Origin of the sequence: Ruminococcus sp. HUN007 (assembly GCF_000712055.1) — a bacterium.
GTDB lineage: Bacteria > Bacillota > Clostridia > Oscillospirales > Ruminococcaceae > HUN007.
The window spans coordinates 3043701-3159043 of sequence record NZ_JOOA01000002.1; the positions used below are offsets into that span (position 1 = coordinate 3043701).

Below are 115343 nucleotides of genomic sequence, written 5' to 3' on the forward strand. Positions count from 1 at the left end.
CGTCAGCGATCATTCTGTGGTAAGGGAATTTCATTCTGTCCTCTGCTCCGCATTCTGCGAGCTGCTTCTTAAGAGAAGTTTCGTCTACACGGATACCCATTGATGAGATCTCAAGTGCATTGTCAAGAACTTCATCCCATACAAGAATGTCACCGTTGAGTGACCAGTCATCGTAGTCAGGTGCACGTCCGTCGTGCTTTTCACCGCTTGCGAGCTTGCCGCCGATCTGCATGATGAAAACCGTTCCGTGTTCTTTAGTGATAAGACGTTCACGTTCCTTTGCTGTCTTGTCAGGATACATGTTTTCGAGTTCCTGTGTTGTTATGAAGAAAGGAGTGTCGTTTATCTGGCTTTTGAGCTGAGGATATCTGAGACTTACTTTCCTTTTGGTGTAAGCTACAGCCTTTACGATAGCCTTTACAGTTTCCTTAAGGTATTCGACTGTTCTTTCTTCTTTTGTGATGACCTTTTCCCAGTCCCACTGGTCAACGAAGATAGAATGTGTGTTGTCAGTGTCATCGTCACGTCTGATGGCATTCATGTCTGTGTAAATGCCTTCGCCCGGTCTGTATCCGTAACGGTAAAGGGCCATTCTCTTCCACTTTGCAAGAGACTGTACAACTTCTGCGTCCTTTCCGCCGATCTCCTTAATGTCAAATCCGACTTTTCTTTCCACACCATTAAGGTCGTCATTGATACCGCTTTCGGTTGTAACTATAAGAGGAGCTGAAACGCGGTCAAGTGTAACTGCGAAGGAAAGAGCCTGCTGGAAAACATCCTTGATGTACTTTATAGCATGCTGAGTTTCTCTGAGGGACAGGGAAGCCTTGTATCCTTCCGGTAAGTAGAGAGATTTTGACATATAAAACATTCCTTTCTAACAAAAAAAGACGCAGACCGCACGTATCATGCAGCCTGAACGTCTTTGTTCAACATTTATTTACGTGTATATTATATCACTGTAATATTTTGATGTCAAGATAAAGATTTTTTATCTGATGCTGCCTACAGTTCTTGGGTAGAGTGTTACGTCACGGATGTTTGCGATACCTGTTACGTACATGATAAGACGTTCAAATCCGAGACCGAAACCGCCGTGAGGAACTGAACCGAACTTTCTGAGGTCGAGGTAGTCGCTGTAGAGGTCGAGGTTCATGTTTCTTTCGTTCATTGCAGCAACGAGCTTTTCGTAGTCAGCTTCTCTTTCGCTTCCGCCGATGATCTCGCCTACGCCCGGAACGAGAAGGTCAACTGCAGCAACTGTCTTTCCGTCCGGATTCTGCTTCATGTAGAATGACTTGATCTCCTTCGGATAGTCAGTTACGAATACAGCCTTTTTGAATACCTTTTCAGCTATGTATCTTTCGTGTTCTGTCTGGAGATCGCAGCCCCATGATACAGGATAAACGAAGTTTTCGCCTGATTCTTCGAGGAGCTTTATAGCTTCTGTGTATGAAACAACGCCGAAGTCGTGTGAGATGAGTTCCTCGAGTCTTGCGATGATGCCCTTTTCGAAGTGATCATCGAAGAACTGCATTTCATCAGGGCATGTGTCGAGAAGATTTCTTATTACATGCTTGAGCATGTCTTCTGCCATTGCAATTACATCAGGAAGTTCAGCAAATGCAACTTCCGGCTCAACGTGCCAGAATTCAGCGAGGTGCTTCGGTGTGTTTGAATTTTCAGCACGGAAGCTTGGTCCGAATGTATAGATCTTTCCGAGAGCCATTGCAGCCATTTCGCCTTCGAGCTGACCGGAAACGCTGAGTCCGGCACGCTTGCCAAAGAAGTCGTCTGCATAGTATTCGTCGCTGTTTTTGTATTTGTCTGAGTAACCGATAGTAGTTACCTGGAACATTTCACCGGCACCTTCGCAGTCGCTGCCTGTGATGAGCGGTGTGTTTACGTAAACATAGTTTCTTTCCTGGAAATATCTGTGGATAGATTCAGCAAGTACTGAACGTACTCTTAAAACTGCATTGAATGTATTTGTACGGCCTCTGAGATGCGGCATTGTACGAAGGAATTCAAGTGTGTGTCTCTTCTTCTGAAGAGGATATTCAAGAGGACATTCACCGAGAATCTCGATTGATTCCGCATTGATCTCAGCTGCAGCCTGACGTGCTTCAACAGCAGTACCTGTTACCTTCAGTGAAGTACCGAGTCTGAGTGCATTCGGGTCATATTCCATGCCTGAAGCCTTGTCGATAACGATCTGGAGATGCTTGAGTGATGTACCGTCATTGAGTTCGATAAATGCTACGTTCTTTGAATCTCTTGCAGTACGTACCCATCCGCATACAGTTACTTTTTTGCCGATGTATTCGCCGTTGTTAAGGATTTCTTTGATGTCGGTGTGTTTCATAAAAAATTTTCCTTTCAAAAAAAATAACTCCCGTCCTGAAAAAACAGGACGGGAGAATAGTTTCCGTGGTACCACCTGAATTACCGTAAAAGAAATACGGTCACTCTGTCTGCGTAACGTGCAGATCGCGTCGCCCCTAATGATCCGTCATCCGGACTTTCAGTTTGCTGCTCCCGGGTGTTATTCACACGAACTCTGGTGTACGGTTTCCACTGTCCCGTGCTCACTGTGACTGAGCTTTCGAGTTACTTCTCCCGATCAAGGCATTTAAAAGTATTTAAATCAACATAGCATTATTATAGCATTACAGAAACAGTCTGTCAAGAAATACAAAAAAGTTTTTTTATTTTCTCTGACACTTTTTCGCTCTCTTGTTTTCGTACATTTTCGCATCGGCTTTCTGTATGAGCTCGAAAAGCTGATCCCTGCGCTGAGGTATTTCGGTGATGTATCCGATACTTGCGGCTATAGGATACGGTTTTCCGGACTGTTCGTTGATCTCTTTAAGTTTTTTTACAACATCGCGCCTGAATGTTTCAATGAAATCATCACCGCGTCCGAGCACTACGAATTCATCGCCGCCGAATCTTCCGCATACATCCATGGAATCACATGAACTGCTTATGGCATCAGCTATGCTTCTTATGGCGAAGTCGCCTTCCTTATGGCCGTACAGGTCGTTTATCGTTTTGAGACCGTCCATGTCAATAAAGCAGATTGAGATAGGACTGTGGTTCTGCAGGCATTCGTTGAAGACAAATCCCGCGTTTCTTACAAATCCGCTTCTGTTGTAGATCTTGCAGAGAGGATCAAGAACATTCAGCTTTGAAATATTGCTGATAGCGTTTCCGATACACATTGTCATCGTATGACAGAGCAGACTCGTGATAGGGTAGTCATTGTTGGTGATTATATAGTAACCGAGATATCTTTCCTTGTAGTGCAGCGGTATGAAATAGCTTATATTGCCACCCGTCGTGAGCGGGATCGGATGAAGCTGCCGGCTCGGGAAACTTTCGACCGATGTTCTCTTACCGTCCTTCAGGATAAACGGAGCTGTCATCTCAGGAGGATATTCACTTTCACCGTCTTCCACCGGAGCCGTGTTATATGTGTTGTCCCAGTTCTTTATGAGACAGAGACTGAAATTATCACAGTTTATGAGCCCGAGCATTTTTTCGATGCAGTTTATGCATTCTTCAAGCGTTTCGGCACCGGCAAGTCCTGCGATAAGGCGGTTGAGCATGTGGATGTTGGTGTACAGACCTTCGATACGCTTGTAGGTGTTCTTCTTGAAATCACGTATGTCGTAGGTCTCCTTTTCAACACAGCCGCAGCTTTCTGTGAAAATAGGGTCTGCCTCGAGCGGAACGCTTTTCGGTTCAGCTCTCTTGTCTATAAGATTGAGCAGGAGATTGCATGCTCTTTTTCCTGAATAGTAGAGCGGCCTTTTGACTGTTGTGAGTTTAGGAAATGAATTCTGTGCGTTGAAAGTATGATCAAATCCTGTTATTATAACATCGTCCGGGATCCTGTAACCGAGCTGCTGGAGTCTGTCCATTGCCGTAAGTGCCATGCTGTCGTTTGCACTCACGAAGGCATCCGGCAGAGTCATTCCGGACTCTGTAAATGCTTCGATAGCCTTTATGCCGTCATAGCTCCGGAAAAGGCCGGAATAGAAGCGGTTCTTTTCATCGAAGTCGATGTCATGTTCGGCGAGTGCGTCGCGGAAAGCTCTGTAGCGCTCGTTTGATTCAATATTCGTCGGCGGACCGGAAATGTAGTTGAATGTTCTGGCACCGTGTTCGGTGATCAGATGCTCGACGAGTTTTTTCATGACAGTGTAGTTGTTGATGCTTATGTCATTGAATTCCTTGTGATCCTGACACTCGAAAATAACTGCAGGAATAGCGGCACTTTTCACCTTGTTTATAATGCTCGTGCGTATATCCAGGTTTGAAAAAGTATTCGACAGAAGAATAGCACCGTCAAACTTTGAATAATCCGGAAGATTGTATATGCTGTATTCGCCGGTATCAAACTGCTTGCTGTCGATTATTCCGCCGAAAGCGGCGAAATAGGTGACATTTATGGAGTTCTGTTCGGCGAATTTATTTATTCCCTTGATTATCTGGTACGGATATTCCTCGTCCATACCTGATACGACTGAAATAATATTCCTTATTGTCATATGATCCCCCCTGCTTTCGGAAACACTGATCGGTCCGTAGAGCAGGCTCAGCCTGATTTCCGGATACGGAAAATGCAGGACAATGCTCCGGACTCCGTGCTGATTAGTGAATAAATCAGCGTTTCCCTGTATCATAAATGATTACTTATAATTATAACATTTAATCGCCCGAATATCAATAATTTTTGTTTAAAAAGTCGGCGCTTCTCTTAAGAAAACATTAAAATTCAATTAATTTTGATCTTATCCGATTGACTTGAAATTACGGGTGTGCTATACTTTGCATATAGAAAGAAATACACCCTCTCTTATTCAGAGAAAGAAGGAGACGAATAATTATGATCACACTTATTGTTTCTGTTATAGTCGGCGCGATCATCGGTTCGATTGCCGGAAAACTGATGGACAACAAACGCATGGGATTCTGGAAAAATGCATTTTTCGGTATTCTCGGAAGTGCTGTCGGCGGATACGCAGGAGAATTTCTCCATACCGGAGGATTATTAATCAACTTTGTTCTTTCCGTTGCCGGTGCATGTCTTGTTATTTTCATTGCACGTAAAATAACAGGCAGAAACTGATACAGGATCTGCATTAAACCGGAACATCATCAGTATATCAGCTTAATGACAAAACTCCGTCTGGTTCCTTTGATCATGGAATCGGCGGAGTTTTTTACATACAGATATGCATATGGCCGGTGTTTTTTCTGCTAAATCACACAGCGGCAGACGCATGTCGATTATCCCGTAGAAAATTTGTACAAAAATTGTATGCGGATATTGCTGAAAACTGTTTAACTCTTGACATGGTTGTAGAAAAACTTTATAATAGAAATGTACAGTTTCGGGCGAAAACAGTATACTGAAAAGGTTTTCACCGGATTTTTATGAATCATTCCATTTCGGAGGTTGTATGTTTTGAAAAAAGTTAATAAATTTAAAAAAATAGCTGCAGCTTTATCTGCTTTTGCATGTATCGGTGCAATGGGCGGAGTTCAGGCTTCAGCAGCGGAGACCTATTATTACGGCGATGTGAATTACAATTCAGTTATTGATATTACTGATCTTTCAGTACTGGCTATTCACCTTGTTGACAAAACTCCGTTTGATGAACTTCAGACCACACTTATGGACTTCAATAAAGACGGAAGCGCTGATCTTGTTGATCTTGCTACGCTCAAACAGTTCATTTCCCATTCACTTACAGGGGAGACCATAATAGGAACACCTTATACACCTCAGGCAGCTCCTGTTACAACAGTGGCAGAACCGACTGAACAGCCTCCTGTAACGGAACCGTCCGTAACTGATCTTCCTCCTGTTACAACAGTTACTGAAGCAGTTACAACGGCTGCAGTGACTACAACTGTTACCGAAGCGACTACGACTGAGGCTGTTACAACGCCTGCAGCTCCAAAGGAGATGGTTTACTACGCAAGTGACGGCGAGATCTACCAGGGCGTTACCGAAACAACGAACAGCGGTTTCCTCGGTCAGTCGTATGTAAACTATGACAACGTACTCGGTAGTGCTCTTACCATTACAGTAAACGCACCGGAAGACGGCAACTATCTTATGACTGTCCGTTTTGCAAACGGAACTGATGCAGCAAGACCACTCAGCATTTATGCGGGAAACAGCGACAGCTACTATTCAATGAACTTCGGCGGTACAGGCTCATGGACCGACTGGAAGGAAAACGAGATCGTCATTTCACTGAAGAAGGGTGAAAACAAGATCAAAATGGCTGCCACAACAGCAAACGGCGGTCCGAATATTGACGTTATAAAGTTTATAAAGACTGACAAACAGGCGGCTGAACTTACAGACGCATCAGTTATACCATATGAACCGCCGGTTTCACCTGGTTCAAGACAGATGGAGAAACTGAGCAGATCAATTTCATCTGTAAAGACTGCAAACGGAATGCTCGTAAGCTGGAGAAGCCTTGCGACAGATCCTGCCGATACGGAATTCAAACTCTACAGAGACGGTGAACTCATCTATACTGCCGGAGCAGGCAAGGCTACAACATACCTTGACAGATCAGGCAGCGCATCTTCAAAGTACAAGGTAGAGACATTCGTAAACGGTTCACGCAGTGAGATAAATGAAGAAAATATCGTTATCGGCGGCGATTATCTTGAACTCAAGCTCAACAAGCCGAACGGAATGAACATGCCGGACGGTTCTTCATGCACATATTCAGCATCTGACTGCTCAACAGCTGACGTTGACGGTGACGGCAAGCTCGAGATCATCGTTAAGTGGGATCCTTCAAATGCAAAGGATAACAGCCAGTCAGGCTACACCGGCAATGTCTACCTCGACTGCTACACACTCGAAGGAAAGCAGCTCTGGAGAATAGATCTCGGAAGAAACATCCGTGCAGGTGCTCACTATACACAGTTCATGGTTTACGACTTTGACGGAGACGGAAAGGCAGAAATGATCTGCAAGACTGCCGACGGTACAAAGGATGCGACAGGCAAGGTAATCGGTGACGGATCAAAGGATTACAGAAACTCAAACGGCTATATCCTGAACGGTCCTGAATACCTCACAGTATTCAACGGCCAGACAGGTGCGGCAATGGATACTGTAAACTACAATCCTCCGCGAGGCAATAATATCAAGTCCACATGGGGCGACGACTACGGCAACAGATGTGACCGTTTCCTCGCAACAGTAGCATATCTCGACGGAAAACATCCGAGTGCAGTTATGTGCCGCGGATACTACACAAGAGCAACACTTGCCGCATATGACTGGAACGGAAGCAAGCTTACACAGCGCTGGTTCTTCGACAGCTATGACGGCGGTACCGACAAGAAGGGCAAGCCGAACAGCGACTACAGCTCACAGGGTAACCATAACCTCGTATCTGCAGACGTTGACGGTGACGGATTCGACGAGATCATCTACGGTTCATGCACCATCGACCACGACGGCAAGGGCCTCTATTCAATGAAGCTCGGCCACGGTGACGCAATGCATGTAAGTGACTTCATTCCTTCAAGACCGGGTCTTGAAGTATGGCAGTGCCACGAAGTATCTCCATGGGGATGCGTTCTTTCAGATGCAAAGACAGGTGAGATCATCTTCCGCTACGAAGGCGACAAGGATACAGGACGTGCATGTGCAGCCAACATCGTTCCGGGCAACGACGCAGCTGAATTCTGGGGTGCAAGAAGCAGCACACTCTACAGCGGCGCAGGTCAGAACATCGGTTCATCAAGCGGTCTTGCAGTAAACTTCGTTATCAACTGGGACGGCGACCTCGAAAGCGAACTTCTCGATGGCAATACAATTTCCGAGTGGACATCAGGCGGAGTAAAGACACTTCTTACTGCTCAGGGATGCGTAGCATGCAACGGCACAAAGAATACTCCAAACCTTACAGCCGATCTCTTCGGTGACTGGCGTGAAGAACTCGTTCTCCACACAGAAGACAGCTCAGCTCTCAGAATCTACGCTACACCATACGAGACAGAGTACAGACTCTTCACTCTCATGCACGACAGCCAGTACAGAACAGGTGTTGCAGCTGAAAACACAGCATACAACCAGCCTCCGCACACAAGCTTCTTCCTCGGAACAGGCTATAAGCTCCCTTCAGCTCCGGATGTATATTACGCTAAATAATTTCAGACCATTGATGGTTTAATAAAAATCAAGGAACAGTATCATCGGTTCACAAAGCCGTCGATACTGTTCCTTTTTTTACAAAAGTACAGTTTGAAGATAAAACGATAATTGAAGCTGTGGTTTGATATAGCAGCAGAGGCAGGATCAGCGGTAAACCGTTGATCCTGCCTCTGCTTTTGAGCGGTCGTTAATGAAATTTCACGCGTTTCGTGCTTGGGGAATATGATAATTTGATTTTGATTGATGATAGAAATATGCAAAAAGCCATCCTTCATGGGATGTCTTTTAGTAAAGGTAATAGTCTCCTTATTTTCGAGTCGTTACTATAGAATAGTGTGTCTGTAGATGGGCATTTTTCAGTTATTTCAGAAGTCGGTTTATTATATTTAGAATCATAAGCTGATCACTGTCATCAAGCTGTTTCATACCTTCAATTGCTTTCTGTACTAGTTCAGGATTGGAAACACCCTCATCAAAAAACTCAACAGGTGTTATTTCAAAATATTCGCATATTGCAAACAGTTCCGATAAAGGCGGAAGTGATTTACCAGACGAAATATTATAAACGTATCCGCGGCTATGACCAAGATCATAACTCATCTGATATTCTGATACACCTTTCTGGAGCCGAAGCTGAGTAATTCTATTCCTTACAAATTCTTCAGTCATAGCTGATCACCTCTATCATCTATGATACACATTGATAAAGAGATAATACTCAAGAAAAATATGTTATTTCTATTGAAAAGCCTAACGATATATGTTATAATCATAGTAGATTAAACAAAATTGCGATGAACAACTATGGAAAATAGTATAATAACATCAGATTTTGGTTTATGAAAACGGGATTATGATTCTTTATTTTGATGTAGGGAATAATTTTTACAGGGGGGATTTATTATGATTATGTCTTTAGTGTTATTGTAGGCGTAGAAGTATGTTTGCAATAACTTTTTTGTTTTTACTATCATGAGATAGTCGCTAAATATGTTTAAGTCAGGCTATAGACTGTGGGGAATGTTGAAAGCTTCATAAAGTTTTATTGATACACCGCAGGTATTTTATATTCCTGCGGTGTAATATTTTTATATGGTAAGAAGATGATTGAATGAATAAAAAAAGTGAAAATACTACGCAATTATCAGAGATTAATGATAGTATAAAAAGTTTGGAACAGATGATTAAACTTATGCTGATCAATAATGTTATCGATCAGATTAACATTGATAATGATTGTTCAGATTATAATAATTCAAATTCTATTTCTGAGTTAAAAAGTAGTTTTACGGGCATAATTTCAATTCATGAAAGCAATGTTTTTTCTCATAAAGTTTTTATTGTTAAAACTGATTCAAAGACAAAAATAAATGAAATAAAAAAGATATATGTATCTTTAAAAGAAAACGGAGTTTGTCCGGTGTTCAGATATGAACAATTAAATGGCATGAAAAGAAAACGGTTAATTGAAGAAAAAATCTCTTTTTATGACGATAAACAGATAATGATTTTTTCTTTTTAATATCATTTAGTTTTTAAACGGAGGAATTTACAATGACAGATTTTAAATTCACATGTGAAGAAGCAAGAATTGAATACGAAGCAAAATTAGGAAAATTACAGAAAATTGCGGATGCAAATTACGTTACAAATGAATATTTGTGGGATAAGACGACTGAAAAATATGCGTCGAAAATGTTAAAAGTTAAAGCTGTGCTGAACTCTGAAGGAATATCAGAACATATTACTTCTAAGATGTTCAGAGATATTGATGCATTCTTAAAGCAGTGCAGAGATGCAGAATTTCATATCGCTCTTGTTGGCGCTATAAAGGCTGGTAAGTCAACTCTTATAAATGCTCTTCTAGGCTATGAATATGCATCAACTAAGGTTACTCCGGAAACAGCGTCACTTACTAAATTTAAAAAAAGTGATAATAATAGTGTCAAAGTATCTTTTTATTCAAAAGAAGAGTGGTCGGAGTTATGGAAAAGTGCAGTTGATGCAAAAGCAACAGTATTTTTGGAAGAATACGAAAGTTTAAATGCAGAAAATTATAAGGATAAATGGCTGAGCCATGAAGATGAAGTTATACTGTGTAATGATAAAGATGATCTTGTTTCAGAAATTCAAAAATGGACGTCGTCAAAATCAGTGGAGCATTATTTTGTTAAAGAAGTAGAAGTTGGCCTGGAAGATTTCGAATTACCGAATGGAGTTATTCTGGTTGATACTCCTGGTCTTGACGATGTAGTTGAGTATAGATCTAATATTACAAGAGAATATATAGACAGAGCCAATGCTGTTTTTAGTCTGTGTTAAATCAGATGCTCTTACTGGACAGGAAATGGCTACGATATATAGTGTTTTTGCAAATACCAGATATAATCCAGAAAAAGTTTTTATTATTGCCACGCAGCTTGATACTCTTAACAGACCGCAGGAGCACTGGAAACAGCAGCATGATGAATGGATGAAATATCTTAAAGGTAAAGGTGCGTATAATAATCTGGAGTTAGCGGATAAAAATCTAGTTCCTGTTTCGGCATATCTATATACACTTTTAAAAGATTATAACAATATCGTTCCAGATAGTGACAAGTATTGGGATCTGGACGGAATAATTAGAAAGTTTAGAGTAAAGGATGTTAACGAAAAGTATAAAGAGTTACTTGACTTTACGAATATCTCTAAATTGAAGAATAAGATAAAAAAAGAAATTGTATCAAATTACAAAAATATTCTTTTACAGGACGTTGTAGGAAAATATGAGCTGTGCAAAGATTCCATAAAAGAAACGATGGAACAAATTAAGAAATCGCAGAATGAAATATTAATTGCAAGTCAGGGAGGTATTGATGAAATAAAAAGGAAACAGGAAGAATACAGTTTGAAATATCAGGAGGCTGAAAAAGATAAAGAAGACTTAGAAAATCTTCTGAAAACGTTAAAAAATGCAACGACCAAGAGAGCTGATGAACTGGAAAAGGCTATTAAAAATTTAGCATAATCGGAGGAATGAATATGAGTATTTTACGTTTTCCTAAACCTCCAGATGGTCAAAAAATAATAGCTATCGTTGTTGGTGTTATACGAGGCATTTTGAGAAAAATATCAGAAAAAGCTAGTAAAACAGAATCAACAAGTGATAATTCTTCAATAGAAAATATTGATAATATAATTCAGCTTTTAAACGAATATAAAGAATCTGTTAATATTCATACGATAAAAATAGAGAATGCTGTTTTTAAAGAAATACAGTACTACTCAGAAGAACTTTTTCTGATACTGGATGAGTATTCTGAAAAAATAGAAGGTTATAACATTCGTTTAAGGATGATTAAGAAAAAAATTAATGATTTATCGTCTGAATTTAATGGAAACATCGATAATTATATTTCAAAAAAAATTATCTCTTAGCGATAAAGAATGCTGTAGCATAATGAAAATGATACCAGGTTCAAAAAAAGAGGAAGCACTGAATGAGTTCTTTTCAAAAGTATTAAAAGAAGCAATAGACAATAGCTGTGCTGAATTAAAAAAATGCCTTGGCAGTATATTTATGGATGTGGAAATAGAAATACAGGATGCATTACAAAGTAATCTTTCAAGAATGCAAGATATTCGGCTGCGTTTAAATGAATGCCTGGACAATCAAAATCATATAGCAATTCAATCCTCACTGATAAATGCTTGTTATAAAATAGAGACATGTGATCAAATTATGAAGATAATTGAACAGGAGTGATGATAAATGGGATTATTCAAAAGCATCGGAAGAGCATTTGGAAGATGTGTTGAAAAAGTCGGCGACTTTTTTGGTAGTGAAAAAATCAGCAATGCTGGAAGAAGAATTCAAGAAGCTTGCGCTGAAAAAATAGCATCAGAAAAGTCTTATGATAAAAAAGAAGCAAATGTCTATACAACGGATAGATTAAATGAGATTTTAGTATCTTTTTCTGAAGGATATTTTCAACAGGCAACTACATATGAAAATGCAGCAATTAAATATGTAGAGGATTTTTATTCGCAGTTGATAGAAATGGTTGAGAGCTGTCCTACCAGTGTTCCTTATACTGCGAATTTGAATGCGTTAAAGAATGGACAAAAAAGAATTTCAAATGTTATCAGTGGAAGTATAAAAAATCCATTAGCCAAAAGAATGTCCATTGATGATTCAGAATGCCTGTCTATTCTAAAAATGGAATCTGGATCTGAGAAGAGGGAGGCTATGACAAGGTTTTTCAAATAAAGTCATAAGTGAAGCACTGGATAATCTAGCTTGTAATGTTAAAAATTCTTTAAAAGAACAAACTGATGATATTGAAGAATACTTATGTAATATTTCAGAAAGTCAGGAAAAAGATCTTAAGAATCTTAAAGAAGCTTTTGATAATATGATAGAATCCAGTAATTTGGAGCAAATTGATAGAGAGAGAAGCTGTATAAAGTCTATGTTGATTATAGAACAGGCAAACATAGTAAGCGAGTTAATGGGTTAGGGGGGGATTTATTATGATCTTTGAATATGTGACGGTGGCGTTTTTGGTTATATTATTCTGTATTACAGTTTACATTATAAGAAAAATATCAAAAATCTATGATGATGCATTATTGGAAAAGAAAAAAGAAAGTCACTGCATTAATCAAAAACTGGTTGATATCTGCAAAATGTTGGATTCACTTCAGAATAGTTTAGATAAGGAAATGAGCAATTTGAATACTGTTCGATCCGAGATGAAAACTTATTATTTGGATGTCGTAAATAAATCCAACAAAAATAAAGAGAAAATAAATGATTGCCTTAAGCAAATAATGTCTACTCAAAGCTTCCAGACGCTAATTATCGATTCACTCAGCTCCGTAAATGGTACCCTTGAACTAATACAGAATAAGGTCGATGATGACTATATGCCAAATTTAACTTCAAATCTTGCTAAAATTGGTAACGATATCGAGAAATATAATTTGTATTATCATACTGAATTAAAGAACTATAACAGAATTCTTAAATCAGTGGAAGATAAACTTGATTATGATAGCCTTAAAGAACGTTTAGAAACAGTAGCATCCAATAGCGAGAATTATTTATCCAACATCCAGGAAATCAAAACTCTGTTAAAAGTTGTTGCAGTAAATAATTTGATAAATGAAATATCTGTGGATAATAAATGATAAATAATATTTCAAAGTGTGCATGTTAGTTAATGTAAGCTCCGTGGATATATTTTTAAGGTAATTTGCGGTTCAGTCAGAACCGCAAATTTTATAATAGCAATGCCGAATTTATTCGGCATTACCATTGTTTGAGAAACGAAAGCTGAATATTCGAGAGCAGCATTTTGCTTGAAATATTGCAGAAACAACATAAAGAAAAGGCATCCTTAGCGGGATGCCTTTTCACGTATTCTGTTTCATTATTTTGGTCTGAGAACCGATACTCGTTCAGATATAAGTGCAATGAAATCTTCCTTCATAGTATCCGGAAGCAGTGATTCTTTTGCCATTTTGATAAACACGTTTTCAAGCGAAATGACTTTGTTTATTATCTTTTCTGCTGCTTTTTGCGGTATATCGCAGTTGTCGGCGAAAACGAGGAAATCCTTGCGGCGAAGATTCTTTTTCTTGCCGTTTAAAGTCAGTGCGGTCTGTTCCTTATCTTCGGGCATTACTATATTGACCGGAAGAAGGTCGTAAGCAGGGGAGAGAATATATTCTTTACTTCCGGGAGCGGTTTCAATAAGAGAGAAATTCTTTAAGTGCATATCTGAATTGCCGGAAATGAAGAAGAACACAAGCCTTATAAATAGTTCTGTCAGATCGAGTACCGGTCTTGAAGAGTATTTTTCAATTATTTTTGCGCAGCGTTCATACGATCCTTTGTATTTATCCTGTGTAAGACGAAGGTTAAGCTGGCAGAAATCCTCCATTGCATACATGTCAGTTATTTTGCCTTTTTTAAAAACACGGTCGGTACGTCTGGTGATGTATGCATATTCATCTTCAATGGTCAGAAGTCCGTGAGGAACAGTGTTTATTCCGCACTTTTCCGCCATGGACATTACAAGATGTTCTGACTCCGGAAGTGCGGTGAAATCTGAAACCTGTGGTTTGAGGATGAATCCGGTAGGGTAGTCCACAAGTGTGAGTCTTGGCTTTGATTCGGAAAACAGGTGAAGTGAAAGTTTTTTCTGAACTCCCGGTATGGTAAGACCTTTTTGTATTGTTTCATTTACAAGGAGTTCAAGTGATTTCTCGCTTATTTCTATTTCAGGTATTGTTTCTGTTCCGAAAAATGAACGTATGCATTTTCTGTGCCAGAAAGATTCATCTTCGGAAAGAGTTCTTCCGCAGCATAAGCAATTCATGACTTTTCACTCCTTATACTTACATTCCCGATACTGTCTCTGCAGGCTGCAAGAAGCAGTCCGAAACGGTCGTTTCTGTCTATTTTCCAGTTTCGGCTTACAATGTCAAGAAGCCATCCTTCCGGTATGAGTCCGTCGAAAAAAGGAAACAGCGTTCCGGATGTGTATTTTTCATTCTGTAAAGGAAGTGTCAGTGAAACAGGCAGCGGTTTTTCTGATGTGAGATATTCTTTGTCGTATTCAAAGAGATATCCGTCATCAGTTTCAGACAATGTTCCGGCGAAAATATTCCTGATATAAACAAAGGCGGTTCTGTACACTGTCATTTTCTATCCATCCTTCCCGGTACAGCTTCCATTCCGAACATTGCAAGCGCCTGATTTACCTTATCCATTCTTACAGTCGGTTTACCCTGTTCGAGTTCGCGTACAAAGCGTAATCCAAGTCCGGAACGCATTGCGAATTCCTCCTGGGTAAGACCGGCTTCTTTTCTTTTTTGCTTTATAAATTCAGCTATCTTATTCATATTTATTATATTATACCCTTTCGGTTATAATGTCAAGTGAAAACAGTAGATTTATACCCTATCGGTTATAAAATGACGTTCCGGATGCTGTTTTATACCCGTTCGGTTATAAATCGATGTGCTAAAGCTAAATTTATACCCTTAAGGGTGTAAATAAAGCTTATCCCCATCTATAAGAACAAAACCATCAGTTTCGCTGAAGTCAAATCCGCCGGTACAGACAAAGCCGGTTTCAGAAACGTTTATACCTTTTATATCTTCAAGCTGGGATTTTTCTTTACGGCATTCTTCGAGTGTCATAGGTCTGTCGAAGTATTTGCATTCGTAGAAATCAAATTTTTCTCCGCGTCTGATTACACAGTCGAACTCGCCGTTTGTCCTTGTTGCTGGATCGTCGTACCAGTAGCTGCCGAAATCGTCTATGTCAGGATATATGCCGAGTACGGCTGCTCTGTGAAAATACTGCAGAGTGATGCCTTCAAGACGTCTGCTTATGAACTGTTCGATCACGGCAGAGATATTACGGTTATAATACTGTTCTTCGCCTATACGTGCGATAGTTCCAGTTTTACCGAAAATGAAAGTGAAGTAAAAGCGCATCAGATTATCCACTATCTCGTAGAACTGCTTTTTACTGTCGTTTCGGCGGTTGATGGGTTCAGTTTTCTGAATTGTTTCCATGTCAAGAAGTATCTTAAGCTGTTTGTCTAAAAGCCCGGTTTCAGTTTTCACGACCATATCCCTTAACTCACTGTAACGTTTTTTTGCCGTTACCGATGATCTCAAGTATTCTGGCGTCAAAAGTTTTCTGTATTTCCTTAAGCATAATATTTTCAATATGCGATCTGATGATCCCTGTTTCAGGCAAAAGAAGATGTTCTATATTATTACGGATCGTCAGTGATGTATCCAGATTTTCCAGAACATAAGGGCTTCCTCCGAAAACTGCGTAGAATGCGACCTTATCTCTTACCGGAAGATCAGGGTAGAACTTTGCCGCATCTAGATAGTCGAAATCGCGTATATGCTGGATCAGTGAAAATCTTCCGAACAGCGGATTGCCTTCTTCGAGCAGTTCCTTCATGATTGTGATATATGAACCGCAGAGAATCAGTTTTACATTTTCAGGCAGCCTGTCTATAAAAGACTGCATATAGGAATCGACTTCATTTTTCTTTTTCGTTTGTTTGAGATAAGGATATTCGTCTATGATAAGCAGGATTTTTTTTATCCTGTGTTTTCAGATAATCGAGCATGTCAAAAAGTGAACTGAAACGAATATCCGGAAGACCAAGTCCTTCTGAAACACTCTGATAGATAAGTTCAAGATTTCCCTCAAACGTGCTTGTGACACACATATAGTTGATCACAACACCGTCAAAGCTCTTTGCGGCTTCTTTTATCAGAGTGGATTTTCCGACTCTGCGCTTTCCGTAGACAAGTACAGCAGTCTTTCGTTTCCATGCTGAAAGTTCAGATTTAAGCTGAGCAAGTTCCTTTTCTCTGCCGATAAACATAGGATCACTTCTTTCCGAAATTTTCTTTTTATGATAGTTTACTGTTATTATAACATGGTTAGAATAAAAAAAACAAGTTTACTGAAAATATTTTCACTGAAAAATTATTCAGTAAAAATTTCATTGAAATCTCAGCGTTAATATGATATGATTTTTTTGTGAATCCGGCATTCTTTTGGGGAAACACTGATTAAATCGGAAATCCGGCTTCGCCGGATTTCCGGGGGTGGGATTTGCGGGGCTTCGCCCCGGAGCCCCATGCTGATTTATGAATAAATCAGCGTTTCCTTAGAATGCCAAGCAATCGACAGAAAGGCAGATAATAATGAATCTCACAGACAAGGAAAGACTTATTCTTATTACCAACGATGACGGAATAGAGGCACCCGGAATAAAGAAACTTGCGGAGACTGCGGCGGGGTACGGGCAGGTTTATGTTATTGCTCCGGACGGGCAGAGGAGTGCAATGTCTCACAGTATCACATGCAGGGAAGCTTTGCGGTTGAAGGAATACTATCTTCAAATAGACGGGGTAAAAGCGTTTGCATGTTCAGGAACTCCGGCGGACTGTGTTCTTGTCGGGATAAAAAAGATTCTTCCGCGGAAACCGGATCATGTTTTTTCCGGTATCAATTTCGGCTTTAATATTTCCGCAGATATACAGTATTCCGGTACAGCAGGTGCAGCACTTGAAGGAGCGTTTCTCGGCATCCGTTCTGCTGCATTTTCGACCGGGACGCTGCCGTGCACCGAAGTATGCGACAGATATCTGGCAGAGACAATAGAGTTCTGTCTTCAGAACGCACCGGAAAATGATCAGATCTGGAATATCAATTTTCCGGACTGTCCTCTTGGCGAGTGTAAGGGGATAATGAAAAATACAAGAGTCTATACCGGACCGTTCTATGACGATACGTATACCGAGGAAACATCCGAAAGCGGTGAAAAGCTGTACAGAATCTCGACAAAGCGCATATGGGCAGCTCCGCCGGACACAGATCTCGGTGCGATCACTGCTAATTACGTATCGATCGGTACGGTAAGCAATATAAGGTGAAACAGCACGCCGCAGGCGTACCGCTGAAAAGGTGGTGCCTGCGGCACAATAGAAAATTCAGATGCACAGAGTGCATCTGAATTTGGAAATACTTCATGCCCTGTACTTTAGGACAGTAGGCATATAGTGCATAACATTAGATGAGGGATATGACCTTTCGAAATAAAGGCATATCCCTTTTCATATATAGAATCTCAGCAAATGTAAATTTTCTGTGAACTCTATTGATTGATATCATATTTGAGAATATAATATATATTGAGAAAGGTGGTAATGTAATGAAACTATCCGATGTTATCACAAACCCTGTAAGAATGAAGATATTACAGTTCCTACAGATAAAAGGTGATGCAACAACAAAACAGATCTGCGAAGAATTGCCTGATGTTCCGCAGCCTACGCTTTATCGACATATCAATTATCTTCTGAAGGAGGAGGTATTGATCGTCAAGTCGGAGCGCAAAGTGCGCGGAAGTCTGGAAAGGCTTTTGGCACTAAATGAGACTAAATTTACTGGAAATGCCGATATTGCCGACAGTGCATATCAGTTCCTCATGGCACTGTACGGCAGTTTCCAAAGATACAGTGATAAAGAAAATGCTGATCCGTATGCCGATATGCTGTCCCTGCGGACTTATATGCTCACTCTGACCGATGAGAGCTATGCTGACTTTTTTAAGGAGCTTCGGGAAGTCATTGAAAAATACAGCAAACCGCAGGACGGCGGAAAAAGCAGGAGCTTATCTGTGATCTCCGCACCTGTTACAGAGGAGGAAAAGAAATGAAAAAAATCAGAAAAGCCCTGGTATTCACATTATGTCTGCTGCCGGTCGCCGCTGTCGGCAGTTGGTTCACGGCACAGATGACCAGATGCTTTTTGATGAACGGTGCATTTGGTATCGTATTCGGACGGCTTTACCACAAATACGGCATACAGTATGCAATGATTGCACATATGCTGATTGTTTTATGAGGTGAATGATATGGAGATCAATGAAAAAGAAGTCATGATAAAGGGTAATTTTCCGATTGCAGCAACTGTGACATATACGGACGAAAGAAAAAAATCACCCGCTGTTGTTATCATCATGGGAACAGGCAAGCTTGACCGTGACGGAAACGGTCTCGGGTTTCATTCAGATATGTACAAAGACCTTGCCCATAAATTTGCGGAATACGGCTTTGTATCCGCACGCTATGACAAGCGCGGTACGCATAAATCTGGAGGAAATTTCAACGCCGCAGGGCTTTCCGACCTCGTAAGCGACGCAGTGGCTGTAGTTCGCTATCTGAAAAAAACAGCCATTTGTTGATGAAAACAGAATCATCGTCTGCGGTCACAGCGAAGGAACGCAGATTGCAACTCTTGTTACGGAAAAAGAAGAGACGGCAGGACTTATTCTGCTCGGCGGTGCGGGAATGTGTACGAAGGACGCTCTGTATTATCAGAACACCCTCCTGGCTGATGAAGTATCTGATGCCAAGGGCTTGCTGGGTGCGATACTGAGAAAGTCGTTCAAGCTTGACAAACAGCTTGCTATGATAGATGATATGTTTGAGAAAAGCAAAGAGACAACCAAAGAAAAGGTGTATGTCAATGGCGCCGGAATGCCTGCGAAATGGCTGAGAGAACACGATGCTTATACATCGGAGGATTATGCCGAAATACTGAAAAGATACGGCAAGCCTGTTCTTGCCATAACGGGAAAGGCTGATTTTCAGGCGGAGTTCCATAAGCTTGATGCACTTTCGGGAGAAAAGCACATAACCTGTTTTGCTCCAGAAAAAACTGACGCATATCTTAAGATGCTGTGACAGAGATGCCAGCATACTGAATGCTAAAAAGCTATACAAAGAGCTAATAAAAAAGCCCTTGGACGAAAATATGCTTGGTATCATTAAAGACTGGCTTTCAGGTTTTGAATCATGAGGAAGTTGCGTGGTCATTATCGTGAGGAGTGTTGAAGAAAAATCCAGACAGCTCGCAGAAACGACATAACGCCGCCCGATTCAAGGGCTGCGATATTTTCATCGGCTCTGCCCATACCTCTGATAGCCTTCCACGGAGCTTCTTTCTTTTCAGGTGCTTTATACCGGGCACTGAAGCTTTCTGAAATCAAGGCTTATGCCGGAATATCGGACGAAAATATAAAATTGAATTTCGTGATTAATTATGGTATAATCAATGTAACTACAAATGACAGAAACGGCGGTGAATAAATGGGAATCTATCTTAATCCGGGAAACGGACTGTTTGAAATGTCAGTAAATTCAGATATATATGTAGATAAGTCGATGCTTATAGATCTGACAAATTCAGTAATAAGAACTGATGAACGTCATATCTGCATAAGCCGTCCAAGACGATTTGGAAAATCAATGGCGGCAAATATGCTGTCTGCTTATTATAGTCGAGGATGTGACTCCAGAGAGTTATTCAGAAATCTTCGGATCAGTGAAACTGAAAACTTTGAAAAGCACCGAAATAAATATAATGTTATCCGTCTTGATATAAGAAGCTATATCTCCGCAAATGAAGATCCGCTTAAAATCAAAGAAAATATAACAGAGGATATTTTGTATGAGATCAGTGAAGAGTACCCGGATATAAAAATGCCGCCGAGAAACACTCTTGAAAAGGCACTTGCTACAGTATATATCAAAACAGGAATACCATTTGTTTTTATTATCGATGAATGGGACAGTGTGTTCAGAGTGTTTCCGCAAAATAATAAAGCACATACTGTTTATCTTGATTTTCTCCGCGATCTTCTTAAAGACAAAGAATACGTTGCTCTTGACTATGCGACCGGAATTTTTCCCGTAAAGAAATACGGAGAACACAGTGCGCTTAATATGTATCACGAATTTTCAATAAATGATGCAGCACCGTATTCAGAGTTTATGGGCTTTACAGAAAAAGAAACACAGGCACTGTGTGAGAAATATGAACTTTCATACGATGAAATGAAAGACTGGTACAACGGATATCTGGTAGATGAAACACCGATATATAATCCGCAGTCAGTAGTGCTTGCATGCAGCAGAAAGATCTTCAGTAACTACTGGACGAAAACAGAGACATTTGAAGCGCTGAAGGTGTTTATAGAACTCGATATGGACGGACTGAGACAGTCGGTTATAAGAATGATATCAGGTGAGAAGGTCAGAGTGGAAACTGAAACATTTCAGAATGATATGACCTCATTCAGATCAGCCGACGATGTAATGACATTACTTATCCATCTTGGATACCTCACCTACGACAGAAGCACAGGTGAAGCATGGATTCCTAACAGGGAAGTGCGACAGGAATTCATCAACTGCATTAAGGACAAGGGATGGGAGGAAGTAATGTACTCCATCCGCAAGTCTGACGACCTGCTTAAAGCAACACTTAGCTTTGATGAGAAAAAAGGTCGCAGATATTGTTGAAGAGATCCACCGCCAGAACACCTCGGTAATAGCGTACAACAACGAACTTTCACTTTCCGTAACACTGTCTCTTGCATATTACTCAGCAAGAAAGCAGTACGAGATAATCAGAGAATTCCCGTCCGGAGACGGATTTGCAGACCTTGCATTCATACCGCGAAAAGGAATGAATGTTCCGGCAATGGTTATCGAACTTAAATATGACAAAACAGCCGAAGGTGCGATAAGTCAGATAAAGAATAAGAACTATACCGAAAAACTGAAGGCGTTCAGCGGAGAGCTTCTGCTTGTTGGCATCAATTATGATAAGGAAAACAGGAAGCATGAATGCCGGATAGAAAAGATCATAAAATGATTTGCGATTATATTAAAAAAACAAGACATGAAGAGCGATCTTCATGTTTTGTTTTTTAAAATAGAACGCCGCAGGCGTACCGATAAAAAGGTGGTGCCTGCGGCACAATTTTTAATTCAGATGCACAGGACGCATCTGAATTCGGAAATACTTCATGCCCTGTACTTTAGAACCGGACATTGAAGTTTTCAGAATTTTATTTAAGATACTTCTTCAGATACTGACCGGTATATGATTTTTTGCATTTTACGATCTCTTCCGGGGTGCCGGTGGCTATGATAGTACCGCCTTCGTTACCGCCTTCAGGGCCGATGTCGATTATGTGGTCGCAGACTTTTATGAGTCCAAGGTTGTGTTCGATAACAAGGACTGTGTTTCCTGCGTCAACGAGCTTCTGCAGTACTTCGGTGAGTTTGTGTATATCGGCGTTGTGAAGACCGGTGGTCGGTTCGTCGAGGATGTATATCGTCTTGCCTGTCGAACGCTTTGATAGTTCCGTGGCAAGTTTGACACGCTGTGCCTCACCGCCGGAGAGTGTTGTTGCAGGCTGGCCTATCTTGATGTATCCGAGGCCGACTTCCTGAAGAGTTTTCAGTTTGCGGGCAATCTTCGGGATGTTTTCAAAGAAGGAAACACCTTCATCGACCGTCATTTCAAGAACGTCATATATCGACTTGTCCTTGTACTTTACTTCAAGAGTTTCCCTGTTGTAGCGGTGACCCTTGCACACTTCGCACGGAACGTATACATCCGGCAGGAAGTGCATTTCGATCTTGATGATACCGTCACCTTCGCAGGCTTCGCAGCGTCCGCCCTTTACATTGAAGGAGAAACGTCCTGCAGTGTAGCCTTTGAGTTTTGCCTGGTTCGTCTGAGCGAAAAGTTCGCGTATATCACCGAAAACTCCGGTGTATGTCGCCGGGTTTGAACGCGGTGTGCGGCCGATAGGGGACTGGTCGATGTCTATTACCTTGTCGAGATTTTCAAGGCCGAGCATTTCATCGAATTTTCCCGGAAATACCTTTGCGCGGTTGAGCTTTGCAGCGAGGTTCTTGTAGATTATCTCGTTTACGAGAGATGATTTTCCCGAACCGGAAACACCTGTGACGCAGGTGAATGTTCCGAGCGGGATGTCAACGTCAACGTGCTTAAGATTGTTCTGTGCCGCACCGCGTACGGACAGGAAGTGTCCGTTTCCCGGTCTGCGCTTTTCAGGTACCGGAATACTCTTCTTTCCGCTTAAGTACTGACCGGTTATCGAAGCTTCGCATTTCAACAGTTCATCTACCGTACCGTTGAAAACTATGTTACCGCCGTTCACACCAGCTCCCGGTCCTATGTCAACGATGGTGTCAGCAGCGTACATCGTGTCGTCGTCGTGTTCAACAACGATGAGCGTGTTGCCGAGATCGCGGAGTTTTTTCAGTGTTGCTATGAGCTTGTCGTTGTCACGCTGATGAAGGCCTATGCTCGGTTCGTCGAGAATGTACAGAACGCCCACCAGTGATGAACCTATCTGTGTGGCAAGTCTTATACGCTGGCTTTCACCGCCGGAAAGTGTTCCGGCTGAACGTGAAAGTGTAAGATATCCGAGTCCGACATTTTTAAGGAAGTTGAGTCTCGACTTTATTTCCTTTATCACTGCCTTGCCGATGATCATTTCCTTTTCGGTAAGTTCCAGGTTTTCAAAGAAATCAAGCGAGTCAAGAACTGACATGTCAGAAAGTTCAGCGATGTTTTTGCCTCCTACTGTAACTGCAAGGCTTTCCTTTTTAAGACGTTTTCCCTGACAGTCCGGACACAGACGTTCCGTCATGTAGTTTTCGATCTCATCCTTGTTCCATGACTGGCCGCCTTCCTTGTAGCGCCTGTAAAGATTGTTGATGACGCCCTCGAAAGGCTGCTTGTGAACACCGCCGCCGTAGACGGATGCACGGTGAAGAGTAATTGCCTTGTCGCCTGTGCCGTACAGGAAAAGATCAAGCTGTTCCTTTGTAAGTTCCTTTACCGGACGGTCGAGCGGTATACCGTATTCCTTTGAGATGGCGGTGTAGTACATCATGGCAAATGAACTCGGGGTAAGTGAGTTCCATCCGGAAGCGTGTATCGCACCGTCAAGAATGCTGAGTTCGCGGTTCGGTACGATTATATCCGGATCAATCTCCTGAAATACGCCAAGTCCCGTACATGTTTCACATGCTCCGAAAGGATTGTTGAATGAGAACATTCTCGGAGTGAGTTCGTCGATTGAAATATCGTGGTCAGGGCATGAGTAATTGAGTGAGAAGAGCATTTCCTTTCCGCCGATGATGTCAGCGAGAATAAGACCTTTCGAAACTGAGTTAATCGTTTCAAGGCTGTCAGCTATTCTTGATTCAATGCCTTCCTTGATCACTATACGGTCAACGACTATTTCAATGCTGTGCTTTACGTTCTTTTCAAGCTTTATCTCTTCTGAAAGATCGTACATTATTCCGTCGCAGCGCACACGTACAAAGCCTGACTTCTTTGCTGCTTCAAGTTCCTTTGCGTGTGTGCCTTTCTTACCGCGGATAACCGGAGCCATGAGCTGGACCTTTGTGCCTTTTTCAAGAGCCATGAGTCTGTCGGTGATCTGGTCGATGGTCTGCTGCTTTATTTCCTTTCCGCAGACCGGGCAGTGCGGAATGCCTATTCTTGCATAGAGCAGACGGTAGTAGTCGTGTATCTCGGTAATGGTACCTACTGTTGAACGCGGGTTCTTTGATGTGGTTTTCTGATCTATCGATATGGCCGGTGAAAGGCCTTCAATGCTGTCCACATCCGGCTTGTTAGCCTGTCCTAAGAACATTCTTGCGTAGGACGACAGACTTTCGACATATCTTCTCTGACCGTCGGCATATATGGTGTCGAAGGCGAGTGAAGATTTTCCCGAACCTGAAAGACCAGTCATTACTATGAGCTGATTCCTTTCCAGTTCGATGTCTATGTTCTTCAGATTATGTTCCCTTGCTCCCTTTATGATTATCTTGTTATTCATTATTTCTTTTCACCTTTAAGTTCTTCTATCCTGTCGCGGAGATATGCTGCGTGCTCGAATTCAAGAAGCTTTGCGGCTTCCTTCATCTGTGCGGTGAGCAGTTTTATCTGTTCGGCCTTTTCTGCTGCCGAAAGCTTTTTGCCGTCGTTCTTTTCGTTTATCTTTTTCTTCGATGTTATTTCAATAACGTCGCGTACATCCTTGATTATCGTTTTCGGAACAATGCCGTGTTCACGGTTGTAGTCCATCTGCAGTTTTCTTCTTCGCTCAGTCTCCGTGATGGCAGCTTCCATCGATTTTGTAACTGAGTCAGCGTACATGATGACCTTGCCTTCAGCGTTACGTGCGGCACGGCCTATGGTCTGAATGAGAGATGTCTCGCTTCTTAGGAAGCCCTCCTTGTCTGCGTCGAGTATTGCAACGAGTGATACTTCCGGTATGTCAAGACCTTCACGCAGAAGGTTGATGCCGACAAGCACGTCGAACTCACCCATACGCAGGTCGCGTATTATCTCCATTCTTTCAACGGTGTCAATGTCGTGGTGCAGATAGCGCACTTTTATTCCCGCATTTTCAAGAAACGCAGTCAGATCTTCAGCCATTTTCTTTGTAAGCGTGGTTATAAGCACGCGTTCGTTCTTTTCAGTGCGTATGTTTATCTCGGAAATGATGTCGTCTATCTGACCGTCGATCGGTTTTACGATTATTTCCGGATCAACAAGTCCCGTCGGACGGATTACCTGTTCAACTGTCTGCGAGGACTGTTCCTTTTCAAGAGGTCCCGGTGTTGCACTTACGAATATCGCCTGGTTGATTCGCTCTTCAAACTCATTGAAATAAAGCGGACGGTTGTCAAGGGCACTCGGAAGTCGGAAACCGTAGTTTACGAGTGTTTCCTTTCGTGCTCTGTCACCGGCACTCATGCCGCGCACCTGCGGAAGTGTAACGTGGCTTTCGTCAACGAAGAGAAGATAGTCATCAGGGAAGTAATCAAGCAGCGTAAAAGGTGTGCTGCCCGGTTCACGGCCTGAAAGAACTCTTGAATAGTTTTCAATACCGCTGCAGAATCCTACTTCCTTCAGCATCTCCATGTCGTAGTGTGTACGCTCAGCGATTCGCTGTGCTTCTATCAGTTTGTGGTTTTCCGTGAAATATTCTATACGTTCTGCAAGCTCACGGTCAAGCTCCTTTACTGCTGCGTCTATCTTTTCGGCAGATACCACATGGTGTGAAGCAGGGAAGAAGGCGGTATGTGAAAGCTGTGAGATTATGTTGCCGGTAACGGGATTTATCTCGCATATTCTGTCTATTTCATCGCCGAAGTATTCAATACGTACAGCCTTGTCCGAGGTATCGGAAGGGAAGACCTCGACCACATCGCCGCGCACCCTGAATCTGTTACGCTGAAAGTCGATGTCGTTTCTTTCGTAGTGTATGCTTACCAGCTCTTCAAGGAGTTTATCCCTTGACTTTTCCATGCCTTCACGGACGGAAACGGTTCTTGCACGGTATTCGTTCGGGTCACCGAGAGTGTATATACACGAAACACTTGAAACGATTATTACGTCACGTCTTTCGGAAAGCGCAGTTGTGGCGGAGTGACGGAGCTTATCTATCTCCTCGTTTATCGCCGAGTCCTTTTCAATAAAGGTATCAGTTCCCGGAATGTACGCCTCAGGCTGATAGTAGTCGTAGTAGGAAACAAAGTACTCGACTGCATTTTCCGGAAAGAATTCCTTGAATTCAGAACAGAGCTGCGCCGCAAGTGTCTTGTTGTGTGCAAGCACAAGGGTAGGGCGGTTAAGGTTGGCTATAACGTTTGCCATGGTGTAGGTCTTTCCTGAACCTGTAACACCAAGCAGAGTCTGAATGCGGTCGCCGCGCTTAACGCCCTCGGTAAGCTGTTCAATTGCTTTCGGCTGGTCGCCCGATGGTTTGTATGGAGAAACGAGTTTGAATTTGTCCATTGTCCGTCCTTTCTCTGTAAGGAAATGCTGATTTATTCATAAATCAGCATGGGGCACGGGGCGAAGCCCCGCGGTCTTCCTCTCCGTAAATACGGCGAAGCCGTATTTACGCTTTAGTCAGTGTTTCCCTAAAAAACCGCAGAGTGTGTTCTCTGCGGTTTTAAGTTTTCTGTTTATTCCGGATTACGTAGAACATTCCGGATCTTGTAGCGTTTGTTTTCGTAAAGCAGCTTGTCCGCTTCATTCATAAGATTATGAAGGCTTGTTTCGTAGCTGCATGTGAATTCGTAAATACCCGAACTTATGCGTATCATGTACGGCTTGCCGCTGTTTTCATTTACATGGTCGCAGGCTTCACGTATCCTGTCCTTCAGCATTATGCTGAAATCAGGATCGTCGGTAAGAACGAATGCTGCAAATTCATCGCCGCCGAATCGTGCAACAATGTCGCTTGTCCGTATGCACTTTGTAAGTATCTCGGCAGTTTTCTGTATTGCGTAGTCACCTTCGTCGTGACCGAAAATATCGTTGATCTGTTTGAGATTGTCCATGTCGGCAAATATGACTGCGGCACGGCGTCCGGTATGTTCAAGTATGCAGCTTCTGGCTCTTTCCATGAATCCGCGTCTGTTGAGTATTCCGGTGAGCTCGTCAGATCTTGATATCTGATTGAGACGCTCGTTTTTGGTGGTAGCCTTTGAAAGACTCTCTCTGAGATCCGACTGAACTTCCTTCTGTATCTCAAGCATCTTTCTGAGTTTGAGTGCGTATGAGATCTGCGAGGTGATGAATGAATTGTAGAAGTTGTAGTCGTCAGTATCTATGTCGTAGAGGAGTATGCCGTAATTCTCCTCACTGCAGAATACAGGAGATGCGATCAGGGTAAATCTGCAGTCCGGCATGTATTCGTTTCTGAACAGGAATGGTGAGCGTATCTTCTTTCCGCGTACAAATGATTTCAGCATTCCGTTCGTCTGATACGAGAAGAGCATTTCGTGTGACGGCTGCACCCAGTCGTTTCTCGATTTTGAGATGACTGTTTTTTCGTGCAGATAAAGATAGCTTGAACGTATTCCCATCGCCTTCAGCCCCTGCATGATATTTGCCGGAATGCTGTTGTTGCTCTGGAAACATTCTATCGTGTTGCCGATTATTGAGTTTACGCAGCGTACATTATCCTTTATTTCATTTGCTATAAGCGGACTGTTCTTGTGCTCGTAGGAAATGATCTGTTTGAAGAATCCCATGAACAGTTTGTATATGCCGCTTCGTGTTTCCTCGTCACGTGCAAGGGAAACCGCCTTGTCACAGATGAGTGAAAGAACTGAATTCAGATTGTCCGGCTTGATGAAATCGAGAATGTTGTAGTTCAGCAGCACTTCGAATTTGAATGCGGCCATTTTGTAGTCCGGAAGTTCCGAACAGTCACGCAGATTTGTTAAAAACTTTGCAGCAAACTGAAGCAGACTCTTTATTATCCTCTGGTTCGGCTGGTAGGTCACACTGTCGTAATATGAAATAATGATATCGTTTATCTTTATAATGAATTTGTTTATGTCCTTGTCATCACTTGTAAGAAGATATTCGATGTCACGTGTCAGTTTTGATTTGCATCCGCAGGAATCACGCTTGACTAACTTTGTCTTTACTGTCACGTCACCGGACGGAGTTCCCGTCAGAATGCTGTGAGCAGCTTTGACAGCGTTCATGCCGAGATCGCGGTACCGTGCACGTACTGTGGTAAGCGGCGGATTGAGTGAAACTGCTTCAGATATATCGTCGAAACCGGTTATCATGATGTCTTTTCCGATAACAAGATCGCGCTTGCTTATCACCTTGTATCCTGCAATAGCCATAAGGTCGTTTGAGAAGCAGATGGCATCGATATTGCCTTCATTTTCAGTAAGGAGTTTTTCGATGACAGGACAGCAGTTTTCTGTAAAATCGCCTTCGGCAACAAGTTTAGGATCATATGGGATCCCGTGCCTTTCGAGAGCATCTCTGTATTTCTCCAGACGCTGAACGGCTTCGAGATTTGTGGAAGGACCTGAAACGAATCCGATGCGTTTTCTTCCGTGTTCGTTTACGAGGTGATCTATTTCCAGATCGATGCCGTTGGTCTCAAATGAAACGCAAGGCAGGTCATCAATTTTTTCCGAGATCGTGATAACGGGAGTGTCACCGAATTTCTGTGCTATTTCGCTGAGTACCTCAGGAGCAACATATCTGCCCATGACAGCCGTTTCAAGTATTACTGCATCAAAGCTGTGATTTTCAGCGTATGAGAACATGCAGTTGTACTGGTAATGATATTTCTTACTTAACGAGTCGTTTGTGTGCTCTTCTTCAAGGAAACGTACCGGAAACACCACAAGATTGATGTCCATACTTTCTGCTTCATGTGCTGCCCCGAGAAATATTTCCTCCGAGAACTTGCTTTCCATGTGACCGATAAACAAAGCGACTGAAAAACGTCTTTTCATGGTCTGCCCCCTCCCGTATTTCATAATGCTGATTTTTCGTTCAGATCACCAGTAAAGATCCGCTGGTTTATTAATCTGATAATGTACTATATACATAATCTATTGTAATCTATTATCAGAAAAAAATCAAGTGGATAAAGTGAAGATTATATGAAAAATAGAACATAAGAAACAGATATTGTTTGCTATATGGCATGGATGTTTAATGTGTCTACTAAACGGAAGGTTTGATGGTGCATAGATTTCTGACTTTGAAGTAATTGAAGTTTTATTGAAGTGATATTGAAGTTGAGATTGAAGTGATATTGAAGTTTTATTGAAGTAAATTGAAGTTGACATTGAAGTAATATTGAAGTATAATTGAAGTAACGAAAAAAGAAGGTGATAACGTGTATCTTGAAGAAATCGAAAATGATATATGCATGGAAAGTGACAAGCTCGAATGCAAAGCTAAGCTTAATCGTGATGACGTTGTCGGCTGGCTTAAAAGCATTGCTGGTTTTGCAAACGCATCCGGCGGTGTTTTTTACATTGGCGTTGAGGATAAAACGAATAAACTGATCGGTTTTGACCGTAAGGCAGCCGATAATGAGCGGAATTATTTTAACAACAAGGTAACTGAACATCTTACACCGAGACCGGTTATGAACATATCGTTTGTCCGTTATGAGATCAAAGATAACGAACGCTTTATAATCCGTGTGGATGTATCTGAATCATCAGTCAAGCCGGTGATACTGAAATATAAAAAACGTTCCGTCAATATATATGAGACGTGACGGATTTACCGGCGGTGCAACATATGAAGAAATAATTGAAATGAGCATTAAAAGCAGCCGCACGCAGTACGATGTTCAGATATCTGATGTGAAATATGATCCGAATGATTTCGGAACGCTCGGAAGATTTTACAGTGAACATAACGAAGGGAAGAAACTCCGTGAAAAAGCTCTGGGTTCAATGGGTTTCTTTAACGAGGAAGGTTTTCTCGCCAACGGTGCGTTACTGTTCATGGACGGATACAGGGAAGGGAAAACGGAGGTCCAGTGTTCACTGTTCTCGGGACTGAACAAAGGCAGTGAACGGATCGTTACGATCAACCGGTTCAGCGGAAATCTTATCGAAGATATTGAATATATAATGGAGTTTGCGGATCAGCGTATGAACCACACCATTATAAAAAAAGACAACGAACGAATAAATCTTGATTCCTATCCGAAGCGAGCACTGTTTGAAGGCGTGATAAATGCAGTAGCTCACAGAGATTACTATCTTGACGGAACACAGATACAGATAGATATGTTCCGGAACAGGATCGAGATATCATCTCCGGGCGGATTTTATCGCGGAGAGAAAATTGGTAAGACATATGATCTTTCCGGAGTGATCTCAAAAAGACGAAACGAACTTATTTCATCCGTTCTTGTAATGTGTAATGTGATGGAGGCTGCCGGCACCGGATTTGACAAGATCACGGAAGAATATGCGGACGCAGATGAACAGCATAAGCCGTATATTTTTTCTTCGTCAGATCATTTTACTCTGGTACTTCCGGACCTTACATATGATAAGGGCATGACGGAAAATGATGTTCCGGAAATAACGTTCATTCCTTGTAAAGATGCAACGGAACACGACGAGAAGGTTCTTGCATTCTGTTATAATCAGGCACGTAAGGCGGCGGAAATAGCTGAATATCTTGGAATAAGTGATTCATCTTATCTAAGAAAGAAGGTTATCGGAAATCTTGTGGAAAACGGATATCTGGAAAAAAACAAGGTTTCAAGGTCAGCATTTTACCGTACCAGTCGTGATGCGGTGGAGAAGATATAAAAAAAGGTGCCGGCGTGTCTCTGACGCGCCGGTATTATTTATAGTGCATCGAAGATGCACCGCTTCTGAAAAGGAATGCCTTTCGGCATGCTATTGAAAAACGGCCATCGTAGATGTCCGTTTAAAAAAGACAGATATACATTTCGTGTAATGATCGAAAGCAAAATATGATAAACATAGTAAACAATATATTTTTATAATATTATTTAAAATTTGATAATGCAATGAATGTATGTGCAGTAAGATTGACTTGGATTTTTTTTAGTGTTATAATTCACTTTGGTGTGTCACGACTAACAGTGGCCCTAATTACTATTAAAGGATTGATTACTTAATGAAAAAGTACATAATTGCAGTAGCAGCACTCGTTGCTATGCTTAGTCTCACAGCTTGTGGAGAAACTGCTACAAGCGAAAATACTTCTGAAAAGGCAGTGGAAGTTACAACTGCTTCTTATGAAGCAGAAGAGGAACAGGCTGCAGAGGATAATGAAAATGAAGAAGCAGCTAATGAGGAAGAAATTACAGAAGCCGTGACTGAGGCTGAGACCGAAGCAGTGGCTGATGAAACTTTTAAACCTGCTGAAGGACTCAGCAGCAAGTACGCTGACCTCGATAACAGAAGCTTTGTCTATAACGGTCATTTATTCACTCTCGGCAAGACAACAATGCAGGAAATGGTTGATGCAGGCGTTACATTTAAAGGTAACTCTGATGAAAAGATGAACAAGGAAGTAGGTCCGGCGAGTGACGGAGATGATACAGTTCATAAAAGTTTAACCATTAGTGAAAGTGACTCACAGAGTATTGGCTGTGAATTTATTAATATTACGGGATCAAGCATACCTGCAAAAGAGTGTGTAATTTGTTATGTTAGTGCATTATTATATGATAATCGTGGTGCTGCATTTAATGTAAGCGAGTCAGGCACTGTTGAATTTGCATTTCCGAAAGGCATTACAAGAGAGGATTTGTATGCAAACAGCGGAGATCCTACTGAAATAGATGATGATCTTAACAGGGTTGATTATCTTGTGGATTCTACAATGTTTGATGACGACAGCGGATACAAGTTCTTTTTTGAGGATAATAAGCTCTGCGAAGTTCATATGTCATGGCTTCCATAATGATTTAAATATGATAGTAAGGCAGTATAGTCTACGCAGGCTATGCTGCTTTTATTTTTATTGACAAAACTAATCATCCGTGCGAAAAATATATTGAGCAAAAAAATGCACGGAAAGTTGTCTTTCAGTTGTATATATAGTGAACGTCATGATGAGAAGGGACGCTGAGCTGAGATTTACCAGCGTTCCTGAAAACAGCATAAAGTGCACTTTATCGTGAAAGGAGAGGAAAGAATGAGTGATAAAAACGATGCTTTGTATGCCTTCAGAAAATACGGCGACACGGTACTCAGAGCGGCATATGCCGTTACCGGTAGTTATCATGAGGCGGAAGATATTACACAGGAAGTTTTTCTGAAGCTTCATGCTGCGCCTCAGAAATTTGAAAATGATGAGCATATGAAAGCGTGGCTTTTACGAGTGACGATAAACAGGTGTAAAAATTACAGAAAAAGTTTCCGCTTCAGCAGGACATCTGTGATAGATGAGACGCTGGAAAATACTCTGAAGTGTGAATTTACTGAAAGGGACAATGAAATACGTGAGCAGATCGAACGGCTTCCGGAAAAATACGCATCGGTGATCTTCCTTTATTATTATGAAGAATACAACATAAGAGAAATAGCAGATATTCTCGGAAAAAGCGAGAATACGGTGAGTTCGCTGCTGCAGCGCGGACGAAGGAGACTGAAGACTGAACTTGAAAAGGAGGGGTATGCTTATGAGACCTAATGATTATGATAATTTTCTTGTCAACATACGCTGCAGTGATGAGTTCCGTGAACGTATGGAGAAATGTCTGAGTACAGAATCCGGTGAAATGCCTTCAGGTGAGAAGGATATTAAGATCGTAAAAGCACCGTCAAAGTTCAGAGCAGGGAATATTGCAGCGATGGCGGCTGCGATTGCCATTGTATTCGGTGCGGGTATAGCAGTAAACCATCTTTTATCAGGTTCTGGTGAAGGCCCTTTTTTACCGGGCGGAGATGCTGAGGTAACTGAAGAACCGGAGACTACGGAGGCTGTTACTGAAGCGAAAGATGAGGAACAGCCGGAAGTTACGGAAGAAGTTCAGAGAGCGGAAACTGCCGGAGTCAAAGAATGTGTGCTGAAGTGTTTCGGCAATCAGGTGGATGATATAGAGGTTGTAAGCTTTAATGGTAAAGCAGGAACACCGCTGTCAGGCGAAGTCTATTATAATTCAGCACGTTACCGTTATTCTGTGCCAGATCCTGATAAAATGGCGGAATCAATTATAGACCTTGAATGGACAGAATGCAATGAGGATGAATTTAGTGAAGGTATGATCGATGATGAGGTAGGTACCAAGGTCCTTAGCTGGGGAATATCAAGTTCTCCATCGGGAAATTATATATTAATAACGGCGAATGGGTATTTTTCAGGAGGAGGCAAATACTTCAGATTAGTCAATGAATCTGACTGTGGTAAAATCAATGATATATTTTTCGAGTATATCAGAATGACACCGGAATCTTTAATTGCAGAACAGATACATTCAGGTGTACATATTTTGACCAACTTAAGAGCCGATTACAAATATGAACGAAACCACGGTTACAGTGATGACAGTGTTCCGGATGAACTGAACGGCTCTATATATTACATGCAAAACAGCGAGGGTAACAGATATAGTTCAGATATGCCTAAAGAATTTACCGATTCTGTTTTTTATGGAGATGAAGGCAAAGAACTGATGTATGTGACAGGAGAAGGTACGTTTGATAATAAGTCAGTATCTATGGATTTAATTATGAACGGAGAAAAAACGGTATACAGTACCCAAGACACAGAGACTGGAGAAAAGAATTTAGAGAATGTTTATTGGTACAACTGTTCTTTACTGGATACGCCTAAACCAGGAAATCAGTATTTTTATTTATGCAAAAAAATAGAAGAGGCCCTTACAAGTTACAGAGTGAAAACTGAAGGCGAAATTGAAAGTGTTGAACTGGAGAATGATATTACTGAATATCATTTTATACTCAGAACGGGTAATGGAGGAAAAGATAGCGAAGAATATACAATTCAGCTCTTGGATCGCAGAATACTTGTGTCATACGAATGTAGATATCCAAACGGGTATTATGAATCATTTAAGCTCGATAATTATGAAATCAACTCCGATTCATTTGAAATGGATACAGAAGAGATCAAAGCGAAGTATGATGCAATCGAAGCTGCATGTAACGAACAAAATAAAAGAAATGATGAAATAGCAAAATCGGCTTATGACTATTAACTGAGCAGTCGGTTTTAATTCAACGATAATCACTTAAAATGGTATCGGCGCGTCTCTAACGCGCCGATATTAATTTTATAGTGCATCGAAGATGCACCGATTCTGAGAAGGAATGCCTTTCGGCATACTATTGAACCAACGGCCATCATAGATGCCCGTTGATGAAGAATGATATGTGTTTGGGGTATAACGTAGTATGCTGTTAAATGTGGTATTTGCGTGTTCCCCAGATTGGGGAACAGAACGTTTAGTTGCGCTAAAATCCTCAAAAAACTGGTGTTCTGAAATTGTCCCCCAACTTGGGAGAGCAATTTTGGGGAAACATGGATTTTCAGAAAATGTGCATAACGAGCAATAATTCGCTAAGAAAATGTGTGAAACCCCTCGATGATTCGCTAAGAAAATGTGCAAACTCTCAAATTATTCGCTATGAAAATGTGCGATAGTACACTGAAATTACGTAAATACGTAATTTACAGGCTCTTGATTTTGCTTTGGTTTTGTAGTATCATAATAAAGTAGAAACCGGAGGTGCAGAAAATGTATTTATCACGTAAAATAGATAAGTTTTTAAGCGAATGGAAAGCTGATGCAGACAGAAAGCCGCTGATAATAAAAGGGCCGCGTCAGGTCGGTAAAACGGAAACTGTACGTCATTTTGCAAAAGAGAACTATGAGAGCTTTATAGAGATCAATTTCGTTGTTGAACCAAAGTACGAGAAGATCATTGCTGACGGATACAGTGCCGAGAGTATAATCAAGTACATTTCACTCCTTGATCCTTCGAAAAAATTCATTGCCGGAAAAACGCTTATCTTCTTTGATGAGGTACAGAAGTTTCCGGATATAGCGACCAGTCTGAAATTTTTCAAAGAGGACGGCAGATTCGATGTTATATGCATCGGATCGATGCTTGGAATCAACTATCACAAGATTGAAAGCAACAGTGTCGGATATAAGACCGATTATATTATGCGTTCGATGGATTTCGATGAATTCCTTACTGCTAAAGGATATGACAGTTCACTGCGTGAAGATATGCTTAAGCATATGAAGGAACTTAAACCTTTCAATGACATTGAAATGGATCTTTTCAGATCACTCTTCCTTGACTATTGCGTTCTCGGGGGAATGCCGGCAGTTGTTTCAAAATACATCGAAACCGGAACTTTTGAAGGTTCACTTGAAACCCAGAGACAGCTTCTTGAAGATTACAAGGAAGATATCCGCAAATATGCCGACGGACTTGATCAGACACGTATTCTCAATGTTTACAATCGTATCGCTCCGCAGCTTGCAAAGGAAAACAAGAAGTTTCAGATATCAAAAGTTGCCACAGGAGCACGTTTCCGTGATTACCGCGGATGCATCGAATGGCTGAATGATGCGGGAATCGTGAATGTCTGCTACTGTATGTCGTTTCCGGAGCTGCCGCTGAGAGGCAACTATGACGAAGACAAATTCAAACTGTATTTTGCTGACAGTGGTCTTCTTGTGGCAATGCTCGATGATGAAGCCCAGGATGATCTGCGTGCAAATAAAAATCTTGGAGTATATAAAGGTGCGCTGTATGAGAATATTGTCGGTGAAGCTTTTGTAAAGAGCGGATGCGAACTGTATTATTACCGCCGTGATGATTCGCAGCTTGAACAGGACTTTTTCATGAGGACAAAGGATCATCTTGTTCCGGTTGAAGTCAAGGCGGAAAACGGGAAGACCAAATCGCTGAAAACTCTTATCAGTTCAGACAGATATTCTGATATATCTTTCGGAGTTAAACTGTTTAACGGAAATATCGGGGTTGAGGATAATGTTTATTCATTTCCGTATTTCTGCTCGTTCCTTCTGAAAGAATTTCTGCGGACAATAGAATGAGAAAAAAGGTGCCGGCGTGTCTCTGACGCGCCGGCACTATCAGTAGTGCACCTTCGGTGCACCGATCCTGACTTTGAAGTTATTGAAGTTTTATTGAAGTGACATTGAAGTAGTTGTTGAAGTAAATTGAAGTTGACATTGAAGTGATATTGAAGTTACAGCAAAATCAGCATATCTAACCCACATAAATACGAGGATTCAGATATGCTGATTGTTTTTAATGAGAGTTTTTTACTTCAGCAAAAGCTTCTTAAGCAGTATGAAGTCAATGATATTTACCGAGCCGTCGTCGTTCATATCTGCAGAGGATGGTTCTGTGATATGGATGGTGCTATCGGCGAGAAGAAATTTCTGCAGTGCGGTGATGTCGGCGGTGGTTACTGAGCCGTCGGAGTTGACATCTCCTTTTATTACCAGTGTGTTCGGTGATGAAAGAGAAGTTACGGTAAATGTATCATCGGAGTTGTTTTCGGCTTTGACCACATCAAGTGTTCCGAGATAATTGGCGCCGAGGTCCCTGCTCCAGATGTTTTCATTTGAGAACCGAACGCATATATCAGGTGTGTCTTCGCCGGTTGTGTCGTAGTAAAGTTTCAGATATACTTTATAACTTCCGGCATCAGCGTTTCCGGGAAGCTTCAGCTTAAGCCGCTCATCTGTAATTGCGGCACTTTCCCATCTGCGACTGTCGATATCCACCGGAGCGGTAATTGTTCTGCCGTCTTTTTCAAGGATAACGGCAGCCTTTTGTTTTTTGATAACATTGGCAAATCCGGTGTTGGCAATACTGAAATGAATTTCGGCACTGCCGCCCTGAGAGGCTTCGGAACTGAGTTCGGATTTTTTCACGAGGAAACGGTATCCGAGATGATCGCGGATGAATTTATACACGTTCTCGCCGTAGTATGCGCTGTTGTCGGCACCGTCAATATCGTATCTGCTTTCAAATTTAAATTCCTTGTAAAGCGGCCAGATATTTGAGTTTATATAGGTCAGATGAGTCGCGTACATTTCCTTTATGCAGTTTTCCGGAAGATAGTTTTTAAACTTCTTAGCGTAGCCGGTGTTCCCGGAAAATTCTCCGCCGAAATAGGCGTGCTTCATCTGAGTGTTCATCCACTTTACAGTTTTTTCTCTGTCCGGTGTAAGATAGGTTCCGAGATCGGTGTCCGAACCCATATATCCGTCGTTGTACATGCCTACTCTTGCAGCATCGGAACCCTCTTCGGCTGTATATCCGGCAAGATCATCCGGCTTTATTCCTGCCCAGGTATAAAACGTATCAGCAGTACGCACTGTCACTGAAACACTGTCCGGAACGATTTCAAGCATCTTTCCGAGTAGCTTTGCCTTGTATTCCGGAGTGGTGTATTTTCCGCCGTGCTGCTCGCCCCATTTACCCACAAATCCGCTTTCTATGTACATGAGGATATCTTCGTAGTCATCGAGAAAATGATCTTCGTGTATCTGGTCGATGTGGTGGAAGACTTGTTCGAAGGTTGCAGGCTCAGGATTATCTTTTCCGTTGATATCGTAGCGGAAACGCATTCCAACCGTGCATCCGTTTTTACGGCAGTTTTCAAGTGTGCCCCTTATGCCTTTGAAAAATTCCTCATCAAGATCGTAGTCGGTGCCTTCAGTGTAATTTCCGTCCGCATCGGTTGTACCGTTTGAACCCGATGAAAAGGCGGATATATCCACGAACATGACAACAAGGCTGCCCTTCGGATCATGTACCGGAGTGTCACCCGGTTTGCACACATACCAGACTGAATTTGTGTATCCGGCTCCCGGATTATTGATAGTTTCTGCACAGTCTTTGTAACTTATCCCTGAATCTTTTAAGGTTCCGGTACTCGCAGCCGAAACAGTGAGATCATTTATAACTTTCGTTTGACTGCTGTACAGAGATAATGCAGGTGATGTTAAACATACTGCTGTGACAAGACTTATGATAGTTTTTATATTATTCATTTGTTTCCCCCCTGTTATCTGCCTTTAAGGATATCATCATAAAACTTTTTTCCGCTTTTGTACTTTTACTTAATTTTAGTACGAAACAAGGGGAAAGTCAACCGGACTGCCAGTGCAGCCCGGTTTTATAAGTAGCACCATCAAAACTTTGTTTTGATGGTACCATTTCTAAATGATGCAGTAAAAGATAACCATAATATAAAACCTTATTGACAAAGTATATACTATAGTATATACTGAAATAAAGGAGTTGATTCTTATGCATACAGCAAAATTATTTACCAACGGAAGCAGTCAGGCAGTCAGGTTACCTAAGGATTTTCGATTCAGTGGGACAGATGTTTATGTTCAGAAAATTGGTTCGGCCGTTATGCTTGTACCAAAAGAGAAAGCATGGGAAATATTTTTAGAGGGGATAAATGATTTTACAGATGATTATTTTGATGCTGTAACTTCAAGAAATGATGGGTATGAACAGGAAGAGAGAGAAATATTATGAAGTATATGCTCGATACAAATATGTGCATATATGCTCAGAAAAAGAATGAAAGAGTACTGGAAAAAATAAAAGAAAATTTGAGTGAAGGCCTTGCGATATCTTCTATAACACTGGCAGAACTGGAGTATGGAGTAAAAGCGAGTGCTGCACCTGAAAGAAATGCTGTCGCTCTTTTAAAATTTCTTTCGATAGTGGATATTCTTCCGTTTGATTCCAGTGCAGCAGAAGAGTATGGTGCTATCTGTGCAGATCTTAAAAGAAAGGGTACACCTATAGGGAATATGGATATGCTTATATCGGCACATGCAAAATCAGAAGGACTTATAGTTGTTACGCATAATACTCGTGAATTTGAACGGGTCTGCGGCTTAAAGCTTGAAGACTGGTACGAATAAAAAAATATGAAATATGACAAACATCGAAAAGGTTAAACCGGGCTGCCAGTGCAGCCCGGTTTTATAAACAGCACCATCAAAACTTTGTTTTGATGGTACCTTATCTTAATAATATAGTTGTAAAAAAACAACTATAACGCAAAACTATGCTAATAAAATATATAATCAGAAAACATGATGCAGTGTACATTGAAAATGAGTTTTTAGTTGTTACGAATATGATGATATTTCTGATGATTTTATTGAATATTATAGAAAGTCGAAAAACAAATATCTTAAATCTTGAAATTAAAAAAAATTTACGATATAATTGAAAGAAAAAGCCTTGTTATCGAGTGCAGTATATGGAAGTGATTATATGAGTGAACAGAGAAAAGAAATCAATTATGTCTTAGCCTGCATAATCGAATTTTCAAGAAAATATGATATTACGATCAAACAGGCGTTTGATTATTTGTTCCAATACAAAGCAATAGAATTCCTGAAAGAAAACTATGACATAGAACATACGCTTTCGCTGGATGATGCACTTGATGATATGGTGCTGATCTGCCAGAATAACGGAGGAAATCTGGAATGATACTTTATCATGGAACAAATACAGAAATAGAATTTGTAGATTTGGAAAAGTGCAGACCTTTTAAAGATTTTGGTAAAGGTTTCTATACCACAGAAATTTACGAACAGGCTAAGAAAATGGCTGCCAGAGTATCTAGAATTTACGGCGGATCTCCTGTGGTAAATGTATTTGAGTTATCGGTTGATATTAAAGATTATCCTGGATTGAATGTACTTGATTTTGGAGAACAGCCTTCAAAGGAATGGGCCAGATTTGTTATGAATAACAGGAATAAGTCTTTTACAGATTATTCAGATCCTGAATGTAACTTTGATTACAAATATGATATTGTTATCGGTCCTATTGCAGATGATGATATGACCATGTTGTTTCGTCAATACCAAAATAAAATGATATCTTTTGATATGCTGATTAAAGGAATGACTTTTAAAGATGTTACTAATCAGATTTCTTTTCATACACATGAAAGCCTGAAATTACTAAAGAAAGAAGGAACGATAAAATGACAATTCAGGAACAGTTGATGGAGTTCAATATTCAGGATATTATTGAATATATCGTTAATGATGAAAAAACAGATTATGAAGCAGCAATGAAGAGCTTTTTTTTCTTCTGTAACTTTTGAAAAACTGCAGGACCTCGAAACAGGTCTTTACCGCGAAAGTTCAGGTTATGTGTACGATCTGTACTGTTCGGAGAAATCCAATGGATTATTTATTCAAAACGAGATATGAAATCAAAAAACATCGAAAAGGTTAAACCGGGCTGCCAATGCAGCCCGGTTTTATAAGTAGCACCATCAAAACAATGTTTTGATGGTACCATTTCTAATCACTGCAGCTTGATCTGCTGCAGTAAATACGAAGTAAAATGCACCGGATCCGGTGAGTTTATGCATTTTAAGTGCAACTCATGCCTGAATCCGGTGCATCTTGTTTCTTACCTCTTTTTTACGAAACGGATTTATGATATACTGAAAATACAGACAGGAGGTATGAAAATGAAGTTTCGGATTTCTGTTTCAGATGAAAAACAAAGCTTAGTAGAAAAATTTCTTGCAGAACACGGTATTGAGATCGGTGAGGATGCGGAATATGTGATTTCGGAATCTTCAGGATATGCCTCTTTCCTTGCGGCGCGCGGCAAAGACAGGGAGACTGTCCGGATATCGGCAGATGAGGTCGTGTTTATCGAATCTTTCGGGAAGGATATCGAGATACACACCCTTAAGGATACATACTATTCACAGGACCGTATCTATCAGCTTGAAACAAAGCTTGATCCGAAGGAATTTTTAAGGATAAGCAAGTCGGTCATCATTTCACGGAAACATGTGAAAAAGATACGACCGGCGCTTTCGATGAAATATGTACTTACAATGACGGACGGAACTCTGGTGGATGTGACGAGAAGCTACTACAGCGAGTTCCGGAGATTCTTTGATTTCTGACAAGGAGGAATGAAAAATGGGAATTATGAAATCTTTACTTATAGTCGTTGCTGCTGCGGCAGTGATAATACTGGGCCTTTGCATTTACCTTTATAACAGGCGTCTTGACAAGATAGCCAAAGGTGAGGCCCGCGGAACGCATACTTCAGTTCCGGAACCTAAAATGACAGCTCTTATAGTATATCTGGCTTTTATTTTTCTGATAGTATGGATCACTCTGATCAACAGTCAGCGTATCACTTCGCAGTCGGAAAATTATATTGACGATATCATGGATATGAAGACGGAAATATCTGATCTGCGCCGTGAAATAGAAGAAAACGCAACACATTTCAGACGCATTTCATATGTTACGAGAAATGCTGATTTTAAAGAAAAGATGGTTGATATAGTCTATACCATTGAGCTGAAAGAATATTCAGATGACACCAAAGTAACGGTAAACATTGACGGAACAGATGTCGCTCTTGAAAAATATGCTCCGGGACTTTACAGCGGTTCGTTCAGGGCAGATATGTTTAAAGTCATAGATAACGCGGTAGTAAAAATAACTGACGACGGAAGAACTGTTACTGAGGATGCAGATGTATTTGAAGACGAAATATTTCAGAATGTGATCCCGCAGATCTCGGTGGCATATAATAACGCATCTACATTAATTGCCGGAGGAAATATCAGCTTTGAAGGCGGTTATTTAGTCGAAGCTGAAGACCCGGAGAATATTGAATCGATAAAAGTAACCTACATGGCAGGAAGCGAGGATATTAAAACAGTAGATATAACTGAAGATTTCCGTAACGGAAACACGATAAACTGCGATAAGATCACTACTAAAGATAATACGATTTCATTCAGATTTGAAGTTGTAACAAAGAGTGGACTTAAACTTGTTGATACTCACAACGTATGCCATAAGGATCTTCCGGAATATCCGGATGATCATAAAGCAGTCTATGATCCTGACGGTAACAAACTGTGGGATAATGAAACTTAAGAATGAAAGGAAGTCGCCGTCTCTTCCGGGCCGTCGACTGCTATTGAAATCATCAGCCACCCCGCCGGGTGGCTGATGATATTTTACAACACGTACCATTCCTTTAACGGCTTTAACTTTCCCTTATCACATAAAAACAAACTCCCCGGAACTGCTCATACGAACAGCTCCGGGGAGCATCATTTTGGGATCATAACTTAGCGAGGTATTATCCCTCAATTGCAATATACTTGTGATTCTCCAGCTTCTTAGGTTCTGCCTTCGGAACGCAGATGTTCAGAACACCGTCCTCAAACTTCGCCTTCACATCGGCTTCTGTAACAGTATCTCCGATATAGAAGCTCCTCTGCATTGCGCCTGCATAACGCTCCTGACGGATCAGCTTGCCCTTCTTAGTTTTTTCGTCCTTGTCAAGTCCCTTTGCGACACTGACAGTCAGATAACCGTTCTGAAGCTCAAGATTGATCTGATCTTTCTTGAAGCCCGGCAGGTCGATCACGATCTCATAGTGATCATCATGCTCATGAACATCAGTCCTCATGACCTGGGCGGCGTGTTTACCGTACAGCTTCTTCTCCACGTCTCTGCTGAAATCAGGAAATCTGAAGAAATCATCGAATAAGTTTTCACCGAAAATGCTTGGATACAACATAGGTCAGTCCTCCTTTTTTACTCGTCACATTGTTTCCATTGCTTCGAGCAAGGGGACGGAGGGTTCAGCACCCGGATCCTTTTGTGCTTCTCTGTTCCTTTGTTCTGATTATATTATAGCATTCTTGATTAGCACTGTCAAGGGGAGAGTGCTAATTTTCACACAGGTTTCATATTACTGTTTTTTATTAACAAGTGCATCGTTGAGCTCAGAAAGCCTTGATTTCATGAGACCTATAGGTTATACTATATTTGGGAAACTTACTCAGTCTGTTTTTCAGGAGGTACAAAAATGAGAAAATCAAAATTTTTAACAGTCTGCTGCGGAAGTGTTCTTGTCGCTGCGGCAATGTTCATGAATGCCGGAAGATTAAGTGCGGAAGGGTTACTAAACTACGATGTGGACGGAAACGGTACTGTTAATGTGCTGGACCTGATACATCTGAAGTCGTATCTGATTGGAGAAGAGAAACCGAATGAGCCGGAGAAAACTGAACCGAAAGAAGGTCAGACCGACTATAAGATCTCGAAGGATTACATCGATGCGATAAAAAAGATCGATGCCGATGATGTGGAGATCGAAAAGAAATGGCTGATCGATAAGGATAGGATCCCGTATAATCTTTCTTGGGTGGAGCATGTTATCGAGATCGAGCAGACATATGTGTGCTTTTCGCCTGAAATGAGACTCAGAAAATACGACAGCGGTGCGTCCTATGAATTTACGGTAAAATCCAATATGAGAAGCGACGGCCTTGCTCGTGACGAGACCAATATCGCAATAACGGAAGATGAGTACAACGACATTATAAAGAAAAAGGAAGGTAATACTATCCACAAGACAAGATATCAGTTTATGGATGCCGGTCAGGTCATCGCCATTGATATTTTCCACGGCGATCTTGACGGGCTTGCCTATATGGAGATAGAATTCCCTGACTTCAGTGCGGCAGAAAAATATCAGACTCCGGACTGGGTAATAGCCGATGTTACCTCTGATATCAGATACAAGAACGGCCATCTCGCAAGATTCGGCATTCCTGAGCGTGAATGATCCTGCACCGTAACAGTTCCACTTGATAAAAACGCGAAAATATGGTACAATTATAGTTCCTGCAGTGTTTGTAAAGGAGTCGCTGATCAGTGCCTGTGAGTGTTATCGTACTCCTCAGGTGCTATCCGAAGTAAACCGAAAGGAATAGATGAGATGACTGTTATAATCGCAGAAAAACCGAGTCTTGGAAGAAATATCGCAGCGGCAATAGGCGGTATGTCAAAGAGGGACGGATTTCTGGAAGGCAACGGATATATCGTTACATGGGCGTTCGGCCATCTGTTTACTCTGGCTGATATAGAAACCTACAATCCTCTTCCTGAAGGGGAAAAATACTGGACACTAAAGAATCTGCCGTGTTTCCCTGAGTCGTACAGATTTGAGCTGAAAAAAGATACATCAGGCAGGCAGGATGACGGTGTAAAAAAACAGTTTGAAACAATAAAGGAACTCTGCCTCCGCGAAGATACAGATACCATAGTAAATGCGGGAGACTCGGACAGGGAAGGCGAGATCATCGTCCGTCTGTGCATAAGCAACGCTCTGAAAAACAATAACGCAGTGAAGACGGTAAAGCGCCTCTGGCTTCCGGATCAGACTCCGGAAACTATCACTAAGGCTCTTGCAGGCATGGAAGATGACAGCAAGTACGACAACCTTGCAAACGAAGGCTTTGCACGTATGTTTATCGACTGGCTTTACGGCGTTAATCTCACAAGATACGCTACTCTGAAAAGCGGCACACTTCTGAGAGTCGGAAGAGTCATCGTTCCGATAGTAAAGGCTATCTACGAACGTGATATGGCAATAAAGAATTTCGTGCCGGAAAAATACTACTCGCTCGTGAGCAAGGCTGAGACAAACGGTGCGGTCGTTCTTCTTCAGAGCAAGGCGAAGTTCGACAAGGACAAGCTTGCCGATGCTGAAGCGCTTGCGGCAAAATACAATGCAGCTGATGCGGTCGTAACAGCAGTCAAAAGAAAAAAGGACAAGCTGCTTCCGGGCAAGCTCTATTCGCTTACCAAGCTTCAGAACGTTCTCGGCAAGAAATACAAGATGTCAATGCACGATTCGCTTGCCATCGTTCAGAAGCTCTACGAGGAAGGGTATGTGACCTATCCGCGTACCAACTCGGAATATCTTGCAACAGCTGAAAAGGACAAGATAAAGAAAATCATCGAAAATGTATCAAAGCTCGGCTATCCGGTGGAGTTCAAAGATAACAAGACTATTTTCGATGACAGTAAAATAGAATCACACTCGGCACTGACACCTACCTACAAGATACCGGACAAGAACAAGCTGAGTGATGACGAGAAAAAGGTCTATGCAACGATAATGAGGCGTTTTGCGGCAGTGTTCTGCGCAAAGCCGTGTATCGCTGACAAGACTGAAATAAAGATCGATGTAGGCGGCATGGAGGAGTTTACACTTAAGGGAACGGTCATCGTTGAACCGGGCTGGACCAAATACGACGACTGTACTCTCAAGGATAAGGTTCTGCCGGCTCTTTCAAAGGGTGACAAGGTAAACACGGACTTTAAGCCGGTGGAAAAGGAAACTTCGCCGCCTAAGCACTATACGATCGAAACCCTTAACAATTATCTGAAGAATCCGTTCAAGGAGGATAAGGCCGCACTGAAGGAACAGGAAGGCAATCAGCAGGAAGGCGAGAGCATCGGTGCAGATGATGCCGAAGAGTACAGAGCAATATTCGAAGGACTTGAACTCGGTACGGAAGCTACACGAACAGGCATTATCGACAATGCGAGACGAAGCAAGTACATACTTCTGAAAAAGGACGTTTACACGATACTTCCTGACGGTATCTTTCTCGTTGAGGCACTTACCCGCATGCATATCGGTATGGATAAATACAAGACCGCTGAACTTGGCCGTTCGCTTAAAAAGGTGTACCGCGGCGAGATAAAGGTAGAGGACAGCACGGATCTTGCACGACGCGAGATAGAAGAGGTATTCTCCGGATCAATGATGACCGCGGAAGATTCCGACGACGGATTTGTGGGTGATGTAGCCGGAAAATGTCCTTTATGCGGAAATGACGTAAAGCGTACAAGGTTCGGCTACGGATGCAGCGGCTACAAGGAAGGCTGCAAGTTTTCGGTAAACGGAGTTATATGTCAGAGAGTTATTTCACTTGCGAACGTAAAGCTCCTTCTTTCCGAAGGAAGAACAGCGAAGATAAATAATTTCATCTCGAAAAACGGAAAGCCGTTCTCAGCGTACCTAAAGCTTGAAAACGGCAGAGCAGTATTTGATTTTTCTGATTAACAATAAAGACCGTCCCGCCGGATATATGATTCCGGAGAGACGGTCTTTTTATATCTGATCAGTTTAACTTAGGAAACGCTGATTAATTCATAAATCAGCGCGGGGATCCGGGGCGAAGCCCCGCAAATCCCACCTTTGTAAATCCGGCGAAGCCGGATTTACGATTTAATCAGTGTTTTCTTAACTTACTGAATTTCATTGCTGAATTTCGGTTCGCATGTGAGATTTACACCGAGACGCTTGAATGTCATTTCATCCTGCTGCGAAAGGATAACTGTTGAGTGTACTTCACAGCCTCTGAGCTTGTCAATCTGGTCAGCAGCGATCTTTGCCTTTTCACTTGTTGTGGCACAGATGGAAAGAGCAATAAGGGTCTCGTCTGTGTGGAGACAAGGGTTGTTGTTTCCGAAGTGTGAAACCTTGAGTTCCTGAATAGGTTCGATTATTTCAGGTGACATGAGGAGAACGTCATCGTCAATGTTTCCGAAGTGCTTAAGAGCATTGAGGATAAGAGCTGAAGCTGCGCCCATGAGCTTTGAAGTCTTTCCTGTGATGATAGTTCCGTCAGGGAGTTCCATCGCAGCGGCAGCGTCACCGGTTGCGGCTTCCTTTGCAAGAGCAGCAGCGGCAACCTTACGGTCAGAAGGCTGAACGCCTGCCTGCTTCATAAGAAGTTCAAGCTTTATGATCTCGTCGTCCGGTACAGTACCTTTTCTGCGTCCGCAGAGTGCAACGTAGTATCTTCTGATTATTTCTTCCTTAGACGCTTCGCTTACAGCCTCATCGTCGAAAATACAGTTGCCTGCCATATTAACGCCCATGTCAGTAGGTGACTTGTACGGTGATTCTCCGAGAATTGTTTCGAACATGGCATTGAGAACAGGGAAAACCTCAACGTCACGGTTGTAGTTTACAGTTGTTTTGCCGTATGCTTCAAGATGAAATGGGTCGATCATGTTCACATCGTTGAGGTCAGAAGTAGCAGCTTCATAAGCTATATTGACCGGATGGCGGAGCGGGAGGTTCCAGATAGGGAAGGTCTCGAACTTTGCATATCCGGCATCTTTGCCGCGCTTGTTTTCATGGTAGAGCTGTGAAAGGCAGGTCGCCATCTTTCCGCTTCCCGGACCAGGTGCTGTTACAACAACAAGACGGCGTGTGGTTTCAATGTAGTCATTCTTTCCGTAACCGTCATCGCTGATGATGAGCGGAATGTTTGAAGGATATCCCTTAATGTTGTAGTGGTGATAAACCTTAACACCGAGAGATTCAAGACGCTTCTGGAAAGCTTCAGTGGTATCTGAGCTTTCGTACTGTGTGAGAACTACACTGCTTACGTAGAGCCCGATCTTCGTGAAGATGTTGAAAAGTCTGATCACTTCCTTGTCGTAGGTGATACCGATATCGCCTCTGACCTTGTTCTTTTCAATATCTCCGGTGTTGATAACAATTACGATTTCAGCTTCATCCTTGAGCTGAAGGAGCATCTGAAGCTTACTGTCCGGCTTGAAACCCGGCAGAACACGTGATGCATGATAGTCGTCAAAGAGCTTGCCGCCGAATTCAAGGTAAAGCTTGTCCTTGAACTTTGAGATACGTTCTCTTATGTGTTCCGACTGCATTTTTAAATACTTATCGTTATCAAAACCGATTTTTTTCATTGAATGACCAACCTTTCAAATAATCGTACTTCCTTATATCGATACAAATAAACCACCAAATATTATATAATATTTGAGCTCCAAATACAAGTGAGCAAAAATCGTTTAATTTGTGTAAATCAACAAAGGTTACTATTCACGACCTAATTTTCCCAGTACAAAAGAAAACAACACCACTGGACCGGTTTTATTACCGGCCTGGTGGTGCTGTATTTTTTATTATTCACATTCAGCAAATATTTCTTCGACAGTATATGGGTTACCATCACATAATCTTGTTAATGCATCATATTCGTTGATTCCATTTCTTCGGCATGTTTCAATGTATGTACGAATCATTGCATAGTTATTTGCTGTTTTTGAAGATGCGAACTGACCTGACACCTTCATTTTTGTTTTCGTCCCACGTAGTGCTCGTTCTGAGAGATTATTTGTTGTAGGCAGACTGAAATCATATACCCAGGCGAAGTAATTGCTGCGATATTTTATGATTCTGCGTATCAGAGCGCGTTCCGGACCGCCTGAATATTTTGATGTATTCGCTTCTGCCAGCGTTTCTGCTCTTTGCAGAAGTTCTGTAAGCTTGCTTTCAAAATTTTCAAGATATCCATCATCAAATCGTGTTGTTCCTGCTTGTATCAGATTCTTTCGGTCTTTTATCGTTGCTGATATCAATGCTTTTATTTCAAGCAGTACTTCATGATTGGTTTCATCTGCAAGTTTCTGAAGATCGCGCTGCAAATGTGCATTACACTCAATATTTATGAACACAAAACGTTCATTGTAATTGATGCTGTTATGATCATGCATAACAGATGTTTCAGCAGAAAGATTTTCAAGTATTCCATCCAGAAGAATTCCGTTCATATCTTTGTTTTCATGGGCTGCAAAGAACGCGATTCTTTCGTCTCCGTAAAATCTCAGGCAGATTCTTTTGGTATCGGCGTAAACCACGGTATCATCCCAGTAAATGAGCAGTCTTTTAAGTAACTCCCTTCGCAAATCATTATGAAAAACTGCCAGTGCTTTGGCGGCTCTGGCCTGTACTTTAGCTACATACCCTTCACTCGGACTGATCTCTCCGTTTGTTATGCCCTGAAAGAATACAGGAACCTTATTTATTGACGAATTCATAATATTCAGCAAAACAAGTATCATTGCCTGTACGTTTGCTCCATATCTTACTTTCGTTCTTTTTTCAGGTGCCGTTCTGCTGATCACCAGGGTCCCGCAATTCTTACATTTGTAGACGTAATACTTATGCTTCACCCTCTTTACTTTAACTTCTACTTCTATTTCATAGCGATTTTCTGTTTTTCCGGTATATTCAAACTCATCTTTTTTGCATTTCGGACAACAGTCATCTTCAGTTAAACAATGTTCCGTTATATCAGTTATTGCTTCTTCTGCAGGTGGTTCAAGCTCTGATCTTTTATGCCCTGTTTGGCCTCCTTTGGAATTATCGGTTTCTTCTCTGCTGTTTGGTCTTGCTTTTGATTTCCCGATTGGTGTCTGCGATGTAGGCAGAGATGTATTGGTTCCATCTCTGTCCTGTACCGCTTTCATATGCCGGATCTCGGCTTTAAGTGTTTCTATTATGGTGTCTTTCTCGTCAAGTGCTTTTTGATATTCTTCGTCCTTCTTAGCAAGCTTTTTTTGATACTCACAGAACAAATCATAGTTTTCCTGTCTTAATTTACAGATTGTATCTATCTTTTCATCAAGCTCTTTGGTGTGATTTTCGCATTCAATTACAAGCTGTTCATACCAGATATCGCGTACTTTCTTCACTGCATTTTTTGATGACCGAACTTGTCTGCAAAGCTGTTTTATCCGCCTCTGATATCCAAGATATATGAGATGATGATTATGCTGCAGTTTTTTATATCTCTCACCATTTTCAAATTCTTTTACCAGACGTTTAAGTCTTTTATTTTCATATTGTAATGATGTATTGATAAAAAACTGCCTGTTCATAGCTTGCTTCCTGTTCTGTTTTATTTCTGTTCCAGCGCTCTTTCTGCTGATTCCTTTATGTTCAGTAAGTGATTTTTAAGAATAGCATTTTGTTTTTCAAGTTCGCTGATTCTTTTATCTTTCTGTATACTTTCTTCTTTTAGTTTTTTTATGATTTCCTTGTAATCCGGTTCTGCTGTTACCTTCGTTTCAACAGTATTGCTATTTGATTCTGATTTAGCCTTTCGTCCCGGCTTTCCTGTAGACGGTATCAGTTCTCCCGTTACCGGATCTTCCACTCCAAGATACTTGCGTATTGGTCTTGATTGTTTGGTTACAGGGTCGTAGTGTGATGTTGATTCATAAAGAACCACTCTTCCGGTTTTCTTATCTGTGTAGCGTACAATCGACATGATTTCAGCTTCCTTTCTACACTTGGTACTTATTATTATATCACATACCAACGAAAATGTCAATAGTTTTATTGGTATCTATTTAAACAAATACCACTATGCTTTTTTGTACTTTTTTTACGTAAAAAAACAGTGCTGAAAACATCGCATTTTCAATGTTTTCAGCACCATTATCATTTTTCTATTTTACATTATTTGGCCGTGAATAGTAACCAACAAAGTGCGGCACTGTCTGACACAATCAGAAATAACAACGGCACCTCAGTTTCTGAGGTGCCGGAAAGTGTGTTTTATTATGTGCCAGTTATTTTTTCTTCCTTAACATCACACACGCAGCGGCTGCTGTGAAAAATCCTGTTAGAACTACAGGGCTTATGCCGCGGTCGGATGTGGCAGGGGAGGAGGAGACGCTCTTTACTGATACTGTTGTAGTTGATGAAGCTGGTGCTTCGGTTGTTACAGCAGTTGTTGTTTCTTCCGGAGGTATATAACCACCGCCGTTAGCTGGAATGTTGGGTATTTTCGAAACAGCTGTTGTTGTAACTGCGGCTGTTGTCCAGTCTACTGAAGATATCACAGGCGGCGCATCGGTAACTGCGGCAGTTGTAACAGCGTTTTCACCGATAATCTTATCCGGATCGATATCTGAACGCATATCTTCAGGGAGAGCGTTGAAAGTTGCGGTGTCGATCATCTCATATTTTATAATGTTCGAGAGGATAGTATCGTTATCTTCTCCGGTGATATCGCTGATGATAAGCTCGGCGATCTTTATGTGGCCTGCTTCAGTCGGATGAACGTCACCTGAACGGATGTAGTCATCGGAACGGCCTTTGAAATTCTCGAAAACAGGAACAAGCTTTATTCCGTCGATAGCGGCAAGCTCTTTGTTGTAGGCACTGATGCTGTTCTGAGCGAAAGTGCCGAGGATGCGCATTGTATCGTTGTCGCTTGACAGATATGAGTCAAAAGGATTGTACATTTCAAGGAAATATATTTCCGCATCAGGATATTTAGCCCTTGTCTCATCAACGATCTTTACAGCGTTTGCTGCTGCATTTTCGGTTACTGTATTTACTTCAGCCAGTTTCGCAGTGAAAGCTGTCTGGTCTGCGGAGATCTTCTGAGTGATAACTGCTCTTTTTTCCGGTGTAAGAGTGGCAAGTGTATCGCCTTCATCCATGTACGGCTTAAGAGCTTCTTCGAAAAGATCAAGATAGTCGTTGCCGCCTGATGATATCATAACATACTTTACATCGGCTGCTGTGCTTCCTGCTATGATCTGATAATTAAGTATCTGGGCAGATGTTGCGCCGATCCTTGCGTCGGAAACTCCGACATCGATACGACCGGAATGAATAAGATAGTATGTTACGCATTCGGCGAATGACTCAAAAGCTGATTCACCTGCAGCTACAGGACCGATACCTGAAGCAATACTGTCTCCGGCTGTGAATGAACATTTGGCTGAGACTGAAGAAATTGTCACGGATGCGAGAAGAGAAAAGGAAATGACGATACCAAGTATCCTTTTCAGATTTGCTTTCATAAATATACCTCCCTTTAAAACAAACAGAGGGCAAGCATAGCCTGCCCTCTGAAAACTTATTCGTGAGAATAATTATTTTTTTGATTAGCCAAGTTCAGCAAAGTACTTGATTGTTCTAACCATCTGTGATGTGTATGAGTTTTCGTTGTCATACCATGAAACAACCTGTACTTCGTAGAGATCGTCAGCGATCTTTGAAACCATTGTCTGTGTAGCATCGAAGAGTGAACCGAACTTCATGCCGATAACGTCTGAAGAAACGATCTGGTCTTCGTTGTAACCGAATGATTCGGAAGCAGCAGCCTTCATTGCAGCGTTGATGCCGTCAACTGTTACGTTAGCACCCTTAACAACTGCTGTGAGGATTGTTGTTGAACCTGTTGGAACTGGAACTCTCTGTGCAGAACCGATGAGCTTGCCGTTGAGTTCTGGAATTACGAGACCGATTGCCTTAGCAGCACCTGTTGAGTTAGGTACGATGTTAGCAGCACCAGCTCTTGCTCTTCTGTAGTCGCCCTTTCTGTGAGGACCGTCGAGGATCATCTGGTCGCCTGTGTAAGCGTGGATTGTGCTCATGATACCGCTCTGGATCGGAGCATACTTGTTAAGAGCATCAGCCATAGGAGCGAGGCAGTTTGTTGTGCATGAAGCAGCTGAGATGATCTTGTCATCCTTTGTAAGAGTCTTTTCGTTTACGCTGTATACGATAGTCTTGAGGTCATTGCCTGCAGGAGCTGAGATAACAACCTTCTTGGCACCAGCATCGATGTGAGCCTGTGACTTATCCTTTGAGCAGTAGAAACCTGTGCATTCGAGAACTACGTCTACGCCGATCTCGCCCCAAGGAAGTTCTGCTGCGTTAGCCTTTGCATAGATTGTGAGTGTCTTACCGTCAACAGTGAGAGTACCCTTTTCGTCATCAGCTGTAACTGTGTGCTTGTTTTCGCCGATCTTTCCGCAGTATCCGCCCTGAGCTGTATCATACTTGAGGAGCTGAGCGAGCATTGAAGGCTTTGTAAGGTCGTTGATAGCAACTACCTCATATCCTTCAGCGTCAAACATCTGTCTGAAAGCGAGACGACCGATACGTCCGAAACCATTGATTGCAACTTTAACTGACATAGTTAAAATACCTCCATAAATAATTGTAATAAAAAATATTATATTTCTATTCTATATCAAAACCCGTATAATTTCAAGTGCTTTTCAAAAAAAGTTATGACGGGCTGTTAAAAAAACAGATAGGAAAAAGCAATAATTCTATTGATTTTACCACGTTTCCGACAGCACGGGAGATGATAGAGAAGTGAAATCAGTTTATATTGGATGAGAAAACGCCGCTGGTGGAAATGAATCCTGTTTTTGACACTGAAACCGGTTCAAGTGCTGATGTGTCATATGCGAGATATGCGTTGAATGCAGCAATAGGCTCTGTTACATTCTTCAGACTGCACTTTACAGTTACTGTATCGCCCGGCTTTCCGCTTGCGCTGGTAACAGCAAATGAAAGACCGGAATCAGGAACAGCGGTATCCTCTGCAGTTTCGTTTACTCCTATATATCCCGGAATATATTTTATATCAAGATCCTTTATAGGGTCTCCATCATTACAGAATGAAGGTGAACGATCCGAGTCCTCGAAAAACTGGATCTCATATTTTCCGTTCTTTGCGCCGTCCTTTATTTTGAATGTAATGTCCAGAATTTCTGTATCTGATGTAATATTTTTAAATACTGCCTTTCCGTTTACATTTGCAACATCTGCGTACCAGAGCATTGCTACAAGTTCGTCAGCAGGCTTTAAAGGAGCAGCGTTGTTTTCACTGCTTTCGCTGTTACCGTTGTTTCCGTTGCTGCCGTTGCCGCCATTGTTTCCGTTATCTGCTCCGGAAGGAGAGGCAGAAGACTTTGAAGGCTTTGCGGGAATGTTAGGCTTTGCCTTGTTGCCGCTTGCGTCAGTAATTACAGCACCTTTGTCATCAACGATGTTGAGTTCGGTAACCGGATTTCCCGCGTCATCCTTTACGACATCGCCCTGTGCATCAGTAACTTCAGCTACTTCTATTTTATAGCCGTCAGCATCCTTTTCAGGTATGTATTCGTCGTTCTGTGCGCTGTCATCAGACGGCTGTCCGGCAGAAGGTGATGATGTTGAGACCGTTCCGTCCGGAGAAGTGTTTTCACATGATGCGAAACATAATGCAGATGTCATAAGAACGGCACAGATAAAAATGCGTTTTTTCATTGTTTGATTCCTCCGTTACTTGACAGTAATACTTCCGTTTTTTGAATACCGGTGTGCGGATGAGAAGAGTTTCGGTATCACGGTCGTAGTCGTTGCACATTGCTGCGCCGTCACCGTCAAGATCCGTATCGAATGAAAGATCATATTTGCCTGCAGGAGTGTCATCCTTTACCTTTAATGTAACTGTGGCAAATGTAGTGTTGTCCCTGAATGACTGCTGTGAGCCGTCGAGATACAGGCAGACAAGTGTTGTTTTGTCAGGTTCGTCTTCCTTTTCGAAAGTGTTGAATGTAATATTTGAGTACATTACTGAATCTTCGTTTTCTTCATCGTCAGCATCGCCGCCGACTGCTGAAACGTATTCAAAATACTCCTTGTTGAAATCTATCCATGTGATAAGAGTTGTAAGTCCTGAGTTGTCAGAAAGATCTACCTTGAAGGTAACTTCTTCACCTGCACTTGCCTCAACGTCAGGAAGCGAAAGAGTAAGACTTTCATCAACGGTTTTCTGAGGAACCGGTGCGTCTTCGTTGGAAGCGTTCTCGTCCATCTTAGGAGGCTTTCCTATTTCCGCGCCGTCTGCAGTAGTTGTTTTTGGAGCAGACGCATCTGATGCACTGTCCTGTGCTGCAGAAGGATCTGCTGCGCCTTCACCGGCAGTGACTGCAGGTGAGTCAGGTGTTACGCCGGCATTGCCGTCAGGTTTTGCCTGTTCACATGATGTAGCTGTTAGAGTAAAAAGTGACACAGCAGCAATAAATGCTGTAATTGATTTTAACTTTTTCATGTATGTTATCTTCCTTTCATAACTGCTAAAAATTAGTAAAAACCGGCTCTTCAGCCATTCACTATTATATCATAACTGCATATGATGTGCAAGTAAAATGATATTTTTTCATTATTTTTTCAGAAAACTTATCACAATGTTAATGAAACACTGATCAAACCGGATTCCCTGAATACCACGCTGATCAGCTGACAAATCAGCGTACACACGCGGGAACACTGCCCGGTATGCTGCACAGTTCAGGAAACAGTGTGAGCGTGCGCGGAAGTATCCCGTTAAGGAATGACAGGACCAGACCGTAGTTTGTGAACGGTATGTTTTGCTTTCCTGCTTTTTCTGCTCTTGAATGCATCTCACGTTCGTTAAGCATACATCCTCCGCAGTGTATCACAAGAGAGTATTCAGAAAGATCCTCCGGAAATTCACGGCCGGATGTAAAGCGGAAATCAGGCGAAACACCTGTGAATTTTCTGATAAGGGCAGGGAGTTTCACTGTCCCTATGTCACCGCACTGCCTGTGGTGAGTGCAGCCTTCCGAGATCAGTACCCTGCTGCCGTCACGCAGATCACGGATGGCTCTGAGACCGAAAAGAGCCTGCTCAAGAACGCCTTTGTAGTTCGCCATCAGAATTGAAAACGAGGTAAGTGTTATGTTTTCCGGAGTTTTTCTGTTTATTTCAGCAAAAGCCTGACTGTCGGTTATAACGAGTTTAGGTTTCTTTCCGAGCAGTGAAAGGGTTTCTTCGTATGTTTCCGGCTGAGTTGCGACAGGTATTGCCTTTGCATCAAGTATTTCGCGCATGACCATCTGCTGCGGAAGGATGAGCCTTCCTTTCGGTGCGGCTTCATCAACAGGTATCACCAGCACGGCAATGTCAGCAGGGGAGAGCCTGTCTCCTATTATCAAGCCTTCTTTTTTCTGCGGTGTCGATATTTCTGCTATAAGTTTCTTCAGATCTGTGATATTTTCACCGGTCACCGAACTGACATAAACAGTATGTTTTGCGGAAACGGATCTGCCGGTATCCCCGTCCCGGGAGTCAGTGTCAGTACGGCCGGTAATACAAGTTTCCACGGATCCCGTTCTTTCTTTCATAAGATCACACTTTGTAAACGCTGTAATATACGGAATGTTTCTTTCGCTTAAGAGTCCGGTTATTTTTATGTCTTCTTCCGTAAGGCCTGTTCTGCTGTCGGCTGCGAGCACTGCGGCATCAGTTTTTTCAAGGATCTGTAAAGTTTTCTGTACACGCATTCCGCCGAGTTCTCCGCTGTCGTCATAGCCCGGTGTATCGATGATCATGACCGGTCCGGCAGGAAGAAGTTCCATTGCCTTGAACACCGGATCAGTCGTAGTGCCTTTTATATCAGATACTACTGACAGATTCTGACCGGTCACTGCATTTACCAGACTTGATTTTCCGGCATTTCTTTTTCCGAAAAAGGCTATGTGTATGCGCTCGGATGAGGGCACGTCGTTAAGTCCCATAATGACCTCCGTTAAAATCTGAAATCGCGTTTTCCTTCTGAGATCTCTGCAAGAAGTTCAGCGGTTTTATGTCTTGTTTTTTCGTTCGGTATATTTTCAAGTTCCGCTGAAATAAGTTTTTCACCTGTCTGCTTTGTACCCTCCGAAGCGTAGTCATCAAGATATTCCTTTAGGGTGAGAAGTGCGTTCGGAAGACAGCAGTTGTGGATCTGCATGTTCTTGCACAGAGCCATGAAACGGTCACCGGTTCTTCCTTCACGGTAGCAGGCGGTGCAGAAACTTGGAATATATCCCATCTGCATAAGCCAGTTTACCACTTCGTCAAGTGTACGTCTGTCACTTACCTCGAACTGAGCTGAACTTTCATCTTCCGGCTCTTCCTCACAGTATCCTCCGACGCTTGTTCTCGATCCGCCGCTTATCTGGGAGATGCCGCACTTCAGTACTCTTTCGCGACAGGCTGCAGATTCGCGGGTCGAGATTATCATTCCGGTATACGGAACAGCTATTCTGATACATGCAACTATCTTTTCGAATACGTCATCGCTTATTCCGCCGTCAAATACATCCGGATCGATGTCATCGGCTTTTCTTACACGCGGTACGCTGATGGTATGCGGCCCTACTCCGTGAACCGCTTCAAGGTGTTCAGCATGCATGAGAAGTGCTGCAAATTCATATTTGTACAGATCCAGCCCGAAAAGAACACCAAGGCCTACGTCGTCTATGCCGCCTTCCATCGCTCTGTCCATTGCTTCGGTATGGTATGCGTAATCGTGCTTCGGTCCGGTCGGATGAAGCTTTTCGTAGCTTTCCCTATGGTAAGTTTCCTGGAAAAGAATGTATGTGCCGATTCCTGCTTCGGCAAGCTTTCTGTAGTTCTCGACGGTGGTGGCAGCTATGTTTACATTGACTCTGCGGATGGCGCCGTTTTTGTGCTTTATACTGTAAATGGTCTTTATCGAATCGAGAATGTATTCAATAGGATTCATTTCAGGATCTTCGCCTGCTTCAATGGCAAGACGCTTGTGTCCCATGTCCTGAAGAGCGGTAACTTCCTTTACTATCTCATCCTGTGTAAGCTTTTTACGCGGAATGTGCTTGTTTTTCAGGTGATACGGACAGTAGACGCATCCGTTGACGCAGTAGTTGGAAAGATAGAGCGGTGCGAACATTACTATACGGTTTCCGTAGAAATCCTTCTTTATCTGACAGGCGAGATCAAGTATCTCACGGTTCATCTGTTCATCTTCGCACATGAGAAGAACAGATGCCTCACGGTGGTCAAGACCTTTGCGCATGCGTGCTTTTTCAAGTATTTTTCCGACAAGTTCAGTGTTGTTTCTGTTCTGCTCGGCATATTCGATGGTTTTAAGTACCTCTTCATCCGAAATAAATTCTTCGGCCTTAAGGGAACGTGGATCGTACATTTTTAAGGACTGCCTTTCAATTATAAAATATCAGTTTCTATTATACACCTAAAAAAAAATATACTCAACCTATTGCGGACAAAAAAATAATTGTGCTATAATCTATAGTGAATGTCACAGACAGATACAGTGAACGGATGGATCTTTCCGGCGTTTGCTGAATACTATAACTAATCAGAAGAAAGAAGGAAACTTGTGCTTAAGATAGATATTGCACTGAAGAGCATAGTTGACCTTACACCGGATATACTGAAGGAGAACGGAATAAAGGGACTGCTGCTGGATCTTGACAATACTCTGACTACTCACGATAATCCGAGGCCGGCCGACGGTGTTCCGGAGTGGATCTCGTCGATGAAGGAAAACGGTATAAAGATGATGATCGTTTCAAACAATCATTTTGAACGTGTGAAACCATTTGCTGAAAAGCTCGGACTGGAGTTTGTGTGTGAAGGAAAAAAACCGCTTCCGGACGGATTCAACAGAGCACAGAAGCTTATGGCTCTTCCTTCGGAAAACCTTGCGGTGGTCGGCGACCAGATCTACACCGATGTACTTGGGGCTGCGCTTAAGCCGCGGGTAAAATGTGTCTATGTTTTTCCGATAGAATTTGAAAAGAAGGGATTTCTCGCCTTCAAGCGCAAAATAGAAGGCCCGTTCCTTCCAAAAAAACTTTACGACGGAAAATCATCCGCGAACCTTACATATAAATCAAGGATCCGGAGAAAAATAACTTGAAAAGGCGGCTTGAAAATGAAAATACTTGTAATGCACGGACCGAATCTTAATCTTCTCGGTGAAAGGGAACCGGGTGTGTACGGTTCGGAAACATTTGAAAAACTCAATAACGATATTATGGCTCACGCTGAAAAGCTCGGTGTTGAATGCGAGATATACCAGTCGAATCATGAGGGAGCGCTCATCGATAAACTTCATGAAGCCAGAAAAGACTGTGCCGGCGTTGTATTCAATGCAGGTGCGTACACTCACTACAGCTATGCGATAAGAGATGCCATAGCAGCCATCAGGATACCTGTTATCGAGGTCCACATCAGTCAGACTGCATCGAGGGATGAGTTCAGACACATATCAGTCATAGGCCCGGTTTGCAAGGCAACCATTGCCGGATTCGGCCGTGACAGTTACATTCTCGGAATGGACGGACTTGTCAGAATGCTTGAAAGAAACTAAAGAAAGCTGTGATTAAGCAATGACGGAAACAAATATAGAAAAACTTATGTCGATGATCCCTGACAGCCATACCTGTGCAATGGTCACCGATCCGGTAAACAGAAGATATTTTACCGGCTTCAGGACAAGTGCCGGAACTGTACTGTGCTTCAGGGACAAGGCTTATTTCATAGTTGACTTCAGATACTATGAAAAAGCAGCGGAGACTGTAAAAGGAATGGATGTCATCCTTCAGGATGACGCAGATGAACAGATCGCAGAAATACTCTGCAGACATGCTGCGGAAACACTTATGATCGAAGCGGACACTATGACAGTCAGTGAACTCCGTGAAGTTTCGGAAACCTTCGGAGATGATGTTTATATTGACTCTTCTCCTGAACTCAGTGAAATGATCAGAGATCTCAGGATAATCAAGGATGACACTGCCCTCGATAAGATAACCGAAGCCCAGCGTATAGCTGAAAAGGGATTTGAATATGTCCTTGAAAACATTAAAAGGGGAATGACGGAAAAGGAAGTCGCCCTCATGCTCGACAACCGTATGAAGATACTCGGAGCTGAGGATATTTCATTCGATACGATAGTCCTTTTTGACAGAAATGCATCACTGCCGCACGGTGTTCCCGGCAATGACCGTCTGGAAAAAGGCTTTGTGCTCATGGACTTCGGCGCAGTCGTTGACGGATATCACAGCGACATGACAAGAACGTTCTATGCCGGTACTCCGTCCGAACGTGAGAAAAAGGCATACGAAACTGTTCTGAAGGCGCAGCTTGCAGGGATAAAGGCAGCAGCTCCGGGACTTACCGGAAAGCAGCTGGATGCAGTGGCAAGAGATATTATCAATGCTACGGAATTCGAAGGATCCTTCGGCCATTCTCTCGGCCACGGTGTCGGAATGGAGATACATGAGGAACCGTATGTTTCATCAAAGAAGGAAGATGTACTTGAACCCGGCATGATAATTACAGTTGAACCGGGCATCTATCTTCCGGGTGAATTCGGCATAAGGATCGAAGACATGGGAATGATAACCGAAGATTCGTTTAACGACATAACAAAGGCTCCTAAGGAACTGATAATGATCTGATGTACATAAACGCGGCCGGAAAACACTGATAAACTTTTCGTATCTTTCCCGCCGGAACAGAGAGCGAGGTAACCGTCCGGAAATTTCGTCCCCTGACCGGTAAAACCGGCCTGTATCAAAAAATTTTGATTAGGTATTGCAAAATACAGTGTTTTAGTGTACAATATAAAAGTAACTACATTAATTTACTATCGTATATTTACAATTTATTTGGAGGTATTTATTTTATGATTTCTGCTGGTGATTTCAGAAACGGCGTAACATTCGAAATGGACGGAAACGTAGTTCAGGTTATAGAATTTCAGCACGTTAAGCCAGGCAAGGGCGCTGCATTTGTAAGAACAAAGTTCAAGAACGTTATTACAGGTTCAGTTGTTGAAAGATCTTTCAACCCTACAGATAAGTTCCCTACAGCTTTCGTTGAAAGAAAGGATATGCAGTATCTTTATGCTGAAGACAACCTTTACTACTTCATGGACATGGAATCATACGAACAGATCCCGATTGACAAGTCAAAGCTCGGCGACAGCTTCGCTTTCGTAAAGGAAAACATGGAAGTTAAGGTTCTTTCATACAAGGGCAACGTATTCGGTGTTGAACCTCCGTTCTTCGTAGAACTCGAAGTAACTGAAACAGATCCTGGCTTCAAGGGCGATACAGCTACAAACGCTACAAAGCCTGCTACGCTTGAAACAGGTGCCGAGATCAAGGTTCCGCTTTTCATCAACCAGGGTGACAAGGTAAGAATCGATACAAGAACTGGCGAATACATGGAAAGAGCTTAATGTAAATCCGGTTTTATCCGAAAAAGGAGGATCATTTATGAAGCTTACAGAAAAAATGTCTTATCTTAAGGGATATATTGACGGTATCGACCTCGATACTACTACAAAGGAAGGCAAGATCCTTGCTAATGTCGCAGATGTTATGCAGGAAATGGTCGCTTACATCGAAGATCTTCAGGGTCAGGTTGACGAGCTCACAGAACTCTGCGAAATACTTGATGAAGATCTCGGAAGCGTAGAAGAAGATTTCTACGATTTTGATGATGACGAAGATGATGATGACGATGACTGCGAATGTGATGACGACGACTTCGACGATTACGACTTCGATGACGAAGACGATGACGAAGAACTTTACGAAGTTATCTGCCCGACATGCGGCGATTCAATCCTTCTTGACAGTGGTATGCTTGATGAAGGATCCATGGCCTGTCCGAACTGCGGAGAGAATCTTGAATTTGATCTTGATGATCTCGACGCTGAGGATACTGATGAGTCTGATGACGAACAGGACAGCGGTATCTGATCAGTATTTTTCCTTCAATTAAATGATTCCCCCTTTTTTAAGGGGGAATTTATGTTTTAGTGAGGTGATCTGTTTGCGGAGGAGAAGACGTATAAAGTACATCGGATATATCAGAATGACAGTTGCTGCACTGCTTCTGGTGCTTATCATTCTTCTGTTTGATTCTCTCAGAAGACATGCTGCGCCTAAAGAAGGAAAAAGCACTCTGAATGTAACCATGTCGTCGCAGACCAGCGATGAAGTAAATGATTCCGGAAATGTACCTGCTGATACTGAGTCCTCTGAAGAGGAGATCCCTTATGAAAAGAAAGAAATTGACAGTAATGATTACCGTCGTGTTGTAAAACTTAAAGCAGATCTGGGGCTCGGTGACCTTATAATGGTGAACAGACAGAACGCGAGCAGATTCCCTGATATTTCTGCCGACCTTGTTCCCGTTTCATCAGGTATCGGTACTGACAAGGCGTATAAAGTTTCGTACAATACCATTAAGCTTCAGAAAGTTGCTGTTGAAAATTTCAGCAATATGATGAGCGATTTTTATTCACTGTTCTCTGACGGTGACGTTACCGTTGTCGGCGGTTTCGTCTCCTATGCTGAGCAGAATGCTGATTATTCGCCTGTTGCGGCGGATACGCCTTTTGTATCATCGGAAAATCAGCTTTCACCGGGATATTCCGAGCATCATACCGGACTGGCGCTTGACCTTAAACTGGTAAGCAGCTCCGGCTCTATTTCCGCGTATGACGGTACCGGAAATTACAAGTGGATAAACGACAACTGCTATAAGTACGGATTTATTGTGCGTTATCCTTTCGGAAAGGATGAAATAACAGGAGTTGCGGGTTATCCGGCACATCTCAGATATGTAGGTGTTCCTCATTCATATATTATGCATGACAACGGATTTACCATGGAAGAGTATATGAATGAAATGAAAAAATATATTTTCGGCTACGAGCATCTTTATTATTCAGTCTATGGCTATGACTATGAAATATATTTTGTGCCTGCAGAGTCAGTTGCGGAAGAGACAGTAGTTGCTGTGCCGAAAAAAGAAGACTATTCAGTTTCAGGAAATAACTGTGACGGATTTATAGTTACCGTGTGCAGAAAGGCTGACGGCGAGACGTGGCAGCCGACACCATCGCCGGCCGCTGCTGAAAACAACGCGGTCACTGAGGCGGCAGACGCTGTTCTTCAGGACGGCGGAGCTCAGATACCGTCTGATCCTGCTGCGGAAACAGTTGCACAGGCAGTACCGGCTGCAGAATAGGATAAACTGATCCCTCTGCGATCCGGCATAAAAAATCAAAACGGGAATCCGGCCTGATCAGTGGACCCGGAAATTACAGGAGTTTTATTTATGAGCATAAAAGGAAAAATTCATTCTCTCGAAAGTTTCGGAGCCGCAGACGGTCCGGGCGTGCGCTTTGTAGTCTTTTTAAAAGGTTGCGACATGAGATGCAAGTACTGTCACAACCCGGATTCATGGGCATCGCAGGGTGGTGAAGAGTGGACGGCTGAGGACCTTATCGCAAAGATAATGAAGTATCAGTCCTACTGGGGAAAAGACGGAGGACTTACTGTCAGCGGCGGTGAACCTCTTCTTCAGATCGATTTTCTCACCGAGCTGTTCAGACTTGCGAAAAAGGAAGGTGTCCACACCACTATTGATACATCAGGAAATCCTTTTACAAGGGAGGAACCGTTCTTTTCAAAGTTCAATGAACTGATGAAATATACGGACCTTCTTCTCCTTGACATAAAGGAGATCAATCCGGAACGTCACAGGGAGCTTACAAAGCAGGATAACGCAAATATCCTTGATCTTGCGAAGTACCTTGCTGAGATCGGCAAGCCGGTATGGATAAGACACGTACTTGTGCCGGAAAACAGTGACTTCGATGAAGATCTTGACAAACTGGGCGATTTCATTGCTACACTCGGTAATGTTGAAAGAGTTGAAGTGCTTCCTTACCATACACTTGGTCTCTTCAAGTGGGAAAATCTCGGCATAAAGTATCAGCTTGAGGGTATTGAGCCGCCTACAGATGAACGTTTTGAAAATGCGTGCAGAAGACTCAGAACTTCAGAATACACAAAATACATGGATAACCACTGATCATTTAAAGATACACTTGTGATAATTCACAAATATTGTGATAAGTGTGATGAAATATTCGTTATACGATAAAGCCGCCGGAGTATTGAAAAATGCTCCGGTTTGTGCTATAATAGACCAGTAATTCACACGCTGGCGATTCAGAAGACCGGTGCCTTTCATTTGAAAGGTTGTCCGATGAGCTAACATCAGCGGAGGGAATAAATAAAAAACCAATTTACAGGAGGACTACACAATGGCAGTAGTATCAATGAAACAGCTTCTTGAAGCTGGCGTACACTTTGGTCACCAGACAAGAAGATGGAACCCTAAAATGGCACCTTACATCTTCACAGAAAGAAACGGTATCTACATTATCGATCTTCAGAAGACAGTAAAGAAACTCGAAGAAGCTTATATGTTCATCCGTGACATCTCAGCTCAGGGCGAATCAGTACTTTTCGTAGGTACAAAGAAGCAGGCCGGCGATTCAGTTAAGGAAGAAGCTTTACGTGCAGGCGCTAACTACGTAAATGCAAGATGGCTCGGCGGTATGATGACAAACTTCGAGACAATCAAGAACAGAATCAAGAGACTTGAACAGCTCAGAAAGATGGAAGAAGACGGCACATTCGCGCTTCTCCCTAAGAAAGAAGTAAGCAAGCTTACACTCGAGATCGAAAAGCTCGAAAAGTTCCTCGGCGGTATCAAGACAATGAAGAAGCTCCCAGGCGCTTTATTCATCGTTGACCCAAGAAAGGAAAAGATCGCAGTTGCTGAAGCTAAGAAGCTCAACATCCCGATCGTTGCTATCGTTGACACAAACTGTGATCCTGATGAAGTTGATTACGTTATCCCGGGTAACGACGACGCTATCAGAGCAGTTAAGCTCATCGCTGGCGCAATGGCTGACGCTATCATCGAAGGCAGACAGGGCGAACAGTCAGCTGAAGCTGCAGAAGAAGCAACTGAAGAAGCTGCTGAATAATTCAAGTTTAACATAAAAATACAAACCCGAATGGCAGTTTAAGTCCTGTAAATATGGAGAATATCTGAAATTCGGGTTTTCTACTGTAAATAATCTAATACTGGAGGTAATAACAATGGGTAAGGCATCCGTTGCAGAAATCAAAGAACTTATGAGCGCTACTGGCGTTGGCATGATGGACTGTAAGAAGGCTCTTGAAGCTAACGACGGCGACAGAGAAAAGGCTATCGAATTCCTCAGAGAAAAAGGTCTTGCAACACAGGCTAAGAAGAGCGGCAGAGCAGCTGCTGAAGGTGTTGTAACAGCTATCGTAAACGGCAATGTCGGCGTACTTGTTGAAGTAAACACAGAAACAGACTTCGCAGCTAACACACCTGATATCAGAGACTTCGTTGCTGCAGTTGCAAATACAATCATCGAAGCTAACCCGGCTGATGTTGAAGCTCTCAAGGCCTGCAAGCTCAGCGGCAGCGACAAGACAGTTGATGAAGTTCTCACAGAACTCGCTGGTATGAAGATCAGAGAAAACATCGTTATCCGTCGTTTCGTAAGATTCGAAGGCAAGCTCGCTTCATACATCCACAACGGCGGCAGCATCGGCGTTCTCGTTAAGATGGAAACAGAACTCCCTGCAGATGCAGTTGCAGTTATCGGTAAGGACGTTGCTATGCAGAGTGCTGCTCTCGGCGCTGCATACGTTACAAGAGAAAACGTTCCTGCTGACGTAATCGAAAACGAAAGAAAGATCATGAAGATCCAGATGGCTGAAGATCCTAAGATGGCTAACAAGCCTGATCAGGTTAAGGACAAGATCATCGACGGTAAGGTTGAAAAGTTCTTCAAGGAAAACTGTCTCCTCGAACAGGCATTCGTTAAGGACGACAAGCTCTCAGTTCAGGGCTACGTTGATGCAGAAGCTAAGAAACTCGGCGGCACAATCAAGGTTGTTGACTGTGTACGTTACGAACGCGGCGAAGGCATCGAAAAGAAGGTTGACGATTTCGCAGCTGAAGTTGCAAGCATGACTAAGTAATAGCTTTCCTTTGCGGTTGACACTTTCTATATTATCAAGTATAATATAGAAAGTGTTTTTTTTATTTATGAAAAAGGGAGGACGGAAGATGCAGCATATATATGTAGGCTTCCTTCAGAATACAGTTTTTGAACTGTTTTTTTATTTTTTATGGTGGTCAGTATTCGGCTGGTTCCTTGAGGTCGTTGACCGTACACTTGAGACCGGAGGATTTGAAAACAGAGGATTCCTTAACGGTCCCATATGCCCGATATACGGATTCGGTGTCATTATAATCACACATGTACTTGCCCCTCTTAAGGGTGACTTTCTTGTCCTGTACGTTCTTTCAGTTGCTATCTGCACAAGTTTTGAACTGTTTGTCGGAGTGCTGATGGAAAAGACATTCCATGCGAAGTGGTGGGATTATTCCGAGGAAAAATTCAACTACCGCGGATTTATCTGTCTTCGTATCTCACTTCTGTGGGGAGTAGGTTCGGTACTGGTGATATGTGTGGTGCATCCGCTCATTGAAAAGCTCGTGGCAAAAATACCTTATCTGGGCGGAAATATTTTTGCGGCTGTTGTAACGACGATCATTGTTATCGATATTATTGCGACACTGTCTGATATCCGTCAGTTCAATATGAGACTTAAGCAGGTCGATTACATTGCGACACTGCTTCATGACAAGTCGATCGCACTCGGCGAAAACATCTCGGATGAAGTACTTGTCTTAAATGCCAAGTACGAAAAGCTTTCCGAGCAGATAAAAACTTCACGTATCGTAAGGGCGTTTCCGACTATGAAACCACTTAATTACACACGTACATTCAAAGTCATCAAAAGCAGGATAAGCAATAAATTCCGTCCTGAAGACTATGACGAGAAGTATGAAAACACAAGATTACTGATCGAATCAGTTCCTGCTGCGGGAACTGACGACAAAAACTGAAAGGCATGAAATAATAATGAGGATCAGAAGAAAACCATGGGCAAGACCTGAACTTGAGGCCTGCGAATTCTGTGTAAAGGATCCGGGTGCACTCAAGGGAAAGTGGAGACAGAGCTTTGCAAAGGATCAGCCGCTTTACGTTGAACTTGGCTGCGGAAAAGGTGGTTTTATTTCACAGGTATCTGCGGCAAATCAGAATATTAATTATGTGGCTATAGATATCAAAAGCGAAATGGCTGCCTATGCACGAAGAAAGACTGTTGCCGAGTTTGAGAAGGCTGGTATCGGTAAAATCGAAAATGTCAGGCTTCTGGTACACAACATAGAGAACATTGATGAAGTGTTTGACGAGAATGATAAAATCGACCGCATTTACATCAATTTCTGCAATCCGTGGCCGCGCGGAAAGCATAATAAGAGAAGACTTACTTATCCGAAAAAGCTTCTTCGTTACAGAACCTATCTTAAAGAGGGCGGCGAGCTCTGGTTCAAGACCGATGATGATGAGCTTTTTGCCGATTCACTTGAATACTTTAAGGAAACAGGCTACAGCATAAAATACATTACCTACGATCTGCATGAAAGCGGTTTTGAAGAAAACACAGTAACTGAACATGAAAAGATGTTCTCGGATGAAGGCATAAAAATCAAGTTCCTTATAGCCGTTCCGGGAGAAATTGAGAAGAACTGACAGATCGGTACGGCATGAAAATAATCCTTCCTTCTCTGAAAAGGCGGGGAACAGCTAAAAAACTTTGAAAAAACTCTTGCAATTTAATCTGAAATATGATATAATTATCAAAGCGTTCCTGAAAACTCTATATGTTTTGGGAATGTTGAAAATGTATTGAGTTTTCAGCAACGCTGATGTTTCATCGGAAACATCAAGATTTGTTTAAGGAGGTGCGCAAAATGGCAAAATGTGAAATCTGCGGAAAGGGCGTTACTTTTGGTATCAAGGTTTCTCACTCACACAGACGTACAAACAGAACATGGAAGCCAAACGTAAAACGTGTTAAGGCAATTGTTAATGGTACTCCTTGTCATATATATGTATGCTCAAGATGTCTGCGTTCCGGCAAGGTGACTCGCGCAGTCTGATTGATTACCAGAATAACTAAATCTGATTCACTCTTCTGATAACAGAAGAGTGAATTTTTTTTACCTCTGAAAACTGGAATAAACAGGCATTTTCCTTGATTTTTTAATGAAATTAAAGTAAAATAGAAGTGTATATATTATAGCAAACGAAAAAGAATCCAGTCATCATCAGCCGTTTCCGCATCAGAGAAAAACCTGACGGATCTGTATTTTACGTTTGCTTTGTAAAAAAGGAGTTACGTACATCTATGTATGATTTTAGCATAATGCGTATTGCTATAGGAGCACTTATGGTGTTCACAGTATTTCCGGTAAGACAGTATGCAAGAAACTGGATGGCTGTAAAGCTCGGTGATGATACTCCTGAAAAGGAAGGAAAACTGACCCTCAATCCTTTTGCTCATGCTGATCTTTTCGGTATTATATTCATGATACTGATAGGATTCGGATGGGGCCGTTCCGCTACCATCAATCCGTCCAACTTTAAATGTAAGAACAAAAAACTCGGTATGCTGGCAGTTTCGTTTGCAGGACCGGTTTCCAATCTTCTTTTTGCCTTCATAATGTCGTTCCTTTATGTATTGGCTGGCTATCTCAGATGGGGCCACACTGCGTTACAGATAATAAGCTATATTATGATACTTAATCTTAATCTGGCACTGTTTCTTCTGCTTCCGGTCCCGGGATTTGACGGAGGTGACATACTCATGCAGTTCCTTCCTGCGAAGTTTCTGTGGAAGATCGCACCTTACCTTCGTTACATTTCGCTCGGACTTATACTGCTCATACTGTTCGGACCTTTAAGGGGCGTTATAGGAATTGCTGTACAGTATGTCGCATACTTCCTGCTTAATATCTCCGACCTTATCTGTTCGCTGTTTTTCAGGTAATTCTGACTATGGAAAAGCTTTCGTTTAAACTGGAGATATTTGAAGGTCCGCTGGATCTTCTTCTTCATCTTGTCATCAAGCACAAGCTTGATATAAATGATATTGAGATATCAAAGCTTCTTGAACAGTATCTGCTCTATCTTGATCAGTGTGCTGAACATGATCTTGAACTGGCCGGCGAATTTCTTGAAATGGCTGCCAGACTCATCTACATCAAGACCCTTGCCCTGCTTCCTGCTCCGGAGGAAGAGGAAGAGGAGAAAAAGGCACTTCAGGGAGCTCTTATTGAATATGCGCTGTGTAAAAAGGCGGCAGCTGCGCTTGCGGAACTCTACTGCGGCGGTGACATGTTTGTAAGGAAACAGGCCGTTATAAAAGCAGAGTCCGATTATCAGCGTGTACACGAAGCGACCGTACTCCGCGATGCCTTCCTTGGCATGCACGTTAAAAAGATCCCTGTGCGTGACCAGGGACCTGATGAAAGATTCAGGGTCATCGTCAAGCACAAGATGTATTCCGTGACGACCAAGGTCATAAGTATTCTCAAACAGCTTTACAAAACAGGTACAGCTGATATGGAAGGGCTTTATGACGGTGTTACGGACCGCTCCGAACGAGTGGCAACGTTTCTTGCCGTTCTTGAGCTTACAAAGTCGGGACGTATCTACATAAGCGATGATAACACTACTATCACATTTATAGGAAAACGAAAAGAGAGGAAAAGTTCATAATGAGCTTTGTTGAAAATATTTCTGCAGTAGAGGCTATTCTGTTTGCATACGGTGAGCCTGTTCCGAAGGCAGTGCTTTCAGAAGGAAGCGGGATCGACCAGGAGTCGCTTGAAAAAATAATCACACTTCTCAATGACCGCTATGATGAAACGGGTTCGGCACTTCAGGTGCTTAAGCTTGGTGATTCCTATCAGCTTGCCACAAGGCTTGAATATGCACCTGCGGTAAAGAAGGTCTTTGAGACAGGACGAAATGCTGCTCTGTCAACTGCTTCGATGGAGACGCTTGCAGTGGTGGCGTACAACCAGCCTGTTACCAAAAGCTTTGTAGATGCAGTACGAGGCGTTGACAGCTCTGCTGTTATGCAGAAGCTTGCCGAAAAGGGACTTATTGAGGAAGCAGGACGTCTTGACGTTCCGGGAAGACCGATCTCCTACAGGACCACGAGGAATTTTCTGAGGTGTTTCAGCCTCGCTTCACTCGATGAACTTCCTCCGCTCAAGGCGATGCAGTCAGATCAGCTTCCGCTGCCGGAAGGTGATGAATAAACGGGGTGATCATTAATTGCTTGTTCTGATTGTGATCCTCCTTGTTTTCGCTCTGCTTTTCAATATCTGCGCCTGCGTTGACCTAAGGTACACCGGCGGCGAGTTTTACTACAGTGTAAAATATCTTTTCATCGAGATCCTTTCTTCCGATAAACCGAAGAAGAAAAAGGAGAAGAAAGAAAAGAAGTCAAAGAAAAAGAAGAAAAAAGCAGAAAACGAAAAAACTGAAGAGGACGGAAAAGAGAAAAACAGTAAAAAAACAAAGAAGAAAAAGAAATCCGTAATAAAGGAATATCTTGAGAATTTTGCTGCAGTGGTCGATTTTATAAAGTCGTCCATGAATGATATTCTCGGACTTACGCGTAAAATAAAAGTTTCACGTGTCTGTGTTGACTGCCTGGTGGCAGATGAGGACGCTTTTTCATGTGCAGTAAATTACGGCGTGCTCAGCGCCGGAGTCTACAACATACTTGCGTTTGTTTCATCGTATTTTAAAACGGACATAGATCATGTAAACATAGGACTTAAGTACAATGAAAGCAGCAAAAACAGTGTTTATGATTTCAGCACAAAACTTAAGCTGAAGCCCGGCTCGGTACTTATAGCCGGTATCGGAATACTGATCAGCTTTATCAAGCTTCAGATATTAAAAGAAAAGGATAAGGAAAAAACAAATAATACAGTTTCAAAGGAGAAAAGAAATATGGAAAATCATCCGGTAAATAATTTAATGGGTACTGCCATAGACAAGATCAGGGAAATGATAGATGTAAATACTATAATCGGCAATCCTATCGAAACATCAGAAGGGGCAACTATCATTCCTGTATCAAAGGTAACATTCGGTTTCGCTTCAGGCGGTTCCGACCTTCCTTCAAAGCAGCCTAAGGAACTCTTCGGAGGCGCTGCCGGTGCAGGTGTATCCGTTCAGCCTCTTGCTTTTATCTGTGTTTCACCTGACGGAGATGTAAAGCTACTTCAGATGTCAGTCAATGCTACAAAGGAAAATGCAATGATCTCAACACTGCCGGATATTATAGATAAATTCTCAGGCCTTGTAAACGGCGGAGAGAAGAAGGAAAAGCCTGAAAAGCAGGCTAAGGTAAAGAAACGCCAGGCAAAGAAAAACGCAGTTATGAATGAGGATGACTTTGAAGACGTTATCGACCTCGATGAAGCTGAAGAAGAATAATGACTAAACAGTCCGTAAACGATCATTTCTTCACTGTGACAGACAGGGAATTTGTGAAAAGGCACCTTGTCAGACGCAGCACAGATTCACACAAGGGAACTTACGGAACTCTGTTAAGTGTTACAGGATGCAGGAATATGCCCGGAGCAGCGGTGCTTTCAGGGAAGGCGGCTCTCAGGTCAGGGCTCGGACTTCTCAGACAGTGCGCTGTTCCTGCATACATCGGTACAATGGCCGCTGCATTTCCTGAACCGGTATATATACCGGTGAAATGTGATAAGGACGGGTACTATACAGAAGAAAACGCAGAGATGCTTATTGCAGCTTCAGAAAAATCCGATGCGGTGCTGATAGGCTGCGGTCTCGGATGTACGGACAGCACAAAAGCTCTTGTACGCCGTCTGATCCCTGCAGTAAAATGTCCGATTGTTATCGATGCTGACGGACTTAACTGCATTGCGGATGATCCTGATATTCTCTGCAGGGCATCTCATCAGGTGATAATAACACCTCATCCGGCAGAGGCAGGAAGACTTGCAGGCTGCAGTACGAAGGAAATACAGTCTGACAGAATGAAGACAGTCCGCAGGTTTACGGAACGTTTTCCGGAAGTTATAACGGTTCTTAAGGGCGCAGGCACACTCACGGCCGCAGGAAACAGTGTCTTTGAAAACCCGACAGGCAATCCGGGAATGAGCACGGGAGGCAGCGGTGATGTCCTTGCCGGTATTGCAGCATCATTTGCGGCGCAGAACCGCGGATCAGGATCCCTGTTTGATCTGACGGTATCAGCAGTATGGATACACGGAAGGGCCGGCGATCTTGCCGCAGAACATCTTTCTGAGTTCAGCATGCTTCCGGAAGATATTATTTCGTCTCTTGGCATGGTTTTCAGAGAACTTGTAAAACAGCAAACATAATTCAGAGCGATTTCATTGTCACATCAGTAAAGGTTCCGCATTCTATGGTATCACTATAAGATCCATTCCGTGAAAGGAGCAATGTGTATGAAGCTTCAGGATCTGCTTGTATATAATGACATACTTATACAGTGTCACGATTATCCTGATCCGGATTCAATAGCATCCGGATTCGGTATATACTGCTTTATGAAAAGCCACGGCAAAAAGGTGAGGCTGATATACAGCGGTATTCATGATATAAGAAAGCCAAATCTGCTTATTATGATAGAGCGCCTGGGGATACCCATTGAATACATGAGGGTGCAGGAGTACGAACCTGAACTCCTTATTACGGCGGACTGCGTCCACGGTGAAAGAAATGTCACGGACTTCAGGGCCGGTATCTATGCGGCTATCGACCATCATGTTTCATCACGCAACAGCTCGGAGCTTTATGAGATAAGACCTGAATACGCAAGCTGTTCCTCGATAATCGCAGTCATGCTCCGTGAATCCGGTTTCGACTACAACAGTGTTCCTGATCTTGCAACAGCTCTGTACTATGGTCTGTACACAGATGCCAACAGCATGTCTGAAGTGAGCCATCCGGCTGACCGCGACTTAAGGGACTTTGCCAAAATAGAAAAGGAACTCATACCTCTTCTCACAAATTCAGTGCTCTCGCTGCGTGAGATCCAGATCGCAGGCGAGGCACTCAACAGCATAAACAATGACAGGGAACACCATTTTGCAGTTACCTGTGCCGCCAAGTGCGATCCTAACATTCTCGGCTATGTAAACGACCTTATTATTCAGGTGGATACCATAAATGTGAGTGTGGTGTGCTGTTTCGTTTCCGGAGGAATAAGAATATCAGTGCGCAGCTGTATAAACGATATCAATGCGGTCGAACTTACAAGGTTCATAACCGAGGGCATAGGCTCGGGCGGCGGCCACCGTCAGAAGGCCGGCGGATTTATCTCGCTTGATAAAATGCCTGACGCAGATCCTGACTCCATCGTTGATTTTCTTATAAAGCGCGTGACGATGTACTACGAGAATTTTGATATTATCAGAGCAGAGGAGTACACTGTTGATCCTGACAGAATGAAGATATTTGTCAAGAAGCCGCAGCTGATGGGGTTTGTTGCAAGCGACAGCATTTTCGGATACGGTGCTTCGTTCCGTGTAAGATCGGTTGAAGCGGACTTTAAAGTCCGTGGGTCGGATGATCTCATCATAATGACAGACTCACGGGGAAGCGCTTATCTTATAGACAGGGCCAAATTTGACAGTACCTATGAGGTCACTGAAGGCGTGTTTGATGTGCGTGCTGACTATCATCCGCATGCCATATGCTTTGACAGGGAACCGCGCAAGCTCTGTTTCTCATGCTGCAGATCACGCGGCGGTGCGAAGGTTTACGCACGCAGGCTTGACCGGAACACAAAGCTTTACACTATCTGGGACAGCAAAAACTACATTTCCGGAATGGTGGGAGACTATCTGGTTGTCCGCATGGATGATCAGCGCGATGTGTATATCATTGACCGGGAACGCTTTGATGAAATATACAAGGAACTGTAAGTGCGGATCTTTCACCAAATCAGCGTTTCCATAATAAAAACAGATCAGCATAACATCACACCGGTGTATTTTTACGCGGGTGAGGCTATGCTGATTTTTTCTGTATTCCGTGTGTTTTATGAGCGATCACCACATGCTGCGCTGTGCTGAAGGACGTGATCCTGTAGCAGAACCGTCTACAGATACGTCGAGCCCTGATGTACGTTCATCAGGCTGGATGATAACAGTTGCAGGAGTGTGGTAGCTCCATTCGAACATGTATGATTCACCGCTTGACTGACCGATGAAGTTGCGCCATGAGATATCGGTTCTCATCTCAGGGTCAGCACCTATCCAGCAGACTACGGCATCCGGGTCAGCTTCAATTGTTGAGCCGCTTGCGACATTGCTGAGTACCAGCGGGTTTCCGTCCACTATAATGGCAACATATGCGTTCGGACCCTGACCGGTAAGTGTTGATGTTGCAAGACCTTTCTGTGAGACGACGCCCTGTCCGAGGAAGCGGACACCGTACTGGCAGTCCTTTGTGAAAGCGAGGATATTTTCGCTCTCCACAGATATCTTTTCACCCTGATCGAGTTTGTACACGACAACGTGCTGCTGTCTGTTTGCGTAGTATGTAACGCTGTCACCGCCGAAATCAACCCTCATAAGAGGAAGGTTTTCGCCTGAAATACGTCTTACGAGCTGGTTGAGCACTGCACGTCCTGCGTTTGCCTCAGGACCGAGCATTACCTTGGTGAATTTATAGTTCTTGGCACCCTGGCATTCACCGCCGATGAATGCTCCGGCTTTGGTAAAAACATAATCATTTCCGCCTGTGCATGTTATCTTAAGGCACAGTTCATTCAAAGTTTCAAAAGTTATCATATATATCCCCTCTTTTTATTCCAGTTCCACACCGTACATACTGCAGAATCCGGCAAGATCGCGTGATACGCCGGAACCGACCGCGTTGAATTTCCATTCGCCGTTGTGACGGTAGAGTTCGCCGACCACAAGAGCCGTCACGACAGACGAGCAGTTTGTAAGGTCGATCGATGCCACCACCTGACCGGAATCTGTGTTTATAATTACTGCACTTACTGAGTTTACTCTGCTGAAGTTCTGGTTGCGTGCCACTGCTTCGTATATGGTTACTGCAAGCGATATCTTCTTAATATTCTGACTTACCTTTGCGAGATCGATCATAAGATCGCAGCCTCCGAGATCATATCCCTGATAGCGTGTGCTTCCTTCAGGACTCTGTACCTGTCCGTAGAAGACGAACCAGTCCTCGGAAGGAACCTTTTCATTTTCCGCAAGCAGAAAAGCAGATGCATCGAGTTCACATCCCGGGTCTCTGACATCCCAGCGAAGCCCTATCCTCATTCGTTTCAGATCTGCACCAAGCGGTATCTTCTGCCCGCGCTGAAGGACTTTTCCTCCGGACGGGAGAGAAGGAGCCTTTGTTTTCGGAGCGTTGTTCTGCTGTACCGCCGGCTGCGGCGCAGGTGCTGAAGCCTGTCTCTGATTCTGCGGAGGCGGAGCACTGTAGTTCTGAGCCTGATTCTGAGGACGCGGAGTACTGTAAACCTGCCCTTGATTCTGAGGTCTAGGAGTATTGTAGACCTGTCCCTGACCCTGAGGTCCAGGAGTACTGTAAACCTGCCCTTGATTCTGAGGACGTGGAGTACTGTAGACTTGTCCTTGATTCTGAGGCTGTGGAGTACTATAAACCTGTCCCTGATTCTGAGACGGCGGATCTATATAATCTGCGTAAGACGGTCTGCCATTTGGATAGGCTGATGAATCCTGAGATTGTCCGTAATTCTGGTCGTTCTGATAAGCCTGCCCGTAGTTCTGGTTGTTCTGATAATTCTGCCCGTTGTTTGGACCATTCTGATAACCAGGTCCGTAATTCTGATTATTCTGATAAGGTGTTCCGTAGTTCTGATGATCATCCTGCATCATAGCAGCCGCTGCGACAGCAGCAGTTGCCGCCATCCCCATATTCATGCCATTCATTCCGTTTACAGGATTCATACCGTATCCGATAGCATTCTGAGACCCGAACTGTCGTAACAGCGACTGCGTGTTATACGCTCCTGTTATACGCATCCCGTTCCCGCCGGGCATACCGAGCTGATTTATAAGACTGTTTCTGTCGAGCGGCCCGACAAGCCGCATCGGTATATTTAGTTTCATACAGGTTTCCCCTTTCCTGTAAAACACAGTGAAAGCCAGAAAAAGCCCTGACTTTCACTGCGTCTGATTATTATTTCCTTGAACAAAGTGTACCATATCACGGGGGATAAGTCAAGTGCGGCTCGATTTTCAAATGTGCAGGTCAATGTAAAAAAATGTTCAAACGGTGAGGAAGACGTTTCGCTGAAATGGTGGAGCCTTCGGCACGGTTGAAAAAATGGGCCGTTAAAAACAGCCCATTTTGCTTTAATTTTTAGTTATCAATCCAAATCATCAGAAACGTATTAAAATAATACTGAATTCTCCAATCAGTTATTCGGTATTTCCTCTATGATGCACTTTTTATCGCAGAACACCATTGCATACTTAAGCCTTGTCGTATATCCTTCATACACGAGTCTGCTTTCATATTTATTATTAACGATCTGGCTTTTAGCTTCATTCATTGCTTTTTTCATTTCTGATTCTTTCTTCGCATGCTTAAGCTCAAGAATCAGACAGCGTTTTCTGACTGAATCACGAATTATAAGATCAGTCCTTCCATATCCGCTCTCCTTTTCTGAATCAACCATGTAGCCAAGTCCTGTAAAAAATCCGTCGAGTATCAGATGATAGCTGTACTCGTGGTATTCGTGATAGAAAGATAACGTTGCTTCAAGGAGCTGATTCATCGCATTCACAGCACTGTCTGTATCTTCTGACCACAATGCATCCTTCAGATTCTTGACAGTTTTATTGTCCACTTTGTCTTTGAAATAATCCCATATTTCCTTTCTGAATACGATCTGTATCTCCTTATTTGGTATGCGCAGAGGCAGTAGTTCAGCATCTTCTTCTATAGCCTTTGAAAGATACCCTGTTTCAAGCAACGCAGACCAGAGATTATCACCGTTTTCATGAATAAGATGATATGGTACATTTTCATTTACAAAGCATTCGATTGTTTCACCTGCAAGCAGTTTTTCAAAGTTTTCATTTGCATCATCTGTTTTTCCGAGGAAACCGTGGATGAGATTCTGTGAAGTTTCTGAAGTGTTGACCCAGTAACTTTTTAGGACCTCTGAGATCACTGTATGACCCGTCAAGAACTGAACGTACATACAGAAGAACATCCCACGGGCAGTACATTTTTTCACGTCCGAAGATGTAACCGTCATACCATTCGGAAACAGTATCATATCTGTCTGACAGACCGGCATCTTCAAGAAGTTTTTTTTACGTTATCATCGGTAAATCCAATAGATGATGCGAAATTAGGAGAAAGAACAGTATACGGAATGATATTATTCACACCTGTATAAGTACTGTTTTTTACAGTGTAAAGGCATCCGGAAAGAATAACGCCCTTGACGTTCTCATTTGTCTTGCACACATAACTGAGCATATGTTCGATCATATCACGGACTTTGTCATACTCAGGACTGTCAAGCGCCTTTGCCATCGGTACATCATATTCATCAATTATAACAAATACTTTACGATTATAATAAGTTCTCAGCATCTGACAAAGGAGACCGAGTGCCTGCTCAGTATCCGGCTGTTCGGCTTTGCGATTCCAGAGGTTATCAAACAAAGTTTTACTTGCTTCACTTATATTTGTATTGTTTTCTTCTACTAAAAAACGGTTCTCTTCACAGAGATTCGAAACAGCAATACGTAAAGAACTGAATATTGATTCAAAATCTTTTCCAAAGACTTCCTTCAGTGATATGAATACAACAGGGTATTTGTTCATGTAATTCTCTACAAGAACTACATTATCCATAACTTTCAGGCCATCAAATATATCTCTGCTGTCCCTGCGGATATCGAGGAAATCTCTGAGCATTGTCATTGTCAAAGTTTTTCCGAACCGTCTCGGACGAGCAAAAAGAACAGCCTTATCAAATTTATCGAGAAGAAATTCTTCTATCAGATCAGTTTTATCTATGTAATATGAATTGTTTTCTCTGAGTTCTCGGAAACTGTCATATGATGCTGTGATATTTAATTTCACGACTTTTGCTCCTTCCTTTGTTTTTCTTATGTTATAAGTATAGCATGTTTTGGCCTTTCAGGCAACAGAAACAGATTTCAGGCAAAGCTGAATTAGTTTTAGCCGATATCCTCTATGTTTTCAATCCCGTAATCAGACAGATCAATGGCAGGTATTGTTGTTGTTATTAACTCAAACTTCGCAGTTAAAAACTGCGAGTGCATCTTGAAAATTCAATAGATAGAGACAAAAAAATATAGTATGTAGTCTCCAAAAATGTTATATATCTTCTTTCAGTTGACGTTAATGTTGTTAAAAACGATAACGTTATTCCGGCTAAAATAGTCTTTGTACGCAATCGAAATAAAAGAAGTGACTATCTCTGTATTCTTTCAACTGATACAAGCTTAACTGAGGATGAAATCATCAGAATCTACGGTAAACGCTGGAGTATTGAGGTTTTCTTCAAAGTTTGTAAAAGCTATCTTTGTCTTACCAAAGAATGCAGATCTATTTCCTTTGATGCCATGACAGCTCATACAGCTGTTGTGTTTACACGATATATGATGCTCGCAGTAAGTAAACGTGAATCGGAAGATCCGCGTTCAATGGGCGAACTGTTTATGTACTGCACTGATGAACTCGCAGATATCAGCTTTGCGCAGGCCTTCTCTTTACTTATGGAATTGTTCATAAGCAAAGCCAAAGAGTTTTTAACAATTTCTGAACAGGAGATATCTGCTTTTGTTGATAAGTTCCTCGATACTATTCCAGACGCTTTAAAAATCAAGTTAAAAGCTGTTTGATTTAGTTACTTTTGCGGCGCTTACTATTGAATTTTCAAGATGCACAGTTATTTTTGATGTGCGAAGTTTGAGTAACAACATTTGAAAGATAATATTACACTTTTAATGTAAATTTTTTGTGTCGCATTTCAGCGTGTGGTGCATTTCGTTCCGATGCCACCATATTTCCATTGACAGGAGCCGAAATTAATAGTACAATACTGAATAATGATAAAACATGAAATCAGATTCTGTCCTGCTGGGAAGTTCTTACGTAAAATCAGTACAGAGACAATGGGCAGAACTGCGTGTTCCAAGGAGAAAGTTTAATGACAATAAACAAAAACGAATGCCCTGATTTTCTGAATGATTATATTTTCTATCTCCGGGTAGTGCGGGGCAGGGCGGAGACCACCATAAATGAATACTTCATAAACATAAGAATGTTCTTAAGGTACATCCTTAAAGAAAAGCAGAATCGTTCCGAACCGCTTGAAGCGATAAAGATAAAGGATTTTCCAAAGGAACTTTTAAATGAGATAACTCTTCGTGACGTTTATGGTTTCTTTGATTTCCTTGCCTTTGAGCGCGAAAACAAACCTGCGGCCAGAGCGAGAAAGACTGCAGCTTTAAAAAGTCTGTTCCAGTTTCTTCAGAAAAGAGCAAATCTCGTTGATCACAATCCGGTGGAGGATGTGGAAATGCCGACTGTAAAGCGTGCTCTTCCGAAGTTTCTTACACTGGAGGAAAGCCTTCGTCTGCTTTCGTCAGATTCGTATGAGGAACCGGAGCGTGACTTCTGCATGGTGACACTGTTTTTAAACTGCGGAATGCGACTTAACGAGCTGGTAAGCATCAATATAAGTGACATAGATTTCGAAGAGAGAAAACTGCTTTTAAAGGGCAAGGGAAGCAAACAGAGGATCATCTATATAAATGACGCATGTATCGCGGCGATAAAGACATATCTGAATTCACGTAAGAATCCGCCTGAGGAACCGAACGCACTGTTTTTAAGCAGGAAGAAAAGACGAATAAGCCGCAGAAGAGTGGAGCAGATAATCGAGAAGCTGCTTAATGATACCGGGCTTGGCAACAGGGGAATCTCGCCGCATAAGCTGAGACATACTGCAGCGACACTTATGTACCAGCACGGAAATGTGGACACTCTTGTTATAAAGGACGTGCTTGGTCATGCAAGTATTGCGACCACTGAAATATATACACATCTTTCAGATGAACGCAAGCAGTCTGCGGCTGAAAGCCTTCCGATAGCAAAGATGAAACGCCGTCCGAAGAAAAAAGATGATGCAAAGAATGATAATGAAGGCGACGTTAAAGAGAATACGGAAAGTGACAGCTGATTCGTTTTCCGTTACTGCGAAAAGTGGCAGAATATTGCTAAATGGAAAAATATTAAAATTGTTTTGATATCTGATATATAAAAATCAATAGCAAAACTGCATAAAATTATGATATTATTATTATAAGAATTGTAAAACTTGCTTCAAACAGCAAAATAAAAATGTGAAACCCCTCGACAAAAACGAAAAGATTGGCTATAATTAGATTATTAATATTGCGCTTCACATGGAAAGTTCCTGTGTGATAAAGTGCACTACAGATGATAGTAAACGACAGTTTTGTTGTTTAATATATTTCAAATGTAATATTAAATGATGCCATGGGCGTTATGGAGGGAGTTTTAAAAATGAATGAGAACATGAAGAGCGTTATACTTAACCGCATCAACAGAACAGCGGAAGCTCTTAAGAGAAACAATATGGAATTTCACTACGCTGAGTCAAAGGTGGAAGTACTTACTATAATCAGCAATCTTCTCAAGACCGGTGACGTTGTTGCTACAGGCGGATCAGTTACTCTTGAAGAGTGCGGAGTTATCGATCACCTCAGATCTGACAAGTACAAATATCTCGACAAGGCTGCAATAGACCATGACAAGATGGAACAGCTCTACCGCGCTTCATTTACTGCTGACGCATACATCACAAGTGCAAATGCAGTTACTGAAAACGGTGAACTTTTCAACGTTGACGGAAGAGGCAACCGTGTTGCTGCTATCTGCTACGGACCTAAGTCAGTTATCGTTGTTGTCGGCTACAACAAGATCGTAAATAATCTTGACGAAGCTGTAAACAGAGTAAAATCCACAGCTGCTCCGGCAAATACACAGCGTCTTACCTGTGCTACTTACTGTTACGAAAGAGGCTGCTGCCAGGCTCCGACAAACGGTATAAGCAACATCACAGAAGGATGTTCATCTGACGCAAGAATCTGCTGCGATTACCTTATCACAGGACATCAGAGAGAAAAGGACAGAATCAAGGTTATCATCGTCGGTGAAAAGTTAGGCTACTGATAACCCGGTATATACAGCAGTACAGGTGTACGCCTGCACTGATAAAAACTAAATCAGTCGGTTTTCAGACCGGCAGGGCAATTTAAAAGAACTGATCATAGTGAACGTCAGAACTGTTCCGGCGTTCACTATAATTTTTTATGAAACTTAAATTCGGGAGAAGTATGGAAATGAGAAAAATTTTTTCAGCATTCATTACAGCGGCAGTATGTGCCGCAGCAATGGTAAGCAGTATGAACGGCTTTTCTGCAGTCAGCGCGGCTACATCTTCAGTTTACGGAGATCTGAACGGTGACGGAGCTGTGAATGTTCTTGACCAGATACATCTGAAGCAGAACGTAATAGGTGTAAAAGAAGAATTTCCGGTAACGAACTGGAAGGCCGCAGCGAGAGTTCCCGGCGGTGATATTGCAGCACCGGAAGCGATAGGCCGGATGAATGACTGGCTGCTTACATTCGGTACCCATGAAGATCTGTCAGCTCCTATGAGGGTGCAGAACGGCATCGACGTTTCAAAATGGCAGGGAGACGTTGACTGGGAAAAGGTAAAAAATGCAGGCGTTGAGTTTGTAATGATAAAAGCAGGAGAGGGAACGGAAGTCGAGCCGAAGTTCCTTCAGAACATTACGGGGGCAAAGAACGCCGGTATTCAGTGCGGTATCTACTGGTTCTCATCGGCGAGGGATGTTGAATCCGTGGCAGCAGAGGTGGAAGCATGTATCAGTACAATAAAACCTTATCAGCTGGAATTTCCGGTGGTGTACGACTTTGAGTACCGCTGTTTCTATGACCTTGAAAATGATCCTATGACAAAGGACAGAAAACTATGTACTGATATTATTTACGCTTTTCTTGACGGAATGAGAAATGCCGGTTACTATTCAATGCTCTACTCGAACAAGAATTTTCCGGTGCTCTATCTTGAAAAGAAGCGCCTGACAGATGAGTTTGATTTCTGGTACGCAAACTATTCAAAGTCACTTACCGAACCTGACGAGGTATGCGGAATATGGCAGCGCTCATGTACAGGCAGAATAGACGGTATAGGATATGATGTGGATCTTGACATATCCTACGTTGATTATAAAACGATAATGGAGACATATCACCTTAACGGATACTGATAAGAAAAGCTCCGGTTTTCCTAATGAGGAAAGCCGGAGCTTCAGTGCTTTATGACTTATTTGCAGATCAGCCGTTTCTTACGACGTCAAAAGCGTTCTTTATATCAGCGAGGATATCTTCAACGTTTTCGATACCAACTGAGAATCTGATCATGCCAGGATCGATACCGGCAGCAACGAGCTGTTCTTCGGTGAGCTGTCTGTGTGTTGCACTTGCAGGGTTGAGTACGCATGTTCTGATGTCAGCAACATGAACTTCGTTTGAAGCAAGCTTAAGAGCATCCATGAACTTAACTGCGTTCTTTCTTCCGCCCTTTATAGTGAAGCTGATTACGCCGCAGCATCCCTTAGGAAGATACTTCTTTGCTCTGTCGTGATGAGGATCGCTTTCGAGTCCTGCGTACTTGATCTTTTCAACGAGGTCGCATGATTCAAGGTATTCTGCTACCTTTATTCCGTTTTCACAGTAGCGTTCCATTCTTACTGCGAGTGTTTCAAGGCCGAGGTTGAGAAGGAATGAGCTGTTTGCTGCAGGGTAGCATCCGAAGTCTCTCATGAGCTGGTGTCTTGCCTTGATGATGTATGGTGCATGAGGATATTTTTCTGTGTAGATCGTTCCGTGATAGCTTTCGTCCGGTTCTGTGAACTCAGGGAATCTGCCGGACTTTGCCCAGTCGAACTTACCTGCGTCAACGATAACACCGCCGACCTGAACAGCATGTCCGTCCATGTACTTTGATGTGGAGTGAACTACAACGTCTGCGCCCCATTCGATCGGACGGCAGAGGAAAGGAGTTGCGAATGTGTTGTCCACGATGAGCGGAAGTCCGTTTTCGTGAGCGATATCTGCCCACTTTTCAATGTCGAGAACAGTAAGTGCAGGGTTTGCGATAGTTTCTCCGAAGATACACTTTGTGTTAGGTCTGATGGCAGCTCTGATCTCTTCTTCAGATGCATCAACATCGATGAATGTGCATTCAATACCCATCTTCTTAAATGTGAAAGCGAAAAGGTTTACTGTACCGCCGTAGATGGATGAGCTTGAAATGAAGTGGTCACCTGCATTACAGAGGTTAAGAACTGAAAGCATTGAAGCTGCCTGTCCTGAAGATGTACACATTGCAGCCACACCGCCTTCGAGAGCGGCGATCTTCTTTTCAACAGCATCTGTTGTAGGGTTTTCAAAACGTGAGTAGATCATACCGAGCTGCGGATCGTCGAAAACATCGGCAACTGCATCAGTTGAGTTGTATACGTAAGTTGTACTCTGATAGATCGGCATAACTCTTGGTTCACCGTTTTTAGGTGTGTATCCTTCGTGAAGGCACTGGGTCTCGATTTTCATTTTAATTCCTCCGATTTTATATTTATACTGCCCTGCATATCTGCGGACTTTGTCCGTTTTCTGCATACCGGCTTACAGCAAACGAAAAATTTTTCTTTTACTGTATTCATAATAAATGCCGACAGTCAGAAGGTTTTCCCTTGCTAAACATGTCGGCATAACAATACCGTTTAGGGTTATAAAAAAATTATATAACTTTTTTTAAAGTTTGTCAATTACATCTTCATACCAGTTGACCTGATCCTTGCCGTGATTCTTTGAATAGTACAGGGCCTTGTCGGCACGTTCTATACATTTTTCCGGAGTGTCACCGTCGTTTATCACAGTAACGCCGACACTGACGGTAATATGTCTTTCCGTAAAATCAAAGTCAGTTTCTTTCAGCTTCCGGCATACCTTTTCGATTATATGTTTCTGTATCTGAGGATCTTCGCCGTAAAGGAAGATAAAGAATTCCTCGCCGCCGAATCGTCCGGCAAATCCGTTTACACGGGATATCTCTTTCAGGATCTCACCGAGACGTCTCAGTACAACGTCACCGTTGTCGTGGCCGTAGGTGTCGTTTATGCTTTTGAAGTTGTCAATATCCATCATGACGATCTGCAGCGTATCGTTCGGACGGTGTCCCTTTATCTTGTTTTCGGCCATCTCAAGAAAATACGCTCTTGAAAATACACCGGTAAGATGATCGTGCTCGACTTTCTGTTTGTATTTCGTAGTTTCCTGTTTGCTTTTTCTTATCTCCTGATGTGCGTCTTCGATCTCGTTCTGTTTTCTGCGGAGTGTGCGTCTGTGTCGGAAAGCGATGAGAGCTGCCGCTGTCAGTGCTATGAAAGCCAGAATGATCACTTTTGAAATGTTATGACTGAAGAATTCAGAAAAGGTAAATGTATTTTCACGGTGCAGATTGTTCTTTACCGCACTGTCGATCTCACTCTGATCAACAGAAGCAAGTGCTGTCTCAAGTATACGACAGACCACGTAGTTTTCCTTTTTGGCTGCAAAGCAGAAGTCAATAGCCGTTTCCAGCTCGGTTATGTCAAGATCACTTAAGTCGTTGCCGTCACTGAGCCAGTAGTTCAGAACGTTTTCCTCGACAATGAACGAGTCAGCGGCGCCTTTGCGGACGGCTCTGATACATTCATCGAAGTTGCTGAAGTGGATGATCTCGGTATCAGGATAGTTATCATTTATATAGAGTGCCTCTACCGGACTTGTTGCCATGACAGCAGTCTTTTTGTGTTCGGTTACGCCCTTTGCCGTTATGAGTTCCATTCTGTCCGTCAGTACAGCACCCGTGGATACTGTGTTTTCACGTTCGAGTCTCCACAGATCACGGTAAGCCGGAAACATGGCATCTATTTTTCCGTTTTCCAGTGCGTCGTAAAGGTCGGTGTATGTGGTGTATTTTACAGCAGAAATGCTTTTTCCGGAAACCTTTGCGAGGCTGTTGAAAAGATCAGCCATGATCCCGTCAGCTTCATTTCTTTTTTCGGTCTTGTCGCTGTACGGCATGTAGTTGTCCAGATATCCGATCAGAATTGTTGAATGGCTTCCCAGCCATTTCTTTTCAGGCGCGGAATAACCGGTCGATCTGCGCCTGCCCATATATTTGCTTGTCAGCGTTTCACAAAGAGCCGGTTCCTTTTCGTTTATCTGCTTCTGTGCTTCCAGCAGAGCACTGAAAAGTTCAGGTTTGTCAGCCGATACTGCTATAAAGTAGTTGTCGTTGTCACAGCCGGGAAGATCGGCCACGCTGCTGTTTTCCGTTCCCAGTCTGTAAGGCGTGAGCCGGATCTTGTCAGCGCCGCTTCCTGGATCGAATGATCCGGAAATACCTGCTAAAATATCAACTTCTCCTTTTTTCAGGGCTGCGAGCATTTCGCTAAAGCTTCCGTACTTATACTCATAGTTCCAGCCCGTGTAGCTGGACAGTATCTGGTAGTACTCGTATGCATATCCGCTTTTTTTTTTCTTCATCTGAAGATCCGGACTGGAATTCCGGGACTTCAGTGTAGTAGCCTATGGTAACTGTTGCGGCTGCATCTGCTTTTTCCGGCGGTGTACCGAAAGGCATGAGACATGATGCAGACAGGCAGAGAACAGCGGAAAGAAGAGCATTCCTTCTTGTTTTTTTCATTCTAACCCCTCCGTTGGCAGCGCTGTTTAATAAGCACTGTTCATTTTTATATCATAAATGCAGTGACTTCCGATCCGGCCCCCGGATCAGTTCTTTTTTTTACTGCCGCGATATTAAACATGTGATGCTTTAAGTGTTTAATATAAACAGTAAAAAGTGAACGTGAAGTGATTTTTTCATAATAGCTTACCCGTATTGTACCACAAATACAGACTTTGTTCAAGAGTAAGCTTAAAATTCAGGTGCTGATTTAGCGTGAGTTACGGGGTGAATGATGAATTTTTTATATATTTTTAGAAAAAGAGCTGATTCAGGTCTTTATATTTTTAAGCAGTTGTGCTATAATAAACATATGCTTTTAGGAAGGGAATAGTAAAAATTGGTAAACAAGGAATTGCTGAAAGAAATCAGGTCCGCTGTCATATTCTCATTATGTCTTGATATCATACTCGTGGCTGTGGCATCTGCATTTGTACCGTTCACCGGTGCACTTACAGGAGCGCTTTTCGGTACTCTGCTGCTTGCATGTGATCTGTTCTTCATTTCACTTACAGTACACAGCGTTGTACGCGGAGCGGTCAGAGGAAAAAACGGTACCGCCGTAATGATATCGCAGTATATCCTGAGACTTTTGTTCCTGGGAGCAGGTCTGTTCGCAGCAGCTGAGATCCCGTTTATGAATTTCATATGCGCTGCAGTACCGCTTCTTTATCCGAAAATTATTTTTCCGCTGAAAGCTATATTCGAAAAAAAGGAGGGATAAGTATTGGGTTTCAGATTAGGTGCAGAAGAAGTAGTTGTAAACGGTCCTAAGGTCGCTTTTAAGATCTTCGGACTGAATGTTACTGAGACAGTGATACTCAGCTGGGTCGTCATGGCAGTCATAATCGGTCTTGTACTCTTTATGACACACAACATGTCCAAGGACCATCCGAGCAAAAAACAGATCGTTGCTGAGTGGATCGTCGAAACAGTAAACGGCATGGTAAGGGATGCAATGGGGGCGAAGAACCTTGTCTATGCGCCGTATATGGCTACGATTTTTTCGTTTTCGATCTTCGGAAGTCTTATCAGTGTACTCGGTCTCAGACCGGTGACCGGTGACTTCAGCGTTACACTCACATGGGCACTCATGACATTTTTCATGATCCAGTACGCTAAGATCAAAAACGACGGGGTTCTCGGCTATATCGTCGGGTTTTCGAAGCCGATCGCACTTCTTACACCTATCAACATTATCAGTGAACTCGCTACTCCGGTATCAATGAGTATCCGTCACTTCGGTAATGTTGCGAGTGGTATCGTAATCACTCAGCTTCTTTACTTCGCGCTCACATCACTTTCGCGCGGACTCGGTATGGAAGTGTTCCCGGTATTCACTATCGGTATACCGGCTGTTCTGTCAGTATATTTCGACCTGTTCACAGGATTTATGCAGGCGTTCATCTTCACAATGCTTACTATGGCTAACGTAGGTGCTGCATATCCGGAAGAAGAACAGACAGCAGGATGACGGAATGATGTACTGTGTAGGCCGCAGAAATACAGTGCATCCACAGGAAATAAACGAAAAACGTTTATAGCTGCTGATGTATGCATAAAGCATCCGGCATCAGCGGAAAATTTAAATTGATAAAAATTATATCAGCTCTGCGGAGAAACGGAGTTTATTATGGAAAAGGCAATTGTTTTAGCAGCTTCAGCAATCGGTGCAGGTCTTGCAGCTATCGCAGGTATAGGTCCTGGTATCGGTGAAGGTTACGCAGTAGGTAAGGCCTGTGAGGCTATCGGCCGTCAGCCTGAATCATCAGGCGCAGTTACAAGAACAATGTTCATCGGATGTGCCGTAGCCGAATCAACAGGTATCTACGGTCTCGTTATTGCACTTATCCTTCTCTTTGCAAATCCGTTCATCGGAAAGCTCTGATAATAACCGTACACTATCAGAAATAATCAAATGAAAGGGTGTTGACCAAATGGAATTTTTATCATTCCTGTCGATAGACTATGGTACCATCATACTCGTACTCATTAACACCTTGATCCTTTTCCTGGTTATTAAGCATTTCCTGTTCGGAAGAGTAAACAAGATCATTGAGGAACGTCAGGCAGACGTTTCAAAAACATATGCCGAGGCAGACAAGTCCATGGCACATGCAAAGGAGATGGAAACAAACTATAACCAGCTTCTTTCAGCTGCAAAGGATGAATCAGCTGAGATCGTAAAGAACGCTACCAAGAAAGCACAGGACCGTTCAGACGAGATCATCAGCAATGCCAAGGCAGAGGCAAGCGGTCTTATGACACGTGCTAATGAAGATATCGAACGTGAAAGACAGCGTGCAATGAGCGAGATGAAGAACGAGATCTCCGGTATCGCAATGATGATGGCCGAGAAGATCATTAAAAAGGAAATTAACCAGAAAGATCATGAAGCATTGATCAATGATTTTATTGAAAATGTGGGTGATGAAGCATGGCAGCAGAAGTAGCAAAGCTTTATGCAGATGCGCTTTATGAATTATTCACTGAAGCCGGAAGTGACGATAAGATACATGACCAGCTCAATGAATTTGCGGATGTGTTCAGGGCAAATCCTGAACTGACAAAGCTTCTTGCCGCGCCGCTGCTTACAAGCGAGGAAAAAATCTCCGTTGTTTCAAAGATCTTTGACGACAACGGTCTGGTCTATGATTTTCTCTGCCTCCTCTGTGAAAAGGGAAGAGCGGCATATTTCACCGAGATCACTGAAGAATTCAACAGAAAGTACAACGAGTTCAAGAATATCGTTGACGTGACTGTTACCACGAGCATTCCGCTTACTGAAGAGCTTCGCGGAAAGCTTACGGACAAGCTTGAGAAAAAACTCGGCAAAACAGTGATCCTCAGAGAAAAAACAGATGAGTCAATTATTGACGGTATCATCATAGACTATAATAACAAGCGAATCGACAACAGTGTCCGCTTCGGACTCGAAACTCTGCGCCACCGTGCTGCAGATGCGGATATCTGATAATACTATTAAAAAAGAAGAAGGTGTATTGATTGAATTTACGCCCTGATGAAATTACCGGCATCATAAAGGAACAGATTAAAAACTACAGGAACAAGATCGAACTTACGGATGTAGGTACTGTAGTTACTGTCGGTGACGGTATTGCAAATATTCACGGACTTGACAACTGTATGTCAAACGAGCTCCTTGAATTTGAAGGCGATGTCTACGGCATGGCGCTCAACCTCGAAAGAGATTTCGTAGGTGCGGTTATGCTCGGCTCCGACGCCGGAGTCAAGGAAGGTTCCACAGTAAAGAGAACAGGTAAGATCGTATCAGTACCTGTTGGTGACGATATGCTGGGAAGAGTAGTAAATGCTCTCGGACAGCCGATCGACGGCAAGGGCGCCATTCTCACAAAGGAGACTGCCCCTATCGAAAGGATCGCTCCTGGTATCATCACAAGAAAATCCGTTCACAAACCGCTTCAGACCGGTATCAAGGCTATCGACTCCATGATCCCGATCGGCCGCGGCCAGCGTGAACTTATCATCGGTGACAGACAGACAGGTAAAACAACAATTGCTCTTGACACGATCATCAACCAGAAGGGCAAGGATGTTATCTGTATCTACGTAGCTATCGGACAGAAGAGATCAACAGTGGCAAACGTTGTTGAAACTCTTACCAAAGCAGGCGCAATGGAATATACCATTGTAGTTGCAGCTTCAGCTTCTGAACTTGCACCGCTTCAGTACATAGCACCGTACTCAGGTGTTACAATGGGCGAGTACTTCATGAACAAGGGAAAAGACGTTCTCTGTGTCTACGACGATCTTTCAAAGCACGCCGTGGCTTACCGTGCACTGTCACTTCTCCTTAAGCGTCCGCCTGGACGTGAAGCTTATCCTGGTGACGTATTCTATCTGCATTCAAGACTTCTTGAACGTGCGTGCAGTCTCAACGAGGAATACGGCGGAGGCTCCATTACGGCACTTCCGATCATCGAAACACAGGCAGGCGACGTATCAGCCTACATTCCTACAAACGTTATCTCCATCACAGACGGACAGATATTCCTTGAAACTGACCTCTTCAACTCTGGTGTAAGGCCGGCCGTAAACCCTGGTATTTCAGTATCACGAGTTGGTTCTGCAGCCCAGATCAAGGCTATGAAGAAGGTTTCATCCTCACTTAAGCTCCTCTACTCACAGTTTAAGGAACTCCAGTCCTTCTCACAGTTCGGTTCTGATCTTGACAAGGATACAAAAGACCGTCTTGAAAAGGGTGAACGTATCGTTGAGGTGCTCAAGCAGGGAAAGAATTCACCTGTTACAGTCGAACATCAGGTCATCATCATCTATGCGGTCGTAAATGACTTCCTTAAGTCTGTACCGGTTGATCTCATTTCTGATTTTGAAACCAGCCTTTTTAAGTTCGTTGATGAATCACATCCTGATATAACAAAATCCATCAGGGAAACAAAGGATCTTACAAAGGAAAATGAGACAGAACTCAAGGACGTTCTGAAGACCTTTATAGAAAAATACATGGCTGACAAGAAGTGATCAGCTGTATTTACCGGGGGTGACTGACAGATGGCTTCGGCTAATATGAAAGACATCAAGCGCAGGATCAAGAGTGTCAAAAGCACCATGCAGATAACCAAAGCCATGGAACTTGTTGCTTCATCCAAGCTGAGAAAAGCAAGAGATAAAGCAGAAAGCGCCAGGACATTCTTTAATGCGCTGTATGATACCATGTGGGAGATCACAGCTGAAAATTCCACATTTGAGTCTATCTATTTTACAGGCCGCGAAGAAAAAACAGTCCTGTTCGTAGTAATTGCCGGAGACAGAGGTCTTGCAGGCGGATACAATTCGAACGTTCTGAAACTCGCACAGAAGAGGATAGACGAGGCAAAGAAAAGCTGTGAAACAGTAATTATCCCTATAGGCAGGAAAGCTGTAGAATACTTTACCAAAAGAGGATACAGAGTTGTTGCAAGATATGAAAATATAGCGGAAAATATCCGTATGAACTCTGCCAAGGAGATCGCCTCGAAGATAATGGCGGCCTTCAAGAACGGCAATGCGGACAGGGTAGAGGTCATTTATACAGATTACGTTTCACCTCTGTTACAGGAGGCGAGATTCAAGAGTGTTATTCCGCTCGAAAAACCAGCGGAAGAAGCAAAGAAGTCAAATGTTCAGACATCTTACGAACCATCACCTGAGCAGCTGTTTGACATAATCATGCCGCAGTATATCGCAGGTGTTATATACGGTTCAGTATCTGATGCATTTGCTTCCGAGCAGGCCGCACGAAGAATAGCGATGGAGAATGCAACTGACAACGCTACAGAGATGATCGATGATCTCTCGCTTCTCTATAACAGAGCACGTCAGGCAACCATCACGCAGGAGATCACCGAGATAGTCAGCGGTGCAAGTTCCCAGGAATAACATAACCTTTTGAAAGGAAATACGAATACTATGCAGAATACAGGAAAAATAGTTCAGATCATTGGTGCCGTTGTCGACATCAGTTTTCCGAAGAACAGTCTGCCTAGGCTTCTCAATGCCATTGAGATCGACAACCATGGCACGAAACTTACTGTTGAAGTTGCCCAGCATATCGGCGATGACGTAGTAAGATGTATTGCTATGAGTACGACTGACGGTCTTGTAAGAGGCATGGAAGCAATAGATACCGGAAGCCCGATAAAAGTACCGGTAGGCCGTGAGACACTCGGCCGTATCTTCAATCTTCTCGGAGAACCGGTAGATGAAAAGGAAGCTCCGCAGACTGAGGAAAGATGGCCTATACACCGTGAAGCTCCAAGCTACGAGGAACAGACTGCAGCTTCAGAAGTTCTTGAGACAGGTATCAAGGTAATCGACCTTATCGCACCTTATCTCAAGGGCGGTAAGATAGGACTTTTCGGCGGCGCCGGTGTAGGAAAGACAGTTCTTATTCAGGAACTTATAAACAACGTTGCTAACCAGCACGGCGGTATTTCAGTATTCACCGGTGTTGGTGAGAGAACACGTGAAGGTAATGACCTTTACAACGAAATGAAGGAAAGCGGCGTTCTCGACAAGACCGTTCTCGTGTACGGCCAGATGAACGAACCGCCGGGAGCAAGAATGCGAGTAGGCCTTTCAGGTCTTACTATGGCTGAATACTTCAGAGATGTTGAAGGCCAGGACGTTCTTCTCTTTATAGATAACATTTTCCGATTCACACAGGCTGGTTCCGAGGTTTCAGCTCTTCTCGGACGTATGCCTTCAGCCGTTGGCTATCAGCCGACACTGGCTACTGAAATGGGTGCCCTTCAGGAGAGAATCACATCTACAAACAAGGGTTCCATCACATCAGTTCAGGCTGTATACGTTCCTGCCGATGACCTTACTGACCCGGCTCCGGCTACAACTTTTGCGCATCTTGATGCCACAACGGTTCTTTCAAGACAGATCGCGTCACTCGGTATTTATCCTGCCGTTGACCCTCTTGAAAGTACATCAAGAATCCTCGCGCCTGAAATAGTAGGCGAGGAGCACTATCAGGTAGCAAGAAGCGTTCAGAGTATTCTTCAGCGTTACCGTGAACTTCAGGATATCATCGCTATCATGGGTATGGATGAACTCTCCGACGAGGACAAGCTCATCGTAAACCGTGCAAGAAAGATCCAGCGTTTCCTGTCACAGCCGTTCAACGTTGCTGAACAGTTCACAGGTATGAAGGGCGTTTACGTTCCGATCAGGGAAACTATCAGAGGATTTAAGGAGATCATCGAAGGACTTCATGATGACCTTCCGGAATCAGCATTCCTGTTTGTCGGAACCATTGACGAGGCTATAGAAAAGGCTAAGGCTTCAAAGGGTGATGAATAATGGCTTCATTCAGACTCCAGATAATTACCCCGGACAGGATTTTCTACGATGATGAGGCGGAACGCCTTATCGTCAGAACCACTGACGGCGAAATGGGTGTTCTTGCAAGGCATGAAAACTTTGTGGGTGCTCTCCCTTCAGGCCCGGTCAGGATAATGAAGGACGGCAAATATCGTGTTGCTGCGCTTTCGTCAGGTGTGCTCAAGGTGTCGGCGGAAAAGACCACTATAATTGCCGAGGCAGTCGAGTGGGCGGATGAGATCGATATCGAATGGGCAAACAGATCGGCCGAGGAAGCACGTGAGAAAATAGCGAAGAAGGAAAGCGAAAAAGAGATGCTCTATGCAGAGCTCAAACTCAAAAGAGCCCTCAACCGTATCAATGTACATTCGGGTAATATCAGATAAAATAAACATAAAGCGCGTGTCAGTTTTCCTGACATGCGCTCATTTGTTTATAAACGCAAATAAGATCGATGCAGGAGCAAGCTATTAGTGCAGTATGCCGATTGACTATAAAATGTATGTGTGTTAAAATGGATAAAGACAATAAAGAGTCCGGTGAGCAAAATCGTCGTTTTGTATGAACGAAAGTGACACATCCGGTAAATACAGGATCATGTCCGGTATCTGAAAATGAAGCAGATATCTTATGTACGGAAAATAAAGTTTCCTGCATGAAGAACTGCGGAACTTCGGGTATCGGTAAAATTTGTTTCTGACAGTTTTACCTATATTCATTCAGGACAGTGACGGATTGTTCGGCTTCTTTTAAACAAGAAGGGGCCGGGTTTTGAATTGGCTGAAGACAATGTATTAAGACATTAAGTCTTAAGCGAATTTACAGGAGGTTATATAACATGGTAGAATTTTCACAGTGGAGTGGCTTCAAGGGTAACAAGTGGAAGCAGGAAATCAACGTTCGTGACTTTATCCAGAAGAACTACACACCATATGACGGTGACGAATCATTCCTCGAAGGCACTACAGAAGCTACAGACAAGCTCTGGGGAAGACTTCAGGAACTCTACAAGGAACAGAGAGCAAAGGGCGGCGTTCTTGACTGCGAAACAGAGATTGTTTCAAGCCTTACAGCTTATGGTCCTGGATATATAGACGAATCACTCAAGGATCTCGAAAAGATCGTAGGTCTCCAGACTGACAAGCCTCTTAAGAGAGCATTCATGCCTTACGGCGGTATCAAGATGGCTCAGCAGGCTGCTGAAAGCTATGGCTACAAGGTAAATGAAAAGTACGATCAGATTTTTAACGAATATCACAAGACACACAACCAGGGTGTATTTGATGCTTACACACCTGAAATCCGTGCTGCACGTAAGAGCCACGTTATCACAGGTCTTCCGGATACATACGGCCGTGGACGTATCGTAGGCGACTACAGAAGAGTTGCTCTTTACGGTATCGACTTTCTCATTCAGGAAAAGGAAAACGACAAGGCTAACACAGGCGACGGAACAATGACAGATGACGTTATCCGTCTCAGAGAAGAACTTGCTGATCAGATCAAGGCTCTCCAGGGCATGAAGAAGATGGCTGAAATCTACGGATACGACATCTCACAGCCTGCTAAGAACGCCAAGGAAGCTGTTCAGTGGCTCTACTTCGGTTACCTCGCAGCTATCAAGACACAGAATGGTGCAGCTATGTCAGTAGGCCGTGTATCAACATTCCTCGACATCTACATCCAGCGTGACCTCGAAGCAGGCACAATCACAGAAAAGGAAGCTCAGGAACTTATCGACCACATGACAATGAAGTTCAGAATGGTTAAGTTCGCAAGAATTCCTTCATACAACGAACTCTTCTCAGGTGACCCGGTTTGGGCTACACTCGAAGTTGGCGGTATCGGCGTTGACGGTCGTCACATGGTAACAAAGAACGACTTCCGTTTCCTCCACACACTCGAAAACATGGGACCTTCACCAGAACCGAACCTCACAGTTCTCTATTCTAAGAACCTCCCTGAAACATTCAAGAAGTACGCTTCACACATCTCAATCACAACATCTTCTATCCAGTACGAAAACGATGATGTTATGAAGCCGGTTTGGGGCGACGACTACTCAATCTGCTGTTGCGTATCAGCTACACAGACAGGTAAGGAAATGCAGTTCTTCGGCGCAAGAGCTAACCTCGCTAAGTGCCTCCTTTACGCTATCAACGGCGGTGTTGATGAAAAGTCATTCGCACAGGTAGGCCCTCAGTACCAGCCAATCACTTCTGAATACCTCGACTACGATGAAGTTATGAAGAAGTACCTCGTAATGATGGACTGGCTCGCTGGACTCTATGTAAATACACTCAACCTCATCCAGTACATGCACGACAAGTACTACTATGAAGCAGCTGAAATGGCTCTTATCGATACAGACGTAAGAAGAACATTTGCAACAGGTATCGCAGGCTTCTCACACGTAATCGACTCACTCTCAGCTATCAAGTATGCTAAGGTTAAGACAATCCGTAACGAAGACGGCATCGTTGTTGACTTCGACATCGAAGGCGACTTCCCTAAGTACGGTAACGATGATGACAGAGCTGACCAGATCGGTGTTGACCTCCTCAAGACATTCATCACAATGATCAAGAAGAGACACACATACAGAAATTCTGAACCAACAACATCTATCCTTACAATCACTTCAAACGTTGTTTACGGTAAGGCTACAGGTGCTCTTCCTGACGGACGTAAGGCAGGCGAGCCATTCGCTCCTGGTGCATCACCAAGCTACGGTGCAGAACAGAACGGTCTCCTTTCATCACTCAACTCAGTTGCTAAGATCCCTTATGAATGGGCTCTCGACGGTATTTCAAATACACAGACAATCAACCCTGACGCTCTCGGTCACGATGAAGCTGAAAGAGTTAAGAACCTCGTTAATACACTCGACGGTTACTTCGCACAGGGTGCTCACCACCTCAACGTAAACGTATTTGGTACTGAAAAGCTCCTCGACGCTATGGAACATCCGGAGAAGGAAGAATATGCAAACTTCACAATCCGTGTATCAGGCTACGCTGTAAGATTTATCGACCTTACAAAGGAACAGCAGCTTGACGTTATCAAGAGAACTTGCCACAAGTCATTATAATCTGATAACCAAAGTCGAACATAATTATAAAACGGCCCGCAGATCAAAAGGTCTGCGGGCCGTTTTGCGTCTATTGTACGCCGTCAGCGCACATTTTTTGCATAAACAGCAGAAATTAATTGACAGAAAACAGACGATATGTTATAATTCATAAGGTTTATCCCGCTGTGGTCAAAAAAAGCACCGGAGTGTAAATATTAAGCTATTAATAGCAGGAGGAAAGATTTATGATTTTTAAGCGAACAGCAGCGGGGATTATATTGGCTGGATTAATGTTAGGTATGACAGGATGCGGAAGCACTGGGAACGATGGTGCGACTGAAAATACTGACGAAACTTCATTAATTGAAAAAACTGATGGTGGTGAGGAATCTGCATCTGAAGCAGAAAGCGGATCTGAAGAAGCAGAAAGCGCTGACTACAAGACTTATGATGTAAAATCAGAATGGTCAGAAGTTGAGCCTCATGAAGGATATGTACAGATTGATGACGTTCTCTATCCGGGATCAGAGATCTCTGCAGATGAGTTTATAAAACTTGTAGATTCTTCTGAGGTAGACTACGAGTATGATTATGATTCTTCAAAAACTCTTGAGCCTGATGCTTCTGAGAGCATAATCGTTAATCGTAACGGTCAGAAATGGTTCAGCGCTGAATTCGAGAACCAAACTGATGAAAAAATAACGCTTGGAGAAGCAACGCAGGTAAAGATTACACCAGCAGCTGAAGGTGCAATGAAATACAGTCGTTTTATTGACGGTACATCATATGATGACTTTGTTCGGATGAATCATGATGAATGTGTGGATTATTTTAAAAATCTTGAAGAGAAATTTCCTTGCTCCGGTTTTATTTTCAGTGATAATAATTCAGATCTTCAGGTTTCAGTGATTGGCGTAAGTAAACTGGAAAACAGTTCAGCAGGAAATTATGATATAACTTCTCAGCGCGTATGTGCATCTTTTTCTTATAATAGCGAAACAAAGAAATGCAGTAGTTTTTATGGCGTTTCTCCTTTACAAAGACTGGAAACAAAAGTACTCCCGACTGAACAGATGACAGATAATATTAACGAGTGGGGTCAGGAAGAACCGGAAGGTAAGAAGTATACCATTCAGTATTCAGAAATCAGGTGCAGCGATCTGCCGCCTGAGGGACAGGAAAAAGCTGAAGAAATAATAAAAGCTGCTATCAGCGAAAATGTATCTGATGCTGCTTCAATGGAAAAAGTAAATGATTATTTTATGGCTGTTCCGTATAAAGGCGGCAAAAAGGGCTTATACTTAGCAATTAAAGGCGGAGTTATGTATGAGCTTACCATGAATGACGGCAGTAAAAAGTACATTGGCTACCAGTGGTATCCTGATTCTCCGGTAAACAAAAACGCTGGTTACTACACTCAGGTGTTCGGTAGTATAAAAGAAGTATTTGATTATGAACGTCAGGATACAATGAGTGCCGGATTCTATATTTTTGAAGATTGATCGATCTGAAAAAACAGATATACAGTAATTCCAGTTTTCATAATGGGAAACTGATTTTTCAAATAAAAGGTACAGCCGCCTCACCGAGGCGGCTGTGCTACTGATAGTGCGCCGGTTCGGCGCACATTTTTTTGTAATTGCTAAGCCTCACATTTTGTGATATACTTATTTATATCTAAGTAATAAATCGGAGGCGGGGAAAATGCTGAATATTATTTTCGGAGACTGTCCGGATGCAATATACAATACAAGCGTGTATTTCAATAATACTTATGAGGATGAATGGCTGACAGATGAATTTGCCAGAAAGGTGATAAAAGCTATAGATAAATCTGAAGTTGTTAATTCCCGTGCAGTAAGCAGTCCAGTTCTCGGTATAATTCCAACCGAAAAAATCGCGGGGGGAACAAAAACTCTGCTTCTGATCAAAAATAAACCGGATATGATCTTCAACGCATCAACCTGTGGTGATAACTGTGCAAGATATATACTTGAAATAGCTGAAAGCACAGATATAACTATAAATTTAAGGCATGTAATGGATTTTAAGAGAAAAAAGTTTAAGGCTCATATCCTTAATAATGATGTTTATGTGGATAATTACAGGGATTACCTGCTTAATGCAGTTAAATTTGTGTGAGGCCGGTTATGACAGGAAAATACAGTATAATTGTTCGTAACAATAAAATTCAGTTTACAATTGAAATAGAAAGAAATATCACGATCATTCAGGGAGAAAGCGGAAGCGGTAAAACTACACTGGTAGATCTTATTGCAGTGTATTCAAGATACGGTAAAAGCAGCGGCGTAACAGTTAATTCAAAGGTAAATGTTGCAGTCTGTAACACTGACATGTGGGATGCATTTATCGATAAAACTCACAACAGTATTATTTTTATTGACGAAGGTAATGATTTTGTACAGAGTGCGGAATTTGCAAAAGCAGTAAAAGCATCAGATTGTTATTTCGTTATCGTTACCAGAGAAAATCTTGATCAGCTTCCTTACAGTGTGAAGAGTATTCTGAAGCTCAGAAAGACAGCAAGCCGGTCTAAAATTACATTTAACAGAACATATCCTGTTTATGAGAATCTGAAAAAAAACTGCGTTTTCAGAACGTAGTCTGATCCTTACTGAAGATAAAGGATCAGGAAATGAGATGTTTACAAAGATTGCTGCCGATTATAACTGCAAATGTATTTCGGCTGATGGAAAATCGAATATCAAAGCAGTGATGTCTGAACATCTGGATGATCATATGATCATTGTAGCAGATGGATCAGCTTTCGGGGCAGATATGGCGGATGTTTATAAACTGGTTTGTCAGAATGAAGAAAAGTTATTTCTTTATCTTCCGGAAAGCTTTGAATGGCTTATCCTTTCTTCTGATATTGTTCGTATAAACGGACTGGAAGAAATACTGAATGCTCCGTGGGAATACATTGACAGCAGTGAGTACATAAGCTGGGAACGATATTTCACTTCGCTTCTTGAAACATCAACAAAAGGTACACCGCTGCAGTACAGCAAGTCCAGACTTGCAAATGCGTATCTCAGCGATGAAAATGTAAGAAAGATAGTCGATACGATTACTAATTACGAGTAAAAATGGTACAGCCACCTCATCGAGGTGGCTGTGCTGTTTATAGTGCGCCGACGGCGCACATTTTTTTGTTGACCGGCATCGGTGTTTGTGCTATACTTTTTCTATAATGAAGTGCTGGAATGCATATGAAGGCATTCAAAAGCATGATATAGGTGTATGTGAAAGGAAGGGGAGCTAAATATGCGTCGAATGATATCTTTTCTTATGGCGGGAATGATCGGATGCAGCTTACTTCATCAGGGAGGGTCAGTGATCTCAGCAGTTTCTGATATGGAAACGGGAAATCGTGAAACTGCTAAGTCAGATATTATTGATCTGGTGTTGATGTTTCAGAAATGGTTTCTCGGGTATGATGATGTCAATGTTGATGACATGGATGCTGTTGATTTCAACGGAGATGTCAAAGTTAATATTGCGGATCTATGCTATATGAAAAGTCTGCTCGTCGAAGATAACGGACAGTCAGACTCAAAGCAGGTAAATCCGCCTGTCAAAGCACTTGATCCGGATCTTCCGTCTGTCGGAACGGACAATATTCCTGTGTTTGCGGTAAACTTTCCTGACTGTGAGTTTGAGTATGATGATATAACCGAAAAACTTCAGAAAACAGTTTTCTCACCTGAGGATAAAGATGATCCGTTATATCCGCTGGAAAGCGTGACGGCATATTACGACAGAGCATCATACGGAAGGCTGAAGCTTGAAGGTAATGTGTTCGAATACACGGCTGAACAGCCAATCGGTTCGTATTTAAAGAGCAGTGCCCGCTCGCTTGTAAGTGAGATAATGACCGCCTTTGACGATACACTGAATTATAATGATTACGATGCAGACGGAGATAAAAAACTGGATACTATGGTGCTCATTTTCCCTGATGCTGCTATAGAACTGGACGATAATCATGATAAATTTCCGGACTGGTGGCCGTATTCCACAACTGTTATCAGCAAAGAGAAATACGACGATGTAGCAGCAGGTACATTCTGCGTTATCGCATATGATGACGAAGATCAGGGTGAATTCAATACAAGAATAGCACATGAACTTGGTCATGCGATGGGACTTGAGGATTATTATCAGGCTGCTGATAATCTAATGACTGACAATGAGGGTCTGCCGGGGCCGGCAGGTATTGAGCTGATGGACGAAGGTACAGGTGACCTTTCAGCCTGTTCGAAGCTTCTGCTGGGCTGGCTTGATGAAGATGAAATTCAGATATATAACGGCGGTACGAAAGAGTTTACACTTACATCGATGCAGTATTCTCCGTCATGTATTATTATTCCTAAAGATCCTTCTGACCTGTATCTCAGTGAATATTTTATTATTGAATACATCACCAAGGAAGGGAATAATTCTGTCTGCGGAGGAAATGGCATACGAATTCTTCATGTGAATACCGATGTTTCGTATGAGGATAAGATGTTCACCTACAGTAGATACGGAAAGCATTACGATACCAGTAATGAGAAGCAAAGAATTTTAAGGCTTGTTAATGATTTCGGAATATTTTATCCCGGCACACCAGGACGGAGCTTCATTAATCAGATAGACGGACAAATCGAAGGTTTTCACTGGTATAATAAATACGGAAATATGACTCTTGATACAGGTCTTACAATAACGTTCAGCGAACTTAAGTGCGGACCGGAGTTTGAGTGGGGACTTGTGGATATGAGTTCATCAGGGACTTATTACAATCTTCCGGAGTATATCAGAGGAAGTTCATATACAATTACGATCACAGATGCCGCAGAGTAATTTCGGCATAAAAAGGTACAGCCACCTCATCGGGTGGCTGTGCTGCTTATAGTGTGCCGACGGCACACATTTTTTGTGTTGACCGGTACAGTTGTTTGTGTTATACTTTTTTATATGAAATGTATGATGAAAGGACTGGAAAAGCACTAATGGAAATTGTAAAATATCCGTCTGTGGAAGCAGTAACAGAAGCAATGAAAAATGATGAGCCAATGCTGGTTCTTATATCTTTTGATGGAGAAAAGGCTATAATGAGTCAGATAGATGAAGCAGTTGAACATCATGTACTTCTGATGAAATGCGGTTATAAAGATACTGATATAGATAAATTTTTCCGTATAGTACTTGATAAAAGCGGAGCTGACTGGACTTTTGTTTGTCCTCCTGACTATAAGAACATTCCGTTTAAAGACAAGCGGATAGAAGCATTTTATAAAGATGGTTTCAATGTTATTTCCGGTTTTCTGAATGATATAGGGTATCTTGTAGGTTTAAATATTCCTAAACGATACAGAAGACATATGGATGTAATGAAGAACGATACATACTAAAGGTACAGCCGCCTCATCGAGGCGGCTGTACTACTGATAGTGCGCCGATTCGGCGCACACATATATTACATGCAACTTGACATTGATTGGAAAAATGAATATAATTAATTAAGTATATGGCTATTGATATTTTGAGATAATATGGTGAGGAGTTGATTGAATGAGCGAGGTTTTTGATATTGTCAATAGATGTATTTCTTATGGCGATGAAGCAGAATGGTTTGAATTTAAAGAAAATATGAATAAGCCTGATGATATAGGAGAGTATATCGCTGCATTATCAAATGCTGCAGTTATGGCACATGAGCCTTTCGGATATCTGATTTGGGGTGTTCATAATACAACACATGAGTTTACAGATACGAAATTTAACTATAACAAGGACATAAACAATGAGCCTTTCCAACATTATCTGAGCCGGAATCTGACTCCTGCAATTTATTTCAGATTCTGTGAAGAAGAAATCGATGAAAAACGTGTTGTTGTGCTCATTATTCCGGCTGCAAGAATCGTTCCTACTGAATATAAGGAAGTTCGCTATATTAGAATTGGATCAAGTAAAGAGAACATAAAGAAACATCCTGATCGTGAAGCAGCTCTTTTCAGTTACCTGAACTATGGTCCGCCAACTTTATTGAATATTGAGTCAAGATATACTGATCTTACATTTGAACAGTTATTTCTTTACTATGATATGAAAGGCATCAAGTTAAGAGAAGAAACCTTCAAAAAGAATCTTGAACTCCTGACGCCTTCCGGCAAATATAATATGCTGGCACAGCTTCTTTCTGATACTCCTCATATACCGATAAGATTTTCTTTGTTTAACGGGAAGGATAAAAGTTCGACCATGTATGCTGTTAGAGATTTCGGTAATATGTGCTTGTTGTTGGCACTTGAAAAGGTTATCGATTATGGTGATACGATAAATGTTCCGCAGGCAGATGAGAGAGACAGGAAAGTCGAAAGAAAAGAAGTTCGTTTGTTTAATCAAAATGCGTTTATGGAAGCAGTGATCAATTCCTTTCAGCATAATTTGTGGACAAGTGGTTCAGCTCCTAAATTTCATGCATATAAGGATAGAATAGAGATCACTTCGCTCGGAACTCTACCGCCAAACCAGACAAAAGACGGATTTTTCGCTGGAATCTCTGTTCCGGTCAATGACAAGCTTTCTGAAATATTTCTTCAGCTGCATATTAGTGAGATGTCTGGGCGAGGCGTACCGAGAATTGTGGATATCTACGGGAAAGAAGCTTTTGACTTCAGAGATAACGCTATAGTAGTATCAATTCCTTTTGATCGTCTTGATTTGGGTAGTGATGACCAAGATAATGTCTTGGTCAATGTCCAAGATGATGTCCAAGACAGTGTCCAAGATGAGTTTGACAGTGATCAGATAGAGCAGAAAATTATTACGTATTGTACAGTAGCAAGAAGCACACAGGAAATAACTGATGTTTTGAAAATTAAGGGGCGTAAAACAGTATCCCGATATATCCGTAAACTATTAGATAAAGGTAAGCTTGCAATGACAGTGCCTGAAAAGCCTAATAGCAGGTATCAGAAGTATATATCAATAAAATAATTGATAATCATTTTTTTTTGAGAATTAATTTGTGTATCCTCACCCAATATAAAAAGGTACAGCCGCCTCGCCGAGGCGGCTGTACTACTGATAGTGCGTCGATTCGGCGCACATTTTTATCCGGACTCAGAATTCGGATTTCTTTATAAAGTGCCTGTAAGCCAAATATGATACAATTGAGTCGAATGCATTTCCGAAACCGAACATGAGAGCTATGCCTGTAAGAGTCGGAGTCCATATACCGCAGAGATACAGAACGAAAAATGAGCCGTAATAAACTGAATTTGTTATTACTGACTCGAAGAGCATATAATCAGTTCTTCCTCTGCCGTAAAAAGTAGCATCAAAAACATTCTGGAAAGCATACAGCACATAGAAAAAGAAAAGTACCATAACAAGTTCAAAAAGCTTATCTACGTCACTGTATCCAAGAACGTGAATCATGAAAGGTTTGTATAATGGGATAAGGATGATCCATAGTATGCATGTAATAACGGTAATTGCAAAATATCCGGGAGTGTTTTCTTTTACTGCTTTTTCATTTTTGGCAGTTTCCTGCTTGATAAGTTCACCAAGCTGTATTACAGGCAGGAGCATCCAGCCCCAGATGAAGTTGTTTGCTACCCAGTAGGTGCCCTGTTCTCCGACCATATTTACCATTCGTGATACCATCAGCATGTATGCGATGTTTCTTACGAATGATTCAAGACCTGAAATGCCACCGACCTTAATGAAATTTTTCATCCATTTAAATGAGCATTTCTTTTGGATGAAAATATTGTATCCGTATTTGTGAATCATAAATGCTGAAACTAAAAACAGTATCATATTTGAAATAATATTTGATATTCCTATTCCGTTTACTCCGCAGTTCAGTGAAAAAGGAAGTGAAGAAACGAGTAATGAATCGAGTATGAGACTCAGCAGAAGTTTGACAGCAGTGATGATATAAACGGAACGTTCTTTACCTATTGTAATCAGTGCAACACAGATAAAACTGTAGAGTATTCCGAATATATTTGCAATACATTCAATTCTAATATAGTTCGCTGATTCCTCTAAAATATCAGGTGAAACTGCCATGAAGTTAAGCAGAGGATGGATAAATGCAATTACTATCGCTGAACAGACAGCATAAATACCTGCCGACAGTATCAGACCGCTTCGAAGCCGCCCGGAGTATTCTTCTTTATCGGTAACGGCTTGTCCCATAAAATAGTAAAGAGGAAGAATAATAGCTTCATTTATTACTTCATAAATCAGGTTTACCCATGAAAGCTGTCCGGCGATAGAATATGACCATTCACCGGGAAGCTGCCCCAGAAAATACGTTCGTAAAGTAGTATAGAGCGTCGGACACAGCCCCATTATCAGTAAAAGCCAGGAATAATTTAAGATTGATAGATTTTAATGAATTTACCACTTTAGTATGCATGATTTTTTTTCCTCCAATAATCCGTGATTTATATTTCTATTATGCATCAAAAGCGGAACAAATGCAAGAGAATCAAGGCTCATAAAAAAGGTACAGCCGCCTCACCGGGGCGGCTGTACTACTGATAGTGCGCCGTTTCGACGCACATTTTTTATACTACAAATACTTTTCCAAGTGTACCGTCCACGCGGATTTTGTCGCCGGTGCGGATCTGTGCGGATGCGCTCTGGCAGCTTACTACTGCGGGGATGCCGAGTTCTCGGGCTACTATCACTGCGTGTGAGAGGGGAGCGCCGACGTCGGTTACGAGGGCGGATATTTTGGGGAAGACGCGTACCCAGCCGATGTTGGCTGCCGGGACGACGAGAATTTCGCCCTGTTCGATAGATGCGGCATCATCAATGTTTTTTAATACCCTTGCAGTTCCTTCGATCTGACCGGCTGATCCGGCAACGCCGCTTATTACGTTGTCACCGCTTTGAGCAGTTGTTTCGCCAAAGCGGTAGTATCCGCCCGGACTGCCGGATGCCTGCCATTCTTCGACGGTGAAACGTCCGCAGATCATGCTCGGAAAGTTTGGTAATTTCATCTGCTTTTCGTAGTTTCTGCGTCTTACAGGGATCTTTTTGATGCAGCTTTCATCGCCGGCGAGGAGTTTCTTGATTTCATTGGTATAAAGCATGAAAATATCATCGCCGAGTCCGGTAAGCGTCCCTGCACGCAGCAGATATTCACGTATTATGCAGAATATTCTGAGGGCGTCGCTTCGGATAATCTCTCTTCCGGCAACGGCGTCGGAGTATTTTTTCAGCATTTTATCAAGTTTCCCGCTGTATGAAGGATATTTTGCCTTAAACTCATTTACCGCTTCTTCACGGCGCTTTTCCTGTGCAGCTTTCATTGCATAGGCATCAATGCCGGAGGCTTTGTATTCCTCAATAACATTATCGGGAAAGTTTGCGTTCTCGTAAGGGAACGGCATTGAAAGTTCCATTTCATCAGCGTCGCGGTGACCGTATTTGACCGTGTATTCCTCTCGGGTCATTTTACCGGAAATAATGTCGGCAATACCGAGGAGAGGTCCGAGACTTTCTATGTTTCCGTTTCCGGAACAGTCGGACATAAGTCTGTCGGCAAGTTCGGTTCCGCATATTTTTTCAAGCCTGTCCCTTGTGCCGAAGAGCGACTTGACATCCAGACCTGTTGTAATGGCCGAAAGGACGCCGGTCATGAACGGCTCGCAGTCGTTGTTCCAGATGTTCAGAAGCTCACTTCTGCTTTCTGCTTTTCGTATTTTTCCGATAAGATCAAAGCTTAATTCAGTGAAGCGGCCTTTGATCTTCTTCGGATGATATTTCTGATCTTTCTTTTTAAAGCTGTTCTTTATGATATTTCCGACCGACTTAAGAACGATGTTTCTGTCGAAAGGATAGACCGGAACTTCCGTATCCGGAATACCGCCGGCCAGCTCTTTTATCATGCCGAAGGCCTTTTCCTTTTTTACGCCGAAAGACATCAGCATTGAGCAGATACCGCTTATATTCAGATAAAGCTGACCGCATACGTTTGATATGAGCGGAATTCCGAGAACATCGGAGATCATGTCGACCATGCCGGATGTGACCGGGGATACCGGACGCAGGAATATTTCACCGACGTTTGTTTTTGAAAGCAGAAGCTCGCCGCAGAGTGAATCGTTGATGTCAAAATCTTCGTGGCTGTTTCGGAAAAGCGTTGTTACCGGCCTTGACTGGAGCAGATAAACGTGTCCGCCTGATACTGCCCATTCAATATCTTTCGGGATGCCGTCTGCTGCAAGCTTTTTCGCATACTTATACAGCTTTTTGGCGTAGGGTGCCATTTCACCGCTTCCGTCGAATGAATAATTAACGGCGTCGATCACGAATTCTCCGTCCATGCCTTCGCCGGAAACCAGTTTTTCACCGGCTCCTTTCACAAAGCTTCCGGTCATTTTTCCTCTGCTGCCGCTTATCGGATCGGCGGTAAAGAGAACTCCGGCAAGATCTGCTTTGATATACTGCTGGATAACTACGGCAGTTCCGCCGGTAACTGTATTTCGTTCCTTTGCGTATACAGCAACACGTTCGTTTTCAGCAGATGCCGCAACTTTCAGGACGGCTTTTTCTATGTCTTCCTTCCGGACGTCGAGTATGGTATCATAAGCCCCGGCAAATGAATTTTCGTTTCCGTCCTCACCGATTGCAGATGACCTTACTGCCCAGGTGTGAGATGCAGGCAGTTTATTTACAAGATCTTTAAGTTCAGCGGCAGCAGCTGATTTTAAACTGCCGTTTTCAAATGCATCTGCAGTTATAACGTATCCGTGCGGTACAGGCAGTCCCATGCGGAGCATTTCTCCGAGAGATGCGGCCTTGCCGCCGGTTTTGTTTCCTTTGTTATCTGCGTTTTTCAAATCAAAAATATACATATCAGTCACCCAGCATCCTGTTTACATTATCATAAACATATTTTCTTAGCTCATCGTCATTTTTCAGATCGATACCGCATATTTCCTTTATTTCCCTGTGACGGAGCACAGCGAGTTCGTGAAGACCCGACAGCTCAAAGGCTATGAGCTGACACTCGCCGTCGGTCTTTCTGCCTCCGAAGTGCATTTTTATAAATTCGGCGGAGGAGCGCTTGTCGCCTATCTTTCGGTTTATAAGAATGTGTTTGGTAAGTGCGGAACAGTAATTGAAATATTCGAGCATGAGCTTCATCGAGTGGAAGTGTATCTCCGCCAGCATTTCCTTAGGGGGAAGTCCGCTTTTAAAGACGCCGGCAAATGTCGGATCAAGCTCCAGTGCTTTCTGCTGCAGCATTGTGAACACTTCAAACAGAAGCTCTTCACGCGAACCAAAACAGTAGTTTATCATAGCAAGATTGACTCCGGCTTCCTTTGTTATTGCACGGGAAGTCACTTCGTTCGGATCATCACACTGTCCCATCAGCTTTTCCGCCGCTTCAATAAGAGCAGCTCTTGTTTTTTCAAGATCCCGTTTCATAGTTCCTCCGTTGATGTGTTGTTTCAAAGTGAACGGAAATAATTGATTTGCGTTCACTGAAAATAATTAAACGCGTTTAATAATGATATTTTACATCCATAATTCAGTTTTGTCAAGAGCTTTGAAATAAAAAAAGCATCAGTCCGGTATGAATTTAAAAAACTTAAGAAAATATTGATTAAACCGGAAATCCGGCGAAGCCGGATTTCCGGAGGCAGGACTGTCAGCGAGTGTAAAAAATCCGGTCGTAATTGACTTAAACCCTGTATTTATGCTATACTTAAAAATAGATAAAACCGTACGGAAATCAGGGAGGATAAGTTTTGGGGGAGCAGAATAAAGACAGGACAGTTCTTAAAACTGTTATGAAAATTCTGATAGTACTGGCGATCATTATAGCTGCAGGACTGCTTTCGGTTCATATCTGGTTCCGTTTTTTCAGAAAACCTGTGCCGGTTCAGCCTGCGGAGGATGTGATCAGGAATCACGTTGTCACAGATGCTTCATTTGACCGGTCGGTACTTGAAAATGCAGATACGGAAAACACGGAGAGCTTTGACGTAAAGATGAACAGGGACTGGACTTTCAGTGAAGGAAGTCTTCCGTCGGCAGATGCGTATGTGGAAAATCCGGTTTCCAATGTGAATGATGTGTATTTTGACATTATTCTGAACGGAACGGAGCAGGTGATCTATACTTCGCCTGTGATCCCGGTCGGAGGTCATCTTGAAAATATAGCTCTTGAAAAGGACCTTGCGGCAGGAAAGTACAGTACGGTACTTAAATATCATATGCTTGGAAAAGACGGGAAAAAAGTTATAGGTGAACTGCAGATGGCTCTTAATATAAGTGTACTGAGCTGATCTGTTCGGGATATACCCGGGGGATGATTAGGGATGAAAGAATTTAACCGTATGGCCGTGATACTTCTTGTCCTTATACTGACCATTGCTGATCTTACACTGGCGGTACTTAAGGATTTTGAAGAAAGCGGCATAAAAAACGAAAAACAGTTTCGTGTGGCAGTCGAATCTCCGGCGGATGCTGAAAACTGGATCGTTACAGACGATAAAACCAGTGAAGCGGACGATAACGATGACGCAGCTGTTACGGAGGCTGATCCTGATGAAGTGAAGGAAGAGGTCACACGTTCTGAAATAATACCGCTTGCTGATGTAAATGATGAGTCGCTTGCACAGAGCATGATAACTGTAAACGGCAGACTTGAAGGCCTTGTGGATAAGAAGGTTTTTGAAGTCAGCCTGCCTGTGGACAGTACGGACATTGAATACATTGCCGATCCGCAGGGCCTTATCTGCAGGACGGGATTTGCAGGCTACGAGGACTCGTGGTTTGATCCTGCTGCAAATGTTTATTTTAACAGAGGCAGAATAGCTGATAAAACCGGCGAAAGCAGAGAGAGCTACACGGGAACCAGTGTTCCTTTCAGGGTGGTGAACAAGAGCTCGTGTGCTGTTTCTGTAGTGGCGCGTATGTTTACTTCATATCCTGACGGCAGGGGAGTACGTGTTCCTCTGACATCGGATAAAGACTGGGAATCATCGAAGGATCCGGGCATCTGGCTTGCTGCGGTCCGCGGAGATGATATGTCGGAAACTGTTCTGGACCGGCGTGAAAAGATCATAACAGCATCTGTTGCCGGCTGCCCCGGAGCATACTGCTGCAGATATGACGGCCCGGGAACTTATCATATCGAGCTTATGACAGATGAGGAACTTGCGGCATTCAGGGCAGATCCGAAAAACAGTAACGTAAATACTGAATTCAGGGATTTTTCAATAACGCTTAAAGGCGAATGCAGCAGAAACGCTGACTGGGATCCTGATGCCGATTACATTTTTCCGTCAGTCTCGGTAATATGGAACGTCGGTCTTGCTGAATCGGCAAAGCCTGCAGTTACACAGAAAACCGTTTCGGTCGCAGGAGAAGATCCGGTGGAGATAGGCTACAGTTTCGGCATACTTGACGGAGCGGCGGATGCCATAACCACCGCTTATTATGTTACTCCTGAAGGAGAGGAGAGAGATCTTCGCTGGAACGGATATTATCTGATTTTTTCCGACCAGAGCCAGACTGTAACACTTACACCTGAGTTTCTGGAGTATGCCAGAGAACGAAACGGCGGCGTGCTCAGACTCCGTTTCAACGATCCGGCAGATACAGTGGCTGAGATCACTCTTGATACGGACAGAACACCGGGAGTCAGCGTTTCCGAATACGTGATCACCCCGGGTGAAACCAGACAGATAACCATAGAATACGATACGGGTACAGGTGAAAAGGCTGCTTCCGGAATAGCGTCCATGACATTCGGAAAGACCGATCTTTTAACATCTTCCTGTTCATCTGTTAAAAACGGCATCATAACTATAAATGCGAGTGCTGTCAGAATGATAGGTGAGAAAAAAGGCGGAAAAGTCGTAATAACCTTTGATGACGCTGCACGTACCAGATGCACGGTAAAGATAAAAACAGACAGGTAACACTCCGCCGGGATAACTGACAGAAATATATCATAAAATAAAAGACCAGCATATCATCACGCGTATGATATGCTGGCCTTTTTATAAATAGAGATCAGTTCATTAAGTAACCATTTAATTAAATTTGTACTGACCTATTGTTCACATAAAATCTGAATTATAAGACGATAGTTCAGTATCGATAATATTATATGTTATTGATTTTGTATAAATAAATCTATATAATAGGTATAGATGATGGAATGGATGATAGTTTTGAGCTGTTTCCATTGAAAAGGATTGCAAAGGATTACTGATCATGATACAGACGGGGGTCTGTACGGTTTAAGCTGGTCGGTATGACTGTAATTGTAAATTTAAATGATTATTGTGTTTTGGAGGAATTGTGTAATGAATAAAGCAGCAAGATATGCAGTATGCCTGGTTGCATCGTTAATGTTAACATCAGCTGTGGCTCCTTTTAGCGGGACAGGCGTTTTTTACCGGAAACGGAACGGAAAGAGCAGTTGTATACGCTGCGGAAAGTTCGGTAAAAGTGCTTGACACAGCCGGATACGGTGAGGGAATGTATGCAACATGGTCGTCTGTATCAGGCGCATCGGGTTACAATGTTTATGTGGACGGAAACAAAATCGATGCGATGCTCATCAGACAGTATCCGGGTTACATGCGTGCAGACGCTGTAGGTATCAAGGCCGGAGGCCATACAATGAAGATCGTTCCTGTTATAAACGGAAAGGAAGATACTTCAAAGGCTGCCGAGACAAAGGCAAGTGCATATCAGCACGACAGAACAGGATTTGGATTTGTGAACGGATCAGCTTCAGGTGCGTACAACAATGACGGTACACTTAAGTCAGGTGCTGTGGTAGTGTATGTAACCGAAGCTACAAAGGACAGTGTAAAGGCAAGTATTGACTCAACGGGTAAGGGAGCAACTGAACAGGTTGGTATCCAGAACATCATCACAGCTTACAAGAAAGGCAAGGATTCAAGGCCTCTCTGTGTACGAGTTATCGGAAACATCACCGATCCGGCAAACATGCCTAAGGGCGATCTTATGATCGACACGGTAAAGGCCGGTGTTACAGTTGAAGGTATCGGAAATGACGCAGTTTTCAACGGATTCGGACTTGTAATGAAGAACTGCTCAAACGTTGAGGTAAGAAACATAGGCTTTATGAACTGCAACAGTTCTGAAGGCGATGACTGCGGACTCCAGCAGGGCAATGACCACATCTGGGTTCACAACTGTGATTTCTTCTACGGCGATGCAGGTTCAGACGCTGACCAGGCAAAGGGCGACGGCGCTCTCGATACCAAGACTTCAACTTACGTAACTCATTCATACAACCATTTCTGGGATAACGGAAAATGCAATCTCCAGGGTATGAAGAGCGAAAAAACAGAAAACTATATCACTTATCACCACAACTGGTACGATCACTCTGATTCACGTCATCCGAGAATCAGAACATGCTCGGTTCACATCTACAACAACTACTTTGACGGAAATGCAAAGTACGGTGTAGGCGTAACAATGGGTGCTTCAGCATTTGTTGAAAGCAACTACTTCAGAGCATGCAAATATCCAATGCTCAGCTCTATGCAGGGTACTGACGCCAAGGGCGAGGGAACATTCTCCGGTGAAGACGGCGGTATCATCAAGGCATTCGGCAACGTTATAAAAGATGCCGGCGGTTACATCACATACCAGCAGGACAAGTCAAGCTTTGACGCATACGAGGCAGGAAGCCGTACTGAAAAGGTACCTGCTGATGCAAAAACAGTTCAGGGTGGAACAGGATATAACAATTTTGATACATCTGCAGTAATGTACAACTGTACAATTGACAAGGCTGAGGATGTTCCTTCAGTGGTTACTGCAAAGGCAGGAAGAGTTGGAGGCGGCGACTTCAAGTGGAAGTTCGACAATTCCGTTGATGACGCAAGCTATGCGGTAAATACAGGACTCAAGTCCGCAATTACTTCATACAAGTCATCACTCATGGCTGTCGGCAGCGGATTCAAGGAGGACAATACTCCTGCGCCGACTGCTCAGCCGACAGTTCAGCCTACAGTTCAGCCGACAGCTGAAGTTTCTCCTTCACCATCGACTGAACCAACTGTTCAGCCGACAGTGCAGCCTACTGTTCAGCCTACAGTTCAGGTTTCAGCACCTCCTGTTACAGGTTCAAACGTGATCTACTGCGCACCGAACGGAAACGGTGACGGCAAGTCAAAGGAAAGTCCGGCAAACGTACTTTCAGCTATAAAGTCAGTTCCTGCAGGCGGCGTTATCTATCTTCTTGAAGGTGAATACAAGTTTACTGAAACTATAAATATTGCCAAGGACAACAGCGGTAAGGAAGGCGCTCTCAAGACCATCATGGCTTATCCGGGAGCAAAGGTAAAGTTCAACTTTACAGGACAGGCTGTTGACGCTGCAAACAGAGGTTTCGTTCTCGCAGGTTCATACTGGTACTTCTACGGATTCGAGATCACAAAGGCCGGAGACAACGGTATGCTTCTCGCCGGCAACAACAACAAGATCGAAATGATGGTATTCAACGACAACCAGGATACCGGACTTCAGATTTCACGTCTCGATTCAAATGCAGCAACCATCGACCAGTGGCCGTCAAATAACCTCGTTCTCAACTGTACTTCAAAGAACAACTGCGATGACGCTACAATGGAAAACGCAGACGGATTCGCTGCTAAGCTCACATGCGGCCAGGGCAATGTATTTGACGGATGCATGGCATACAACAACTCCGACGACGGATGGGATCTCTACGCCAAGGAAGCAACAGGTCCTATCGGCGTGGTAACAATAAAGAACAGTATTGCTTTCCGAAACGGATTTACTGAATTCGGCGAAGGCTACGGCGACTGCGACGGCAACGGCTTCAAGCTCGGCGGTGCAGGTGTCGGTTCAGCACACAAGGTCATCAACTGCCTCGCATTTGAAAACCTCCACTGCGGATTTACTGACAACAACAATCCGAAGCTCGAAAGCCTTACAAACTGTACTTCATTCAACAACAACCTTGAAGGCAAGGGCAAGCCGAACTTCTCACTCTACCGCTGTACAGATGACGGATGCGATTTCAAGAACATCATCTCAGTTTACGACGGTAATGTAAAGATCGCCGACAGCAAACTCCCTGGCGGCACAGCAAGTGACAAGTTTGTCGGAACACTTGAAAACGGCATCTACTTCAACAGTGCCTACTATCAGGTAACTTCAAAGACTAACGTTAAAAACGGTGAAAAGATCGGAACCAAGCTTTCATCAGCTCCGGGATCATCTGACTTTACAAAATACGGTAAGGCTCCTGCACAGGGAACTGACTTCCATAAGGAATGGAGAAACGCAGACGGTTCTCTCTTTACAGGCGGACTTTACGAAACAGCTTCAGGCAGCAAGTACGCTGCTCTTGGTGCTCATTTCGCAAAGAGCAATGCACAGGCAAGCATTCCTTCACCGCTTCCGACTGCAGAGGTATCTTCTTCACCTGAACCGACAAAGGAAACATCTCCTTCACCAGTACCGACAACAGAAGTTTCACCTTCACCGGTACCTACAGCAGAAGTATCTCCGTCACCGGTTCCGACAGAATCAGCTGCACCAACAGAGACTCCTGCAGTTAAATTCGCATACGGCGATCTCGATGACAACGGTGTGGTAGATATCACAGACCTTTCGATCCTCTCGATCCACTTTGTTGACAAGACACCTTTCACAAAGGCTCAGGAGCTTGCTTCCGACGTAACAGGCGACAGCGAACTCAATCTCGCCGACCTCGCACATCTCAGACAGTATGTTTCAAAGGTGATCGACTGGCTCGGCAAACAGAAATAAGCATTTTCAATTCATAATATAAAATTTGATTCTCTTCTCTAAGCATAAAATACCGGCGCCTCCGGAATGTACAACCAGTGCATTCCGGAGGCGTTTTTTCGGTATACCTTCGGCATGCTATAGAACAACCGGGAGCATCCGTAGGATGCTTCCGGTTTGGTCGTTTTATTTAACCCACTTGATTATTTCATGATTTTATGCTATTCTAATTAAATAGGTAGGAGGCGAGATAATGAAGTTACTTCGTATTACAGCAAAGAATTTCAGAAACTGCAGAGATGATTTTTCTATTGACTTTGTTTCCAAAGCTGACAAGTCAGATGAAGATATGGTTTATGAATTACAGGAAATTGCACCTGGACTTTATACCTTTAACAATATGGCTTTCGTTGGTAAAAACGCTTCCGGAAAAACAACTGCTATAGAACTGATTGCTTCATGCTACCGCATTTTAGATGAATTTCAAATCTCAGATAACAATTATTTTAACAACAATGAAGAACTAGAAATCTTTTTCTTTCACGAAGGAAGTATTTATAAATATACAACTAAATTACTAGTCAAAAGTATCCGTCCGGATGTGTTTTTTTGAAAATGAACATATCTATATGAAAAAATATAATAAAAGAAAAGCCGGCAGCATTTTTGAAAACAGCGATTTTAAAGAAATGAATATAGAAAAGCAGCTGCCTCCTAATATATCTATCCTTTATTATATTTTAGAAAACATCAGCAATAACTGCATTTATTGTTCTGTAGATCTCACAGACAGCAAAACTGACTTTTATAAATTCAGTTTTGCTTTGATTGATGAATATAGGATCTCACTAGATGTATTCAATTGTATTTTAAAGCTGTTCGATAATAATGTTAAAAATCTCGAAAGACAGGAAAACGGCAATTACCTGCTTAACTATAAAGGCGCTCCGCTTGAAATGTCTTCGTCTCAGCTTAAAAGCTTTCTCTCCAGCGGTACTACAAAAGGCATTGAAACATATATCGCCATGGCAGTTGCCTTAAGCAACGGGATAAGCCTTATAATAGACGAAATAGAAGATCATTTTCATAAAACACTTGTTGAAAATATGATATCACTATTCAAGGAACCGCTGATCAATAAAAAGCATGCTACTTTAATTTTCACTACTCATTACTGTGAGTTGCTCGATCTGTTCAATCGTAAGGATAATATATGGATAACTAAATCTGATGAACAGGTTTATATCGAAAACATGTATGAAAACTACAATGATATTTCCAGTGGTCTTAAGAGCAGACAGTTTTATAACAACGTCTTCGACACAGCCGTAAACTATGATGATCTTATGGCATTAAAAAAAGCTCTTAAAAGAGGTGCTTCAAAATGAAGTACCTGATTATGTGCGAAGGGCCAAATGAACTGGCAATCATGAATATTCTTTTAGAGAATGACCTTCTCGTTTATACTGAAGACGATCTCCTCGGAGCTGTACCTTATTTTGCAAGACAGATTGACAGTTCTCCGGTAGTACACAGCGCTTTAACCGAATATCCGTATAATGATGTAGCAATAATCCGTGTCGGCGATAAACAAACCGAGGAGTTACGAATTCCGGAGTATTTCAGGGAAAAGATTTCAGGCGGCATTTGTAAATACTGCAACTTACCGGAACTGGAAGTCCTGCTTATCATCTCCGAAGGTTTATGGAATGAATATATAAAAGTCAAGTCAAAAGAAAAGCCAAAACAATTCGCTAAAAAGAACATCAAATTCAATCGCCAAAAATATGATAACAGTTCTTCGTTTTATTACAGCTACTATGGCGATTCACCGAAAAAGCTTGTGGCTGCTATAAAAGAATATAAGCAAAAGCATAGCTCGCATAAAAAAGATGAGTTATACCTTGCCGATCTGCTAAAATAAAACCTATATAAATGATCAAACCGGAAACATCCTACGGATGCTTCCGGTTTATTAATCAGCTGCCAAAGGCAGCTCACCATTAATAAAACTAAAATCATACGTCGCCATCAGTTATGTCATCGCTAAAGCACAAGCCAAGATTAGTATGACGTTCAAGCGAATGCAGTCCTTGTTGAATATACGCCCAGGAATCCTTATATCCTGTCATAACTGAAAAATCTGATTCAGAGATAAATTTTACAAAATCATCTGGTGATAATCTGTATTTCATTGCAAAATCAAATGAATCATTTTCTTTATCCTCATCACTGCTATTCAGTTTGTTATAAAGAACATGATCAAGATTGCAGGACATATAGAAAAGACGGTATGGAATGTCCCAGACTTTGTTACGACTGCAAAGCACCTGCATATGTCTGCTCTTGGTTTCATTTCTTTTTTCGATCCTTTTCTTATACTTTGTTCTTATTTCCGTTTCAGAATAGAATACTTCTTCCTTCTGCTCATCTTCAATAATACTGTCATTCGGTATAAAAGTCCCGTCTGTATCTGCAATGTGTATGATCTCTTTGAAATCACTCTTTTTAAAGTGTTTTGAATTAGCATAACTTTTAACTACATCACCAA

The 115343-nt window shown here is 42.6% G+C and carries 111 protein-coding genes and 1 other annotated feature (2 of these 112 cut by a window edge); of the genes, 76 read left to right on the forward strand and 35 right to left on the reverse strand.

Features of this window, described 5'->3' with window-relative positions:
- From asnA to CC97_RS17290, 3 genes are all read right to left on the reverse strand, one after another.
- Window positions 1–862 carry the 5' portion of an aspartate--ammonia ligase gene (asnA, locus tag CC97_RS17280; protein ID WP_044976594.1) on the reverse strand. The gene continues 152 nt to the left of window position 1, outside the view, so only the first 862 of its 1014 coding nucleotides appear in the window; its start codon is at window positions 860–862; the stop codon falls past the left edge of the window.
- Between the two features lie 129 nt (window positions 863–991).
- Window positions 992–2365 carry an asparagine--tRNA ligase gene (gene asnS, locus CC97_RS17285; protein WP_044976596.1) on the reverse strand — a complete coding sequence of 458 codons (1374 nt, stop codon included), beginning with the start codon at window positions 2363–2365 and terminating at the stop codon, window positions 992–994.
- 41 nt (window positions 2366–2406) lie between these two features.
- Window positions 2407–2636 (reverse strand) — a binding site (T-box leader).
- A 72-nt stretch (window positions 2637–2708) separates the two neighbouring features.
- Entirely contained in the window at window positions 2709–4556 is a 1848-nt protein-coding gene (locus tag CC97_RS17290) for a GGDEF domain-containing protein (RefSeq protein WP_044977194.1), read from the reverse strand.
- 338 nt (window positions 4557–4894) lie between these two features.
- On the opposite strand from CC97_RS17290, the gene CC97_RS17295 reads away from it, so the two are divergent.
- Window positions 4895–5137 carry a GlsB/YeaQ/YmgE family stress response membrane protein gene (locus CC97_RS17295; protein ID WP_044976598.1) on the forward strand — a complete coding sequence of 81 codons (243 nt, stop codon included), beginning with the start codon at window positions 4895–4897 and terminating at the stop codon, window positions 5135–5137.
- A 339-nt stretch (window positions 5138–5476) separates the two neighbouring features.
- A complete protein-coding gene (locus CC97_RS17300) occupies window positions 5477–8203 on the forward strand; it encodes a dockerin type I domain-containing protein (RefSeq protein WP_049963010.1) in 2727 nt (908 codons plus the stop codon).
- A gap of 363 nt (window positions 8204–8566) precedes the next feature.
- Here the strand turns inward: CC97_RS17300 and CC97_RS17310 are convergent, their stop codons facing one another.
- Window positions 8567–8875 carry a helix-turn-helix transcriptional regulator gene (locus CC97_RS17310; RefSeq protein WP_044976602.1) on the reverse strand — a complete coding sequence of 103 codons (309 nt, stop codon included), beginning with the start codon at window positions 8873–8875 and terminating at the stop codon, window positions 8567–8569.
- 442 nt (window positions 8876–9317) lie between these two features.
- On the opposite strand from CC97_RS17310, the gene CC97_RS17315 reads away from it, so the two are divergent.
- The 7 genes from CC97_RS17315 (at window position 9318) to CC97_RS17345 (ending at window position 13381) form a co-directional block, all read left to right on the forward strand.
- Entirely contained in the window at window positions 9318–9728 is a 411-nt protein-coding gene (locus CC97_RS17315; protein ID WP_044976604.1) for a hypothetical protein, read from the forward strand.
- A gap of 32 nt (window positions 9729–9760) precedes the next feature.
- Window positions 9761–10528: a dynamin family protein gene (locus CC97_RS17320; RefSeq protein ID WP_044976606.1), complete on the forward strand. Its 768-nt coding sequence runs from the start codon at window positions 9761–9763 to the stop codon at window positions 10526–10528.
- Window positions 10506–11216 (forward strand): hypothetical protein, encoded by a 711-nt coding sequence (locus CC97_RS17325; protein ID WP_044976608.1) that lies wholly within the window; start codon window positions 10506–10508, stop codon window positions 11214–11216. The genes CC97_RS17320 and CC97_RS17325 overlap by 23 nt, the downstream gene beginning before the upstream one ends.
- 14 nt (window positions 11217–11230) lie before the next feature.
- Entirely contained in the window at window positions 11231–11626 is a 396-nt protein-coding gene (locus CC97_RS17330; RefSeq protein ID WP_044976610.1) for a hypothetical protein, read from the forward strand.
- A gap of 22 nt (window positions 11627–11648) precedes the next feature.
- Window positions 11649–11954, forward strand: a complete 306-nt coding sequence (locus CC97_RS17335; protein ID WP_044976612.1) for a hypothetical protein — start codon at window positions 11649–11651, stop codon at window positions 11952–11954.
- Window positions 11955–11960: 6 nt separating this feature from the next.
- The gene (locus CC97_RS17340; protein WP_044976614.1) at window positions 11961–12458 is read left to right on the forward strand and encodes a hypothetical protein; all 498 of its coding nucleotides are present in this window, start codon (window positions 11961–11963) and stop codon (window positions 12456–12458) included.
- A gap of 263 nt (window positions 12459–12721) precedes the next feature.
- A complete protein-coding gene (locus tag CC97_RS17345; protein ID WP_044976616.1) occupies window positions 12722–13381 on the forward strand; it encodes a hypothetical protein in 660 nt (219 codons plus the stop codon).
- Window positions 13382–13623: 242 nt separating this feature from the next.
- Here CC97_RS17345 and CC97_RS17350 read toward each other — a convergent pair whose 3' ends face one another.
- From CC97_RS17350 to CC97_RS21165, 6 genes are all read right to left on the reverse strand, one after another.
- Window positions 13624–14574, reverse strand: coding sequence for a HipA domain-containing protein (locus tag CC97_RS17350; RefSeq protein ID WP_044976618.1), 951 nt, complete (start codon window positions 14572–14574; stop codon window positions 13624–13626).
- Window positions 14571–14900, reverse strand: a complete 330-nt coding sequence (locus CC97_RS17355) for a HipA N-terminal domain-containing protein (protein WP_044976619.1) — start codon at window positions 14898–14900, stop codon at window positions 14571–14573. The genes CC97_RS17350 and CC97_RS17355 overlap by 4 nt, the downstream gene beginning before the upstream one ends.
- A complete protein-coding gene (locus tag CC97_RS17360) occupies window positions 14897–15100 on the reverse strand; it encodes a helix-turn-helix transcriptional regulator (protein WP_044976621.1) in 204 nt (67 codons plus the stop codon). The genes CC97_RS17355 and CC97_RS17360 overlap by 4 nt, the downstream gene beginning before the upstream one ends.
- A 141-nt stretch (window positions 15101–15241) precedes the next feature.
- Entirely contained in the window at window positions 15242–15838 is a 597-nt protein-coding gene (locus CC97_RS21155) for a DUF234 domain-containing protein (protein WP_242848194.1), read from the reverse strand.
- Window positions 15839–15848: 10 nt separating this feature from the next.
- The gene (locus tag CC97_RS21160) at window positions 15849–16331 is read right to left on the reverse strand and encodes an ATP-binding protein (protein ID WP_347493880.1); all 483 of its coding nucleotides are present in this window, start codon (window positions 16329–16331) and stop codon (window positions 15849–15851) included.
- Entirely contained in the window at window positions 16267–16617 is a 351-nt protein-coding gene (locus tag CC97_RS21165) for an AAA family ATPase (RefSeq protein WP_242848195.1), read from the reverse strand. Before CC97_RS21165 ends, CC97_RS21160 begins: the two co-directional genes overlap by 65 nt.
- Before the next feature lie 325 nt (window positions 16618–16942).
- Here CC97_RS21165 and surE point away from each other — a divergent pair, with 325 nt between their 5' ends.
- The 7 genes from surE to CC97_RS21630 all read left to right on the forward strand — a co-directional run bounded on the left by surE (window position 16943) and on the right by CC97_RS21630 (window position 21464).
- Window positions 16943–17674: a 5'/3'-nucleotidase SurE gene (gene surE / locus CC97_RS17370; protein WP_044976624.1), complete on the forward strand. Its 732-nt coding sequence runs from the start codon at window positions 16943–16945 to the stop codon at window positions 17672–17674.
- Between the two features lie 278 nt (window positions 17675–17952).
- On the forward strand, window positions 17953–18459 hold the full coding sequence (locus CC97_RS19225; protein WP_049963011.1) for a helix-turn-helix domain-containing protein: 507 nt from the start codon (window positions 17953–17955) through the stop codon (window positions 18457–18459).
- A complete protein-coding gene (locus CC97_RS17380) occupies window positions 18456–18647 on the forward strand; it encodes a CPBP family intramembrane metalloprotease (RefSeq protein WP_044976627.1) in 192 nt (63 codons plus the stop codon). The genes CC97_RS19225 and CC97_RS17380 overlap by 4 nt, the downstream gene beginning before the upstream one ends.
- A 10-nt stretch (window positions 18648–18657) precedes the next feature.
- On the forward strand, window positions 18658–18987 hold the full coding sequence (locus CC97_RS17385) for an alpha/beta hydrolase (protein WP_044976629.1): 330 nt from the start codon (window positions 18658–18660) through the stop codon (window positions 18985–18987).
- A 106-nt stretch (window positions 18988–19093) separates the two neighbouring features.
- On the forward strand, window positions 19094–19489 hold the full coding sequence (locus CC97_RS17390) for a hypothetical protein (protein WP_044976631.1): 396 nt from the start codon (window positions 19094–19096) through the stop codon (window positions 19487–19489).
- A 405-nt stretch (window positions 19490–19894) separates the two neighbouring features.
- Window positions 19895–21109, forward strand: coding sequence for an AAA family ATPase (locus tag CC97_RS17395; protein WP_044976633.1), 1215 nt, complete (start codon window positions 19895–19897; stop codon window positions 21107–21109).
- On the forward strand, window positions 21081–21464 hold the full coding sequence (locus CC97_RS21630) for a PD-(D/E)XK nuclease domain-containing protein (RefSeq protein WP_044976635.1): 384 nt from the start codon (window positions 21081–21083) through the stop codon (window positions 21462–21464). Before CC97_RS17395 ends, CC97_RS21630 begins: the two co-directional genes overlap by 29 nt.
- A 196-nt stretch (window positions 21465–21660) precedes the next feature.
- On the opposite strand, the gene uvrA is transcribed toward CC97_RS21630, so the two are convergent.
- The 3 genes from uvrA to CC97_RS17415 form a co-directional block, all read right to left on the reverse strand.
- Complete coding sequence (gene uvrA, locus CC97_RS17405; RefSeq protein ID WP_156036959.1) at window positions 21661–24486, reverse strand: excinuclease ABC subunit UvrA; 2826 nt, start codon at window positions 24484–24486, stop codon at window positions 21661–21663.
- Complete coding sequence (gene uvrB / locus CC97_RS17410; RefSeq protein ID WP_044976639.1) at window positions 24483–26450, reverse strand: excinuclease ABC subunit UvrB; 1968 nt, start codon at window positions 26448–26450, stop codon at window positions 24483–24485. Before uvrB ends, uvrA begins: the two co-directional genes overlap by 4 nt.
- Before the next feature lie 173 nt (window positions 26451–26623).
- On the reverse strand, window positions 26624–28933 hold the full coding sequence (locus CC97_RS17415) for a GGDEF domain-containing protein (protein WP_044976641.1): 2310 nt from the start codon (window positions 28931–28933) through the stop codon (window positions 26624–26626).
- Between the two features lie 389 nt (window positions 28934–29322).
- On the opposite strand from CC97_RS17415, the gene CC97_RS21170 reads away from it, so the two are divergent.
- The 6 genes from CC97_RS21170 to CC97_RS17445 all read left to right on the forward strand — a co-directional run bounded on the left by CC97_RS21170 (window position 29323) and on the right by CC97_RS17445 (window position 36027).
- Window positions 29323–29712, forward strand: a complete 390-nt coding sequence (locus CC97_RS21170) for an ATP-binding protein (RefSeq protein WP_044976643.1) — start codon at window positions 29323–29325, stop codon at window positions 29710–29712.
- A gap of 40 nt (window positions 29713–29752) precedes the next feature.
- The gene (locus tag CC97_RS20665) at window positions 29753–30766 is read left to right on the forward strand and encodes an ATP-binding protein (RefSeq protein WP_242848196.1); all 1014 of its coding nucleotides are present in this window, start codon (window positions 29753–29755) and stop codon (window positions 30764–30766) included.
- Window positions 30767–31100: 334 nt separating this feature from the next.
- Window positions 31101–31892 (forward strand): hypothetical protein, encoded by a 792-nt coding sequence (locus CC97_RS17430; RefSeq protein WP_044976645.1) that lies wholly within the window; start codon window positions 31101–31103, stop codon window positions 31890–31892.
- Window positions 31893–32126: 234 nt separating this feature from the next.
- Entirely contained in the window at window positions 32127–32624 is a 498-nt protein-coding gene (locus CC97_RS17435; protein WP_044976647.1) for an RNA polymerase sigma factor, read from the forward strand.
- Window positions 32614–34152, forward strand: a complete 1539-nt coding sequence (locus CC97_RS17440) for a hypothetical protein (protein WP_044976650.1) — start codon at window positions 32614–32616, stop codon at window positions 34150–34152. The genes CC97_RS17435 and CC97_RS17440 overlap by 11 nt, the downstream gene beginning before the upstream one ends.
- A gap of 540 nt (window positions 34153–34692) precedes the next feature.
- Window positions 34693–36027 (forward strand): ATP-binding protein, encoded by a 1335-nt coding sequence (locus tag CC97_RS17445; protein WP_044976652.1) that lies wholly within the window; start codon window positions 34693–34695, stop codon window positions 36025–36027.
- Between the two features lie 231 nt (window positions 36028–36258).
- Here CC97_RS17445 and CC97_RS17450 read toward each other — a convergent pair whose 3' ends face one another.
- Complete coding sequence (locus CC97_RS17450) at window positions 36259–38001, reverse strand: DUF4832 domain-containing protein (protein WP_044976654.1); 1743 nt, start codon at window positions 37999–38001, stop codon at window positions 36259–36261.
- Window positions 38002–38260: 259 nt separating this feature from the next.
- On the opposite strand from CC97_RS17450, the gene vapB reads away from it, so the two are divergent.
- The 7 genes from vapB to CC97_RS17480 all read left to right on the forward strand — a co-directional run bounded on the left by vapB (window position 38261) and on the right by CC97_RS17480 (window position 41919).
- A complete protein-coding gene (vapB, locus tag CC97_RS17455) occupies window positions 38261–38500 on the forward strand; it encodes a type II toxin-antitoxin system VapB family antitoxin (protein ID WP_044976656.1) in 240 nt (79 codons plus the stop codon).
- Window positions 38497–38895: a type II toxin-antitoxin system VapC family toxin gene (locus CC97_RS17460; protein ID WP_044976658.1), complete on the forward strand. Its 399-nt coding sequence runs from the start codon at window positions 38497–38499 to the stop codon at window positions 38893–38895. The genes vapB and CC97_RS17460 overlap by 4 nt, the downstream gene beginning before the upstream one ends.
- A gap of 358 nt (window positions 38896–39253) precedes the next feature.
- Window positions 39254–39475 (forward strand): DUF3791 domain-containing protein, encoded by a 222-nt coding sequence (locus CC97_RS17465; RefSeq protein ID WP_044976661.1) that lies wholly within the window; start codon window positions 39254–39256, stop codon window positions 39473–39475.
- Entirely contained in the window at window positions 39472–39981 is a 510-nt protein-coding gene (locus CC97_RS17470; RefSeq protein ID WP_044976663.1) for a DUF3990 domain-containing protein, read from the forward strand. The genes CC97_RS17465 and CC97_RS17470 overlap by 4 nt, the downstream gene beginning before the upstream one ends.
- A complete protein-coding gene (locus CC97_RS21420; RefSeq protein ID WP_278245347.1) occupies window positions 39978–40100 on the forward strand; it encodes a hypothetical protein in 123 nt (40 codons plus the stop codon). Before CC97_RS17470 ends, CC97_RS21420 begins: the two co-directional genes overlap by 4 nt.
- Window positions 40101–40475: 375 nt before the next feature.
- On the forward strand, window positions 40476–40925 hold the full coding sequence (locus tag CC97_RS17475; RefSeq protein ID WP_044976664.1) for a LytTR family DNA-binding domain-containing protein: 450 nt from the start codon (window positions 40476–40478) through the stop codon (window positions 40923–40925).
- A gap of 16 nt (window positions 40926–40941) precedes the next feature.
- Entirely contained in the window at window positions 40942–41919 is a 978-nt protein-coding gene (locus CC97_RS17480; protein WP_044976665.1) for a hypothetical protein, read from the forward strand.
- 208 nt (window positions 41920–42127) lie between these two features.
- Here the strand turns inward: CC97_RS17480 and CC97_RS17485 are convergent, their stop codons facing one another.
- Window positions 42128–42571 (reverse strand): Hsp20/alpha crystallin family protein, encoded by a 444-nt coding sequence (locus CC97_RS17485; RefSeq protein WP_044976666.1) that lies wholly within the window; start codon window positions 42569–42571, stop codon window positions 42128–42130.
- A 291-nt stretch (window positions 42572–42862) separates the two neighbouring features.
- On the opposite strand from CC97_RS17485, the gene CC97_RS19230 reads away from it, so the two are divergent.
- Window positions 42863–43624 carry a hypothetical protein gene (locus CC97_RS19230; RefSeq protein ID WP_049963012.1) on the forward strand — a complete coding sequence of 254 codons (762 nt, stop codon included), beginning with the start codon at window positions 42863–42865 and terminating at the stop codon, window positions 43622–43624.
- Between the two features lie 153 nt (window positions 43625–43777).
- On the forward strand, window positions 43778–45916 hold the full coding sequence (locus CC97_RS17495; protein ID WP_044976667.1) for a type IA DNA topoisomerase: 2139 nt from the start codon (window positions 43778–43780) through the stop codon (window positions 45914–45916).
- A 185-nt stretch (window positions 45917–46101) separates the two neighbouring features.
- On the opposite strand, the gene CC97_RS17500 is transcribed toward CC97_RS17495, so the two are convergent.
- The 9 genes from CC97_RS17500 to hydG form a co-directional block, all read right to left on the reverse strand.
- Window positions 46102–47577 (reverse strand): DUF1846 domain-containing protein, encoded by a 1476-nt coding sequence (locus CC97_RS17500; protein WP_044976668.1) that lies wholly within the window; start codon window positions 47575–47577, stop codon window positions 46102–46104.
- 219 nt (window positions 47578–47796) lie between these two features.
- Window positions 47797–49554 (reverse strand): transposase, encoded by a 1758-nt coding sequence (locus tag CC97_RS17505; RefSeq protein ID WP_044973470.1) that lies wholly within the window; start codon window positions 49552–49554, stop codon window positions 47797–47799.
- Window positions 49555–49574: 20 nt separating this feature from the next.
- Window positions 49575–49946, reverse strand: coding sequence for a hypothetical protein (locus tag CC97_RS17510; protein ID WP_044973469.1), 372 nt, complete (start codon window positions 49944–49946; stop codon window positions 49575–49577).
- A 304-nt stretch (window positions 49947–50250) separates the two neighbouring features.
- Window positions 50251–51495 carry an SGNH/GDSL hydrolase family protein gene (locus tag CC97_RS17515; protein ID WP_044976669.1) on the reverse strand — a complete coding sequence of 415 codons (1245 nt, stop codon included), beginning with the start codon at window positions 51493–51495 and terminating at the stop codon, window positions 50251–50253.
- 84 nt (window positions 51496–51579) lie between these two features.
- Window positions 51580–52617, reverse strand: coding sequence for a type I glyceraldehyde-3-phosphate dehydrogenase (gene gap, locus CC97_RS17520; RefSeq protein WP_044976670.1), 1038 nt, complete (start codon window positions 52615–52617; stop codon window positions 51580–51582).
- Window positions 52618–52807: 190 nt separating this feature from the next.
- Complete coding sequence (locus tag CC97_RS17525) at window positions 52808–53740, reverse strand: cohesin domain-containing protein (protein ID WP_044976671.1); 933 nt, start codon at window positions 53738–53740, stop codon at window positions 52808–52810.
- Window positions 53676–54527 carry a cohesin domain-containing protein gene (locus CC97_RS17530; protein ID WP_044976672.1) on the reverse strand — a complete coding sequence of 284 codons (852 nt, stop codon included), beginning with the start codon at window positions 54525–54527 and terminating at the stop codon, window positions 53676–53678. The genes CC97_RS17525 and CC97_RS17530 overlap by 65 nt, the downstream gene beginning before the upstream one ends.
- Window positions 54528–54723: 196 nt before the next feature.
- Entirely contained in the window at window positions 54724–56016 is a 1293-nt protein-coding gene (gene hydF / locus CC97_RS17535; protein ID WP_044976673.1) for a [FeFe] hydrogenase H-cluster maturation GTPase HydF, read from the reverse strand.
- Window positions 56017–56027: 11 nt separating this feature from the next.
- On the reverse strand, window positions 56028–57446 hold the full coding sequence (hydG, locus tag CC97_RS17540; protein ID WP_044976674.1) for a [FeFe] hydrogenase H-cluster radical SAM maturase HydG: 1419 nt from the start codon (window positions 57444–57446) through the stop codon (window positions 56028–56030).
- Window positions 57447–57641: 195 nt separating this feature from the next.
- Here hydG and CC97_RS17545 point away from each other — a divergent pair, with 195 nt between their 5' ends.
- The 18 genes from CC97_RS17545 (at window position 57642) to CC97_RS17630 (ending at window position 73051) form a co-directional block, all read left to right on the forward strand.
- Window positions 57642–58184, forward strand: a complete 543-nt coding sequence (locus tag CC97_RS17545) for a YqeG family HAD IIIA-type phosphatase (protein ID WP_044976675.1) — start codon at window positions 57642–57644, stop codon at window positions 58182–58184.
- 15 nt (window positions 58185–58199) lie between these two features.
- Window positions 58200–58637, forward strand: coding sequence for a type II 3-dehydroquinate dehydratase (gene aroQ, locus CC97_RS17550; protein WP_044976676.1), 438 nt, complete (start codon window positions 58200–58202; stop codon window positions 58635–58637).
- A gap of 19 nt (window positions 58638–58656) precedes the next feature.
- The gene (locus CC97_RS17555) at window positions 58657–59730 is read left to right on the forward strand and encodes an aminopeptidase P family protein (RefSeq protein WP_044976677.1); all 1074 of its coding nucleotides are present in this window, start codon (window positions 58657–58659) and stop codon (window positions 59728–59730) included.
- Window positions 59731–59957: 227 nt separating this feature from the next.
- Window positions 59958–60515, forward strand: coding sequence for an elongation factor P (gene efp, locus CC97_RS17560; protein ID WP_044976678.1), 558 nt, complete (start codon window positions 59958–59960; stop codon window positions 60513–60515).
- 37 nt (window positions 60516–60552) lie between these two features.
- Window positions 60553–61041 carry a CD1247 N-terminal domain-containing protein gene (locus tag CC97_RS17565; protein WP_044976679.1) on the forward strand — a complete coding sequence of 163 codons (489 nt, stop codon included), beginning with the start codon at window positions 60553–60555 and terminating at the stop codon, window positions 61039–61041.
- Window positions 61042–61114: 73 nt separating this feature from the next.
- Window positions 61115–62317 (forward strand): M15 family metallopeptidase, encoded by a 1203-nt coding sequence (locus CC97_RS19235; protein ID WP_197021880.1) that lies wholly within the window; start codon window positions 61115–61117, stop codon window positions 62315–62317.
- Window positions 62318–62407: 90 nt separating this feature from the next.
- Window positions 62408–63166, forward strand: a complete 759-nt coding sequence (pflA, locus tag CC97_RS17575) for a pyruvate formate-lyase-activating protein (RefSeq protein WP_044976680.1) — start codon at window positions 62408–62410, stop codon at window positions 63164–63166.
- Between the two features lie 235 nt (window positions 63167–63401).
- Window positions 63402–64133, forward strand: a complete 732-nt coding sequence (gene rpsB / locus CC97_RS17580) for a 30S ribosomal protein S2 (RefSeq protein ID WP_044976681.1) — start codon at window positions 63402–63404, stop codon at window positions 64131–64133.
- A 115-nt stretch (window positions 64134–64248) separates the two neighbouring features.
- A complete protein-coding gene (tsf, locus tag CC97_RS17585; protein WP_044976682.1) occupies window positions 64249–65166 on the forward strand; it encodes a translation elongation factor Ts in 918 nt (305 codons plus the stop codon).
- A gap of 88 nt (window positions 65167–65254) precedes the next feature.
- Window positions 65255–66100: a putative ABC transporter permease gene (locus tag CC97_RS17590; RefSeq protein ID WP_049963014.1), complete on the forward strand. Its 846-nt coding sequence runs from the start codon at window positions 65255–65257 to the stop codon at window positions 66098–66100.
- A 16-nt stretch (window positions 66101–66116) separates the two neighbouring features.
- The gene (gene trmB, locus CC97_RS17595) at window positions 66117–66791 is read left to right on the forward strand and encodes a tRNA (guanosine(46)-N7)-methyltransferase TrmB (RefSeq protein WP_044976683.1); all 675 of its coding nucleotides are present in this window, start codon (window positions 66117–66119) and stop codon (window positions 66789–66791) included.
- A gap of 221 nt (window positions 66792–67012) precedes the next feature.
- Window positions 67013–67201: a 50S ribosomal protein L28 gene (rpmB, locus tag CC97_RS17600; RefSeq protein ID WP_044976684.1), complete on the forward strand. Its 189-nt coding sequence runs from the start codon at window positions 67013–67015 to the stop codon at window positions 67199–67201.
- A gap of 248 nt (window positions 67202–67449) precedes the next feature.
- Complete coding sequence (locus tag CC97_RS17605; protein ID WP_044976685.1) at window positions 67450–68091, forward strand: site-2 protease family protein; 642 nt, start codon at window positions 67450–67452, stop codon at window positions 68089–68091.
- 8 nt (window positions 68092–68099) lie between these two features.
- A complete protein-coding gene (locus CC97_RS17610) occupies window positions 68100–68822 on the forward strand; it encodes a ScpA family protein (protein WP_044976686.1) in 723 nt (240 codons plus the stop codon).
- Complete coding sequence (scpB, locus tag CC97_RS17615) at window positions 68822–69370, forward strand: SMC-Scp complex subunit ScpB (RefSeq protein ID WP_044976687.1); 549 nt, start codon at window positions 68822–68824, stop codon at window positions 69368–69370. The genes CC97_RS17610 and scpB overlap by 1 nt, the downstream gene beginning before the upstream one ends.
- Window positions 69371–69386: 16 nt before the next feature.
- The gene (gene ytfJ / locus CC97_RS21635) at window positions 69387–70562 is read left to right on the forward strand and encodes a GerW family sporulation protein (protein WP_347493837.1); all 1176 of its coding nucleotides are present in this window, start codon (window positions 69387–69389) and stop codon (window positions 70560–70562) included.
- Complete coding sequence (locus CC97_RS17625; RefSeq protein ID WP_049963015.1) at window positions 70562–71482, forward strand: NAD(P)H-hydrate dehydratase; 921 nt, start codon at window positions 70562–70564, stop codon at window positions 71480–71482. The genes ytfJ and CC97_RS17625 overlap by 1 nt, the downstream gene beginning before the upstream one ends.
- Before the next feature lie 87 nt (window positions 71483–71569).
- Window positions 71570–73051: a DHH family phosphoesterase gene (locus CC97_RS17630; protein WP_044976688.1), complete on the forward strand. Its 1482-nt coding sequence runs from the start codon at window positions 71570–71572 to the stop codon at window positions 73049–73051.
- A gap of 126 nt (window positions 73052–73177) precedes the next feature.
- Here CC97_RS17630 and CC97_RS17635 read toward each other — a convergent pair whose 3' ends face one another.
- From CC97_RS17635 to CC97_RS17650, 4 genes are all read right to left on the reverse strand, one after another.
- Window positions 73178–73921 carry an AIM24 family protein gene (locus CC97_RS17635; protein WP_044976689.1) on the reverse strand — a complete coding sequence of 248 codons (744 nt, stop codon included), beginning with the start codon at window positions 73919–73921 and terminating at the stop codon, window positions 73178–73180.
- A 15-nt stretch (window positions 73922–73936) separates the two neighbouring features.
- Complete coding sequence (locus CC97_RS19240) at window positions 73937–75238, reverse strand: TerD family protein (protein ID WP_049963016.1); 1302 nt, start codon at window positions 75236–75238, stop codon at window positions 73937–73939.
- Between the two features lie 308 nt (window positions 75239–75546).
- Window positions 75547–76338: a PD-(D/E)XK nuclease domain-containing protein gene (locus CC97_RS17645; protein WP_197021881.1), complete on the reverse strand. Its 792-nt coding sequence runs from the start codon at window positions 76336–76338 to the stop codon at window positions 75547–75549.
- Window positions 76339–76439: 101 nt separating this feature from the next.
- Window positions 76440–77234, reverse strand: coding sequence for an AAA family ATPase (locus CC97_RS17650; protein WP_044976691.1), 795 nt, complete (start codon window positions 77232–77234; stop codon window positions 76440–76442).
- A 587-nt stretch (window positions 77235–77821) separates the two neighbouring features.
- On the opposite strand from CC97_RS17650, the gene CC97_RS21180 reads away from it, so the two are divergent.
- The 4 genes from CC97_RS21180 to CC97_RS17670 all read left to right on the forward strand — a co-directional run bounded on the left by CC97_RS21180 (window position 77822) and on the right by CC97_RS17670 (window position 81502).
- Complete coding sequence (locus tag CC97_RS21180; RefSeq protein WP_242848197.1) at window positions 77822–78019, forward strand: hypothetical protein; 198 nt, start codon at window positions 77822–77824, stop codon at window positions 78017–78019.
- 308 nt (window positions 78020–78327) lie between these two features.
- On the forward strand, window positions 78328–79362 hold the full coding sequence (locus CC97_RS17660) for a tyrosine-type recombinase/integrase (protein ID WP_044976692.1): 1035 nt from the start codon (window positions 78328–78330) through the stop codon (window positions 79360–79362).
- A 347-nt stretch (window positions 79363–79709) separates the two neighbouring features.
- Window positions 79710–80378, forward strand: a complete 669-nt coding sequence (locus CC97_RS17665) for a lactate utilization protein (protein WP_044976693.1) — start codon at window positions 79710–79712, stop codon at window positions 80376–80378.
- A gap of 170 nt (window positions 80379–80548) precedes the next feature.
- Window positions 80549–81502 (forward strand): GH25 family lysozyme, encoded by a 954-nt coding sequence (locus tag CC97_RS17670; protein WP_049963018.1) that lies wholly within the window; start codon window positions 80549–80551, stop codon window positions 81500–81502.
- Window positions 81503–81569: 67 nt separating this feature from the next.
- On the opposite strand, the gene CC97_RS17675 is transcribed toward CC97_RS17670, so the two are convergent.
- From CC97_RS17675 to CC97_RS20670, 3 genes are all read right to left on the reverse strand, one after another.
- Window positions 81570–82847 (reverse strand): O-acetylhomoserine aminocarboxypropyltransferase/cysteine synthase family protein, encoded by a 1278-nt coding sequence (locus CC97_RS17675; RefSeq protein ID WP_044976694.1) that lies wholly within the window; start codon window positions 82845–82847, stop codon window positions 81570–81572.
- Window positions 82848–83048: 201 nt separating this feature from the next.
- A complete protein-coding gene (locus CC97_RS17680; protein ID WP_081850192.1) occupies window positions 83049–84827 on the reverse strand; it encodes a GGDEF domain-containing protein in 1779 nt (592 codons plus the stop codon).
- Complete coding sequence (locus CC97_RS20670; RefSeq protein WP_044976696.1) at window positions 84754–84987, reverse strand: hypothetical protein; 234 nt, start codon at window positions 84985–84987, stop codon at window positions 84754–84756. Before CC97_RS20670 ends, CC97_RS17680 begins: the two co-directional genes overlap by 74 nt.
- Before the next feature lie 379 nt (window positions 84988–85366).
- Here CC97_RS20670 and CC97_RS17690 point away from each other — a divergent pair, with 379 nt between their 5' ends.
- From CC97_RS17690 to CC97_RS17765, 17 genes are all read left to right on the forward strand, one after another.
- Window positions 85367–85750 (forward strand): hypothetical protein, encoded by a 384-nt coding sequence (locus CC97_RS17690; protein WP_044976697.1) that lies wholly within the window; start codon window positions 85367–85369, stop codon window positions 85748–85750.
- A gap of 3 nt (window positions 85751–85753) precedes the next feature.
- The gene (locus CC97_RS17695) at window positions 85754–86500 is read left to right on the forward strand and encodes a FoF1 ATP synthase subunit a (protein WP_044976698.1); all 747 of its coding nucleotides are present in this window, start codon (window positions 85754–85756) and stop codon (window positions 86498–86500) included.
- Between the two features lie 159 nt (window positions 86501–86659).
- Window positions 86660–86914, forward strand: coding sequence for an ATP synthase F0 subunit C (gene atpE / locus CC97_RS17700; protein ID WP_044976699.1), 255 nt, complete (start codon window positions 86660–86662; stop codon window positions 86912–86914).
- A 49-nt stretch (window positions 86915–86963) separates the two neighbouring features.
- Window positions 86964–87479, forward strand: coding sequence for a F0F1 ATP synthase subunit B (locus CC97_RS17705; protein ID WP_044976700.1), 516 nt, complete (start codon window positions 86964–86966; stop codon window positions 87477–87479).
- Window positions 87464–88000 (forward strand): ATP synthase F1 subunit delta, encoded by a 537-nt coding sequence (gene atpH / locus CC97_RS17710; protein WP_044976701.1) that lies wholly within the window; start codon window positions 87464–87466, stop codon window positions 87998–88000. Before CC97_RS17705 ends, atpH begins: the two co-directional genes overlap by 16 nt.
- 32 nt (window positions 88001–88032) lie before the next feature.
- Window positions 88033–89550 (forward strand): F0F1 ATP synthase subunit alpha, encoded by a 1518-nt coding sequence (gene atpA / locus CC97_RS17715; protein WP_044976702.1) that lies wholly within the window; start codon window positions 88033–88035, stop codon window positions 89548–89550.
- A gap of 30 nt (window positions 89551–89580) precedes the next feature.
- On the forward strand, window positions 89581–90447 hold the full coding sequence (atpG, locus tag CC97_RS17720) for an ATP synthase F1 subunit gamma (RefSeq protein WP_044976703.1): 867 nt from the start codon (window positions 89581–89583) through the stop codon (window positions 90445–90447).
- 30 nt (window positions 90448–90477) lie between these two features.
- Window positions 90478–91878: a F0F1 ATP synthase subunit beta gene (atpD, locus tag CC97_RS17725; protein ID WP_044976704.1), complete on the forward strand. Its 1401-nt coding sequence runs from the start codon at window positions 90478–90480 to the stop codon at window positions 91876–91878.
- On the forward strand, window positions 91878–92285 hold the full coding sequence (gene atpC, locus CC97_RS17730) for an ATP synthase F1 subunit epsilon (RefSeq protein WP_044976705.1): 408 nt from the start codon (window positions 91878–91880) through the stop codon (window positions 92283–92285). The genes atpD and atpC overlap by 1 nt, the downstream gene beginning before the upstream one ends.
- A gap of 452 nt (window positions 92286–92737) precedes the next feature.
- Window positions 92738–94990, forward strand: a complete 2253-nt coding sequence (gene pflB, locus CC97_RS17735; protein ID WP_044976706.1) for a formate C-acetyltransferase — start codon at window positions 92738–92740, stop codon at window positions 94988–94990.
- 260 nt (window positions 94991–95250) lie between these two features.
- Complete coding sequence (locus tag CC97_RS17740; RefSeq protein ID WP_156036960.1) at window positions 95251–96474, forward strand: hypothetical protein; 1224 nt, start codon at window positions 95251–95253, stop codon at window positions 96472–96474.
- 202 nt (window positions 96475–96676) lie between these two features.
- Window positions 96677–97114 carry a DUF4869 domain-containing protein gene (locus CC97_RS17745; protein ID WP_044976708.1) on the forward strand — a complete coding sequence of 146 codons (438 nt, stop codon included), beginning with the start codon at window positions 96677–96679 and terminating at the stop codon, window positions 97112–97114.
- An 8-nt stretch (window positions 97115–97122) separates the two neighbouring features.
- Entirely contained in the window at window positions 97123–97596 is a 474-nt protein-coding gene (locus CC97_RS19250) for an ABC transporter ATP-binding protein (protein ID WP_049963019.1), read from the forward strand.
- 37 nt (window positions 97597–97633) lie between these two features.
- Window positions 97634–98080, forward strand: a complete 447-nt coding sequence (locus tag CC97_RS19255; protein ID WP_049963020.1) for a hypothetical protein — start codon at window positions 97634–97636, stop codon at window positions 98078–98080.
- A 180-nt stretch (window positions 98081–98260) separates the two neighbouring features.
- Window positions 98261–99841 (forward strand): hypothetical protein, encoded by a 1581-nt coding sequence (locus CC97_RS17755; protein ID WP_044976709.1) that lies wholly within the window; start codon window positions 98261–98263, stop codon window positions 99839–99841.
- A 149-nt stretch (window positions 99842–99990) separates the two neighbouring features.
- Window positions 99991–100392: a hypothetical protein gene (locus CC97_RS17760; protein WP_044976710.1), complete on the forward strand. Its 402-nt coding sequence runs from the start codon at window positions 99991–99993 to the stop codon at window positions 100390–100392.
- A gap of 160 nt (window positions 100393–100552) precedes the next feature.
- Window positions 100553–101980 carry an RNA-binding domain-containing protein gene (locus CC97_RS17765; protein WP_044976711.1) on the forward strand — a complete coding sequence of 476 codons (1428 nt, stop codon included), beginning with the start codon at window positions 100553–100555 and terminating at the stop codon, window positions 101978–101980.
- Window positions 101981–102106: 126 nt separating this feature from the next.
- Here the strand turns inward: CC97_RS17765 and CC97_RS17770 are convergent, their stop codons facing one another.
- The 3 genes from CC97_RS17770 to CC97_RS17780 all read right to left on the reverse strand — a co-directional run bounded on the left by CC97_RS17770 (window position 102107) and on the right by CC97_RS17780 (window position 106441).
- Window positions 102107–103348, reverse strand: coding sequence for an MATE family Na+-driven efflux transporter (locus tag CC97_RS17770; RefSeq protein WP_044976712.1), 1242 nt, complete (start codon window positions 103346–103348; stop codon window positions 102107–102109).
- Window positions 103349–103566: 218 nt separating this feature from the next.
- Window positions 103567–105864 carry a PEP/pyruvate-binding domain-containing protein gene (locus CC97_RS17775; RefSeq protein WP_044976713.1) on the reverse strand — a complete coding sequence of 766 codons (2298 nt, stop codon included), beginning with the start codon at window positions 105862–105864 and terminating at the stop codon, window positions 103567–103569.
- Between the two features lies 1 nt (window position 105865).
- Complete coding sequence (locus CC97_RS17780; RefSeq protein ID WP_044976714.1) at window positions 105866–106441, reverse strand: TetR/AcrR family transcriptional regulator; 576 nt, start codon at window positions 106439–106441, stop codon at window positions 105866–105868.
- A gap of 323 nt (window positions 106442–106764) precedes the next feature.
- Here CC97_RS17780 and CC97_RS17785 point away from each other — a divergent pair, with 323 nt between their 5' ends.
- From CC97_RS17785 to CC97_RS17810, 6 genes are all read left to right on the forward strand, one after another.
- The gene (locus CC97_RS17785; protein WP_044976715.1) at window positions 106765–107304 is read left to right on the forward strand and encodes a hypothetical protein; all 540 of its coding nucleotides are present in this window, start codon (window positions 106765–106767) and stop codon (window positions 107302–107304) included.
- A 33-nt stretch (window positions 107305–107337) separates the two neighbouring features.
- Window positions 107338–108945: a hypothetical protein gene (locus tag CC97_RS17790; RefSeq protein ID WP_044976716.1), complete on the forward strand. Its 1608-nt coding sequence runs from the start codon at window positions 107338–107340 to the stop codon at window positions 108943–108945.
- A 535-nt stretch (window positions 108946–109480) separates the two neighbouring features.
- Window positions 109481–112813 (forward strand): dockerin type I domain-containing protein, encoded by a 3333-nt coding sequence (locus CC97_RS19260; RefSeq protein ID WP_049963021.1) that lies wholly within the window; start codon window positions 109481–109483, stop codon window positions 112811–112813.
- A 232-nt stretch (window positions 112814–113045) separates the two neighbouring features.
- Window positions 113046–113405: an AAA family ATPase gene (locus CC97_RS17800; protein WP_044976717.1), complete on the forward strand. Its 360-nt coding sequence runs from the start codon at window positions 113046–113048 to the stop codon at window positions 113403–113405.
- Between the two features lie 16 nt (window positions 113406–113421).
- Complete coding sequence (locus CC97_RS17805) at window positions 113422–114180, forward strand: AAA family ATPase (RefSeq protein ID WP_197021882.1); 759 nt, start codon at window positions 113422–113424, stop codon at window positions 114178–114180.
- Window positions 114177–114716 (forward strand): hypothetical protein, encoded by a 540-nt coding sequence (locus tag CC97_RS17810; RefSeq protein WP_044976719.1) that lies wholly within the window; start codon window positions 114177–114179, stop codon window positions 114714–114716. The genes CC97_RS17805 and CC97_RS17810 overlap by 4 nt, the downstream gene beginning before the upstream one ends.
- Before the next feature lie 94 nt (window positions 114717–114810).
- Here the strand turns inward: CC97_RS17810 and CC97_RS17815 are convergent, their stop codons facing one another.
- On the reverse strand, window positions 114811–115343 hold the 3' portion of the coding sequence (locus tag CC97_RS17815; RefSeq protein ID WP_044976720.1) for a hypothetical protein. The gene runs 169 nt beyond the window's last position; the window shows 533 of its 702 coding nt (coding positions 170–702); its start codon lies off the right edge, out of view — the gene reads right to left on this strand; it ends in the stop codon at window positions 114811–114813.

Bases quoted from the DNA above. Each gene is read 5' to 3' on its own strand.
- CC97_RS17325 (WP_044976608.1), top strand. From the start codon at position 10,506: ATGCTGTTTTTAGTCTGTGTTAAATCAGATGCTCTTACTGGACAGGAA.
- rpsB (WP_044976681.1), top strand. From the start codon at position 63,402: ATGGCAGTAGTATCAATGAAACAGCTTCTTGAAGCTGGCGTACACTTT.
- CC97_RS17480 (WP_044976665.1), top strand. From the start codon at position 40,942: ATGGGAATTATGAAATCTTTACTTATAGTCGTTGCTGCTGCGGCAGTG.
- atpC (WP_044976705.1), top strand. From the start codon at position 91,878: ATGGCTTCATTCAGACTCCAGATAATTACCCCGGACAGGATTTTCTAC.
- CC97_RS17335 (WP_044976612.1), top strand. From the start codon at position 11,649: ATGAAAATGATACCAGGTTCAAAAAAAGAGGAAGCACTGAATGAGTTC.
- CC97_RS17295 (WP_044976598.1), top strand. From the start codon at position 4,895: ATGATCACACTTATTGTTTCTGTTATAGTCGGCGCGATCATCGGTTCG.
- hydF (WP_044976673.1), bottom strand. From the start codon at position 56,016: ATGGGACTTAACGACGTGCCCTCATCCGAGCGCATACACATAGCCTTT.
- CC97_RS17450 (WP_044976654.1), bottom strand. From the start codon at position 38,001: ATGAATAATATAAAAACTATCATAAGTCTTGTCACAGCAGTATGTTTA.
- CC97_RS17800 (WP_044976717.1), top strand. From the start codon at position 113,046: ATGAAGTTACTTCGTATTACAGCAAAGAATTTCAGAAACTGCAGAGAT.
- CC97_RS21155 (WP_242848194.1), bottom strand. From the start codon at position 15,838: ATGGTCGTGAAAACTGAAACCGGGCTTTTAGACAAACAGCTTAAGATA.
- CC97_RS17355 (WP_044976619.1), bottom strand. From the start codon at position 14,900: ATGACAGTGTACAGAACCGCCTTTGTTTATATCAGGAATATTTTCGCC.
- CC97_RS17635 (WP_044976689.1), bottom strand. From the start codon at position 73,921: ATGATAACTTTTGAAACTTTGAATGAACTGTGCCTTAAGATAACATGC.
- CC97_RS21180 (WP_242848197.1), top strand. From the start codon at position 77,822: ATGGGCGAACTGTTTATGTACTGCACTGATGAACTCGCAGATATCAGC.
- CC97_RS17505 (WP_044973470.1), bottom strand. From the start codon at position 49,554: ATGAACAGGCAGTTTTTTATCAATACATCATTACAATATGAAAATAAA.
- CC97_RS17460 (WP_044976658.1), top strand. From the start codon at position 38,497: ATGAAGTATATGCTCGATACAAATATGTGCATATATGCTCAGAAAAAG.
- rpmB (WP_044976684.1), top strand. From the start codon at position 67,013: ATGGCAAAATGTGAAATCTGCGGAAAGGGCGTTACTTTTGGTATCAAG.
- CC97_RS17565 (WP_044976679.1), top strand. From the start codon at position 60,553: ATGAAGCTTACAGAAAAAATGTCTTATCTTAAGGGATATATTGACGGT.
- CC97_RS17780 (WP_044976714.1), bottom strand. From the start codon at position 106,441: ATGAAACGGGATCTTGAAAAAACAAGAGCTGCTCTTATTGAAGCGGCG.
- CC97_RS21630 (WP_044976635.1), top strand. From the start codon at position 21,081: ATGAGAAAAAAGGTCGCAGATATTGTTGAAGAGATCCACCGCCAGAAC.
- CC97_RS17360 (WP_044976621.1), bottom strand. From the start codon at position 15,100: ATGAATAAGATAGCTGAATTTATAAAGCAAAAAAGAAAAGAAGCCGGT.
- CC97_RS17665 (WP_044976693.1), top strand. From the start codon at position 79,710: ATGAATGAGAACATGAAGAGCGTTATACTTAACCGCATCAACAGAACA.
- CC97_RS17430 (WP_044976645.1), top strand. From the start codon at position 31,101: ATGAAAAAGTACATAATTGCAGTAGCAGCACTCGTTGCTATGCTTAGT.
- CC97_RS17435 (WP_044976647.1), top strand. From the start codon at position 32,127: ATGAGTGATAAAAACGATGCTTTGTATGCCTTCAGAAAATACGGCGAC.
- CC97_RS17330 (WP_044976610.1), top strand. From the start codon at position 11,231: ATGAGTATTTTACGTTTTCCTAAACCTCCAGATGGTCAAAAAATAATA.
- atpH (WP_044976701.1), top strand. From the start codon at position 87,464: ATGGCAGCAGAAGTAGCAAAGCTTTATGCAGATGCGCTTTATGAATTA.
- CC97_RS17705 (WP_044976700.1), top strand. From the start codon at position 86,964: ATGGAATTTTTATCATTCCTGTCGATAGACTATGGTACCATCATACTC.
- CC97_RS17320 (WP_044976606.1), top strand. From the start codon at position 9,761: ATGACAGATTTTAAATTCACATGTGAAGAAGCAAGAATTGAATACGAA.
- CC97_RS17475 (WP_044976664.1), top strand. From the start codon at position 40,476: ATGAAGTTTCGGATTTCTGTTTCAGATGAAAAACAAAGCTTAGTAGAA.
- CC97_RS19240 (WP_049963016.1), bottom strand. From the start codon at position 75,238: ATGAAACTAAATATACCGATGCGGCTTGTCGGGCCGCTCGACAGAAAC.
- CC97_RS17770 (WP_044976712.1), bottom strand. From the start codon at position 103,348: ATGGGGCTGTGTCCGACGCTCTATACTACTTTACGAACGTATTTTCTG.
- CC97_RS17485 (WP_044976666.1), bottom strand. From the start codon at position 42,571: ATGTTGTATCCAAGCATTTTCGGTGAAAACTTATTCGATGATTTCTTC.
- CC97_RS17645 (WP_197021881.1), bottom strand. From the start codon at position 76,338: ATGTACGTTCAGTTCTTGACGGGTCATACAGTGATCTCAGAGGTCCTA.
- CC97_RS17810 (WP_044976719.1), top strand. From the start codon at position 114,177: ATGAAGTACCTGATTATGTGCGAAGGGCCAAATGAACTGGCAATCATG.
- CC97_RS17525 (WP_044976671.1), bottom strand. From the start codon at position 53,740: ATGAAAAAACGCATTTTTATCTGTGCCGTTCTTATGACATCTGCATTA.
- CC97_RS17555 (WP_044976677.1), top strand. From the start codon at position 58,657: ATGACGGAAACAAATATAGAAAAACTTATGTCGATGATCCCTGACAGC.
- CC97_RS19255 (WP_049963020.1), top strand. From the start codon at position 97,634: ATGTTTACAAAGATTGCTGCCGATTATAACTGCAAATGTATTTCGGCT.
- CC97_RS17440 (WP_044976650.1), top strand. From the start codon at position 32,614: ATGAGACCTAATGATTATGATAATTTTCTTGTCAACATACGCTGCAGT.
- CC97_RS17315 (WP_044976604.1), top strand. From the start codon at position 9,318: ATGAATAAAAAAAGTGAAAATACTACGCAATTATCAGAGATTAATGAT.
- hydG (WP_044976674.1), bottom strand. From the start codon at position 57,446: ATGTACGATCCACGTTCCCTTAAGGCCGAAGAATTTATTTCGGATGAA.
- efp (WP_044976678.1), top strand. From the start codon at position 59,958: ATGATTTCTGCTGGTGATTTCAGAAACGGCGTAACATTCGAAATGGAC.
- CC97_RS17290 (WP_044977194.1), bottom strand. From the start codon at position 4,556: ATGACAATAAGGAATATTATTTCAGTCGTATCAGGTATGGACGAGGAA.
- pflA (WP_044976680.1), top strand. From the start codon at position 62,408: ATGAGCATAAAAGGAAAAATTCATTCTCTCGAAAGTTTCGGAGCCGCA.
- CC97_RS21420 (WP_278245347.1), top strand. From the start codon at position 39,978: ATGACAATTCAGGAACAGTTGATGGAGTTCAATATTCAGGATATTATT.
- CC97_RS17350 (WP_044976618.1), bottom strand. From the start codon at position 14,574: ATGAATTGCTTATGCTGCGGAAGAACTCTTTCCGAAGATGAATCTTTC.
- asnS (WP_044976596.1), bottom strand. From the start codon at position 2,365: ATGAAACACACCGACATCAAAGAAATCCTTAACAACGGCGAATACATC.
- CC97_RS17415 (WP_044976641.1), bottom strand. From the start codon at position 28,933: ATGAAAAGACGTTTTTCAGTCGCTTTGTTTATCGGTCACATGGAAAGC.
- CC97_RS17605 (WP_044976685.1), top strand. From the start codon at position 67,450: ATGTATGATTTTAGCATAATGCGTATTGCTATAGGAGCACTTATGGTG.
- CC97_RS17790 (WP_044976716.1), top strand. From the start codon at position 107,338: ATGAAAGAATTTAACCGTATGGCCGTGATACTTCTTGTCCTTATACTG.
- CC97_RS17470 (WP_044976663.1), top strand. From the start codon at position 39,472: ATGATACTTTATCATGGAACAAATACAGAAATAGAATTTGTAGATTTG.
- CC97_RS17465 (WP_044976661.1), top strand. From the start codon at position 39,254: ATGAGTGAACAGAGAAAAGAAATCAATTATGTCTTAGCCTGCATAATC.
- CC97_RS17310 (WP_044976602.1), bottom strand. From the start codon at position 8,875: ATGACTGAAGAATTTGTAAGGAATAGAATTACTCAGCTTCGGCTCCAG.
- atpD (WP_044976704.1), top strand. From the start codon at position 90,478: ATGCAGAATACAGGAAAAATAGTTCAGATCATTGGTGCCGTTGTCGAC.
- tsf (WP_044976682.1), top strand. From the start codon at position 64,249: ATGGGTAAGGCATCCGTTGCAGAAATCAAAGAACTTATGAGCGCTACT.
- CC97_RS17760 (WP_044976710.1), top strand. From the start codon at position 99,991: ATGGAAATTGTAAAATATCCGTCTGTGGAAGCAGTAACAGAAGCAATG.
- atpG (WP_044976703.1), top strand. From the start codon at position 89,581: ATGGCTTCGGCTAATATGAAAGACATCAAGCGCAGGATCAAGAGTGTC.
- CC97_RS17510 (WP_044973469.1), bottom strand. From the start codon at position 49,946: ATGTCGATTGTACGCTACACAGATAAGAAAACCGGAAGAGTGGTTCTT.
- CC97_RS17660 (WP_044976692.1), top strand. From the start codon at position 78,328: ATGACAATAAACAAAAACGAATGCCCTGATTTTCTGAATGATTATATT.
- CC97_RS17395 (WP_044976633.1), top strand. From the start codon at position 19,895: ATGGGAATCTATCTTAATCCGGGAAACGGACTGTTTGAAATGTCAGTA.
- trmB (WP_044976683.1), top strand. From the start codon at position 66,117: ATGAGGATCAGAAGAAAACCATGGGCAAGACCTGAACTTGAGGCCTGC.
- CC97_RS17530 (WP_044976672.1), bottom strand. From the start codon at position 54,527: ATGAAAAAGTTAAAATCAATTACAGCATTTATTGCTGCTGTGTCACTT.
- pflB (WP_044976706.1), top strand. From the start codon at position 92,738: ATGGTAGAATTTTCACAGTGGAGTGGCTTCAAGGGTAACAAGTGGAAG.
- CC97_RS19250 (WP_049963019.1), top strand. From the start codon at position 97,123: ATGACAGGAAAATACAGTATAATTGTTCGTAACAATAAAATTCAGTTT.
- CC97_RS17590 (WP_049963014.1), top strand. From the start codon at position 65,255: ATGCAGCATATATATGTAGGCTTCCTTCAGAATACAGTTTTTGAACTG.
- gap (WP_044976670.1), bottom strand. From the start codon at position 52,617: ATGTCAGTTAAAGTTGCAATCAATGGTTTCGGACGTATCGGTCGTCTC.
- vapB (WP_044976656.1), top strand. From the start codon at position 38,261: ATGCATACAGCAAAATTATTTACCAACGGAAGCAGTCAGGCAGTCAGG.
- CC97_RS17385 (WP_044976629.1), top strand. From the start codon at position 18,658: ATGGAGATCAATGAAAAAGAAGTCATGATAAAGGGTAATTTTCCGATT.
- CC97_RS17670 (WP_049963018.1), top strand. From the start codon at position 80,549: ATGAGAAAAATTTTTTCAGCATTCATTACAGCGGCAGTATGTGCCGCA.
- CC97_RS19225 (WP_049963011.1), top strand. From the start codon at position 17,953: ATGAAACTATCCGATGTTATCACAAACCCTGTAAGAATGAAGATATTA.
- CC97_RS17340 (WP_044976614.1), top strand. From the start codon at position 11,961: ATGGGATTATTCAAAAGCATCGGAAGAGCATTTGGAAGATGTGTTGAA.
- CC97_RS17805 (WP_197021882.1), top strand. From the start codon at position 113,422: ATGAAAAAATATAATAAAAGAAAAGCCGGCAGCATTTTTGAAAACAGC.
- CC97_RS17755 (WP_044976709.1), top strand. From the start codon at position 98,261: ATGCGTCGAATGATATCTTTTCTTATGGCGGGAATGATCGGATGCAGC.
- CC97_RS17745 (WP_044976708.1), top strand. From the start codon at position 96,677: ATGCTGAATATTATTTTCGGAGACTGTCCGGATGCAATATACAATACA.
- CC97_RS17625 (WP_049963015.1), top strand. From the start codon at position 70,562: ATGACTAAACAGTCCGTAAACGATCATTTCTTCACTGTGACAGACAGG.
- CC97_RS17610 (WP_044976686.1), top strand. From the start codon at position 68,100: ATGGAAAAGCTTTCGTTTAAACTGGAGATATTTGAAGGTCCGCTGGAT.
- CC97_RS17380 (WP_044976627.1), top strand. From the start codon at position 18,456: ATGAAAAAAATCAGAAAAGCCCTGGTATTCACATTATGTCTGCTGCCG.
- CC97_RS17630 (WP_044976688.1), top strand. From the start codon at position 71,570: ATGAAGCTTCAGGATCTGCTTGTATATAATGACATACTTATACAGTGT.
- CC97_RS17495 (WP_044976667.1), top strand. From the start codon at position 43,778: ATGACTGTTATAATCGCAGAAAAACCGAGTCTTGGAAGAAATATCGCA.
- uvrB (WP_044976639.1), bottom strand. From the start codon at position 26,450: ATGGACAAATTCAAACTCGTTTCTCCATACAAACCATCGGGCGACCAG.
- atpE (WP_044976699.1), top strand. From the start codon at position 86,660: ATGGAAAAGGCAATTGTTTTAGCAGCTTCAGCAATCGGTGCAGGTCTT.
- CC97_RS17445 (WP_044976652.1), top strand. From the start codon at position 34,693: ATGTATTTATCACGTAAAATAGATAAGTTTTTAAGCGAATGGAAAGCT.
- CC97_RS17345 (WP_044976616.1), top strand. From the start codon at position 12,722: ATGATCTTTGAATATGTGACGGTGGCGTTTTTGGTTATATTATTCTGT.
- CC97_RS17515 (WP_044976669.1), bottom strand. From the start codon at position 51,495: ATGAAAGCAAATCTGAAAAGGATACTTGGTATCGTCATTTCCTTTTCT.
- CC97_RS17675 (WP_044976694.1), bottom strand. From the start codon at position 82,847: ATGAAAATCGAGACCCAGTGCCTTCACGAAGGATACACACCTAAAAAC.
- CC97_RS17765 (WP_044976711.1), top strand. From the start codon at position 100,553: ATGAGCGAGGTTTTTGATATTGTCAATAGATGTATTTCTTATGGCGAT.
- aroQ (WP_044976676.1), top strand. From the start codon at position 58,200: ATGAAAATACTTGTAATGCACGGACCGAATCTTAATCTTCTCGGTGAA.
- CC97_RS21165 (WP_242848195.1), bottom strand. From the start codon at position 16,617: ATGTTTATCGGCAGAGAAAAGGAACTTGCTCAGCTTAAATCTGAACTT.
- CC97_RS17500 (WP_044976668.1), bottom strand. From the start codon at position 47,577: ATGAAAAAAATCGGTTTTGATAACGATAAGTATTTAAAAATGCAGTCG.
- CC97_RS19230 (WP_049963012.1), top strand. From the start codon at position 42,863: ATGAGAAAATCAAAATTTTTAACAGTCTGCTGCGGAAGTGTTCTTGTC.
- CC97_RS17775 (WP_044976713.1), bottom strand. From the start codon at position 105,864: ATGTATATTTTTGATTTGAAAAACGCAGATAACAAAGGAAACAAAACC.
- CC97_RS17390 (WP_044976631.1), top strand. From the start codon at position 19,094: ATGTGTACGAAGGACGCTCTGTATTATCAGAACACCCTCCTGGCTGAT.
- CC97_RS17680 (WP_081850192.1), bottom strand. From the start codon at position 84,827: ATGAAGAAAAAAAAAAGCGGATATGCATACGAGTACTACCAGATACTG.
- CC97_RS20665 (WP_242848196.1), top strand. From the start codon at position 29,753: ATGAGCATTAAAAGCAGCCGCACGCAGTACGATGTTCAGATATCTGAT.
- scpB (WP_044976687.1), top strand. From the start codon at position 68,822: ATGAGCTTTGTTGAAAATATTTCTGCAGTAGAGGCTATTCTGTTTGCA.
- CC97_RS20670 (WP_044976696.1), bottom strand. From the start codon at position 84,987: ATGAAAAAAACAAGAAGGAATGCTCTTCTTTCCGCTGTTCTCTGCCTG.
- surE (WP_044976624.1), top strand. From the start codon at position 16,943: ATGAATCTCACAGACAAGGAAAGACTTATTCTTATTACCAACGATGAC.